Below are 115,343 nucleotides of genomic sequence, written 5' to 3'. Positions count from 1 at the left end.
TGATATTGTCCACTTTTTGTCCGCTCATATACATATAAATTTTTATGCTCTTGATCATACGACATTTTCGTTTCTGAATTAAAAGAAAACGGCGCTTCTTTTGCCGGAAGTAAATATTCACCACTTTGTTTATCACTTCTGCTATTTTCATCTGTAAATACTTGAAGGAAATTATCTGTAAAATACGGTGATAACGTCTCTATCATCTTATTCATCGGCAAATGCTTCCCACGAATTGAAAACTGGGTTTCATAGCCTTTTTGTATCGTTGTAAATACTTCTTTCCGATCCACTTCCACTTCCTCTTTCCCTAAAACAGTCGTAACACTATAACCAACTAGAAAGGCAACACATACAAATAGAACAAGCCATATTCCATATTTCCTCATTTTTTCACCTTCCTTTTAAAAGAACTTGTCTTTGTAGTATTCATTGTAACAATGATTATGCAAAGAAAGGACAGATTTCGTTCGTAAAATCTTTACAACGATAGACAGCATTTTCATCACCATTTTCACTATTACCAATTTATGATAAAAACAAACAAAAAATGCACGAATCTCTTCGTGCATTAAAATAAAACATCTTCTTCATATAAATATTCATAAGATAAATCTATAAATAAAAAGTTGTCATCATCAATCGGGAAAGAAAATGTTCGTACCATTTCTCCCGTTTCAATATCTGCATATAAATCTGAAAGCCTCGCCTTATTCTCAAAACGCATTTTCATTATATTCTCGAGAAAATACGGGCGCCAGCTCCAGTTCTTCATATAATAATCCGGCATCACAATCCATTCTCCATCTTTTTTCATAACATTTCCTGATTGTTGGAAACCATCTTCATTACAAATAAATATACGAAAACTACACTGTGATACACTTTGACTAAATTGTAATAACCAATCATTTATATCTTCATTCTTTTTTTGTTTTGATAAAACATCGCCAATGCGATCGCGTAACATCTCTGTTAAATTATAAATTTTTTGTAACTTCTTCTTTTCATGCTGAATAAACTGATGACATTCATTACCTAGTCGCTCTTTCAAAACATTCGTTTCAATAAAATCAGGTAAACATTCTTTTAAATAATTACCTTGATAATATCTTCCGCCGTTCTTCCAAGCATATTGTAGTTGATAAAAAGCATCTATTTCTTCATATAATAAAGTTGCACCAATTCTTCTAGCAAGTAATGATAAAGAATATAAAATATCTTGATAAGATTGTAAAAGTGCTGTTTGCCTTAAGTTCGTTAAATCTACTTTTAAAATATCAGGTGCTAACACGCTAATACGCTCTAAATTACTTGTGCCCGTTCCGACTTTATTAATCGAAATTTGAATACCATATGTACGATAATACATAAGCAAATGATTAAATTGCTCTATATCTTCTTTACATTCATGCTCTGTAATCTCTAAAACAATTTGTTTTAAATTTAAACCTTGTTCTTCATACCTCAATAAAAGTTGAAGCAAGCTTTCATCATCATCATTCATTAATACATTAGCATTCCGATGTATAAATAATAATAATTTTTGATCGCTTTCTAAATAACGATTTAAAGCTTTTTCTACTATAATATTATCCGCTTCCAGTTGAAATTCACTTGGAATCGAATCATCGTGAAAGAAAGAAGCTAAACTTTGTATGCCCTCTTCTGTTTGAATACGTCCTACTACTTCGTATCCAATTACAGTATGCTCATCAGCACTAAAAATAGCTTGATAATAAGGAAGGACTTTATCCAAGTTACTCATTACATCTAATGCATCTATCAACGTGCTTCCCTCCCTTTACTTTTCAAAAATTATAACATGATATTTACGGAAAAATAATAAAAAATCCCTTCAGTTTTCCTGAAGGGATTAGAGGGGTAAAATGCTAAGGGGAATTAGCAATTCTACTATGAAGAAAAAAGAGGTCTTAAATATAACGTATATATGACCTCTTGTAAACACTTTTCTTTCATATGTCACAATTCCGTCACATTTAACCATAAAAAATGAATCAAACATTCATTTTTTTATCCCTTTTAAAATGGATATTGATGTAAATGTTGTCCTCCATCCATTGTCATGCAAGTTCCATTTATGTACGCAGCTTCATCTGAACATAAATAATAAGCTAGACCAGCGATTTCTTCTGGCGTACCCAGCCTTCCAAGCGGAACACTTTGTATCGTACGCTTAGCCATTTCTTCTGAAATCCATAATTTATCAGCACCGCCCGTACGTTCAATTGGTCCTGGCGCGATAGCGTTAACTCGTATTCCATATTTACGCCCCCACTCAACAGCGAGCGTCTTCGTCATCGCTAATACCCCTGCCTTCGCTGCAGCCGAATGAATCACTCCTGGACCTGCATCCCATGCATACGTTGCTACCATGTTAATGATATTCCCTTTTATACCTTTTTCAATCCAATATTTTCCGACAGCATGGCTACAGTAAAATGTACCGTTTAATACAATATTAATGACTGAATTCCAACCATTCACGGATAAATCTTCTGCTGGACAAATAAAGTTTCCAGCTGCATTATTTATTAAAACATCAATTCTACCAAACTTCTCATCAATCTGTTCAATCATTTTCTGAATGTCATCCGTATTTCTTACATCCATTTGTACAGGTAATACTTGCCCTGGAAATTGTTCAATTTCCAACTTTGTTTCCTCTAGTTTTTCCTTTGTACGTCCGGTAATAACAACTCGTGCCCCTTCTTTTGCAAAACGAGTCGCCATTCCTTTTCCCATTCCACTCGATCCACCTGTTATAATAACTACCTTTTCTTTCACATACATCCCCTCCAAAAAATGAATACACATTCATTTTATCACTTTATTTAATAGAAATCTTTATATTTTTAAACTTTTCTGATATTTTAACGTAAAGAACTTTCTTTTTATTCATTTTTTTTCGTAATCTATACTACTTTTTTATTATGTAAAGTATATTTTAAATAAACTGAAAGGAGATTTGAGTAGCCTATAAATGGAATAAAAACATTGAGGTATACTCATATTTTTATGAAGCACATTACAAGAAGAAATTTTTTAAAAATTGGTATGCGTACTTGTCTCTATTCATTTATAACCAGTAGCATCGGATACTACTATGCTAAATATATAGAGCCCCATTTCATTTCTTTTACACAGCACACATTAAAATCACAACTCATCCCAAAAAGTTTTCATGGTATAAAAATTCTTCAATTCAGCGATTTACATCTCGGATACTATTTCTCGCTTCAACATTTATCTAAAGTTGTTTCTAAAATTAATGCTGTAAATCCAGATATTGTCCTTTTTACCGGAGATCTCATTGATAATTATCAAACGTATACTGACACTCCTTTCGTTGCATCCATTTTAAAAAATATACAAGCGCCCTTCGGTAAATTCGCTATTTATGGTAACCATGATCACGGTGGATATGGAACTGAATACTATGAGCACATCATGCGTGAATCTGGATTTGAACTATTGCTAAATAGTGAAAAAAGAATTCGTTTAATGGATAATAGTGAAATTTCTATTTTCGGTCTCGATGATATACTACTAGGCAGACCAAAAATAGAGAAAACATTAGAGCATGCACGGCAAAGTACTTATAACATTGTTCTTGTTCACGAACCAGATATCGCGCCCAAAGTTTCTAAATATCCAATCAACTTGCAACTTTCTGGTCATAGTCACGGCGGACAAGTACAAATTCCTTTTTTAGGACCTATTATTACACCATCACTCGCCAAAGACTATATTGAAGGCTTCTATACAATTCAGGATTTAACTCTCTATGTCAATCGAGGCCTCGGAAGAACACGTGTCCCATTCCGTTTTATGTCAAAACCTGAAATTACACTTTTTATACTTCAACATTCGTAATAATTCGCCTATTTTCTTGCATATCCTTTCTTGTACGCGCTCATCCATGTTTCATTTACCATATGATGAAAGTGAGTCCAATAAAGGAGGTATGTTCATGTATCCATATTATCAACCAATCCCAGTCCGTTCAGCACCTATTGGTCCAGTAGGCGACTCACGCTTCTTTCCGTTTTTTGGCGTTCCCTTTCTAGCTGGAATTGCTGGTGGATTGCTCGGCGGAGCATTAGCTTTCGGCCCTCGACCGTTTTATCCACCTTATCCACCACCTTTCCCGCCGCCAGCACCTTATCCTTGTTACGGTGGACCCTGTCAACAACCATACTATTACTAAGTTAAAATAACAATTCTTTCAAATGTTATTCTCTCAACGAACCACCTCATTACACGCTTATAATAAAACTATTGTTTCTACTCAGCCTTCCATTTTGGGAGCATATGAGTAGAAAAAAGTAAAAACCTCTTATGGACATAAGAGGTTTTTACTTTTTTCATTATTCAGCGTCTGTATTTTGATATGCCATCTTAAACAACTTCACTTGGCTATCAATTTCTTCTGTACTACCATTAATAACATAATAGTAATCACCATCTTTATTTTGTTCACGTGTTTTCACATTATCAGCTAATGTAAGCTGTAAAATCGCCTTAATTCGTGCCTTCATTTCAATATCTAATATCGGGAAAGATATTTCCACTCGCTTCTCCATATTTCGCGTCATCCAATCAGCTGAAGATAAATATATTTTCTCCTCCCCATTATGATGGAAATAATAAATACGGCTATGTTCTAAATATCTTCCAACAACACTAACTACACGAATATTTTCACTTACATTTGGAATACCAGGTCGTAGGCAGCATGTTCCTCGAACAATGAGCTCTACCTTTACTCCAGCTTGTGATGCTTCGTACATTTTTTTAATTAATGGTTTATCTGTTAATGAATTCATCTTAGCGATAATATATCCATTTCCATATTGCCTATGATAACGGATTTCTTCATCTATTAAATCCATAAATTGCTCTCTTATATCAAATGGAGCAACCGATAAATGATGAAAATGTGGCTTTGTTGTATAACCACTTAAATAATTAAAGAAATTGGTTGCATCAACACCAAAGTCTTTTCTTGATGTAATATATCCAAAATCAGTATATAACTTCGCTGTTGCATCATTATAGTTTCCAGTTCCAAGATGTACGAACCTTTCAATTTTTCCGTTTTTTCTTCTTACAACTAACGTAATTTTACTATGTGTTTTCAAGTGACTTACACCGTAAATAACATGACAGCCTGCCTGTTCTAATTCTTTAGCCCAATGAACATTGTTTTCTTCATCAAACCTTGCCTTTAATTCAACCAATACCGTCACTTGTTTTCCCTTTTCAGCCGCTATCTTTAACGCCTGAATAATCGGTGAATCACCACTTACACGATATAACGTTTGTTTAATCGCAAGTACATTCGGATCGTCTGCCGCATCACGAACAAAATCAACTACCGGCTGAAAGGATTCAAAAGGATGATGTAATAAAATATCATGCTCAATTGCTTTTTCAAATACATCTTCTTCATCACCTAAATCTTGAGGCGGTTGCGGAATAAGAGCTGGATATACAAGATGTTCATATAAAGGAGCTAGTTTTTTATATAAAGAAAACAAACATGTTAAATCTAATGGACCATCCATTATATATACATCTTCATCTTTTACTTCCAGAACCTCATATAATAACGCTAATACTCTTTCATCAATGTGTTCTTTCCCAACCTCTAAACGAACAGCAGCCCCCCACTTACGCTTTTTTAATTCTTTTTCAATTACCTTTAATAAATCTCTCGCACCTTCTTCATGAATCGTTAAATCTGCATTGCGTGTAATACGGAAACGAGTAACAGATGATACTGTATATCCCGTAAATAATTTATGAGTAAAGCTACTAATTACGTCTTCTAATAAAATAAATTTATGCTTTTGCCCTTCGCTCGGTAAAATTATGAAGCGCTCAAGTAATGAAGGAACTTGCACAATTCCTAATTTCGTCCTGTTTTCTTCTTCCGCTTGCTTCTCATCATATAAAAGAGTAGCCAAATTCAAACTTTTGTTTAATAACATTGGAAATGGGCGATATGCATCAATAGCTACAGGAGTTAACACCGGAAAAATTTGCTCATCAAAATACTCTTCTATAAATTCTCGCTGCTCTTTCGTCAAATCATTGAATGTTAAACGTTCAATTCCCTCTAACTCAAGCGCTGGTAATACATAATTTTTAAATGTATCATATTGTACTGTCATTAGTGCATGGGCTTTTATCGCAATTTTATTTAATTGCTTTTTTGGTGTTAAGCCAGCTTTATTTTCTGGTTGGTTAAATCCAGCACTCACTTGATCCTTTAATCCCGCTACACGTACCATAAAAAATTCATCTAAATTCGAACTAAAAATACTAATAAATTTCAATCTTTCCAAAAGTGGATTATTTGCATCTTGCGCTTCTTGTAAGACACGTTCATTAAATGCTAACCAACTTAACTCTCGATTATTGTAATAAGCTGTATCATTTAAATTTACTGCATTCCCCTTCAATAATTCCATTCTCTTCACACTTCCCCTTGAAACTTTTTTACTATAATTTAGTTACTTTTATTTTAGCAAATTACAATATTATAAAGTGTAAATTTTTTGTAAAGACATCCGTACAACCTAATGTTTTAGTTCAAATAACAAGTTAATATTCGTTTTTAATACTCTTTCTAACTGTTTTTTTTGCTTTTCAGCTTGCACTTTTTCCGCTAATGCCGATTGTTCACATAAAGCTTTAAACGTTAATCCTTCTTCGTTTTCTGTTATAGATATGGTATCAATAAGCGATCGTTGCCTTACATTTAAAGTAGCTGAAAATTGTAAAACAGCTCCTAACAGGCGGATTTTTTTTTGTTCGCTTTTATCAAACCAACCTTCAAATGGAGATAAATGTTGTTTAAATAACATTTTTGATTTATACGATGCAATAAGCGCTAGCCTTACTCGATCTTTATGCATCATGCCATCAATTGTCTTATTCGCTAATAAATAAAACGTATGTAAACGGCTCGCTTCTTCGTCTATATATTTGCCTATATTAAATACTTTCGCTGCTTGATGGAACACTTCCCAGTCTTTTACTGACATAGAAATAAGCCCTATTTCCTCAAGTTGTTTGCAAATTAGTCTTCCATGTTTAATAAGTTGAATAACAAATTCCATGTCCATTTCGTATTCATGTGATAGTAAATGCAAACTTTCTTCAACTACGTTCGGATAATATGAAATCCCCAAATCTTTTGTCAACTCTTCATAGAAAACACCTTCTCTTAACCCTTTTCTACTTAATACAAATGCCGGTGCCTCTATAACATGAACAAGTGTATGAAATACTTCAACCGCTGGAATAATCGTATCTGCTCGATCTTTTGCTAATCCTTCCAATTTCTGAAGTTCTATGAACGACAATTTTTCCAATTCATCTTTTACAGTTTCAATATCTTCTTCTTTCATCTTGTATAAATGTAATCCTGCTATAGGATAACATATTAAATTTTGATGGATTTTTACTAAGTTCCTAGCACTACCACCAATTGCAATAAGAGGCAATTTCTTATTGATTAACCATGGTAACGTTCGAAATTGAAACTCTAAATACTTTCGCATTCCCTCTAACTCATCTTTAGTAGGAATATCACCTTTAATAAATTGTTGCTTTAAAGAAAGTGCCCCAAAAGGAAAACTATGGTACTCTAAAATCTCTCTATTTCTAAAGTATGTAACTTCCGTACTTCCCCCACCAATATCTACCGTTATTCCTTCTGAAAACGATGTAGAATTCATAACCGCCAAGTATCCGTAACGCGCTTCCTCATACTCTGATAATACTCTAAGAGTAAAGTCCGTTTGTCCTTCAATAAGCTTTTTAATTTCCTCTTGATTCTCAGACTGTCTAATTGTTGCTGTTGCAACACAAAGTACATGATGCAACTGATGGAACCTTGTACTTTCTTGAAATTGAAATAATGTCTGTAATAATACTTCTAGTCCCTCTTCATTCAACACACCATCAATTAAGTAATTCCTTAACCTAGCAACCACTTTCGTATTTTCAATCTCTTTATAAAAACCTCCATTTTGCTTTTCATAAATAACTAAACGCATTGTATTAGATCCAATATCTATAATGGCATACTGTTGTTTTAATATTTCTTTCAAACTTCTCACTCTTTCATTATCAAATTTCAAAAACATATTCTATTACTATTATACAAAATAGTTGTTTTTTGTAACAATATTGCTTTAATATTGAAAATATATACAATCACTTTTTGCATATAATAAAAACCTCTTTTATTTATGGTATAATAATGAAAAATTGAAAGGAGATTCAATATGAAACCTTCACAACCACAATCTCAATTACAAAACCAACATTCTATTAATCGACTAGCTCAATCTATTTTCGTTGTGAATCGTCATGCTAAAGCAGCTACTAATCCTAAATATTTATACTGGTTAAAAAAGACAGCTTTAGAACGTTTGATTGCTGAAAAAAAAGCAATTAAAGAAGGATTACATTTTTCTAGAAACCCACGTTTTAGCCAACAACAATCTGATGTCCTTATACGTTTAGGCGATTATTTTTTCCACATCCCTCCTACGAAAGAAGATTTTCGAATTCTACCGCATCTTGGTCATCTTGAATCCTCCTATCGAAATCCGAAAACAACCTTATCTTTAACAGTAGCAAAAAAAACACTTCAAGATTATATTGGTCCTGAAGCATTGAAACAAGAAAAAAAATTAAGTGAACCTGTTCCATGGTATAGTCGTACTTATACAAAAAAATAAAACAGTTTGGCCAAGTGTAGGCCAAACTGTTTTATTTTTTCTCTTCTTTAATTTTAATATTTGCTTGTTTATAAAAAGCTACTTTTTCTGTATTATAAGACTTTGTGAATTCATTAAATTTATCTTTTTCTGACTCAATATCCTTATAAGATTGATTTACTACTTTTACTTTTTCACTAATATCTTTTAATTTAGTACCTTTATCTTGTAACATTGTGTATAACTCTTTTTCTTGTTTTAAAGATTTATTATAGCTGTCATACATTTTATTAAATGAATCGTGTCGTTTCTCATAGGTGCTTTTCACTTTATCAGCTTGATCTTTCAACTTATTATCTTCAATTTTCTTCACATACTTATCAGCTGACTTCACTTCTTCTTGCGCTTTATTTAAAGCCTCTTTTTCTTTTGTAAGTACTTTTTCTCGTTCAGTTGTATTCTTTGCTGCTTGATTCAATTTTTCTTTAACAGTTTGATTATTATCTTTTCCTTCTTGCACAATCTGGTTATATAATTCTTGTCCTTCTTTCTCTAAAGCCTCAAGTTTTTTTGCATCTTCAAACATTGTTTTTTCTTGTTTAGCAGCGTTTTCAAACGCTACATATAATTCTTCTTCTGGTTTCGGTCCAAAACAACCGGCTAATAAAGTCATTGATAATGCAGTTATAATTGCTAATTTACTATATTTCAACATCTCTTCCTCCTATTTATAAACGACCATCGTGTAATATAAAAAAGTTATAAAATATGTAATTGTTCTATACACTCGCATCTTTTTTACGAAGATCATTAATATTGTTTGTACGAATTATTACTTAATATTACATTATTCTTTTTGAAGTATTTAGCAGTTCCATATCCATCTTTAAGTATAGTTCTTCGTTTTTTTTTAAACCTGTTCACACTATGTATTACCTTAATGGCCACAGAATTTCACCTCAGTCTTAATAAGACTATAATAGTTCACCTGATAAAAGGTGATCGTTCCGCTCTCACGTCTATCATTCCCTTTCCAGCTTTCTATCAAATAATCTCTTTGTTCATTTTACACAGTACAATCGATATCTCGCAACAACTTACAAATATTCTTTTCATTTCCTAAAAAGGAAAAGTGTAGAGCTTGCTTTCCTCTACACTTTTAAAATAAAACACATTGTGCAAATTGTATTGGCACTACCATCATAATTATATGCTTATTTAATATATTTTTAAAGACTTTTATTACAAACGCAACGTTTTTTGTAATAAAAGTCAAAAAAATGTTACAAATAAAACTTCTTCCTATCATATATCTTCAAATCAAAGCTTCACTCATTTTCTTGCAAATTTCTATACTGATACAATTGATTTTGCGACTTTCTCAACAGTTCTTCAAACGTTTTTCCTTCTACTGGATAGCTAGCTGCTCCAAATAAAAGAGTGACACTGAGTAAATCACCTTCTATTTCACTTTCAATATTTTTCATTAATCTGTTTGTTATTGTTGATGTTTCATGACCATTATCAATTGCTACAATAACATACTTATTTTCATCCCACTTCGTAACAACATCTCCCTTCCGAATTGTCTTTACAATGGTACTCTCTAATTTTTGTACTAACACTCCCAATTTTTTTTCTTGCAACGTGTCTTTTAATCCTTCCCATTCTTTTACAGAAAGAATGTAAACCGTAATATTACGGGAATCTCTTTCAGATAAAGCGGCTACTTTCCCAAAAAAATCAACAACAAAATCGTTGCTTGCCATTCCTCCTCCTTCCACATTCATACGCTTGTTCGCTCTTTTATCGTACCAATGTCCAAAATAATAACTTAGTATCATTTGCAATATATAAATAATAAAGACGGTATAAAATGATCGTGAATCCAGTTTTGCAATTATATCCTGAAGTGCAATCCATTCTGTAACTGCCACTGTATTTCCAAGTAATAATCCACTAATTTTCCCTTTATGTTTCATACTTCTCCCCCTTTTATACCAATATATGTTTCTATATCAATAATGTTTTTCTACAAAATAAAAAATGTACATATGCAATGTACATTTCTGCTTAAGCTTGTATACCTTTCCTACTCTATTTCATATATATAATATATAACTTTTATAGAAAGGAGTAATCTATATGCTACAAAAAGAGAATCTATCAGATGCTATGCGTTTACTAGCGGGTTTTCTATTATCATTAAAATTATTATTTACCTCTTTCGGCATACACTTTATTACAAACGATCAAATCGACGCTATTGTTAATGTTGTTTCATTTTTATTTATTCTATACTTTGGCTACAAAAATAACTATGTAGGAAAAAAAGGAATAGAGCAAAAGAAAATACTCAAAAAACACAACCTTCACTAAAAAAGGAACCTTTTGTACAGGTTCCTTTTTATCATTGCCGCACAACAACTTCATTTGTTTGCAGTGGACCATATGATATCTCTTTATCTTGAAATGTATATGTAGCCTGAAAGAATGCTTGTTTAAGAGCTTTATCTTTATTAGCTTTTATTTTGCAACGTAGTTCCACCTTTTCATTTGGTAACAAATCATCAATTCGCCACCTTACAAGCTGGAATAAAAACTCACTTATCCCCTTATCAACTTTTAAAGAATTAGGAATATAAGCAAAGTAATCTCGAATCATATGACTTACAACAACTCTCGAAATCATTTCTACCCCTTTATTTTCCACTTCAATTCGCATAATAAGTATGTCGTTTACATCGTAGGTCAATTCATACGAAAATTGTTCTGTATACATACTACCAATTTGCAATGTAACGGCTACTTGAGGAAATTCATTTTCCTTTTTCGATCCGTCAATCCACAATACTGGTTGTAGCGGTATTGAATACTTTCCTGTATCCGAAATTCGTCCCCATATTTTCATAATATATATTCACCTCATTTCAGATGTACCATACACACAATGAATTCCCCAACTTACTAAAGCTTGCTACAAGTAATGTTTAATATTTCTCTTCCTTTTATCCTATTCGACAATATGAAGAAAAAACCATTTTTCATCTATTAACAGAAGGTGTTCTTTATGAAATTTTTTTACAATTTACTTCATTTCCTTTATAGCAATATTCGTATCGCTCACTCGTTCTCTACTCATATGAAAGAATATTTTGACGGAAGAAAAAATTTGCCTTATAGTCAAATTTGACTATAATATTCTTTATGGCATATTAGTGCACTTATGGAAAAGAAATTAAAATCAACTATACATTAAAATTTTTTATCCACTGCACTCAAAACTTAATATAGTTTACTTATTTCTAAAGGAGGGTTATATTTGGAAACTCAACCATTAAAAAAAGACACCAACAAGACAAAATTTGTTGTTGCTGGTTTGCTGCTTGGTATATTAATGGCCGCAATGGATAATACAATCGTTGCAACCGCAATGGCAACAATCGTTGGAGACCTAGGAGGCTTTGATAAGTTTGTTTGGGTCACATCAGCTTATATGGTAGCAACAATGGCAGGGATGCCTATCTTTGGGAAACTTTCTGATATGTACGGGCGGAAACGTTTTTATATTGGGGGCCTCATTCTTTTCTTATTCGGTTCTGCGCTTTGCGGAACAGCTTCAAGTATTGAGCAATTAAGTATTTATAGAGCTATTCAAGGTATCGGTGGTGGTGCCCTTATGCCTATCGCCTTTACAATTATGTATGATATCTTCCCACCAGAAAAACGCGGGAAGATGACAGGGCTATTCGGTGCTGTTTTCGGGACATCTAGTGTATTCGGTCCTTTATTAGGTGCTTATATTACAGACTATATAAGTTGGCATTGGGTCTTCTATATCAATATTCCATTAGGACTTATCTCCTTTTTCTTCATTACTAAATACTACAGTGAGTCTCTAGAATTTAGAAAACAAAAAATTGATTGGGCTGGTGCTATTACACTTGTCATAAGTATCGTTTGCTTAATGTTCGCATTAGAACTTGGTGGTAAGGAATATGCCTGGAATTCCACTGTAATTATTGGCTTATTTACAACAGTAGTTATTGCGCTTATTATTTTCTTCTTTGTAGAAAGAAAAGCAACCGAGCCTATTATTTCGTTCCATCTATTTAAAAAACCTTTATTCGCAGCTAGTCAAGGAGTTGCCTTTTTCTATGGTGCTGCTTTTATTATCTGTACAGTTTATATTCCAATCTTCATTCAAGGTGTTCTTGGAGGTTCGGCCTCTAATGCTGGATTAATTTTAACACCAATGATGGTTGGTTCTGTAATTGGAAGTCAAACAGGAGGACAATTAGCTTCTCGAACAAGCTATCGTAACATTATGATGGTATCTGGTGTCTTCTTCGTTCTTGGTATTTATTCATTAAGTACTTTAACAATGGACACACCTCGTTTACTCGTAACACTATTTATGATTCTCGCTGGGCTTGGTGTTGGCTTCTCATTCTCAGTATTAAGTATGTCTTCTATTCACAAGTTAGAAATGCGAGACCGCGGTTCGGCGACATCAACAAACTCATTCTTCCGATCACTCGGTATGACTCTTGGTGTAACGATTTTCGGTACAATTCAAAATCATATTTTTACAGATAAACTAAACTCTGTGTTCCCCCCTGAACTAGCAAAATTAGCTCCAAAAGGCGGAGACACAAGTTTCTTATTATCACCAGGCGCTACCGCAAAAATTCCTGTTGAAATATTAGCGGGTATTAAAGAAGCTCTCGCTACATCTATTGCGAACACATTCTTCTGGGCACTCATCCCGGCTGTACTAAGTGTTATTTGTATTTTACTAATGGGAAATGAACGCCTCTTTACAGGCCCTAAAAAGAAAGAAAAACAAAAGCAAGTCAGTTAATATAAAAAAGAAGCGGCATATCCCTTTATGAAAAAGGATATGCCGTTTATAATATGTATAAAGTTTTTATATACAGGAGTTGAGACAGCATGAGCATGAAATTAGTCATTCTCGGCTTGCTACTCGAAGGAGATAAACATCCATATGAAGTGCAGCATATTATGAAAGAACGACAAATGGATTGTTATATTAAATATGCTAAAGGATCACTTTATTACGCTTTCGAGCAATTAGAAAAGCAAGGCGCAATTCACATTACAAATGTAATTAGAGACACAAACCGACCTGACAAAACGATTTTTCATATAACAGAAGAAGGCAAAAAACTATTCCACACTTTACTATTAAAACAATTCGAAGCAAAAAACCAAATATATAAACCTATTTATTCAGCCCTATCTTTCGCTCACTTTAGCAATGATCACGAATTAGTTCCTATTTTAGAAAAAAAGAAAAACGATACTCTTCAATATTTACATACTATGCAAACGATATATGATTGTAATAAAGGAAAGGTTCCACGTGCACAACTATATATTTTGCAAAGTGTAATTGAGCATATTACAGTTGAATTACAATGGCTAAACACCCTCCTTCAAGATGCTATAGCAGGCCGACTTTCAGAAGTTGCTATAGATGAAAATTGAGCTATGAAAGAAGACATCCCTACTTCTTTCATAGCTCAATTTCTCTTTTTATACTGTAATATTATTAGTTACTTCAGAATGAAAAGTCAGAATAATAAGAAATAAAAACTTTGGAATTTTCTTATTTTAAAACAGTAGACAAAATTCCAAAAATTGTGTTAGAATTTGTTTCAATATCATATCGCTTGTTAAATTCCTTTCAAAAGGAAAATAGGTACACGAACATTTCGTTTCGTGTTTAAAAGGGAAGCTTGGTGAAACTCCAACACGGTCCCGCCACTGTAAATGCTGAGATTTCTTTTTGGTGCCACTGTGAAAACGGGAAGGTGAAAGAAATTATATGAAGCATAAGTCAGGAGACCTGCCTGTTTTAACAACACTGATAGATTCACGGATGATGATGAGGTGTTAAAACAAAAAGGAAGGCTTATTTTCTATGTCTTTGCACTTTTTGTTATAGGTATTTCCTAGTAAACGGAAATGCTTACTTTCAATTAGGGAGGAATTTAAAATGGCAATTCAAACAAGTAACTTAGGTTATCCACGTATCGGACTACAACGAGAGTGGAAAAAAACATTGGAAGCTTTTTGGTCCAATAAAATTGATGAAGAACAATTTTTAACAACAATGAAAGAAATTCGCCTTCAACACGTAAAAGTACAGCAAGAAAAAGGGATTGAACTCATTCCAATTGGCGACTTTACATATTATGATCACGTTTTGGATACTGCCTATATGCTAGGATTTATCCCATCACGTTTTTCTGAGTTTACATCTTACCTTGATGTATATTTCGCAATGGCGCGTGGCTCTAAAAATCACGTAGCTTCCGAAATGACAAAATGGTTTAACACAAACTATCACTATATCGTTCCTGAATATGAAGAGGGATTACAAATCTCTTTAAAAGATAATCGTCCACTTCGCTTATACGAAGAGGCAAAACAAGAATTAGGAGTAGATGGAAAGCCTGTTATTTTAGGTCCATATACTTTCTTAAAATTAGCTAAAGGCTATACACAAGAACAATTCCCTTCCATTTTAAAACAGTTAGTTGCACCTTACGTACAACTGCTTTCAGAACTACATGCAGCTGGTGCACAAGCCATTCAAGTTGATGAACCAATTTTCGCTTCTTTAACGAAAGAAGAAGTTCAACAAGCAAAAGAAATTTATGAAGCTATTCGTAAAGAAGTTCCAAATGCGACTCTTCTTTTACAAACGTATTTTGATAGCGTGGAAGAAAACTATGAAGAAATTATTACATTCCCGGTATCCGGTATTGGATTAGATTTCATTCATGGTAAAGAAGGTAATTTAAATGCTATTTCAAAATATGGATTCCCAGCTGATAAAACTTTAGCTGTCGGTTGTATAGATGGCCGTAACATTTGGAGAGCTGACCTTGATGAAGTTCTTGAGTTATTTACAACGTTACAAAAACAAGTCCAAACGAAAGATTTCATCGTTCAGCCTTCTTGTAGCTTATTGCATACACCGATCGATAAAACAGAAGAAACTCACTTATCGACTGAGCTATTTGATGCATTAGCATTTGCAAATCAAAAATTAGAAGAGTTAGTTCTTATTCATTCCGCTCTCACTCAAGGTACAGAAAGCATTAGTACTGAGCTGGAAACATATCGAAACGTACATCATACAATTCGCTCATCTGCTGCACGTAACCGAGAAGATGTCAAAGCAGCACGAACAGCACTAAAAGAAGAAGATTTTTCACGCCCTCTTCCATTTGAAAAACGATACGAATTACAACAAGTTGCCCTGGAGTTACCGCTATTACCAACAACGACTATTGGTAGCTTCCCGCAAACAACTGAAGTTCGTCAAACGCGAAAAGAATGGCGTAACGGTGTTATTTCAAATGAACAATATGAACAATTTATTGAAAAAGAGACAGAAAAATGGATTCGTTACCAAGAAGAAATTGGGCTTGATGTCCTTGTACATGGTGAATTTGAAAGAACTGACATGGTCGAATATTTTGGTGAGCGCCTTGCTGGTTTCTCATTCACTAAAAACGGTTGGGTACAATCATACGGTTCCCGCTGCGTAAAACCACCTGTTATTTATGGTGATGTAGCCTTTATTAACGGCATGACTATTAAGGAAACAGTTTATGCACAAAGCTTAACGGAGAAAGTTGTAAAAGGAATGTTAACTGGACCTGTTACGATTTTAAATTGGTCCTTCGTTCGAAATGACATTCCAAGAAAAGAAGTTTCGTATCAAATTGCACTAGCTCTTCGTCACGAAATTGAACTACTTGAATCTTCCGGAATTAGAGTAATCCAAGTCGATGAGCCAGCACTTCGTGAAGGAATGCCACTAAAAGAAAAAGATTGGGATGCTTATATTACATGGGCAGTACAATCCTTCCTTTTAGCAACTTCTTCTGTAGCAAATGAAACACAAATTCATACTCATATGTGTTACAGTAACTTCGAAGATATTGTTGACGCGATTCGCGCATTAGATGCAGATGTAATTTCTATCGAAACATCAAGAAGTCACGGAGAATTTATTGATACGTTAAAACATACAACATATGAAAAAGGCATCGGTCTAGGTGTATATGATATTCATAGCCCACGTGTACCGAGTAAAGATGAAATGTATAAAATCGTAGAACAATCTTTAGAAGTATGCGATCCTAAATATTTCTGGATTAATCCTGATTGTGGTTTAAAAACGAGAAGAACAGAAGAAGTTATTCCAGCTTTAGAACATATGGTTCAAGCAGCGAAAGATGCTCGTTCCCTTTTAAAAACAAACGCATAACAAAAATGGGTTATCCTTTTCTCAGGATAACCCATTTTTTATTCTTTACTTTCAAAGAAGAATTCGTATTGTATTTTATATAATTCATCATCCGTTGGCTCTTCAAGAGGAATTGCTTGTAAGACAACTGTATACTCACCATTTGGAATAGATATTTGAAATTTGTTTGAAAGAATACTCGTTATAACGATACTTTCATTTTCAACCGTAAAAGGAACCGTAATCGTTCTAACCACTTCTTCTTTTTCAATATGTTTCCCTGGGGTCACTTTCACTTCACAAGTATAATCAGAAAGTGCTTCAAAAATAACAGTTCCCTCTGCCTCAGCATAACCTCTTTCAAAATCTTCATCCGTCCAGTCTACATAAGGCTGCTCACCGTCATAGTTCATCAACATTAATTGCGAATAAGAAATTGTTAACTCCATAGTTCCCCTTCTCCTTCATTATGAAATGTACAAATACTACTTCACTTCAAATTTCACACGCGTACCATCTGGATATTTATCTAACTTATTCCCTACCCAAGAGCCTGCTCCCCGGTTATCCGCCGGACTTATATATTCAATATGTGCTCCTTTTCCGCCTTCCTTGCACATCGCCATTGGCCATTCATCACGATCATACCCTTTTTTTGATGGATACGGTGCTAACGACAATTTCCTTCTATCTGCAGCACCACCACGATCGATTGTACAAACTTCTGAATGCCCTTCTTTTATAGCATCCGTAATATGTTTTCCTGTCTCTGGATAACGTTCTTTCGGAAATTCTAACACTTGATCATACGTATTCGTTTTCTTTACACTTGTTTCCTCTGGCACAAGTACTTCATAAACTGCTACTAAAATAGACAGAATTGCAATAATTGAAATGATAATACCTTTTAATTGCTTCATGTATACCTCCATGTTTCTACCAGTTTCTTTTCCTCAGTTATTATAACAAACTTCTCCTGTATATGTTTTCAGACATTATTTTAGTTATTCCTTGCCATTCCGCCAAAAAATTTCATTTTTTCACTAATGCTGTAGAAAACTAATAGCCTTCCGACATTCTTTTTCAAAGGAAGTCCTCATAAAAGATTGAAATGATATATACGATACTTTTTGGGGAGGAAATATCATGGAAGCTACCTATAAAACGAAAGATGTCACGAATAAAACAGGCATCCCAAAACATATAGTCCGCAAATATAGTCAACTGTTAGAGGAACATGGTTATATGATTTCTAAAACAGCTGATGCTCGTATTTATAAACTTGATGATTTAAAACTATTGAAATCTATACATGAAAGAGCTGCCACATTACAAGAAGATATTTCAGAAACGATACCGATTATTTTAAAAGAAAAAGAGGCCCCACCTGTACCAGTTATACAAGATAAGCAAGAGATACAACCGAAAGAAAAAGAAGATGGGCGTAACTTTGAGGAGTTCATGTTGAAACTTGAAATGCTAGCTCAATTAAATGAAGCAATTATTCATCAAAATTCTACTCTAATTACACAAAATCGTTTAAAGGATGAGAAACTAGATGAATTGATGCAACAAGTGTATGTAAAAGAAGGCTCTCAAGAAAAAATGCTTCAAGAGTTAGTCGAGCACGCCGCTCAAACAGATGCATTGCAAAAAGAAAAAATGGACTTATTAATGAATCATATGTATAAACGAGAATCCAAACAAGAAGAAAAAATGAATAAACTGGTTAGTCAAATTTATAACAAGGACAGTAATCGTGATGCACAGCTTATGCAAGTTATTCGAGAAATTCAAGAAACAAAAAGAATGGTCGCTGCCTCAAAAGAGCAAAGCTTCTTTCAATCATTTAAAAGTTTATTTAGCCGAGCAAAACAAGAAAAAACAAATGAATAAACAATATAAAATAAAAAGTTACCTTCCATCGGTAACTTTTATTCCTTATTTTGTACAGCTGGTAATATAATAATTGCTTCAGTGCCTTTTCCACTTTCACTCTTATATTCCAATGTACCATTATGCGCTTGTAAAATACTAAATGTTACCATAAGCCCTAATCCTGTCCCTTTTTCTTTTAAAGAATAATATGGTTGCCCCAGCCTTGCTAACTGTTCTTTCGTCATACCAACACCACTATCTTTAACTCTTATTATGATTGTTTCGTCTTTTTGAATAGCTGTTACTTTTAAATATCCTTTATTTCCTTGAATTGCTTCAATACCATTTTTAACAACATTCATAATAGCTTGCTTCAATTTTGTCTTATCACCAATCGTATAAAGACTTTCTGAAATTTCAACTTGTAAATATACACCTTGCATCGCTGCAAATGACGACATAAGAGTGGTCATTTCTATTAATTGGGCTGATAAACAAATGTGTTCTTTTTTCTCAATTTGCGGCCTTGCTAAATTCAAGTAATCTGAAATAATTTGTTCCGCCCGATCCAATTCAGCTAATACGAGACGCATATAATCCTTATTCTTCACATCTTCCGTACTTTCTAGCAATTGGATAAATCCACGAACAACAGTAAGTGGATTTCGAACTTCATGTGCCACACTTGCTGCTAACTCACTTACAATATTAAGCTTTTCTGATTTTTGCATCTCTGTACGTAGCAATGCATTTTCATTTAAATATTCAGTTAAATACACCTGAAATACCATTGTCATGACCATGATAAGCGAGGCAAATATAAATCCGCTATATATTTGCGAAATATACGGTGTAAATCCTGTTTCCAAAAGAACATTAATCATGCCTAATACTAAAGAAACAAGCACATAAAATGATGAAATCATAAATGCTAAAATTAATTTCTTATCTCTTGAAAAAAGAGACCATTTCTTTGATAAAAATAGCGGAACTATCAATAGAAATGTTACTTCTAAAACTGGAAGAAAGCTCATTCCCTTTAGTAACCATTCATATGCAACAAAAATAACCGCTGGGATTAAACCAACAATCCCACCATATAAAAAACCACTGACAATTGGAATTGGGTGAAAGTTATACCCACACACATTGCCAAAACAAATAGAGTATGTCATGGAGAGAACGAGCGTAACGCTAGATAAAAACATAATAAAGTAACGATTTGGCTTCGGAGGCATTTCTTGATAGCGATTTAAACGAATCGCTTCATATAAAAATAGTGGTAAAATTATGATGGCAATTTGAATCAACAAATCACGGATAAGCTCCATAACCTCTCATCCCCTATATGTATTTTGATATGATTATATCATTTTATAGGTTTATTTGTTTTAAAATTTTGATTTTTCTTAACATATTTGTTAATTCTTTGTTAACAACTCATAATAATTGTTACAGATTTTCGAAATGATTGTAAACCCTGTACCAAATTTCCTTCGTACAGTATACAATGAATACGGATTACAAAGAAAATTTAAAAATACTTTTTTAGACGGACAACTATAGCAAAATACAGCATATAATCCATACTATCTATGTTTACAAATAAGTGATCATTACTTTAGTAGGAGGAAGATAAATATGGCGGGTACTACGCTTGTTTTAAAAGAAGAAAATTTGGTTGTTCTAGAAAATGTTGAAAAATCAGTATATGAAGAGTTACAGCATAAAGCAGGAGATGAAGATTGCACATGTGCTGTGAACGAATCAGTTGTTCACCTTGGCAAGGTATCCTCTGTACTCTGGAATGAAGATGAAATAGATTGGGAATACGGATATTAAAAAGTCGCTTATAGCGGCTTTTTTTCTCTTTTCTCTCTCTTTCTAAATTACATATACAAAGCGCAATCATAGAAAATATGATAAAATGAACTTAATTTTCAAACGGAAGAAAGGGAGATACAATGGAACAATTCATTAACCCTAGAGTGAAGGATATCCAAATTTCTGGAATCCGTCAATTCTCTAACATGATTCAAAACTATGATAATTTGATTTCTTTAACAATCGGACAACCCGATTTCCCTACACCTTCTCTCGTAAAAGAAGCGGCAAAACGGGCTATTACAGAAAACTATACAAGCTATACACATAACGCTGGTTTACTAGAATTACGTAAGGCAGCTTGTAACTTCGTAAAAGATAACTACGATTTACATTACTCACCTGAAAACGAAACCATCGTTACAATTGGTGCTAGCGAAGCGATTGATGTTGCATTCCGAACGATTTTAGAGCCAGGAACAGAAGTAATTTTACCTGCTCCTATTTATCCAGGTTACGAACCTATTATTCGATTATGCGGTGCAACGCCCATTTTTGTAGATGTTCGTGAAACTGGATTCCGTTTAACAGCTGACGCGCTAAAAAATGCTATTACAGAAAAAACAAGATGTATCGTACTACCATATCCTTCTAACCCAACTGGTGTAACTTTATCCACAGAAGAATTAAAAGATATTGTAGATGTTTTAAAAGATAAAAATATTTTCGTCCTTTCAGATGAAATTTATAGCGAGCTTGTGTATGAACAAAAGCATACATCTATCGCTCATTTCCCAGAAATGCGTGAAAAGACAATTGTCATTAACGGTTTATCTAAATCACATTCTATGACTGGCTGGCGTGTTGGACTTTTATTCGCACCAAGCTATTTAGCAGGACATATATTAAAAGTTCATCAATACAATGTAACGTGTGCTACTTCAATCGCTCAATACGCTGCGATTGAAGCATTAACAGCTGCTAAAGACGCACCCAAAATGATGCGCCACCAATATAAAAAACGCCGTGATTACGTATATAATAGACTCACTCAAATGGGATTAGCAGTTGAAAAGCCAACAGGTGCATTTTACTTATTCCCATATGTTGGTCATTTGACATCTTCATCATTTGATTTTGCACTTGATCTTGTCAAAGAAGCTGGACTAGCTGTAGTTCCTGGAACAGCATTCTCTGAATACGGTGAAGGCTACCTTCGCTTGTCCTATGCATATAGTATCGAAACTTTAAAAGAAGGCTGCGACCGATTAGAAGCCTTTCTAAAGAAAAAAGCTAAGAGTTAAACTCTTAGCTTTTTTCTGCATAATGATCACAAGTTTGACGTTTTAGTAATTTATGAGGAATAATGATACACTTTGCAGTGGATTCTGCATTCTCTACTTTATCAACTAAAGCTTTTGCTGCCTCATATCCTAGCTGATAAATATTCACATCAACTGTCGAAAGTGGAGGGCTCGCAATTTCTGATAATAAAGCATTATTAAAGCTTACAATAGAAACATCCTTCGGTACAACGAATCCTTTTTTAGAAAGCGCACTTAACACACCAAGTCCAATTAAGTCATCCGTTGCCATAATTGCCGTCGGCGGTTGCTGCAGTCCCATTAATTCCTCAACGGCTTGTTGACCACTTTCCCTCGAAAAATCAAAATGTAAAATATATTCTTTGGGTAATACAATGTCTGCTAATTTCAAGGCATCACTCATACCAGCTAAACGATCTCTCGTTACAAGTAAATCTGATCCACCACCAATGAATGCGATTTGCTTATGCCCTAATGAAATTAAATATTCTGCCACTTCTCTTGCAGCTGTATAATTGTCATTATCTACATATGTAATTTCATCTTTTCGATCATATGGTTTTCCTATTAAAACAAACGGGAAATTTTGTTCATGTAAATATTGAATAATCCGATCATTCTCCCTTGAATATAAAAGAATAATGCCACCAATTTGACGTCCCTGTACCATCTTTACGACACCATTAAAAATTTCTTCTTCCGTTTCACCTGTCGACATGTAAAGCGCATAACCTTCTACGTGTGCAAATGAACTAATCCCTCTTATAACTTCTGGGAAAAATGGATTTTGAAAAGCTTTACTTGCAGAACTTGGCATAACAAGACCAAGTGTTTTCGTCGTTTGGTTCGCAAGATTTCTCGCATTTAAATTGGGATGATACCCTAATTCACTCATCACTTTCCTAACACGGCGCTTTGTCTTTTCACTTATACTTGGATTATCAGCAATTACACGAGAAACTGTTGATGGTGCAACATTCGCTTGCTTCGCCACATCTTTAATTGTAACTGTCATAAAAATCCCCCTCCTCTCATTTCTCTGTCATTTTTCATATATTTTATCTCGCATTCATTGCAAGTCATAAACTTTCATTTCTTATATCTTGCAAAACTAATCCTATTCTCCCTCTTCATGTATTGTAAGGGATATAGCTATTTTTTCCTATACTATAATATACTATTTATTTCACTTCTTTTCACATGTGATGTCAAATCTCTTTTCATCTCCCTATAAAGTTATTTATAGGGAGATGAAAAGAAAAATGGGACGTAATGTCCCATTTTTCATCCTTTTGTACCTCCAGCTGTTAAACCGGAAACAAAATATTTTTGTAGTGATAGGAATAAAATTGAAATCGGGATCGCAATTAACACTGAACCCGCTGCAAACGTTGTAAATTCATTACCGAATTTTTTTGCAACCATTTCATATAATCCAACTGCTAAAGTATAATTTTCTGGTGTTCGCAAAATAATACTCGCTAAAATGAAATCTGTAAATGGACCAATGAAAGTAAATAATGCTACAACCGCTACGATTGGCTTTGCAAGTGGCATAATGATTTGCCAGAAAATACGGAAATGCCCTGCTCCATCCATTCGAGCTGATTCATCCAACTCTTTCGGAATCGTATCAAAATACCCTTTCATAAGCCATGTATTCATCGGAATTGCTCCGCCCACATAAATTAAAATTAATGCAAGGTGTGTATCAAGTAATCCTGTTAACTGAGCTAATATATATAGTGCGATTAACGCTGCAAAATTCGGGATCATTTGCAGAATTAAAAATGTTAATAAACCATTCTTTCTTCCAACAAAACGATATCTCGAAAATGCATAAGCAGTAAAACTAATGGCTAGTACAGAGAAAATCATCGTCATTACGCTAACTTTCAAAGTATTTTTATACCAAAGTAAGTAATTACTTGAATCGAGATCAAGTAGCTTGCGATAATGATCTAATGTGGCATTTTTCGGAATAATACTTGACCCAGATAAACTATCACCTGGATTAAACGATGAGCCAATTATCCATAGTAATGGATAGAAAACAATCGCACACATTATGAAGATAACTAAATAACTTAATGAAAGACGTAGCATCTTTTGTCGTTTAATATTCATTTACATCATATCCTCTTCTTGGAATGATTTTGTTCTCTTAAATTGCCATAACGCAACTGTAATAACGATTAACGATAAAATCATTGTAAGAGCTGCTGCTTTGCCGTATTGAGCCGAAGTCATCGTTAACTTATAGATCCATGAAATTAAAATATCCGTTCCACCTGCATTTTGTCCAGACACAGCAGGTCCCCCGTTATTAAATAGATAAATAATACTAAAATTATTAAAGTTAAACGTATATTGCGTAATTAATATTGGCGCTGTTGCATATAACACAAGTGGCAATGTAATTTTGCGGAACTGTTGCCAAGCAGTTGCTCCGTCTACTGTAGCCGCTTCATATAATTCTCCTGGAATCGATTGCAGTATACCTGTTGTCATCGCAAAGACGAACGGGAAACCAAGCCACGTTTGAATCATAATTAAAGCAATCTTTGACCAAAACGGGTCTGTCATCCAAGCAATCTTTTCAATCCCGAATAAAGCTAATACTTGGTTATTAATTGCTCCAAATGTTTCATTAAACATACCAGCAAATACAAGAATAGATACGAATGCTGGAACAGCCCACGGTAAAATAAAGATTGTTCGAATAATTGCCTTACCTTTAATACCAGGCTGATTTACGATAATCGCTAAAAAAATACCAAGTGCAACTTGTAATGTTGTTGCAACGAATGTCCAAATGACAGTCCAAGAAAATACACTTAAAAATGTATCTCTCCACATCGGTAATGTGAAAATATCAATAAAGTTTTTAAAGCCCACCCAATCTACTAATTTAGCTGGAGGAGAATGATATAAATCATAGTTTGTAAATCCAATTAAAATTACGAAGATGATTGGAAATACGACAACAAAGATAAGTAGTAGAAAACCTGGTGAAACCATTAAATAAGGAAAGCCTTGATCTAACAAATTACGGTATTGCTCTTTTACAGAATTTAACGGTGTTCCAATATCACGTTTCTTCCCATTTTGATATGCATCATATAAGTTAAATGCATATATGCCAAGCCCAAAAGCGATAACGATAAGTGCCAAGATCCCTTCTACTAATAGAAAGACGGAATGGTCACGTGGAACTTCTGTACCGAGCGTTACAATGCCCCATAATCCCATATTTAATAAATCAGCAAAGGCTACAATAAATGAACCTGTTAATACTAGAAAAATAAGACCTTTTACAAATTGTTTATTATACATTTGGCCCACGCCTGGAATGATTGATAACATGGTTGCCACTTTCCTATGCTTTGAATCATTTAACCCCTTTGCAGGTTCCATAGATGTTTGCATGTTCCTTCCCCCTTTTTTCTTCCTACATGGAAGGGAGAGAATTCGTGCCCCTCATATTAGAGGCACGAATTTCACCTTATTTTTTCTTACTATGATTTGCCTCAATATTACCTTTAATTTGTTTCACTGCACTATCAAGTGCGGATTTTGGTGCTTCTTTATCTGATACAACTAATTGAAGCGCATCTCCAGCTGGTTTCCAAACTTCTTGCATTTCTGGAATATTTGGCATTGGAATTCCATTTTCAGATTGTGTCGCAACCGCTTTTGCAGCCTCATTTTCTTTAATGATTGGATCTTCCATTACTGATTTTACTGGTGGAATTTCTTTCGTTTTCTCAAAGCGAATTTTAGCATTTTCTTCATTTGTAACCCACTCAGTAAATTTTGTAGCTAAATCATTTTGTTTAGAGAAGCTTGTTACATGCCATCCTTTTACGCCAACGAACGTTTTCATCGGTTGACCATTTGGTAATTTCGGCATTGGAGCAACACCATAGTCTATTCCAGCCTTTTCCATCGCTTGGAATGCCCATGGACCATTCATAATAGATGCTGCTTTTCCTTCATTAAATAATCCATCTGCAGCTGAACCACCAGATTCACCGATAATACCTTTCGGGAATAACTTTTCTTTATACCATTTTTGAATATATTCAGCACCTTGTACCGCACCGCTATTATTTAATCCAATATCATTTGCATTTGGCTTTCCATCTTTTTCACCAAATACATAACCACCCATACCTGCCATAAATGCATTAGCAAAGTAGAAGTTATCTCCTAGTGCTAAAAATCCGTATTTTCCATCTTTCGTAAAGTCTTTTGAGAAGTTAAACAGTTCATCCATCGTTTCCGGCGCTTTTTGCATCATTTTTTTATTATAAATAAAGATTGGTGTTTCAATCGCTTTTGGTAAACCATATATTTTTCCGTTATATGTTTGTGCTTCTATTGATAAATCTGTAAATTTACTTTTTACTGTATCATCTACTTTCACTTCTGAAAGTAGCCCTTCTGTTACCGCATTACCAATATGATCATGTGGCAATGTTACAACATCTGGCCCTGTGCCAGCTGGACCGTCGAGACGAAGTTTTTCTATTTGTTTCGTCATCTGAACCTCTTCAACTTTTACTTTCACATTATATTTCTTTTCAAAACTTTTCACCGCTGGCTCTAGACCCACACCTTTTTTCTCATCTTCCCAAACAAGAAGATCATAGTCTTTTTTCGCTTTACTTTCCTCTTTTTTCCCTGAATCTTTCGGTCCACATGCAGATAACATACCAATAGATAATGCTGAAACCGTTAATAATGATAATGCTTTCTTCATCCCAAAAACCTCCCTAAATTGTCTATGTACCTCAGTAACTGAAAACGTTTGCATTTAATAGTTTAATTGAAGCGCAAACAATATCTCAAGTCTATGAAAACGTTTGCGCTATTTGTCTATCATTATACATTCTTTTATTCATTTTGCAAATATTAATTTAAAAATTATGTCATTATACTCTTTATACATTGACTTTATATGAAATGAATACTACTCTTATAAGCAATATTAAAGCTATAAGAAAGGCAATCGTTTGCAATACAGGCTTTATTATTACACTTAAGGGAATACTATGTATAGAGATATTGAAGGGGGATTTTCTATATGTTTAAAGAAGCCATTTATCATAGGCCGAAAGATAATTATGCATACGCTTACGATGAACAAACAATTCACATCCGAATACGTACTAAGAGAGATGATGTTCAAAGCGCCGATCTTATTTACGGTGATCCTTACGAATGGAAAGACGGGAAATGGATATCAGCAAGTACACCAATGAAAAAAACGGGTTCTACTGCATTATTTGATTATTGGTCCATTGCAATCGAACCAAAATTTAAGCGCTTACGTTATGGGTTTGAATTAAAATCTGAAACAGACACTCTTATTTATACAGAGCGAGGATTCTTTTCTAACATTCCAAATGATGATGTTGGTAACTTTTTTTGTTTTCCATTTATTCATGCAGATGATGTATTCAAAGCACCATCGTGGATTAAAGACACCATTTGGTATCAGATTTTCCCTGAACGATTCGCTAATGGCGATAGTACGCTGAATCCAGAAAACACCCTTCCTTGGGGAAGTACGAATCCAACTCCAACTAATTTTTTCGGCGGGGATTTTGCTGGTGTTATTCAAAACCTTGATTACCTTGTTAAGCTTGGCATTTCCGGAATATATTTCACACCTATTTTCAAAGCTCATTCAAACCATAAATATGACACAATTGACTATATGGAAATTGATCCACAATTTGGGACGAAAGAAACTTTTAAAGAGCTCATTGAAGAATGTCATAAACACGGTATAAAAGTAATGCTCGATGCTGTGTTTAATCATAGTGGATACTTTTTCGAGAAATTTCAAGACGTTCTAGAGAACGGTGAGAAGTCTGCATATAAAGAGTGGTTCCACATTCATGAATTTCCAATTATAACCGATCCACTTCCCAATTATGATACTTTCGCCTTTACACCGTATATGCCTAAATTAAATACAGCTCATCCAGATGTAAAAGAATACTTACTTGAAGTAGGACGTTATTGGGTACGAGAATTCAATATAGATGGCTGGCGCCTTGATGTCGCAAATGAAGTCGATCACAACTTTTGGAGAGAATTCCGAACTGAAATAAAGACATTAAATCCTGAAGTATATATTTTGGGAGAAATTTGGCACGATGCCCTTCCGTGGCTACAAGGCGATCAATTTGATGCTGTCATGAGCTACCCTGTTACAAACGCTCTACTTTCTTACTTTGCTAACGATTCCATTAAAGCAAGTGAATTTATGAAGCAAATTACAGAATCTCTACATTCCTACTCTATGAATGTAAATGAAGCAGCCTTTCATTTATTAGATAGCCATGATACTCCAAGAATTTTAACAACATGCAATGGAGATAAAAATAAGTTGAAATTGCTCTATGTATTCCATCTTTCTTTCATCGGCTCTCCATGTATTTATTACGGAGATGAAATCGGCATGGATGGTGGTATGGACCCCGATTGCCGTAAATGTATGATTTGGGATACTAAAGAACAAGATCATGCATTATTTACACATATACAAACATTGATTTCATTACGAAAACAACATGCAGCTTTTGGAGGACATGGTACTTTTCAATTCATCGAAGCAAATGATGAACATAATTATATTTCTTATACGAAAACATATGAGGATGAAACTATCTTTTTCGTTTTAAACCCTACTAATAGTGAAGTTACAGTTTCACTCCCTCTTCATGTTACTGGTAAGAAAATAATTAACATTTATACAAATGAAGAATTTTCAGCAGAAGCAAGTGTATTACAAGTTACACTTCCTCCATATGGATTCTCCATATTAAAATGGTAACCCAAAAAATCCTTATGCCAAGGTGGCATAAGGATTTTTCTTATTTCAATTTGAATACCATCGCTTCATACGGACGTAATGTAATGTTATCTATCAATCCGATTTCTACATCGTAATTGTGTATGAATAATTCTGATTCACTATAACTAATATCCTCAGGCATTTCAAATACACTTTCATCCGCAGTAAAGTTTGCAATAACAAGTAGTTTTTCGTCTCCATATGTTCTTACATAAGCAAAAATAGAAGGATTATTCTCTAATATTAAATCATATGATCCATATACAACTATTTCATTATTTTTGCGTAGCTCAATTAATTTCTTATAGTAATAAAAAATTGAACCTTCATCTTGGATTGCTTGTTTCACATTAATCTCTTTATAGTTAGGATTTACAGTAATCCAAGGCTCACCCGTTGTAAATCCAGCGTGATTCTGATCATCCCACTGCATCGGAGTTCTAGCATTATCACGACCCTTTATATAAATAGATTCCATTACTTTTTCTATATCTTCACCATGGTCTATCACTTTTTCTTTATACATATTTAACGTTTCAATATCTCGATATTCATCAATTGATTGGAATCGAACGTTCGTCATTCCGATTTCTTCACCTTGATAAATATATGGCGTTCCTTTCATCATATGAAGAACAGTCGCCAACATTTTCGCAGATTCAATGCGATATATTCCATCATTACCAAAACGAGATACAACGCGAGGCTGATCATGGTTATTCCAATAAAGGCTATTCCATCCAGTATGCTCTAATGCTTTTTGCCACTTTGTTAAATTCTCTTTTAAAGTAAGAAGTGAACATGGTTTTACATCCCACTTTCCACCTTCTCCTGAATCTAAATCCATATGTTCAAATTGGAATACCATTTGCAACTCTTTTCGTTCTTCTCCAGTATACAATTTGGCTTCTTCTGTCGTTACACCAGGCATTTCACCAACCGTCATAATATCATAATTCGATAATACTTCCTCATTCATTTCATGCAAATATTTATGAATGTTTGGACCGTTCATAAAATGTTTATGACCTGAAACATAACCATCTTCATCTGTTTCAACTGTTGGTAACCCTTCTTCTTTAGAAATAAAATTGATAACATCCATGCGGAATCCATCAATTCCTTTTTCTAACCAAAACTTCATCATCTCATAAACATCTTGTCTTACCTTTTCATTATCCCAGTTTAAATCCGGTTGTTTTTTAGAAAACAGATGTAAATAATATTCATCCGTCATTTCATCATACTTCCATGCAGATCCACTAAAAGCAGCTCCCCAGTTGTTCGGTTCTTTCCCTTCTTTTCCAGGACGCCATATATAGTAATCTCTATATTTATTATCTTTTGATTTACGTGATTCAATAAACCAATTATGTTCATCAGATGTATGATTAACAACTAAATCCATCATCAATTTCATATTACGTTCATGCATTTCATGTAATAGTTCATCCCAATCTTCCATTGTTCCGAACTCGTTCATAATTTTACAATAATCACTTATATCGTAACCATTATCATCATTTGGAGATTCATAGACTGGTGATAACCAAATCACATCAATCCCTAACTCTTTTAAGTAATCTAGCTTTGAAATAATCCCTTGAAGATCTCCTATACCATCACCATTACTATCCATAAAGCTACGAGGATAAATTTGATATACTACGCTTTCTTTCCACCATTGTTTTTCCATTATGCTACCCCATTTCATTCATAATTCATTTTTCTCTTTTTTAAGGCGCAAACGTTTTCATTAATGAATGATAACAGATTCTATCTCAATTTAAAATAGCGCTTACAATTTTTATTGTTCTTTTTCTAAGAAAAAACGCGAAAATCACTAATAATTCTCCAATATATGAAAACGTTTTATTTTTTTATTTATTTTTTGAATCTATTCGTTTATAATGAACTCAAAGAAAACGTTTGCATAATTATTTCTAGGGGGAAATACCATGGCAGAACTTAAATTAGAAAACATTTATAAGATATATGATAATAACGTAACAGCTGTAACTGATTTTAATTTACACATTCAAGATAAAGAATTTATCGTATTTGTCGGTCCTTCTGGATGCGGAAAATCTACAACGTTACGAATGGTAGCTGGACTCGAAGATATTTCAAAAGGCGAGTTTTCAATTGATGGTAAACTAATGAATGATGTTCCTCCAAAAGATCGAGATATCGCAATGGTATTCCAAAACTACGCTCTTTATCCACATATGAGTGTATATGATAATATGGCATTTGGATTAAAACTTCGAAAAATACCAAAAGATGAAATCGATCGTCGTGTAAAAGATGCAGCAAAAATTTTAGGACTTGAACAATATTTAGATAGAAAACCGAAAGCATTATCAGGTGGACAGCGCCAACGTGTTGCGTTAGGTAGAGCAATCGTTCGAGATGCAAAAGTTTTCTTAATGGACGAGCCATTATCAAACTTAGATGCTAAACTCCGTGTTGCAATGCGCTCAGAAATTTCTAAGCTACATCATCGCCTTGGAACAACAACAATTTATGTAACACATGACCAAACAGAAGCAATGACTATGGCTTCGCGTCTTGTCGTTATGAAGGATGGAAAGATTCAACAAATTGGAACACCAAAAGAAGTATATGAAACACCAGAAAACATTTTCGTGGGTGGATTTATCGGGTCACCAGCGATGAACTTCTTCCGTGGTAAATTGACTGAAACCGATTTCGTTATAGACAATACTATAAAAATCAAAGTATCTGAAGGAAAAATGAAGATGCTACGTGAACAAGGCTATGTAAATAAGGAAATTGTTTTAGGTATTCGCCCGGAGGACATTCATGATGAACTACTATTTTTAGAAGCTTCACAATCTACTACTTTCACAACAAAAATTGAAGTTGCTGAATTGTTAGGTGCTGAATCTATTTTATATATGAAACTTGGAAATCAAGATTTTGCAGCACGTGTTGATGCAAGACATATATTCTCACCTGGAGACCAAATTAAATTGGCATTTGATTTAAATAAAGCGCATTTCTTTGACAGCCAAACAGAACAACGTATTCGCTAAAAAAATTTCCTTCTATATAACATACAAAAAAACCGTCCACATATATTGAGGGCGGTTTTCATTATTATACTAGGGCTTCTACTGTATGAAATGATTGTCCTTTCGTGCCAATAATACCGAAAATCGGTAAATCACTAAGCACCACTTCTTCTTGCTGTTTCATAAAAGATGACGTTAATTGTTTTATCTCTATCCAAACGTCATTAATACAAAGTACATTGGAATCGTTCTCTTGTTGGCGAGAAAAAATAGAATCTATTTTATATAAACCAGCATTTTGAAAAAGCATGTCAATGCGACTGAATGCATTCAAAGTAATGCTAATAACGCGTTGCCAATCTCCTTGCTTTTCCATATCATAGAATACAAAAAGGGCTTCTCCGCCTAGATTCGTAATTTCCTCCACTGTTGCTTGTCCACTTTCTTGATCAATGTCCGTCACAATTACTTTTGCGCCTTGTTTAGCCAACAAAAGAGCTGTATTACGTCCAATACCGATGCCACCGCCAGTTACGATAGCAACTTTTCCTGCAAGCTTCATTTTCATTACCCCTTCTATAAGTCTTACCGTCATTCAGTATACTCCTTTATGAGATTATTCTGCAAGCAAGAAAAATTGCTATTCAATTTGTAAGCGTTTACTTTTATCCTTCTTTTTTCTTACTCTTACGCTGATCAAGAACTAGACCAATAAAAATGAGAATGCCCCAAAAAATTATGCTACCTCCTGTCATCTCAACTTCCCCCTTATTATATAAAGTAAAACTTTAATCAGCCCCAAATGGTGAGATAAAGATATTATTTTTAATTATTATACCATTATCTTAATTTTCAATCTATTATAAATAGAAATGACACATTTTAGCTTTTCCTCACTGTAAATATTCACAATATACTTATAAAATAAAAAAAGACCCTTTTTATATATAAAAAGGGTCTTTTTTTATTTTATTATACAAGACTTATTATTTTCGTCTTTGTAATTAAGTCCTGAAAACCGCAATTGTCTTTGCGGAACAACATCATATATACGTTACATATTAATGGAATTCCTAATAGCAATACGTTGGGTAATAACACTACAAAAAATCTTATAATTAATGTTTGCAACGTTAGCTTTTCACTCTTCAATGAAATTAATTTTATTCTTGTTACCTTTTTGCCAAGTGTAACACCGTTCCAAATAAAGGGTAACACAATAAAATATATCGCCATTAATATGAAAACTACTGCGAAATCATATCTAAAATCACCTAAGCTTATATTAAAGCGCTTAAACATAGCACTATAGTTTCCGGTCATAATAGCTACTACTGCACCATACATAACCGAGATTAAAAACATGTCAATTAGGGAAGCACCTATGCGATTCATTACAAGCGCTGGACGATGCATCTTTAACTTCATTTTATGTCGACTCCTTCATATCCTTCTTTACCCGTCTCATCGTACCACTTCTAAAAAACATTGTAAACTAGCGTTTCTCTTACTTTTCTTGTACAATTTGTTACAATAGCATTATAAAGGAGGTTCCCATATTGAAAAAATGGATAATCCTATTCGTCGCCTTCCTATTAACTGGTTGTGCAGGAAACACAAGTCACTTAACTTATACGGTTAACGATGAATACGAACTCATACGTACTTCTGGAAATGCATTTGAACTTTTCCCCTCGCAAGATGCTGTATATGCCACACAATACATCCCTGCAAAAATTACAGACATTGCTTGGGATGATAAATACATTATTGCAAAACAAACTGAGGAAAAATCAGATCCAAATAACCCTGACGCAGCAATTGCAAATAAAAAAAGTGAACATTATTGGATTATTGACGTAAAGCACAATAAACGTTTCGGTCCCTACAATGAAAAGCAATTTAATGAACAAAAAGATGCGTTTAAAATTAAGGTGCCTTTTCAAAATGTAGATTCATACATAAAAGAAATAAAAAAACAGTCAGCATAATATTTGAGTGCTGACTGTTTTTCTTACATTATTTTAAAAACACCTTACTCCGAAAGTGAGATATTAAACGTTTGTGACTCTTTTACAACATCTTGTGTTTCAGAATCTCCTGCAAGTAAATCATCAGTTGTAAACTGAATATCCTTTACTTTGTCTTTTCCATCGTCAAGTATTAAACCAATAATACCATCTCTTGTTTCACCAGGCTTATAGTCTTCTCTTGACACATTTTTTGTACCAACTAACGTATCTTCATCATATAAAAAGTTTTGAGTCGCTACTTTAAAATGTTGCTTACCATTAATCATAACATCATTCATAGAGAAAAATTGCATATTTTTATTTCCGCTATTCTCCACTTTATATGTAATCTCAACGTAACGAATTGTATTACTAATCTCTGTTCCACTTAGCGATGCATATAACTCTGCATCTTCTTGGCTTACTTTATCCCCTAATCTACGTTTTACTTCTTCAGGAGTTAGTGCCGTGTATACTTTCAATGTATTTTTTGCCTTTTCACTCATCTGTGATAAAGAGATTACTTTCACATCTTGTACGTGAATTTTCATTGGCGCTACTTCAAATGTTTGATTCACAGAGTGCATCTGCTCTAACTTGAAAGTACCCCATCCTGTTTCTTTCACTTTTTGTCCTACTTTTTTCAGCTCACGCCCACCATATTCTTTCGTTTCAGGAATAGATTCTTTCTTCTTCGGTTCAGCTTTCTTTTCTTCTTGATGGAAGCAACCACTTAACATAAGAAGAAAACTACATAAAACAAAAATACTTTTCCATGCTTTCATCATTTCATTTCTCCTAACACTATCATTCATGAATATAAAATTAGTCCCTTGCCTTGTAAACTATAGAAACAATGAAAAGTCCACAAAATGAACTTGTCAGTCCAGATACTATTATACCTCCAATTTGGAAAATATGAAAATAGGGATCTAGGAACGCATGCACGATAAATATAATAGTTGCCACAACAATTACTGAAATCCAATACTTTCTTTTTTCCGAAGCTAAAATAAGATCTTTACCCATCCCATTTCTATACTTCCATAAAACGTATACTAATAATAGAAAACCAATACATGTACTTCCATGTTGCATATATTTATAAACAGGGATACCGTACCATTCTCTTTGCAATAATGGTATTTTCATAACAAAATAGCCTGTCTTATGAGTGAATGCATCCCAAACAACATGCGTTAACATACCGAATAATGCTGAATAACAAAATACAAAAAGATCCTCCCATGTATGAAGCCCCCATCTCTTGTCTATTGCATATGTATAGTAGCCAGCAAATGGTTTAGGTAAATGTGTTATAAAAGGCTTTTTTAAGACGTAATGATATATACATGCTAATAAGAAGACAAGTGGTAAATTTAAATATAAGAACCCAAGCCACGTATGCCCAATAACACCATACGGTCTAAAGTGTAAAAAATATTCAAAGTCAGGCGCCATACTACCTAATATAAGAGCCGTTACTGACATATATTTAGAATGCTTTTTCGCAAAAGGAAGAACTGCTGCTGGATGTGCAAATGTAAACGGCATACTTTAACTCCTTCTCACATTTTCAATAGAATACCATCTATCATAACGAGAGAATAGATCTTCATGCAATATTTATTTTCACATTGGAATATGATAGTTTAAATGATATAATCCACATAAAATATTCAGAAAATAAGGAAGGGATTCAGGTGTCATTAACACTTGTATTTGCTGCCTTTTTAGATTCAAAATCCGTTATGAATTGAGGTTTATATATTGATTGACGTACCCTTTTTACAAAATGTCACATTAAAAAAAGAAAATATCCCTAGTTTTTCCGCATATCCTTACTGCTTACCCGCTATCCGAACATTACAATCACTAGCTTTCCATCCAAATGTAACATTCATTATTGGAGAAAACGGAACGGGTAAATCAACATTACTTGAAGGAATTGCAATTGCGTTAGGTTTTAATGCAGAAGGTGGAACGAAAAATTTCCGCTTTAGCACAAACGATTCACATTCATCTTTACATGAATACCTTCGAATTTCAAAAAGTTTCAATACACCAAACGACGGTTTCTTTCTTCGCGCTGAATCTTTTTATAACGTTGCTTCTTATATTGATGAAATAGATGCTATAAAATCTTATGGCGGCGTTTCACTTCACGAGCAATCACATGGTGAATCATTCTTTTCCTTATTTATGAACCGTTTTTCAGGACAAGGTTTATACATTTTAGATGAGCCTGAGGCCGCTCTATCACCTATGAGACAACTTTCCATGCTCATTCGAATGCATGAACTAGCGGAACAAGGTTCACAATTTGTTATTGCGACGCATTCTCCTATTTTAATGGCTTACCCTGAATCTACTATATACTCTTTAACACAAGAGGGGATTCACGAATCCACATTAGAAGAAACCGAGCATTATCAAACGACGAAACTTTTCTTTGAAAATCGTGATCGATTATTTCATCATCTATTTGAGTCATAAAAAAAGAAGCAGCAATAGCTGCTTCTTTTTTATAGTGCTTCTATAAATAAGGCAACCCCGATACCGCCACCGACGCATAAAGAGGCAATTCCTTTTTCTAACCCACGTCTTTTTAATTCGTGAATTAAACTTACCGTAATACGAGCCCCTGTACAACCAATTGGATGCCCAAGTCCTACGCCACTACCGTTTACGTTCACTTTTTCACGGTCTAAGCCTAACTCTTTCTCTACAGCTAAATATTGAGCCGCGAAAGCTTCATTAATTTCAAGTAAATCTGCATCTTCCAATGACCAATCTACTTTTTCTAAACCTTTACGAATTGCTGGTGCTGGCCCAATACCCATAATTTTTGGATCTACTCCAGCTACTGAATATCCAACAATTCTAGCTAACGGTTGTAAACCTTTTTCTTTCGCTTTTTCTTCGCTCATTAATACTAGAACTGCACTCCCGTCATTAAGGCCAGATGCATTTCCCGCAGTCACTGATCCATCTTTACGGAATGCCGGCTTCAATCCAGCTAATTTTTCAGCTGTAATATCTGCACGTGGATGTTCATCCTTCGAAAATACAACTTCTTTTCTACGCTCTTTTATTGTAATAGGAACAATTTGATCGTCAAAGTATCCAGACTCGATTGCCTTCAGTGCCAATGTATGACTGCGAAGAGCAACTTCATCTTGTTCCTCTCTTGTAATTTCATATTGTTCAACTAAATTTTCCGCTGTTTCACCCATCATAATATGGTGAATCGGATCTTCTAACACTTCCCACACCGTGTCACGAATTTCTCCGTGCTGTAGACGTTGTCCCCAGCGGTGCTGTTTCAATGCATAAGGGCTCGAACTCATCGCTTCTACTCCACCTGCAACAACAACATCACTTACACCTAATTGGATTTGCATTGCAGCTGACATAATTGCTTGCATACCTGAAGAACATTGACGTTGGATTGTATATCCCGTAACTGTGTCAGGAAATCCTGCCGCTAATGCAGCTGTTCTCGCCGTATTTGCTTCATCAGTTCTTTGAATACAATGACCTAAAATTACTTCATCAACTTCATGTGGTTCTACCCCGCCTCGTTTTACAGCTTCCTGAAGTACAGGAACAGCTAATTCTACTGGCGTTACATTTTTTAGCGCTCCTCCAAAAGTTCCAATTGGCGAACGAACTGCAGCTGTAATAACAACATTATGCATTTTGTACTTGCCCCTCTCTTATGTACCCTAGTCAGTTTTTAGGTGAAATTCCATAAGATGTATATCTACAACTATCATACTATAAACATACTAAAAAATCAAAATATTTAATATAATAAAAATAGAAGGAATTAACCTTCTATTCTGTCAGTGCATATAAAAACTTTTGCAAAATTTTCTCTGTCGTTTCATTCAATTTTGGCAACTTATCTACTGGAAAATATTGAAGTTTCAACCCTTCATGATCGAGCTTTAATTCCCCGCTCACATGATGTGCCTGATACAGATGAATGACATTGAAAATTTCATCGCCATTCGGATAACGGAAATATACTTCTTTTCCTGATAGAACACCAAGAAATTGCATTATTTTTGCAGTTAACCCCGTTTCCTCAAATAACTCTCTACGTGCCGTTTCTTCTGTCGTTTCACCCAGTTCCATCGCCCCGCCAGGTACACCCCAATCATATGTATCTGAACGATATTGAAGCAATACTTCTTGATTATCATTTAATATAATGATTGCTGATCCTACGAGAATAAGCGGTCTTGTACCAACGACTTTTCGTAACTCTTCAATATACCCCATATGTAAATTCCCCTTTCCCTAACCTCCCTTATCATAACAAAATTTCTCTCTTTTTGTTCATGTAATTTTAAAGAAAAAAAGGAAGCTTTCGCCTCCGTTTTTTCATCTTTATTTCTTAAAACTTTCATATTTTACAGCTTCAAAAGCTTCCTCAATTTCATCATTACGATAATGGACATATGTAAAACGACCCAATTCTACTAATCTTGCTATTTCCTGTAACGCTTTATGCTGCTCATATGTTTCTTTCAGCTTAATATGTACATAAAACTTCATTAAAGGATGTTCATATAAAGGTTCTCCCACCTCTACATATACATCTTCAACCCCTTGTACAACTCTTACATAACTCGCAAATTGATAAAGTGCTTCTCTGTCTGAAACGATTTTTAATGTATACATATATTCTCCCCCTTTCCTTTACTATATCAAAAAGACGACCATACCATGTTATAGAACTATGAAATTTTTTCGACTTGTCATCTATATATTCAATAAAGAAGGCGTTTATCCATACATGACATCTTTTTCCCACATATATTATAGGAAGAACTTTTTTCATTTGAGGTGTTCCTTATGGATCCATACGTCAATATATGTATTTGCATTACTCCCGGCGCCGATATTTCTGATGACCGCATCGCAAAAGATTTAGCTGTTGCAGAATCAATTTGGCACCCCATTACATTTCAAATTCAAGAAGTAATTGTATTAAATGAACTTTTCCGTTTTTTTGACCGTGAAATCAGTTATAAAAATTCCATTCAAAGTCAAGAAAAGTTGGCATCCTTTTTCCAAACATGTGTAAATGAAGCTCCTGAATGCGACCTTTATATTTGTTATATTGGCAGTGATTATTTCAAAGAAACAGCAGTAATTGCCTGCGCTTATTCTTTAGCAAAACAACAGCAACTTACTGGCTATATCGTTTTAACAAATTCGGCTGCCCCTATGAAAAATATATATACGCTCGCTCACGAAATCGGTCATATTTTATTTACAAGACGTATTCATGGAAAACTTACTCATGCAGATCCTCATTCTCCAACCGGTTCGGAGCACCACCCTTCTCCAACAAATCTTATGTATCCAATAGTCCCTCGTCCAGAAAACGTTCATATTCATTCCTTATTAACAGCAGAACAAAAAGCGCTCTCTTTACAAAGCTCTTTATTACAAAGAAAAAAACAGTAACCCTCATGTTACTGTTTAAAACAACTTGTTCCAATCAACAAACCAAATCCCGGCTGCTAGAAATAAAAATAGACAACTAAATGTAAATGTAATCCCTCTAAAAATCCCTATATAATATTTCTTTGGAAATAATTTTTTGTATATCCAGAGCAGCCGCTTTTTATTGAATTTCTAGTTCCCAATTTTTCTTTCTTCAATTTTTAAAGACCATCTCATTAATCCATATATACTTCCATACATAAGTAAGATCTTTGCAATTCCCCAAAATACATTTCTTTCTTCTAAGTCTTTAAATAAGAACATAATCGCAAGAGGAACAATTAGTACCACAACACCCATCCAACCAAGAACATATACTTCACCAATAAGAAGTAATAAAAATATAGTTACTGCTAATATATATGTCTGTATTGTCGACAATTGTAAAATTGGCGTCCCATACCATTTATTCATAAATATTAATAACACTAATAATAAAATAGGTATCATCACTACTACATAAATAATTCCAAACTCTACTAATTTACTTTTAAAAGAAGACATTCTAAACGCAACAATCGTTCCAATAATCGTAATGATTAAAACGATAGGATAACCGATTAACTGTACATTCGTTAACGTAAATTGTTGATTCGGATTTCCAAATAAAATATTTGTAAGTAACCAATATCCTCCTATTCCAATTATCATTCCTAAAATAGTCTTTATACTCCCGCTTTTATCCTTCTCCATCTCTTTCGCTAATTCTTCCGCATACTCTTTTGGTGAGTCACCAAATATGTCCCTTACCGTCTTCCCCTTTTTTTCACCTTCTATTAAATGAAGTTCTGCATCTTCTAGAAAGGCGTCCACCTCTTCTTCTTTAATCCCTTTTGTTATTAAATATACTTTCGTATCGATTAAAAACTTTTCTCCTTCTTTAGAAACATTCATTATAACCCCTCCCTTATTTAACCATTTCTCTTCTATTCGTCTTCATCATAATTTCAAGGAAAATTAAAATAAACAAACTTCCGTATAAACATATAATTTGAAATAACATTGGCATAAGATCTTCAGATGTAAATGTTTTAAACATTAACATAATAGAAAGCGGAATGATTAAATATAAGTTTTTAAACCATCCTTCAAAATATATATTTATAGCTACTGTTATGATAAAAATCCCACCAGCTACTATATAACTTTGAACTTCGGTGAATGTGAGCATTTTTGTAGGATATATCACATCTAATATCGTAACAGCTCCTAATAAAAACAATGGAGCAATCATAACTAAAGACCACATGGAAAACCATGTTTTTGTAAAGCTTGTGACGAAGGTCATTTTGCGAAGTAGAAAATTAGGACCCATAACAACTAAAATCAATGAAAAACTGTAACCGATACACTGAATAAGTGAAATCTGTAACATTCCATTATTCACTATTAAGATAGAAGCAATAATCCAAAAAGATACGATATTCATTACTGTAAAACCAATTTGCTTCCACGTTTCCTGTCTATCTCTTTCCATCACTTTTACAAGTTCATTTGCATATTCTTTCGGTGAGCTTCCGAAAATATCTTCTACACTCTTCCCCTCACTCTCACCTTCTATTAAATGAAGTTCTGCGTCTTCTAAAAAGTTTTCAATATCACTTTCTTTCACACTCTTTGCCGTCAAAAATAATCTCATATCTAACAAAAACTTTCGTGCTTCACTTGATAACATTATTTTCTCCTTCCCTTCCCTTCAAGTAGACGTTCTACACTACTTTGCATCGCTTCCCAGCGATCCATAAATTCATCAAGTGCTTCCTCGCCTTTTTCTGTTAATGTGTAATATTTTCTCTTTGGACCAGATGGAGATTCCTTCATTACGCTTGTTATTAGTCCTTCTTTTTGCATTCGTATTAATAACGGATAAATACTTCCCTCACTCGCCATTGTAAAACCATACTTTGCTAGCTTCTCACTCATTTCATAACCGTATATTTCGCCTTCAGAAATAATAGCAAGTAAGCATCCTTCTAAGATCCCTTTCAGCATTTGACTTGTCGACATAATTCAAATCCTCCTACTATCTTGTTTTACAAGATAGATAAGTGTAAGTATCTTGCTTTACAAAATAGTATAGCAAAGACTATTTTGCAAAACAAGATAGCTAACGATATTTTTTCCAAATGTTTGCAGGATTTTCATTATAACCTCTCTAAATAGAGCACTATGAAAACTTTATTATGAAGGGATGTTTTTCATCATGGTTACAAATCGAGTTGTCTTTTTAACAGGTGCTGCGAGTGGTATTGGATATGAAATGGGAAATACTTTTGCAAAAGAAGGTGCAAAAGTTGTAATTACTGATCGTCTTGAAGAACGTGCGAAAGAAGCTGCTGAGCAATTGCAAAGTGAAGGTTTTCAAGCTATCGGTTTAAAATGTGACGTTACATCTGAAGAGGAAATTACAGCATCAATTTCTCAAACAGTTAGTCATTTCGGTTCATTAGATATATTAATTAACAACGCAGGAATGCAACACGTTTCACCCATTGAAGACTTTCCAACGGAAAAGTTTGAGCTACTAATTCAAATTATGCAAATTGCTCCGTTTATCGCAATTAAGCATGCCTTTCCGATTATGAAACAACAAAAATATGGTCGTATTATTAATGTCGCTTCTATTAACGGCCTTGTCGGGTTTGCTGGAAAAGCTGCCTACAATAGCGCAAAACATGGCGTAATTGGATTAACAAAAGTTGCCGCTTTAGAAGGTGCTACGCATGGTATTACTGTTAATGCCCTTTGCCCTGGTTATGTCGATACCCCTCTTGTACGTAATCAACTACAAGACTTAGCTACTACACGAAATGTACCACTTGAAAATGTTTTAGAAGATGTTATTTATCCACTCGTCCCACAAAAGCGCTTATTACAAGTACAAGAAATCGCTGATTATGCTATGTTTTTAGCGAGTGAAAAAGCTAAAGGTATTACTGGTCAAGCTGTCGTTATCGATGGTGGCTATACTGCTCAATAAAAAATAAAGTTTGCTCAAGAAGAGCAAACTTTATTTTTTATTGCGAGGATCTTCGTACTTTAGTAATTGCCGCGGGAGCTTCTCAATTGCAACAATTACCCCCTCTAATTTACTTTCAATACGGTGGAGTAAATATAATGTTACAACAATTGGAAACCCTACATTACCTATCATCTTGATCCACTCTTCCATCCTCTTCTCCTCCTTTCATTATATAAGTAAGAGAAAACAATACATTTAGGCATAAAAAAACAAGCTATTATGTATTAGCCTGTTTTTCAAATAATGATGCAATTTCTCGTTTATAATCCCCGCTTATAATACCTTTCTCAGTAATAATTCCTGTAATTAATTCGTTCGGTGTTACGTCAAATGCAGGGTTATAAACATTCGTTCCAATTGGTGCTACTTGTTTTCCAAAGATTTTCGTAACTTCTGTTTCATCTCTTTCTTCAATAATTATTTCGGCTCCAGTTTCTTTCGTAACATCAAATGTTGACAGTGGCGCAGCAACATAAAATGGGATATCAAAGTGCTTTGCTAAAATAGCTAAATTCATTGTCCCTATTTTATTTGCCGTATCTCCATTTGCGACAATTCGATCCGCCCCTACAATAATTGCATTTATTTCTTTCGTTTGAATAGCATGAGCTGCAGTATTATCTGTAATAAGGGTCACATCAATATTTGCTTGCTTCAATTCCCAGGTCGTTAAGCGACCACCTTGTAAAACTGGTCTCGTTTCACACGCATATACATGTAAACGCACACCTTTCTCTTTTCCAATATAAAAGGGAGCTAATGCAGTTCCATATCTGGCAGTTGCGATACTTCCAGCGTTACAGATTGTTAAAATATTATCGCCATCTTTAAAACATGTTAACGCATATTCCCCAATATTTCGGCACACCGCTTCATCTTCCTGCTGAATGCGAAGCGCTTCTTCTTCTAATGTTTTTTGTGCTTCTTTTATTGTAGTAATCTCTCGAATAGATTCTCTCATACGATCAATTGCCCAAAATAAATTTACTGCTGTCGGGCGTGACGTTCCTAAATAATTACAATCTCTATTAAACTTCTTTTGAAATTCTTCAATATGTACAGTGTTATATTTTTTTGATGCAAGCGCCAAGCCAAATGCAGCTACAATTCCAATTGCAGGCGCTCCTCGTACTTCTAACATTACGATGCTTTTCCAAACCTCTTCAATAGTCGTCAATGTTTTGTATTCTGTGCTATGCGGCAATTTCGTTTGATTTAATACCGCAATTGCATCACCTTTCCAGCTTACAGATCTCGGAACAGTAACAATTGTACTCACGCTTTTACGCCCCCTGAAACTGTCTGTTGAAATAATGTTCGAAACAGTTGAATATCAGCACTTTTAGATTCATATTTTATTAGTTCTTTACCTAAGGATAGCGCTTGTTTCTTAGCTTGAATTCTTGTTTCTTTATTTTCTATTTCATCTAAATCTGCTACATGAGCTAAACCAATTGTTCTACGAATCAGTTCACATCCGGCAAATCCAACTGCATCAGTAAAGATATTTTGCAAAATAATTGGTAACCATTGTTTTTCTTTCGTATATGCTTCTACACCTTCTCCAATCCATAATTTTGTAAAAGTTTCTACAAAATAACTCCACGTCTTTTCTATATGGAAAAATAGTACACTTCTTTTCTCTTCTTCTCTAGATAAAGCATTTAGTAATAGATTTGCAATAAATTGACCTATGTCAAATCCAAATGGGCCATATGTCGCAAATTCTGGATCAATCACTTTCGTTTCAGAAGGTGACGAAAAAATACTACCAGTATGTAAATCACCATGAATAAGAGTTTCTTTTCTTGTTAAGAACTTATATTTATATTGTGCTACTTTTAGTTTTAAAGTTTTATCACTCCAAAGTTCATCAACCACGAGCTGTAAATCTGGCTCATAATCATTTGTATCATAATGTCCAAACGGATCTGTAAACACTAATTCCTCTGTAATTTTACAAAGGTCCGGATTTACAAAGGTACCTTCTAGTACCCTCTTCTCTTCTGACTGTAAACCAAAATCTGAAGTGTAAAATAAAACATGTGCTAGAAAACGGCCGATATGCTGGGATAAAAGCGGATATTCTTCTCCGTCTATTAATCCTTTTCTTGTAATTGTTAGTCTTGATAAGTCTTCTATTACCGTTATCGCTAACTCTTCATCATGACTGTACACTACTGGAACATAATCCGGTACATACTGCGCAAAAATTTGTAATGCCTTGCTTTCAATCGTTGCTCTTTTTATAGACAATGGCCAGCTTTCACCAACTACTTTCGCATAAGGCAGTGCTTGTTTTATTATAATTGATTTCTCTCCATCATCTAATTTGAACACGTAATTTAAGTTTCCGTCTCCAATTTCATGACAAACGACATTTGCCTTTGCTTCAAAATAGCCATGATCTTTCGCATATTGTACAGCTGTTATTTCTGTTAATGAATAATATCCCATCGTCTTCTCCCCCTTTTTAAATTCAGAGGTTTTTCTAACATAGAAAAACCTCTTTCCACTAAGAAAGAGGTTTGAAGTTTATCTTCTCCCCTCTTATCTGCCAGAAAGTTTTACTTTCTGCTGGAATTAGCACCGTGCCTTTTGGCGTAATAAACGCCCCATTTTACAATGGTATTACGGTCGGTTGCTGGGCTTCATCGGGCCAAATCCCTCCACCTGCTCTTGATAAGAGTTGTATAATTTTTTGAATTTTTAACTTTATGTTGAAGACTATACCAAGAATAAAAATCACTTGTCAACATTTTATTTGTATAATTCTGGACGGCGATCCGCAAAAACTGGAATTCCTTTACGTACTTCTTTAATTTTCTCGAATTCAAGCTCTCCAAATAAAATTGATTCCTCTTCATTCGCCTCTACTACAACTTCACCCCAAGGGTCCACAATTAAAGAATGACCCGCAAATACATTATTTGGATCCTTTCCCGCTCTATTACATGCAACAACATAACACTGATTTTCAACTGCTCTTGCTTGCAATAGCAAACGCCAATGTGCTAAACGAACTAATGGCCATTCTGCTACAACAAATAATACTTTTGCCCCTTTAGCAGTATGGACACGCATCCACTCTGGAAAACGAATATCATAACAAATTGTTCCAGCGCATTCAACATCATCCAGCTTAAATTCGCCCGTACCATTACCGGCTATTAAATATTTATGTTCATCCATAAGCTGAAATAAATGTACTTTACTATATTCGTTGACTAGCTGTCCTTCATTATTTACAACATACATCGTATTTGTAACGCCTTGCTCTGTTTGCTTTGCTATAGAACCACCAACAATATGTACATCATATTGCTTCGCCCATTCTATTAACTTTTCTTTCGTTTCCACTCCATCCCTATCTGCAATTTCAGAAAGTCTCGTTAAATCATATCCTGTTGTCCATAGTTCTGGTAAGACGATAACATCTGGCCTTTCCTTCATAGCTTCGCTTATTTTATTTTTAGCATTCTCAATATTTTTTTCTACATCTCCAAAAACAATATCCATTTGAATACATGCGACTTTCATTTTTTCAGCCCCATTCTTATTTTTTTCTTTACAAAATACTGGAAAGATTATATCATTTGTCACTAGAATTGTAACAACTTTCAAAAGAGGTGGAAAGTATGAAATTATTTCAACCTTCTGAGATAGTAACATCATTGCCAACACAATTTTTCGCTTCACTTGTTGCAAAAGTTAACAAAGTCGTTGCAGCTGGTCACGATGTTATTAATCTAGGTCAAGGTAATCCAGATCAACCAACACCGCAGCATATCGTAAAAGCTTTACAAGATGCTGCCGAAAAGACCATTCATCATAAATATCCGCCATTTCGCGGACATGAAAGCTTAAAGGAAGCCGTGACTACATTCTATAAACGTGAATACGGCGTCGAATTAAACCCAAAAACTGAAGTTGCTATTTTGTTTGGTGGGAAGGCTGGACTAGTAGAATTACCAATTTGTTTTACAAATCCTGGTGATACAATTCTCGTTCCGGATCCAGGCTATCCAGATTATTTATCTGGGGTTGCCTTAGCAAAGGCACACTTTGAAACCATGCCGCTTATTGCAGAAAATCATTTTTTACCGGATTATAAAAAAATTGACGACTCTATCGCTGAACGGGCAAAGTTAATGTTTTTAAACTATCCAAATAACCCTACAGGTGCTACTGCATCAAAAGATTTTTTTGATACAACCATTCATTTTGCTAATAAACATAATATATTAGTTGTTCACGATTTCGCTTACGGTGCTATCGGATTTGATGGTCAAAAACCTGTTAGTTTCTTGCAAGCAGATGGTGCGAAAGATATAGGAATTGAAATTTACACGTTATCAAAAACTTTCAATATGGCTGGCTGGCGTATTGCTTTTGCAGTTGGAAATGAAAGTGTCATCGAAACCATTAACCTATTGCAAGATCATATGTATGTTAGTATTTTTGGTGCAATTCAAGATGCTGCTCGCGAAGCACTATTAAGTTCACAGTCTTGTGTAGTAGATCTTGTAAATAGTTACGAATCTCGGAGAAACGCTCTTATTTCAGCTTGTCACTCAATTGGTTGGAATGTAGACATTCCAACCGGATCATTCTTTGCATGGCTTCCTGTACCAGAAGGTTATACATCCGAGCAATTTTCTGATATTTTACTAGAAAAAGCACACGTTGCAGTTGCTCCTGGTGTTGGATTTGGTGAACATGGCGAAGGGTATGTCCGTGTTGGTCTCTTGCATACAGAAGATAGATTACGAGAAGCCATTAATCGAATTGATAAATTAAATTTTTTCAAAAAGTAATTGACAACATGAAAAATATCTGACAAAATTCAGTTATCTTAAAAATTTAAACATTTCTAAATACTTCTTATCAAGAGCAGGTGGAGGGACGAGCCCGACGAAACCCGGCAACCGATCTACAATCGTAGACACGGTGCTAATTCTCGCAGCATTATGCTGACAGATAAGGAGCTGGTTGTAAAAAAACCTCTCCTTAGCTGAGAGGTTTTTTTATTTAACTAGGAGGTTATAACAATGAGCGGAATTATAGCGACGTATTTAATCCATGATGATTCACATAACTTAGAAAAAAAGGCTGAGCAAATTGCACTTGGTTTAACAATTGGCTCTTGGACTCATTTGCCACAATTATTGCAAGAACAATTAAAGCAACATAAAGGCAACGTCATTCATATTGAGGAATTAGCTGAACATGAACATACGAATTCGTATTTACGTAAAAAAGTAAAACGCGGAATTATTAAAATCGAATATCCGTTATTAAACTTCAGTCCAGATTTACCAGCAATTTTAACGACTACATTTGGAAAGCTATCCCTTGATGGCGAAGTAAAATTAATTGACTTAACTTTTTCAGAAGAATTGAAAGAACATTTTCCTGGTCCAAAATTCGGGATAGATGGGATTCGAAACCTTTTACAAGTGCATGATCGTCCCCTTTTAATGAGTATTTTTAAAGGAATGATTGGACGAAATATTGGGTATTTAAAAACGCAATTACGTGATCAAGCAAGTGGTGGTGTAGATATAGTAAAAGATGATGAAATATTATTTGAAAATGCATTAACACCACTTACGAAACGCATTGTATCTGGAAAAGAAGTTTTACAATCCGTATATGAAACATACGGACATAAAACGTTATATGCCGTAAATTTAACAGGACGAACTTTTGATTTAAAAGAAAATGCGAAACGTGCAGTGCAAGCTGGAGCTGATATTCTATTATTTAACGTATTTGCTTACGGACTAGATGTACTGCAATCACTTGCAGAAGATGATGAAATCCCAGTTCCTATTATGGCACACCCTGCTGTAAGTGGTGCTTATTCAGCATCTAAGTTATATGGAATTTCATCTCCATTATTACTCGGAAAGCTACTACGCTATGCTGGGGCTGACTTTTCATTATTCCCATCTCCATACGGAAGTGTTGCGCTAGAAAAAGAGGAAGCTCTTGCTATCTCAAAATATTTAACTGAAGACGATGCATTTTTCAAGAAGAGCTTTTCTGTTCCATCTGCTGGTATTCACCCTGGTTTCGTTCCCTTTATTGTACGAGATTTCGGTAAAGATGTTGTTATTAATGCTGGCGGCGGGATACATGGACATCCAAATGGAGCGCAAGGCGGTGGTAAAGCTTTCCGTACTGCAATTGATGCTATTTTGCAAAATAAACCACTCCATGAAGTAGATGACATAAATTTGCATAGTGCACTACAAATATGGGGAAATCCCTCTCATGAGGTGAAATTATGAGTATTCAAGTATTTTGTGATTTCGATGGCACGATTACAAATAATGATAACATTATGTCCATTATGGAAAAATTCGCACCACCAGAAGCTGAAGAAGTAAAGAATAGAATTTTATCACAAGAGCTATCTATTCAAGAAGGTGTTTCTCAATTATTTCGATTAATACCTACTCATCTGCACGATGAAATTATTCAATTTTTAATAGAAACTGCTGAAATTCGTAATGGTTTTCATGAATTTATACAATTTGTAAATGAAAATAACATTTCTTTTTACGTTATATCAGGTGGAATGGATTTCTTCGTCTATCCACTCTTACAAGAACTCATTCCAAAAGAGCAAATTTACTGTAATGAAACAGATTTTTCAAATGAATACATTACGGTGAATTGGCCTCATCCTTGTGATCATCATTGTCAAAATCATTGCGGATTATGTAAATCATCACTCATCCGAAAATTAAGTGATACGAATGACTTCCATATTGTGATTGGAGATTCAATTACTGATTTACAAGCTGCGAAACAAGCAGATAAAGTATTTGCTCGTGACTTCCTTATTACAAAGTGTGAAGAGAATTATATTGCTTATACACCGTTTGAAACATTCCATGATATTCAAAATGAATTAAAACATTTGTTGGAGGTGAAATCATGAAACAACTTTTTCGTCAATGGTATGACTTAAGCGAGATAAAAAAAGAATTAACAACTCGAAATTGGTTCCCAGCAACAAGTGGTAATATTTCTATAAAAGTTAGTCATGAGCCACTTACTTTTCTCATTACAGCAAGCGGTAAAGATAAAACAAAAACCACTCCAGATGATTTTCTATTAGTAGATCATATAGGAGTTCCCGTTTTAGAGACTGAATTACGCCCTTCAGCAGAAACAATATTGCATACACATATTTATAACAATACGAATGCCGGGTGCGTACTTCATGTTCATACAACTGATAATAATGTCATCACAAATTTATATAGTGATGCAGTTACCCTTCAAAATCAAGAAATTATTAAAGCTCTCGATATTTGGGAAGAAGGGGCAACAATTCACATTCCTATTATCGAAAACCATGCCCATATCCCAACGCTTGGAGAAAACTTCCGAAAGCATATACAAGGTGATTCGGGAGCGGTATTAATCCGTAACCACGGTATTACCGTATGGGGCCGAGATAGCTTTGATGCAAAGAAGAGATTAGAAGCTTATGAGTTTTTATTCCAATTTCATATAAAACTATTATCAATTCAAGGAGGCGTTTCTAATGGCGCAAATTCATATTCATGAAGTAAATACTCGTATTGAAAATGAAGTGGAAGTATCTAAATTTCTACAAGAGGAAGGCGTTTTATATGAGAAATGGAATATTTCTAAACTTCCTACTCATTTAAATGAAAATTATTCTTTAACAGATGAAAACAAAGCTGAAATATTAGCTGTTTTTTCAAAAGAAATCGCTGATGTTTCAGCACGTCGAGGTTATAAAGCACATGATGTAATTTCACTTTCAAATAGCACACCTAACCTTGACGAATTATTAATTAATTTCCAAAAAGAACATCATCATACAGACGACGAAGTCCGCTTTATCGTCAGTGGTCATGGCATTTTCGCTATTGAAGGCAAAGATGGGAAATTCTTTGATGTTGAACTTGAGCCAGGCGATCTAATATCTGTTCCAGAAAATGCAAGACATTATTTTACCTTGCAAGATGATCGTCAAGTTGTAGCTATTCGTATTTTTGTAACAACTGAAGGCTGGGTTCCAATCTATTAAGGTAGTTAGTTGAATAAAAGGACTTGGATCCCCTTTTCCAAACTTTTATTCACTCTACATATATACATCCTCCTATGGAACAGGCTTATTTCACTTTTGAAATAAGCCTGATTTTTTATTTACTCAAAAGTACCATTTCATCACAAATTTAACGCCTTGATTTTTCAAGTGTATTTTTTGAACATTTATTGAACATTTATTGAAATTTTTCTGAAAATTCTGTTTTAAATGTGATATACTACAATTAACTAAGAAGGAAAATAATATCGCAAACAGAGGGGGATAATCATGAGCTTACTTATCGCACTTATACTTGGAGTTACATGTGGAGCATTTCCTGTTATTTTAGGAGCTATTATGGAAGAGTTAGAAATTGGTGTTTTAGGATTTGTCGCATCTTGTGTAAGCGCTTTATTATTTGGTTTATTCGGCGCTATTCCTGTTTCAATTCTGTGTGCTTTTTATATAATACGCCATGCTCGTACAAAACAATTTGGTCCTAATCACATCGCACAAATTATCCCATTCCCGGTTGAACGATGTCGCCGCGCTTCTAACTTATAATGACTAAATAAATAAAAGTCCTCAAATGAGGACTTTTATTTATTTTCTTCTAGAAATTGAAACAATTCTTGTAGATGTAGGGCATCTTCACCATAGCTAACAGATACATGAAATATACCGTCAATCTCAGCTTGCATATAAAGATCCACTCCATCACGATCATATTTCAATGCCAAATAAAACTCCATTTCTTCTAACATCTTTTTAGAGGTTCGAATTACATAATGCCCCTTCTCATCTCTTCCATATTCAAAGTCTGGTTCAAAATCATATTTTTGTTTAAAAGCTTCTTTTTGTTTTTCATTAATTTGCATACAAGTAGCTCGCTGTACAGTATCAATCATCTCATCAAACTTTTGAAGGTCCACCTCGTTTACCCCCTTATATATTTTTTATATAATACTTGTGTTCCACTATTTTCTTCGCCATCCTTAATTAACTCTTCATACAATTCTTTCGCCAAACTTAAGCCTGGGACTGGTAATTGTAATTTTTCTGCTTCCTCTAAAGCAATTTTCATATCTTTCATAAAATGCTTTACATAAAATCCTGGCTCAAAGTCTCCTTTTAACATTCGAGGAGCTAAATTACTTAATGACCAACTACCTGCTGCCCCTGTTGAAATACTCTCTAACACTTTATCTGGATTCAATCCAGCCTTCTTCGCGTAAGCAACAGCCTCACATACTCCAATCATATTGGAAGCAATCGCAATTTGATTGCACATTTTTGTATGTTGTCCACTCCCAGCTGGTCCTTGTAATTGAATGTTTGTTCCTAACTTTTCAAGTAAAGGTAAGCATCTATCATATATTTCTTTCTCTCCACCTACCATAATTGCGAGTTTTGCTTCTTTCGCACCAACATCTCCTCCTGAGACAGGTGCATCTAACGTATATATATTTTTGCTTTTTGCAACTTCATTAATACGTTTTGCTAAAGTAGGTGTAGATGTCGTAAAGTCAATTGCTATCGTACCTTCTTTTGCATGTTCTATAATTCCTTCTATACCAAAATACACTTCTTCTACATCATGTGGATATCCAACCATTGTCATTACAATATCAACTTGCTTCACTAACTCTTTTGGCGTATCACACCATTGTGCACCATCTTGCACTAAAGAATCTGTTTTTGCTTTCGTTCTATTATATACATATACTTTATGACCATCTTGCATTAAGTGATAAACCATACTTTTTCCCATTACGCCAATACCAATGAAACCTATTGATAAAGTTTTATGTTCCATTTTCTCATCCCCTTTGTTCTAATAAATCATTTACCATCTTTCGGAACTCTTTATTAAAGTCATCATCCATACTATTTTTTACATTTGAAAATAACATAACAAAAATTCCTTTTTCTTTATTAAAATTATTGAAAGTGTTCCAACCAGATAATACACCATGATTATGAAAATAATCTGGATATATATAAAAACTAAATGCATATTTCCGTTCTGCTGAAGGCGAAAACATTGCTTGTATACTTTGTTCAGAAAGAAGTTTTCCATTTATAATTGCTTCGTCTAACTTCTTCATATCTCCAACTGTCGTATACATCTCACCACAACCATATAGCCAATCCATGCCTAACTTCTGCGCTGGTACAAGCTCTTGATTTTTTTTCACATAACCCTTTGTAAAATTTTTATCTCCAGGTACCATATTTCCCATACCGGATTCATGCATATCTGCTTTTACAAATATGTTTTCTTTTATGTAATCTCCTAAAGGTTTTTTCGAGATATGTTCTATTATATAAGCAAGAACCATATAATTATAATCTGTATATCTCCAACCTGTTCCTGCAGGAAATTCTAAATTTTGACGTCCAATCCAATTAATTAACTGTAAACGGGAAGCAGCATTCACATTTCCTTTCGCATGTTCAGGTAAACCAGAGGTATGGGTTAATAAATGATATAGCGTAATATTTTTATTCTCCGGAAATGAAGGAATATATTTATTTACATTATCTTGAATATTCAATTTACCTTGTTCTTGCAACTGTAAAATAGATGTGGCAACAACTGTTTTCGTAATAGAACCAATACGATATTTTGTTTGAGGCGTATTTTCTATTTTATTTTGAACATCAGCATACCCATATCCTTTATTCAATATAACACGCTCTTTATCTGTTACCAAAACTGTTCCATTAAATTGCTTTCCGACTAAATATTGATCTAATTTTTGAGATATGCTAGCATAATCAATTTGTTGCTCTTCTTTTTCTTCTATATTCCCTTGTACTTCTGATTCAATAGTAGGATTCACTTTAGTTGTTAATACAGTGTTTTCCTTTATATTGGGGCTAACAAGAAAATAGTATACTCCGCCGCCAACTATAGCAGACAGTGAAGCCATCACCATTACTTTTTTTATCATATTGATCCTCCATAATTCCTTCGCTAAAAATTGTCCCCCTATTCTATTATCAAACAATAAAAAAAAATCGCAACAATTTGTTGCGAAAAATTACATTTTTTCTTTTCTATACACACATACTTGATTCTTCCCATTTTTTTTCGCTTCATATAATGCAATGTCCGCTCGTTGCATTAATTCTTCTCTTGTAGTTCCTTGTTCATATAACGCAACTCCAAAGCTAGCTGTTAGCTTCGAAATTCCAGTGAATTGCTTTGTTTCAATGAAGAATCGTAATGACTCCGCAACTTGAAATGCTTCCTTTTCTACTGTATTTGTCACTAATATAATGAATTCTTCTCCTCCCCATCTTGCAAATACATGTTGTTGCTCCACTTTAGATTTCATAAGCTCTGCAAGTTGTATTAATGCCAAATCACCAAAATCATGACCATATGTGTCATTAACCGTTTTAAAATTATCTATATCAAATAAAATGATAGCTATTTTCTCATCACTACGTATTACCTTTTCCCACTCTACCTCTAGTATTTGTTGAAACTTTAAACGATTATAAATCTCTGTCAATGAATCTACCATAGCAAGTCTTTCTTGCTCTTGATAGATTTCATCTAATTCTGTAATTTCCGTGCACTTTACAATAAATCTTGATAAATCTTCTGGCAATGGTGTCGCACGTAATAAAAAAGTGGATACTACCCCTTCATAATTTAGCATCTTAATTCTTCTACCACTTGATAAAGTATCGTCTAACCATGTTATATCATGCGTCGTCGAATAGTATCCACTTTCTCTAATAAAATGTTCAGCAAATACTAAATGTTGCTCACGATAGGCAAACAGATTTTCATATCCAAAAAAAGCTAAAAAATTTGTATTACAATCAACAATCTCATCATCTTCTACTATAAATAATAGATCATTTTGAAAATCAAACATCGTTTGAAGCAATTCCTGCTGCAAACCGACTTGCCTTACTAAAGAAAGTTGATACAAACTCTTATTCACTTCCTCTAACACTGCTTGCGGAGTTACAGGAGCTATTACAATATTACGTATTCCTAATGCAAGTACATCTGTGAATTCTTTTGTTATTTGTTGATCCCAAATGACAATGAATGTACTGTGCGGAGTATACATATTCTTTATATATTTTATTTGAGAATAATCTGTTACATACGTAATGATAATGTGTGGTTTCGTTCTTTGAAATAATAGTTCGCCCTCTTCAAAACTATTTGCTATAAACATACATTTTGGATGGATATTTTCTACCGTTTGTTGATGCTTACATCCATTTTCTATATAAAGGACATTTAACTGCAGATCTTGTAACACATTTTGGAAAACCGTATTCTCTAATAAAAAATGTAGTATGTTCATCACTAGTCTTCACTCACTTCATATATCTTGTTCTACTGAATTCCTCACAAACTTTTTTAAAAGACTGTTCTCCAATAAACTTTAATTTGTGAGAGATACATATTAACAAGCTAATTGAGAATGTTATCTTCGCTTTTCACTCTATAAATTCCTTTTTTAGTGTATGATTGTAGGAATTGTATCGTTTGTATGAATGCCCTAGCTTATTTTTAAAACTTGACAATTAAAATAAAGATATTATATTCTTAAATTCGATAACTTACAAAATGTAAGTAGTGTATATTATTTTTTTGAAAATAATTCGATATACAATTTGGAGGATATACAATGACAAACGACAACTTTTTTAATGTTCTATATGAACGCACATCTACACGTGCATTCAACCCAAATAAAGAAATCTCATCTACAGAATTACATGAGATTTTAAAAGCCGCAGCACAAGCACCTTCCGCTTGGAACTTGCAACACTGGAAATTCCTCGTTTTTCAAGGTGAAGATGTACAAAAACGATTACACCCAATAGCTTATAACCAACAACAAATTCTTGATGCTTCTGCAGTAGTCGCTATTTTAGGTGATTTAGAAGCTTATAAAAATGTTGAGCCAGTATATGGTCCAATTGTAGAACAAGGATTTATGAAAGAAGAAGCAAAAGAACGCTTAGCTAAAAATATTGAATCTGCATATGCTCGTGAACAATTCCCAAGAGATGCTGCCTTTTCAAATGCATCTTTAGCAGCAATGCAACTTATGCTTGCAGCTAAAGCAACTGGTTGGGATACTTGTGCTATTGGTGGCTTCAATCCACAAGCACTGACAGACGAATTTAACGTTTCATCTCGTTACGTTCCAATTATGCTTATTACAATTGGTGAATCAACTTTAAAAGGCCACCCTGCACCTCGTATGAGCGTAGAGCAAGTGAGTGAGTGGGCAAAATAATAAAAAACGAAGGTAACTACATTGCCTTCGTTTTTTTATTTCCTGTCATACTTTTGTAATATTACTACAAATCATTCGACATTTATACTTATGGAAAAGTATATTCTATTCCCTTATCATAAATAAACTTGACGTTTTGTGTCGAATTTTGTTTAGGTGTTGAAATATACCCGTGTATTTTTGTTACAATTATGATACAATGATAACAAATAGATAACAAGAGAGGGATTTTCATTGAGTTCATACGGAAGCTTTATCGCACTTTTATGTTACATAGTAACTGTACTGCTTCTATATTTTATTGGTGATGCCGCAAACATCTCCATTTTACAATTCCCAAAAGAAGAAGCATTCCAATTAGAATCAGAAAAACATACTGCACGATCCATTGTACCACTACTCCTAGCTCTTCCTGTATATATCATCGTTTTATATAAAAGTAAAAAAGTGTAAAGGCTACCTATTTCATTTATTTCGGTGGTTTTTACATTTTTTTGTTATATTTCCCCTATTTTAAACATCATTCCATACTAAACACCCAGCTAGTCATTTAAAATGAGAAAATCCCCTAGAAAAAATTCCACTCTCTGTCCAGTCACTCACTACCGAACTTACATAGATTATAAGTGTGAAGGGGGTGATGAGGATTATGTTTGGATCATTTGGATGCTGTGATAACTTTAGAGACTGTCATCATCATGAAAGAGAGTGCAGACATCATGAGAAAGAGAAAGAGAGAGAAGTAGTTAGACCACAACAACCAGCTGTATGTAACGTACTTGCTAGCATTTCAGTTGGAACAGAACTTTCTCTTTTAAGCATTAGAGGTAATGGCACTTTCAACAATGTAATTTTTGAAGGTTTCGCTAACGGTGTTGCTCTTTTCTCTGCTTTAGCTCGTAATAACAAAGACGACAAAGATAACAATAAAGACGATAAGAACAATCAAAATCGAAATACTTTTACTGGTATTTTACGTGTATGCCCAACTGATATCGTTGCTATCGCTATCTAATTCCGTTCCTTATCCTCTATAGTAAGAAAATAAGATTTATTTTTCTCATAGAAAAAACCTGAGACCGATTTCAAATCGACTCAGGTTTTTTTATTGGTTATATGCTTTTAACTAGTTCAACAACTTCTTCAGCAGTTGACATCATTAATGCTTTTTCTGCTAATGTTTCCATTTCTGCTTTTGACAACTTGCTTAGTTGTGTTCTTGCAGGAAGAATAGATGTTGCACTCATACTGAACTCATCTAAACCTAATCCTAATAATAATGGGATAGCAAGTGAATCGCCTGCCATCTCACCACACATACCAGCCCATTTGCCTTCTTTATGAGCAGCATCGATAACCATTTTTACAAGACGTAAAATAGATGGGTTATATGGTTGGTATAAGTATGATACTTGTTCGTTCATACGGTCTGCAGCCATTGTGTATTGGATTAAATCATTTGTTCCGATAGAGAAGAAGTCAACTTCTTTCGCGAATTGATCTGCTAATACAGCTGAAGCTGGGATTTCAACCATCATACCAACTTCAATAGAATCAGAAACAGTTGTACCCGCTTCTACAAGTTTCGCTTTCTCTTCTAATAAAATTGCTTTTGCTTGACGGAACTCATCAAGAGTTGCAATCATTGGGAACATAATTTTTAAGTTACCGTATACGCTAGCACGAAGTAATGCACGAAGTTGTGTACGGAACACATCTTGCTCATCAAGACATAAGCGAATTGCACGGTATCCTAAGAATGGGTTCATTTCTTTTGGTAAATGTAAGTATGGAAGCTCTTTATCTCCACCGATGTCAAGTGTACGAACAACGACTGGTTGACCTTCTTTTACACCTTCAAGAACTGCTTTATACGCTTCGAACTGCTCTTCTTCTGTTGGAAGATTGTCACGACCCATGTATAAGAATTCTGTACGGTATAAGCCAACGCCTTCTCCGCCATTATCGATAATACCTTGTACATCATTTGGTGTTCCGATATTTGCAACAAGCTCAACGTGATGTCCATCACTTGTTACAGTAGCTTGGTCTTTTAATTTTGCCCATTCAGTTTTTTGCTCTTCAAATTTCGCTTTCTTTTCTTCAAACGAACGAAGAGTTTCTTCTGATGGGTTTACAATTACTTCTCCATCTAAACCGTCAATGATAACGATATCGCCGTTTTGGATTTTCTCCATAACAACTTTCGTACCAACAACAGCTGGAATTTCCATAGAACGAGCCATAATTGCAGAGTGAGATGTACGTCCACCGATATCAGTAGTGAAACCTTTTGCATACTTACGGTTTAACTGAGCTGTATCAGATGGTGTTAAATCTTCAGCAATAATGATTACCTCTTCAGAAATTGTACCAGGATTTGAGAAGTTAATTCCTAGTAAATGTGCAAGAACGCGTTTTGTTACGTCACGAATGTCCGCAGCACGTTCTTTCATATATTCATTATCCATGTTTTCAAACATAGAAATAAACATTGATGCAACTTCATCCATTGCAAATTCAGCATTTACTTTTTCGCTATTTACTTTATCTTTTACTGGGTTTACTAGTTCTGGATCATTTAACACTAATAAATGTGCTTCAAAGATCGCAGCTTTGTCAGCACCTAGCTCAGCAAATGCGTGGTCCTTAATAGCTTCTAATTCAGTTTTTGCTTTCTCAAGCGCAGCGTCTAAGCGTGCAATTTCTGCAGCTTCGTTTGTAATTGATTTCTTTTCGATGTTAAATTCAGGATTTTCAAGTCTGAAAGCCTTTGCAATAGCAATCCCACTTGATGCAGCGATCCCTTGAATGTTAAGAGTCATTATTCTCCTAATCCTTCGTTTTTCATAGTTTCTTCGATAGCTGCTAGTGCTTGAGCTGCATCATCACCATTTGCAGTGATTTTAATTTCTGCGTTTTGTTGAATGCCTAAAGACATAACGCCCATGATTGATTTTAAGTTAACGTTCTTTCCGTTATACTCTAAGTTAATATCAGAACCGAATTTGCTTGCAGTGTTTACAAGTAGAGTTGCTGGACGAGCATGAATTCCTGAGTCGCTAGTTACTTTAAAGATTTTTTCCATGATTATTTATCTCCTTTAAATTACAGTTTTTTTTAGTTGTATAGACGTGAGTACTACATCATCTATTGTATATAATAGGCGATGTTCGGTCAACCACATCGCCTATTATAATTATAAACATTTTGCGTCAAATTCCTACTGAATGTCAATAATAGCGGTTTCACCCTTCTTAACATTTCCATCTTTTTTCAATTCGACTTGTTGCCCTTGTTGTAAGTTTGTAAATACAATTGGTGTAATGATAGATGGTGCATTTTCTTTTACAAATGCAAGATCTACTTTTAATAATGGTTGGCCTTGCTTCACTTTATCACCTTGTGCTACAAGTGCCTCGAATCCTTCACCATTTAATTTTACAGTATCAATACCAAAGTGGATTAAAATTTCTTTTCCGCCTTCAGATTGAATACCAATCGCATGTTTTGTAGGGAATACATTGACAATTTCACCGTTAACTGGAGAAACTACTGTTCCTTCAGTTGGCTCAATTGCAAATCCGTCTCCCATCATTTTTCCTGAGAATACTTGGTCAGGCACTTCTGTAATTGGTAAGATTTTCCCTTCGATTGGTGATACAATTGTTTCATTTTCATCAACTTTTTGAGGAGTTTCTTCCACTTTTACAGGTTCTTCTTTTTCAACATGAGGTGTACGACCTGACATTATATCATGAATTTGTGATTTTAACGTGTCAGATTTCGGTCCGAAAATAGCTTGAATGTTATTTCCAACTTCAAGTACACCAGCTGCTCCAAGTTCTTTTAAGCGGTCTTTGTTTACATTCTTTTGTTCGTTAACTTGAACACGTAAACGAGTAATACAAGCATCTAAAGAAGCAATGTTTTCTTTACCACCAAGTGCTACTAATACTTCACGAGGAAGTTCGCCTGCTTCTGTTTTTCCTGCACCGTCATTCGCATTTGCCTCTTCACGACCAGGTGTTTTTAGATTCCATTTACGGATTGCAAAGCGGAATCCGAAGTAGTAAATAACTGCTAGTACAAGACCAACAATAATTACCCACCACCATGCTGTACGGCCTGGTAATACACCGAATAATAGGAAGTCAATTAAACCACCAGAGAATGTCATACCAATTTTAACACCTAAAATTTGCATTGTCATAAATGATAGACCAGCAAATACAGCGTGAATTCCGAATAATACTGGCGCTACGAATAAGAATGAAAATTCAAGTGGCTCTGTAATACCTGTTAAGAAAGATGTTAATGCTGCAGAACCTAAAATACCTGCTGCTAATTTTTTATTTTCTGGACGTGCTTCATGGTACATTGCTAAAGCTGCTGCTGGAAGACCGAACATCATGAACGGATACTTACCAGTTGTAAATGTACCTGCTGTTAATTCTACACCGTCTTTTAACTGTGCCATAAAGATTTTTTGGTCACCACGGATTAATTCGCCAGCTGCATTTGTATACTGACCGAATTCGAACCAGAACGGTGAATAGAAAATGTGATGTAATCCAAATGGAATTAATGAACGTTCAATTAAACCGAATATAAATGCTGCGATTGTTCTATTTGCATCAATCATTTGATGTGAGAACGTGTTTAAGCCACCTTGAATGTATGGCCAAACGAAGCACATGATAATACCTACTATTAAAGAGAATGTTGCAGTTGCGATCGGTACGAAACGCTTACCTGCAAAGAAACCTAAGTATGATGGTAATTCAATGTTGAAGTATTTATTATAGCAATATGCCGCTACTATACCTACGATAATACCACCAAATACCCCTGTTTGTAGCGTTGGAATACCTAATACGTTTGCATACGCTGGATCTGTAAATCCAATTTTTACTGGGTCTGCTCCAGAACTTGTCACTTTCACTAGCTTATCTACTTCTAAGAACACACTCATCGTTTTGTTCATAATTAAGTAGCCGACGAATGCTGCTAAACCAGCTACTCCGTCTCCACCAGCTAAACCAATTGCTACCCCAACTGCGAATAATAATGCAAGGTTAGCGAAAATAATATCACCAGATTGTTCCATAATTTTTGCAACCATTACGAACCAATCTGCTTTTAAAGCAGGAATAACATTTGTTAACTGTGGATTTTGAAATGCATTACCAAATCCAAGTAAAATACCTGCCGCCGGTAAAATCGCTACTGGAAGCATTAACGCTTTTCCGACTTTTTGAAGAACACCAAAGATCTTCTTAAACATGGAAACCCTTCCTCTCTTATCTATATTGATACCTTCCGACAAACGCCAAAAAGACATGAGGAAAAAAAGATAGAACGATAGCTATACAAAGGGTAGTATATCCCTTTCTCTAGCTTACATTCCTTACTTTTCTCCACTCATGCCTGATCGAATCAGTAACACGTGTCAAAAATAGGTTTACGTATAAGTTCACTATAATTAAGGCAAACGTTTTCGTTACTCACCTTAATGTGTTTGTCGAAATTTGTATAACTTTGCAATAGTTATTATACATAACTATTGTAAGCGATTCAATCATTTTTTTTAACGTTTTCATTTTAGACAAAAATATATGACTTATTACACATGCTCTGCCTTGACTAAGCGTTGCAAGTGCATCGTTAAATAAATACTTTCAGCTTCATATACAGGTAGTTGCAACTCTTTTTGCATGACTTTAACTAACTTCCAAGCTACGTTATAGCAAACTGGATACTCCGCCTTTAATAAATCAGCAAAACTTTGCGATTCTTCTACTTTTTCTCCTTTTTTCACCCTCTCAATAGCATATTGAAGATGACGAATAAGGCGTAAATAATGAATGCTCTCTTGATCTAATGTAATTTCTAAGTTTGTCTCAATTAAAGATACAAGTTGTGCAATCAGACGGGAGTTTTGATTAACTGAAGATAAATCAGAATTTGTAAGCGAACTGTAAATGTGAAGTGCAATAAAACCAATTTCTCCTTCTGGCAATGTAATTTGCAAACGAGAATTTAAAAGTTCTACAACACCTTCCGCAATTTCATATTCCTCTGGATAGAGCATTTTTGTTTCAACTAAAAAAGGATTATCAATTGTAAGTCCTTGTTTTAACCTTTTAATTGCAAATGAAATATGATCTGTTAACGCAATATGAATATGTTCATTTAGTGGAGATTTCGCTTTTTCTTGAATGTACAGCATAATATCGTTCATCAATTCAATTAATTTTTCACTAACATGCGGCACTAATAATTTATATTGTTCACGATCACGTTCATTTTTTAAGACAAACATTTTTTCGATTTGTTCTTGCTCCAATACATCTTTCGCTTTTTTCCCAAATCCAATTCCTTTACCAATCACTACTACTTCCTCGTGTTCAGGATGGCTAGCAATGATGACATTATTATTTAAAACTTTTTTAATTTCTAGATAATTATTCATATAACACCACCCTCGTACTTAAATAGCCTACTTTTATGTTACAGAATATTCTTCTTTGTCGTCAATGTAAAACATCTACCATTTAATAAAAATTCATTTTTTAGACATGTTTATATATGATGCGTATAATGTAAGAGCAACTGTACATAGAAAGGAGATAACAGCATGATTAAAATGTTTGTAAGTGATATCGATGGTACAATGATGCAACACGGAGGTCTTATTGATGAACAAGATGTTGCGGCACTACGCAGCCTCGCCGAGCAAAATGTTATTCTTTGCTTCGCTTCCGGAAGACTTGATAATGAAATTGCAGACTTAATGAAAGCTGTAAATACAAATTTTCATCGTATTAGTGTAAATGGTGTTTTTGTATATACACATGAAAATAAACAACTATTATCTGCAACTTTCGATTCCAGCATACTTCCCGATTTGTTAGCTATGACGAATGAAAATCCTTATTTCCGTTATGTAAGTGATGAGCATAATTATTACATTGAAGAGAAAACACCTTTTATTCAAGAACTTGAACAACAAGTAACAATGACTTCTGTTGAAGAACCAAACTTACTACAGAAGATTGATGATACAATTTTCCCAAATAAAATTTCTGTCGGTGGAACAAAGGAGAGCTTACAACTCCTTCAAAAAAAAATTGATGAAAAATTCCACGGGAAAGTTAGTACTTTCATCTCAGCAGAACAATGTTTAGATGTAATGCCACCGAATGTTAGTAAAGGCTCTGCCATTTCTGTTTTATTAAATGAGTTTGAAATAAAACCTGAGGAAATTGCTTGTATAGGGGATTCTTACAATGATATTCCTATGTTTTCTTTAACTCCTCACAGTTTTGCTATGTCGCAAGCAGATGATGCAGTAAAAAAACACGCTCACTATGTAGTAAATCACGTCAAAGATGCTGTTAACCACGTAATTGCTCATAATAAAAATACGACTCATTCCTTATAAGGATGAGTCGTATTTTTATTTCTTTACATGTTATCCATTTTCATTTCGACTGTACTTCACAAACTGAAATATACTATTTGTTACGTGCGATATTCGTAATAAATTTATAACGATCTCCACGATAAATACATTTCACGTACTCTAGCGGTATCTCACCTTCTGAATATGACCATTGACGCATTACAAGTACAGGCGCCTTTTTAGGAATATGCAGATGTTCAGCTTCATTTTCCGTCGCAACAGAAGCTTCAATTGACTGAGTAGCGCTAACAAGTTTAAAGCCCAGTTTTTTCTCTAAATGTTCATATAAAGATTGTTGCAATATCTCTTCGTTAATATCTTTTACAAGAGCTGGCGACAAATATGTCGTCTCAAAAGCAATCGGTTCATCATCAGCTAAGCGAATACGCCTCACTTCATAAACCGATTCCCCCTCCTGTATTCTCAACCGGTCTGCTATTTTAGCAGTAGCTGGAACTAGGCGGAAACTAAGTAATTGACTACTTGGGTTCATTCCACGAGAAATCATATCTTCTGTGAATCCCGTCATTCCTTGCAATTTTTGTTCCACTTTCGGAAGTTGGACAAATGTTCCAATTCCACGCTTCCGATATAAATAGCCTTGTTCCACTAAATTATTAATCGCCTGTCTGATTGTCATACGACTCACTTCGAACTTATCACAAAGTTCATTCTCAGATGGGATTTTATCTCCCGGCTTCCATTCGCCGTCCTCAATTAGCTGTTTCACCCACTCTTGAATCTGATAATAGATCGGAAATGGTGAATACTTGTCGATGTTCATCAGCAATCGCCTCACTGCATAAAGATAGAGCTTCTTGATCTGCGATTACGGTTACATTCGGATGACGTTGTAAAACTGTAGCCGGACACTCTTCACTATATTCACCTTGCAATAATTCTTTAACAGCTTCTGCCTTTTTAGAACCCATAGCAACAAGTAGAACTTGTTTCGCTTTCATAATGCTTCCAATTCCCATTGTAATCGCATGAGTTGGCACATCTTCTTCTTTTTCGAAGAAGCGAAGGTTTGCTTGGCGTGTAGATTCTGTTAATTCAACAATGTTCGTTGGAGAATTAAACGGTGTTCCTGGCTCATTAAATCCGATGTGACCGTTTTCACCGATTCCAAGAATCTGTAGGTCAACTGGGTTAGCAGTTAGAATGCCCTCGTAACGTTTGCACTCTTCCTCTAAATCACTTGCCATCCCGTTTGGTACATAAGTTTGTTTAAATGGAAGATGATCAAACAACTGTTCTTGCATGAAATAGTGATAGCTGTTTTTATCTTCATGTGGTAAATTTACGTACTCATCTAAGTTTACAGTGGTTACACGGCTTGTATCAAGTTTATTTTTTCGCATTTCTGCATAAATACCTAATGGAGAGCTTCCTGTAGCCATTCCTAATGTTGGATTTTCTTTTGTTTTTACAACTTCTTCAATTAATTTATAACCTGCTTCGGCTAGTTCTTCTGGAGTTTTTACAACAAGAATATTCATTTAATTACTTCCCTTCCTTCATATGAATTCCTAAACGAACCGTATCATATACATGTAAATCTTCATTCATCACAACAAAGTCTGCATCTTTTCCTACTGCTAATGCACCTTTATTATTTAATCCAAACTCTTCTGCTTGGTTAACTGATGTCATCAGTACTGCATCTTCGATTGAACAACCCGTAAATTCAATTACATTTCGGAAAGCTTGATCCATTTTTAGAATACTACCAGCTAACGTTCCATCTTCTAATCGAGCACTACCATCTTTTACATGTACTGGCTGTCCGCCAAGCTCATATAATCCATCTTCAAGACCTTTTGCGCGCATTGCGTCAGTAATAACACTTACTTTTTTCGGTCCTTTTAACTTATATGCTAATTTCACCATATCAGGGTGAATATGAATACCATCTGTAATTACTTCAACCATTACATCTGGATTTAATAACACATGACCAACAACTCCTGGTTCACGGTGATGTAATCCACGCATTTGATTGTATAAATGTGTCGCATGTGTAATCTTTCTATTTTTTAGTTGCGCATCAATTGCATCTGTATGCCCCATTGTGCCCACTACACCAGTTTCAGCAAGATATTGTTCAAACTCTAATGCTCCCTCTTCTTCTGGTGCATATGTTACTAATTTAATTAAATTCCCACTTGCTTCTTGCCATTGTTTAAATTGCTCAATATTTGCAGGAACGATATGTTCAAGTGGTTGTGCACCTGCACGTTTCTTTGAAACATAAGGTCCTTCTAAGTGAATATATTCGAAATGCGCTCCTTTTTCTTTTGCTTCTTTCGCAGCAGTTAGCGCTGCTTCAATTGCCTCTGGAGCTTGTGTCATTGTTGTCGGGAAGTAAGTTGTAACCCCTTCTTTTAACATTTCTTTACCTAGAGTTACTAACCCATCGCTATTTGCATCCATCGCATCAATATCGTATCCACCATGAATATGAACATCGATCATACCTGGAATTACAATCTTCCCTGTAGCATCAAAAACAGTTTCATTTTCTTGTGGTACATATTGAGCCATCAAACCAATTTCTTTAATGGTTTCTGCGTAACGGATAAATCCGTTTTCCACTATTTCTTGACCTGTGTAAATTTTGGCATTGATGACAATTTGCGTTTTCATTTTCATCGATCCTTTCCCATGAAATACCTACTTGTTATTATTACCTTATTCGCCTAGTTCCATCTTAATATATGCACGAGTAGTTGTCTATACATTCTAATGAAATTTCCTTTTTATTCAACAAAAAAGGAAATTTCTTACGTCCCTTATAATTATAATATATATTATTCATTTTTCCAAAAAGGGACAGTATCCACCCCTAATATAGAAATCACTTCAACAATGGCATTAACCCGCTAGACTCTAACATAACATGTTCACCATCTGTTTCTATTTCTACTGTACGTTTATTCGTTCTATATACCATTATACCGTGCCTTTTTAAGCGTTTTACTACACTTTGATGAGGATGTCCATACGGATTACTACTCCCGTAAGACAGAATAGCAAACTGCGGTTCCACTTTTTTTATAAACGTTTCACTTGTTGAAGTATACGAGCCGTGATGCCCCACTTTTAAAACATCTGCATGTACATCAAATTGTTTTAATATTTCATGTTCTGTCCGTACATCCGCGTCACCCATTAATAAAAAATCCGCTTTTCCATATCGCACCTTTAAAACAATTGAGGATTCATTATTTTCATCTTTTGATTTCCCATTGTTTAATACTTGTATAGAAACATGTGGATCCAGCGGTATATATTGCCCTTCCTTTACTGAAACGAAAGGTATCCCTCTTTTTTTAATATTATTCCGATATGTATGATAAGTAAGAGAACTATATGTTTTTCCGCTATCTAATATAAGCGATACCGGCATTTGCTCTACAATTGGAATTAGCCCCCCTATATGATCCATATCAGGATGGGTACTGACAATTACATCTAAATGATTAATCCCTTTCTCAATTAATTTCTGAATAATAACCTCTCCTGCTTCATAAGGTCCTCCATCAATTAACATTGTTTGTCCGTTTGGCATTATGATAAGTGTTGCATCACCTTGCCCCACTTTTAAAAAGCTCACTTTCATTTTACTAAGATGTTGCCGATGCATATGTAAAGGAGACGTAGTATGAATAGACATCATATACCTTTTAGCTGATGCGCTATTTAAAAAAAAACATAATAAAACAGAAACTAATAATAGAATAATCCGCATACCTCTCATAACTCGTCTCCTTTTTTCATTTAGTATGGCACTGTAAATAATTGATATACAAAAAAAGCTTAGCAAAATGCTAAGCTTTTATTTCGATATCTCTTGTAAGGAACCGAAGAATAAATCCGCTTCATTCATTTGTTCATTCTCTTCAGAAAGCGGCGGTAAATCATCTAATGTTTTCAATCCAAATGTGTCCAAAAATTCTTTTGTTGTTCCGTATAAAATAGGACGCCCTGGACCTTCTGCTCTTCCCATTTCTTTTATAAGTAAATGGGAAACCAACGTTTGTAACGCCTTATCGGTTTTAACTCCTCTAATCTCTTCCATTTCAGTCCTTGTGATTGGTTGACGATATGCAACAATCGCTAACGTTTCAAGGGCAGCTTGTGAGAGTGAAGCAGCTGTTGGTGTATCTATTAATTTTTGATAATATGAAGCATGTTCTTTCTTTGTAGCAAAACGATATACTTTTGCATACTGTACAATTTGCAAACCACGGTTTGCACCTTCACATTCTTGTTGCATTTCTTCTAAAATATTAATTACTTCATTCATTTCAATTTCAAGAACTTTCGCTATTTGTTCTGGATAAATCCCTTCATCACCAGAAACAAATAAAAGGCCTTCAATAATTGACTTTTGTTCTTTCCTATCCATTTCACGAGCTCCTTCCTTCTATTTTCCCATAAAAATACACATCAAAAAACCGAATCACAATCAATGCGTTCGGTTCAATATTTCTTCTCTTGTTCCAAACGATACATTAAAACATAGCATGAGATAAAGTGTTTCTATCCCAATTTCATATACTTGCTCTATGCAGATTTATTAGAGCTTGATACGAAAATTTCATCAAAATTATGTTCTTGCTCAATTATGATTTGTTGATTTTTCATAAGTTCCAGAACTGCTAAAAATGTTACAACCATTATTTCACGTTCATCATCAACAAACAAATCATGAAAACTTTGGCGACCACCCTTTATTTTTAACTGCTTTAAAATATCAGTCATTCGCTGTTCAATTGGTATTTCTTGACGAGTAATACGTGTTGTTACAGGTTTTTTTGCCTTTTTACGGCGCATTAATTTTTGAAATGCCGCTAGCATATCATATAACGTAACATCAAGAGGCAAGCTTGTCTCTTCTTCTTGTTGCAACGATGTAAAGTCAATTGGTGGACGTGTATATAGCTGTGCTCTTTCTTGTTCTCTTTCTTTTAACTCAGTAGCAACTTGCTTATATTTCTTATATTCAATTAACCTCTCCATCAATTCTTGACGAGGATCATCTATAAAATCATCACCGTTATCAAGTACATCTTCTTCATGTTTCGGCAACAACATTTTACTCTTAATTTGTAATAACGTTGCGGCCATTACTAAATACTCACTTGCAACATCTAATTGCAGTTCTTTCATCGTATGCACATAAGATAAATATTGCTCTGTAATATCTGCTACAGGAATATTATATATATCAATTTCATAACGATGTATTAAATGTAACAATAGATCTAAAGGCCCTTCAAAAGCCTCTACTTTAAAATTATATTGCACAAAGCATCCCACCACATTTTTTCTATAACAACATAAGTATAGAGCATACTCATGTTCTATCCAACCTTTTTAAGAAATTTAATTAAAAATAGACCGATGCCTATGTCATCATGCCCACCACTTCATATGATAACAGTGTAGTAAGAACAATGTAGGAGGTCAAAAAACTATGGGTCACGTTGATTGTGGTTTTAGCGGTGGGTTCGCATTACTTGTTGTACTGTTTATTTTGCTAATTATTGTAGGAGCAGCTTGCTTCTGCTAATATGAACAATAACGGCTAGGGGGAAATCTCCTAGTCGTTTATTGTTCATATTTCTATGATACACTTATATGTATAACCGTTAGATAGGGGCGAGAAAACATGTATCCTACCGAATACATACAATTTTTAATTCATTTCCAAGGAGATTACGACTATTTTGAATGCCACGAAATACTAGAAGAGTACTGGAAGACAAAACCAAGAGGAAATCGTGATCATTACTTAGTTGGTCTCATTCAAATTGCAGTTTCTTTATACCACCAAAGACGTGCTAACTGGAATGGTTCCACAAAAATGATGAAAAGCGCAATCACAATTTTAGAAAAAAGCGGTGTGTCTTTACAACGTTTAGGAATTAATCAAGTACAACTTCTTTCCTTGCTCAATGAAAGATTGCAATCTATCCATAAAAAAGAACGTTTTGTACCTTTATTTTTACCCTTATCAGATCCATTGTTAGAGAAGCAGTGCATAGAGTTATGCAAAAAACAAAACCTCTCTTGGAAAGACTTGAATGCTATTCCAAGTGAATATATTATACACAAGCACACTTTGCGTGATCGCACAGAGGTCATTACTGAACGAAACGAACAATTACAAAAAAGAAAGCAGAGATAATAAACTACTTATCCCTGCTTTCACGAATGTATATTTTGTTCTAGCCCTTTACATTTTTCGCAAAAACTTGCTGTTTGCTCATTTCCGCAAATTGTAAACTCAAGAAATTTACTCTTTAACTCTTGAACCATCTTCGTTCCAATCCCCACATGACGGTGAGACGGATTTACACTTAAATGCTGAATTTCTAATACTTGATTCTCTTTTTTTATAATCCCCATTATTCCAACAAAATCTTCATTTTCTTTCCACAAGTACAATTGCCAATCATCTTTTGCTTCATATTCTTTCATTGTCAATTGTAATGTTTTCAAATCTTTTTCAGTTGGCATAAACGAAAGAAGCCCCATTGCGATTTTTTCATAACTTTTTTTAAAACGAATTAACATAACCCTTATCCCTTCTCACAAAAGTTACAAACTAGTAATCCCCTCAATCACTCTTTTCATATCACATTCATTTTACAATATTTTCAACAGAGTGAGAAGAGTCTAAAACAACTTGATAATCATACAAAGCGAAAAGAAGAAAGTCAAATCTATGTTTCAGCACTATTCCTTTAATAAATAGAGTAAAAAAAAGAAAATTTTATATAGAATGAAAAGAAACATATCATTCAACATCACTTCATTCATAGTTACCCTAAAGCAGCACAATTCTAGCAAAATTAATATAACAAAAAATATTTGTTGAAACATATAATGTAATGTATTCTATGTAATTTGTTAAAGGTTTGTTCTCACAAGCAATATATTTTAGCAACAATACTACTTGTATGATGCTGTAGAAGAAGTACTCAATATCATTAAAAATAAAAAAGAGAGCAAAAGCTCTCTTTTCCCTTACCTTATTCTTCCCAAACTTTAACTTCTTTCATTACATCGCCTTGACGCATTTTTAATACTGTTTCAATACCGCTTGTTACTTTACCAAATACAGTATGAACGCCATCTAAATGTGGCTGTGGCTCATGAACAACAAAGAATTGGCTACCGCCTGTGTTACGGCCAGCGTGAGCCATAGAAAGTGATCCTACAAGGTGTCTATGAGGGTTTCCATCAGTTTCACATGGAATAGAGTAACCTGGACCACCAGCACCTGTACCTGTTGGGTCTCCACCTTGGCTTACGAAGCCAGGAATAACACGGTGGAATGTAACACCGTCATAAAATCCTTGCTCTGCTAATTTTTTAAAGTTTTCTACTGTTTTTGGCGCTTCTTCTGGGAAAAATTCCAATTCGATTTTTTCACCGTTTTCCATTAATATGTATCCTAAAGTTTTCATATGTATATGTCTCCTTTCAACTATCTCAGCACTATATTACCACATTCATGACTAGAAACAAAAAGAATCCGACAATCTAGATACTTCTTTTTTGAAATGCGGAAAAAGCTAGGTGACAAATAAGAAATATATACTATAATAACTTTGTTGCCCGAAAATTTTAGAAAGAGAAAGGGAGCGGTTTTTCGTGAAAACGAAATTATTAGCTCTGCTATTAGCTGTAACGGTATTTATGATGCCAACAGCTTCATTTGCAGACATCATCGAGGGAGAATCAATTGTTACACTAGGAGAGAACTTATCCGAACAACAAAAACAAGATCTGTTAAAAGAAATGAAAGCACCGAAAGATGCTACAATTATCACTGTATCTAATGCGGAAGAACATAAATTTCTAGAAGGCATTGTTCCAAAAGCACAAATTGGTACGAGAGCAATTTCTTCTTCTATGATTACATACACAAAACCAGGATCTGGTCTTATTGTACGATCAAAGAACATTAACTGGGTAACAGATGCAATGTACACTAACGCTTTGATTACAGCAGGTGTAAAAGATGCAGAAATTCAAATTACTGCACCTTTTAAAGTTTCAGGAACTGCAGCTTTAACTGGATTAATGAAAGCATATGAAACTGCGTCTAATAAACCAATTCCGGAAGAAGTTAAAAAAGTAGCGAATGAAGAAATGGTACAAACAGCCCAGCTTGGTGATAAAATTGGTGAAGAAAAAGCAGTTCAACTTGTTGCAAAAATTAAAGAAGAAATTGCAAAAGAACAGCCAAAAACAACAGAAGATTTACGTTCATTAATTAAAAAAATTGCTGATCAACTCGGCATTACACTAACAGATGAACAGTTAGATAACCTAGTAGCGTTATTTGATAAAATGAAGAATCTTAATATCGATTGGAATCAAGTTGGTAGTCAATTAAACAAAGCAAAAGAACACGTTTCTGCCTTTTTAGGATCTGAAGAAGGACAAAGTTTTCTAGATAAAGTGAAAGATTTCTTCTCAAGTATCATTGATTTTGTTAAATCTTTATTCAAGTAAAAAAGAAGCCCGCCAGTGACGGGCTTCTTTTTTATACAAGTAACGGTAATTTCATAACAGCCTCTTCAACCGAACGCACTATATGATTTGCTTTCTCCTTTACATATGGATGGGCATGATGAAGAGTAAATGAATGCGGGGTTACTTCAAACATAGAAATATCATTGAAGGAATCTCCAATACAAGCAACTTCATTTGCTTCAATTTGCAAATGGTCCATTAGTCGCTTTAGAGCACTCCCCTTACTCACGCCTCTTGGCATAATATCAACATAGCGTTTACCTGATATAAAAACTTCCGCTTCGCCTTGAAACATATCTCGTAGCTCTTGATCTAACGTCACAATTTTCTCTTCTTCTCCAAAAACAAACAATTTTGCAGGGTGTACAGTCTTACCAAACTCTTCTTCTAACGCTTCAATTTCAGCGATATGCACGCCCATATACGCTTCAAAATTATGGTGATGTTCATTTTTCCTTTTTGTATATCGTTGCTCATTTGCACAAACAATATCCGCTAGTCCTTTTTTATGTATATATCGATATATTTCCTGGGCAACCGTATTTTCAAAACTCGATTCATGAAATAAATTCCCATCTGGAAGTAACATTGTCGCTCCATTTAAGCCAGTTGTGTAATATGGGAATGAAAACCTTTTTACAACTTCATCAATTCTGTGTGTAAAGCGGCCAGAGGCAAAACAAATATTTGTCCCTTTCTCAGCTAACCAACACAGCGCACGTTCATCTTCTTTTTGCATATGATTCACATCGTAAACGAGCGTGTCATCTAAATCACTTACAAATAATTTAATCATGTCCTCTTCCCCTTCCATACACAATATCTACTCTAAGTGTACACAAAAAATGTTTGATTTTTGTTAAAAAACAATAAATTTTTACTAAAAAAATAAACGGGTGTATAATCCCGTTTATTTTTGTCTTTTTACATTTTGAGGTCTTACAATACTTGGTCGTACTTTTAAACTAGACATCGTTGGACGGAGTAAAATTTTTGTTAACGCGCCCCAATCAAATGGTAAAAACGGCCATAAATAAGGTGTTTGTAAACTTTTTATAGACGTTAAAAATAAAATTAATATCGTCATACCAATTACAAATCCCATCTCATGGAAGAGACCTGTTAAAATAATAACAAACAATTTCCCAACCTTATTCCCTAATCCTAATTCATAACTCGGTGTTGCATATGCACCAATCATCGAAACCGCTACATACAAAATTACTTCTGGCACAAACAAACCTACATCAATTGCAATTTGACCAATTAATATGGCGGAAATCAACCCTGCTGCAGACGATAATGGGGTTGGAGTATGAATAGCAGCCATCCTTAAAAACTCAAGTCCGACCTCTGCCATTAACACCTGTAATAGGATTGGTAAATGCGTCATCTTAGTCGGTCCAATAAAAGCGAGATTTGCTGGTAAAAGAGTTGGATCAAATACAAACACTAACCAAAATGGTAATAAAAATAACGAGAATATAACACCTAAAAAGCGCACCCAGCGTAAAAATGTACCGACAGCTGGATTTTGTCTAAACTCTTCTGCGTGCTGTAAATGATGAAAATATGTTGTCGGTGTAATCATAGCACTTGGCGATGTGTCAACAAGTACTAACACATGTCCTTCTAGTAGATGATTTGCTGCTACATCTGGCCTTTCTGTATATCGAATAAGCGGGAATGGGTTATAGCTTTGCTTTACAACAAACTCTTCTACTGTTTTATCCGCCATCGTAATTCCATCTACATCAATGTTATTTAATTCTTGTTTTATAATCTTTACTAAATCTGGATTTGCAACATCTTGAACGTATGTAATACAAATATCCGTTTGTGATCTATCTCCTACTCGAACCATTTCATTTCGAAGTCGTGGATCTCGAATTCTCCTACGAATTAACGCTGTATTTACAACGATATTTTCAACAAATCCATCCCTCGCACCGCGTACTACCTTTTCGGTATCTGGTTCTGTCGGTGTTCGCCCTGGATAACTACGAACATCAATCGCGAACGCTTCCGTTTCACCTTCCACAAATATCACAATGAGCCCTGATAATACTTGGAGCATTACCTCATCCATCGTTTTCACTTTGCTTACTTGTTGATGGATTAAGCGATTCTCTAAAAGCTTCACTGTATCTTCTTCTACATCCCTTATCTCATTTGTATCCACCGCTTCTTCTAAAATAGGGATAATATAATTTGTATCACAAAGTCCGTTTACAAATAACACACCGATTTCTTTATTCAAAATTTGAAATTTACGAATGCCAACATCGTATGTAACGCCTAGTCCAACTGTCTGCTTTAAATAATTTTCATTATCACTTATGAAAGTTGATATAGGGATATCCACTTTTTTAGGCTTCGTCATAAAAACCACTCCTTTCCAAAATTAATTGAATCGCTTTTCTAGTAATAGGTGATCCCCTCTCCCATTCATCATTCCCGCACATCTTACCAATGTCACCGACTCCAACGATGACAGGAACATTCAAGTCATCTAAACAATAAATTGTATCTCCGCTAATTCTGCCAATTTCACCATCTGGAAGTCCAAATTTATCAACACCGTATTCGGTTAAATTTCCGTTCCGATCTACACTTACATCTACACGTGCCCATTCCCAATGATGCGTATTAGACGCTACCGCTAAAATACCGAGCACATCAATTTGTTTATGGGTAGCTACATATTTTAAAGCCTTTTCACCAGATCCTTCTCCAATAAATCCACTGTCATCAAACATGACAAATACAGGGTCATATGGCGTTTGCATAATAAGCTCAACAACTTTTTTCCCTGTCAATTTGGTTGGATTACTTTGTGATGCTGAAATACACCTTCCCCCAAATTCCTTTGTTAAAAGCTCAATTGTCCGCTTTGCATATTCATCTCCATCTGTGACCAAAACAACCCTTCGTCTCATTTGATTTATCCTTTCGGTTTACATATAAGTGCTATAAAAAACGAAAACAATATCGCTGCGGAAATGCCCGCAGACGTTAAACTAAACATGCCAATACCAATTCCTAAATATCCATGTTTTTCTGCTGCATGCATTGCTCCGTGCAATAGTGAATGTCCAAAACTTGTAATAGGGACTGTTGCTCCAGCACCTGCAAACTTTATTAGTTTATCGTACAATCCAAATCCATCTAAAATTGCTCCGATGACTACAAAAGTTGCCATTAAATGAGCTGGTGTTAACTTTGCGAAATCTAACAATAGTTGCCCAATTACACAAATAGCTCCACCTACAAGAAATGCATATATAAAATCCACAATTCACTCTCCTTTAACTCTCTCAAATACGACACCATGTGCAATTGTTGGAATCGTTTCTTTCTGTTGCATCATTATCGGGCTTAATAATGCGCCAGTGGCAACGACAAAAATTCGTTGTAAATTCCCTTTTTGCATCTCGTGTAATAAATGGCCATATGTGACAACTGCTGAACAAGCGCAACCACTACCACCTGCAAACACTTCTTCTTGACTTGATTCATAAATCATTAATCCGCAATCATTGTATATATGTCCAAGATCGTAACCTTCCTCAAGTAAAAGTTGTTTTGCAATCGGTGTCCCAACAGCTGATAAATCACCCGTAACAATCAAATCATAGTCATCGGCACTTCTTCTTAAATCTTCAAAATGCTGTTGAATTGTATGAGCTGCTGCTGGAGCCATCGCTGCCCCCATATCCAAAGGATTTGTGATTCCTAAATCTTGCACTTTTCCGATTGTAGCCGCCGTAATTTTAATTGCACTTTTTTCATTGCTAATTAATATAGATCCTGCACCAGTCACAGTTGAATTTGCTGTCCCTGGTTTTTGCCCACCGTACTCTGTTGGATAGCGAAATTGTCTTTCAGCCGTTGCATTATGACTACTTACTGTAGCTAAGACACGATTTGCAAATCCACCGTCTATAAAAGCTGAGCCAACTGCTAAAGTCTCCATAGACGTCGCACAGGCGCTAAACATTCCTAAAAAAGGAATGCCCCACTGACGCGCAACATAATTTGCTGTCACTGTTTGATTTAATAAATCTCCCGCTAAAAAGAAATCAATTTGCGATGTTTTTATATTCCCTTTTTGCACTGCTTGTTGAATTGAGTCTGACATTAATCTTCGTTCGGCGAGCTCCCAATTTTCCTCTCCACAATGCAAGTCATCATATGAAATATCAAAATCTTTTCCAAGAGGGCCTTCAGCTTCTTTCGGACCGACAGCAGTACCCGTTGCATTCACATATATGTCGTTTTGAAATACCCACGTTTGTTTTCCGGTCAACCTCATACTAGCCCCTCCTTTAAGACATAAAAATTTTAAAGGTATACCTTATTAACCCAATGATATATGCACCAACAACCCCAAATACAATCACACTTCCTGCCAGTTTAAACATATTTGTCGCAATCCCTAGAACAATCCCTTCACTCTTATGTTCTAAAGCAGCGCTTGCCATAGAATTTGCAAATCCTGTTACCGGTACCGCTGATCCTGCTCCAGCAAATTGACCGATTTTATCATATACACCACATCCTGTTAAAATCGCGGATAATAAAACAAGCGTTGCAACAGTTGGGTTTCCTGCCTCTTGTTCACTGAAGTGAAAATAATGTATATAAAATTTCATCAATACTTCTCCAACTGTACAAATGAGTCCACCTACAAGAAATGCTTTGATACAATTTAGTAAATAGTTTGGCTTTGGATGATACTCCTTCACTTTATTTATGTAATCATCCTTCAACTTCTGACTTGTCATTTATATACTGCCTCCTACTTTACGAAATAAATCCAGTGAAACAACGATCCTATTACTTTCCCAAGTACAAGAGCAACGAGTAAAACAATAATCTTCCCCTCTACCCCTACTCGTTTCGCTAAAATAGGCAGAACATTTAACACCTCTGTTAATGCCGCAGCGAGCATTCCAATGAACGTACCACAAAATAGCCCTAATATAACGAGCCAATATTGCGACGTTTGAAGTGTAATGTTTTTCAAACTGCACCAAGCCCCTGTTAAAGTACCTGCAATGACTGCCCACTCAAAATATTGAATATGCTTTCCACTTCTCGTTAATTGAGCTAAACGGGGGATTATACCAAGTACAGCTAAAAATGCGACATATCCGCTACCTACCGCTATCCCTCCAGCTAAACCAATTAAAATAACAAACCCAGACTCAATCATCGGCAAGTTGTTTCATATTATCCTTGTTTTCATTAACGATTACATACTGATCAAGTGACTGTTGGTATTGAAACATCTCAACTTCTAACGGACTCGGCTCTTCATTAATTCGTTTTTGAAATACATGATTAAAGAATAGAACCATCCCTAAACCAAGACCTAAAGAATAAGGAATTTGAAATAAAAGTGGTTGTGCATTGAATTCTCCAGTAATCATGTAATATAACCGTTGATGTACTTGTTGCATACTTACATCCTCATGGAAATAAATGATTGCAAGAGCTGCTCCAATGAAAAGTAAAAGCCATACAAGCCCGAAAAAAATTGGGTGTGCCTTCTTTTTTTCGTATATAATTTCAACAAGAGTTTGTCCGGAACCGAGTAAATTAATTTGTACGTGAGATGCTTTCTGTTGAATAATCTTAATTACTTTCATAACATCAATTACAACATGCGTCTTATCATGCGCTGTTATTTTGTAAACTATCTCATTTTGTAACAACTCAACTACGGAAGAATCTCCGGCAAGTTGAGCAACATCACCCAGCTTTACTTCATAAGTAGGAGAAACTTTTAAACGATTGCGCATTTTAATATAAATCGTTTGTTCCAACTTTCATTCACCCCTTCACTCTTCCTCGTAGTTGTAGTATGGTTATTGAATTTTTTTCTAATACAATTTTTTCATAAAAAAACATCTGCACCATTTTGGTACAGATGTTTTTTACTTATGCCTTTTTCTTAAATAAGTTTGCAATACTTAATGCAAGCCCTCCCCAAATGACTACTATTCCAATAACCATCATCATAATCGCTGATCCACTCATTATGAAACACCTCGATCTTTCCATTCTTTTTCAAGCTTGGCAGAATCCGAATGAATTTGTGCATCCCATTTTTTCAGGCCAATGATTATTGCAACTATGAGGAATGCTGCTGCTATCGACCAACCATACGTTACAACAAACTCAGTCGGATAATCTCCGTAGTTCTTTTTAATATTTTGGATTGTACCATCAATTAGCATATACCCTAACATAAGCGGAGTAATAACGAGTAAACTCACTCTCCAAAACGTTCCTAATTTAATATCAGATACAAAGTTTGCATGATTTTGATAAACTGGTAAACGGCGTAAAATGAGCCCTATCGTAACTACTTCCGCAAGTGCAATTGTAATTAATCCGAAATTATTAGCGAAATAGTCGACAACATCTAAGAACATAAGTCCACCACGTGTTGCAAAAACAAGAGAAACTAACACGAGAAGGGTTCCCATAATTCCAATAGTTTTTTCCCGACTTAAACTGAATTTTTCAGATACAGCGGCAAAGCATACTTCCGCGAGTGAAATAAGTGATGTAATTCCAGCAACCGTTAACGATAAGAAAAATAAAACACCAAACAACGGTGACATCGGCAATTCATTAATAATTTGGGGAAATACTACGAACGCAAGCCCAACGCCAGCACTTGCTACTTTATCAACCGGTACTCCCATATTATTTGCCATAAATCCAAGAGCTGCAAAGACCCCAATACCTGCTAATAATTCAAATCCTGAGTTTGCAAATCCAGTAATAAAGGCATTATTTGTTGTATCCGAGTTTTTCGGTAAATAACTAGAATACGTAATCATAATTCCAAATGCTAAAGATAAACTAAAGAATATTTGACCGTAAGCAGCAAGCCATACTTTCCCATCAAAAATACGACTCCAATCTGGTTTAAAGAATGCATCTAGTCCTTGCATAGCACCTTCCATCGTCACTGCACGAACAACGATAATAAGGAACATAACAACTAATAAAGGAATAAATATACGGTTAACAACTTCGATTCCTTTTTTAACTCCTTTAAATGCAACGCCAAGCACAATAATCCAAACGAGAGCTAACGGAATTAATACTTCTGGTACAAGTCCTCCAAATTGTCCTGGCTTATCTGCAACATGTAAGTACTCTTTAAATAAAAATGATTGCGTGTCTTTTCCCCATGCTCCAGTAATTGCAAAGTATGTATACGATATAGACCAAGCAATAATCACTGCATAATATGTTGAAACAATAAATGTTACGCACATTTGCCACCATCCAATAAATTCTGCACGCGGGCTAATACGGAAAAATGTAAGTGGTGCTGAGCCACGATGACGATGACCAAGGGCAAACTCAAACGCTAACAATGAAATACCAGTCGTTAATAATGCAAATAAATACGGTAAAAAGAATGCTCCTCCTCCATTTTCATACGCTGTATAAGGAAAACGCCATATGTTTCCTAATCCAACGGCAGATCCGACCGCTGCGAAAATAAATCCAGCTCTCGTTCCCCATTGTTGCCTCGTTTCCATGTTTCCTTCCCCCTTTATGACAAGTTCATACTTGGATTATATTTTAAATTGACTAAATTATCAATAAATTCTGTTAATTTTTGCAAAAATTAACATCTCTCTCCTATTAACGGCATAAAAAAATCGAATAGACAATTATTCGTCTATTCGATCTTTCATCTGTTTTAATATTTTCTTTTCAAGTCTTGAAACTTGTACTTGCGAAATGCCTATGCGCTCGGCTACTTCTGACTGTGTTTGATCTTTATAGTAACGCAAGTATACAATTAAGCGCTCTCGTTCATCTAGTTCTCTAATCGCTTCTTTTAAAGCAATTTTATCGAACCATTTCGTTTCAGATTGATCTGCAATTTGATCTAAAATAGTGATTGGATCTCCATCGTTTTCATATACAGTTTCATGTATAGATGAAGGCGCCCGGCTCGCTTCTTGTGCTAGAACAACTTCCTCTGGCGTTAGTTCTAGTGCCTCTGCCACTTCATTAATCGTTGGAGCCCTTCCGAATTCTTTCGAAAGCTCATCTCTCATCTTTCGAATTTTGTTTCCTGTTTCTTTTAAAGACCTACTAACTTTCACTGACCCATCATCGCGTAAGAAACGTTGTATTTCACCAATAATCATTGGAACTGCATATGTTGAAAATTTCACGTCGAAAGATAAATCAAATTTATCTACCGATTTCAAGAGCCCAATACATCCAATTTGAAATAGGTCGTCTGGTTCGTATCCTCGATTAAGAAACCGCTGTACAACCGACCAAACGAGGCGCATATTACTTTGAACGATTGTATCTCTCGCTTGTTGATCTCCATCTTGACTTTTTTGAATTAACGCTTTTAGCTCGTGGTCCTTTAACTGAGGTTTCTTCTTCTCATTTTTGACCTCTATGTCCATAGGCTATTCTCCTTAATTGCATAGAGCGTTACTATTTGATAAGTATTTTGTCAAATGGATTGTTGTCCCGAAAGATTCGTTTGAAATAACTTCTACTTCATCCATAAAATTTTCCATGATAGTAAATCCCATTCCGGAACGCTCTAATTCAGGTTTAGTTGTAAAAAGGGGTTGTCTCGCTTCATCTAAGTTAAAGATTCCAATCCCTTCATCTCGAATCGTGAGTTTCACCATTGCTTCTTCCAAAATTACAGAAATATAAACAATACCTTCTGCATTTCCTTCGTATCCATGAATAATTGCATTTGTAACCGCTTCTGACACAACTGTTTTAATCTCCGTTAATTCTTCCATCGTTGGATCTAGTTGTGCAATGAAAGCCGCCACTGTAACGCGAGCGAATGATTCATTTTGACTTAATGCTGAAAATTGAAGGTTCATTTCATTTCTCATCTATGCCACCCCCAACGTCGCGAGCGCGTGCGCTTCACTTTCTTCTAAGCGAACGATTTTGAATAAGCCCGACATTTCAAATAAACGCTTAACAGGCGGTGAAATTGCACAAACAACCATTTCTCCACCTAATCCCTTTACGTGTTTATATCGGCCTAATATAACACCTAGACCAGAACTATCCATAAACGATAAGTTCTCTAGGCTCAAAACAATATGATGAACACCATGTGTCTCAATCATATCTGTTACTTTCGTTCGCAACTCTTCAGCCGTATGATGATCTAATTCACCCTCTAGTCTCACACATAGGACGTCACGTTTTACTTCTAATTGCATGGAAAGACTCACACGATTTCCTCCTTATGCTCAAACTTTACTTATTCACATACATAAAGATTTTCGTGATATAAAATAAGAATCCTTCCTGCTGACAAAAGAAGAACTATTTCGTCATAAAGTGAAACCTTTCAGCATTATTCACTTACATACGAATAGAAAAGCGGCAAAATATTTGCCGCTATTTTGATGTTGAAAACATCCCAAAACTTCTTTTAAATAACTCCCACCAGCTCGCTGCAGCAACATCTTCTTTTGCTATAATTGTTTGTTTTAATAAAACATCTTTATCTTTTTTTATAACAAGGGTGCCAAGCGCGTCACCTTTTTTAATCGGTGCTTTTACTTTCTTTTCAGCAATTACTTCTTGTTTTACCTTGTCCATATTCTCGCCCTTCTTCATAAGAAGAGAAACATTATCTGACGCAACTAAATCTACTTTTTCTTTTTTCCCTTTTCCTACTTGAACTGTCTTAATTTTTTCACCGCGCGTATACAATTTCTTTGTCATATATTGTCCAAATGCATAGTCAAGAAGCTTTGTCACTTGGTTGTTCCGTTCTTTTGATGTTGGTGCTCCCATGACAACTGAAATGACACGCATACCATTTTTTTCAGCCGATGCTGTTAAACAATATTTCGCTTCTGTCGTAAAACCTGTTTTTACTCCATCTACGCCAGGATAAAAACGTACTAGTTTATTCGTATTAACGAGCCAAAACTTTTTATCCGTATCTTCACGTAAATAATCTTCGTACTTACCTGTGTATTTACGAATAAGTGGATACTTCATCAATTCTCTCGCCATTATAGCCATATCATTTGCTGTCGAATAATGGTCTTTGGCCGGAAGACCTGTTGGATTTTGAAAATGTGTATTTTTCAGCCCTAAATCTTTCGCCTTTTTGTTCATCATATTTACAAATCCTTCTTCTGAACCTGCGATGTGCTCGGCTACTGCAACAGATGCGTCATTTCCAGATGCAATTGCAATACCCTTTAACATCTCATTTACAGTCATCTCTTCCCCAGGTTCTAAAAAGATTTGCGATCCACCCATTGAAGCTGCATGTTCGCTTGCTCTAACTTTATCGGTCAGTTTTAGTTTTCCTTTTTCAACTTGTTCCATAATTAAAAGCATTGTCATAATCTTTGTCATACTAGCAGGTGGTAATTTTTCATTTGGGTTTTTATCAAATAAAACTTTACCTGTATCTTGCTCAATTACGATTGCTGACGACGCTTGTTCCGCTAACTTCGGCGTTGTTTCTTCTGTTTTCTCCTGCTTCGTTTTTTCAGATTGCGCAAAACTCACTGAAGTTCCAGAAAGCAATAACATGAAACAAACAAGTATTCCAAAAACTCGCTTCATGACTAACCCTCCATTCTATATCAGACCTATTTTTTCCAATTCTCCTTTTTTTAATACCAATTTTTTCTATTATTTTCAGTTGACAAATACATTCGTCCCCTATATTGTATTAAGCGTATTACATATAGTAGTACACTTAATACATATGAGGAAGGAGACATTGCTCTTGCATATTCAACTTGACCCAAGAAGCAACACTCCGATATGGGAACAAATTGTTCAAAATATAAAAGAACTCGTATTGAAAAACATGTTGGCTCCAAGTGATAAACTTCCTTCTGTACGCGAACTCGCTTCTTTACTCGTTATAAATCCAAATACAGTGAGTAAAGCGTATCAAGAGTTAGAGCGACAAGGAATTATTGAAACGTTACGAGGAAAAGGAACATTTGTATCCCAATCGATTACCCCAACATTAGACGAAAGGAAAATCGCTATGGTTGAAAAGCAATTTCATCAATTACTATTAGAAGCCTCTTATCTTGGTATTACGAAAGATAAAATTCATGATTGGATAGATTCATACTATAAAGAGATTGGAGGGAATACGGATGTTGAAAGTGACAAGCTTGAAGAAAACAATTGATAATCAAACAATTTTAGACGATGTTTCTTTCACATTACAAAAAGGTAGTATCGTCGGATTACTTGGAAGAAATGGTGCGGGGAAAACAACTTTATTACGAACGATAGTCGGCATTTTAGACCCAGATGAGGGAACTGTTACATATGAGGATATCGACATTCATAAGAATCCTGAAACGAAACAAAAAATCGTATATGTCCCGGATTCTACTAACATACTGAACGGTTATACAGTAAAAGAAATAGTGAAGTTTTATAAAGCAGTTTATACCGCATTTGATGAACCATATTTCTACGAACTACTAGAACGTTTCAACTTACCAAACAAACGAATTCGTAGTTATTCAAAAGGAATGAAGGCACTGCTTGCCATCATTTTAGCTGTTGCTGCACAGGCAGAATATATTATTTTAGATGAACCAACAAACGGACTTGATCCTATCGTTAAAAGACAGATTTTACAGTTTCTCGTTGGAGAAGTTGCAGAAAAAGAGATTACCATTTTCATATCTACCCATCATTTAGATGAAGTTGAACAAATTGCAGATACAATCATCATATTAAAAGGACATACCGTATCTTCTATTACATCACTAGACGATGCAAAATCACAATTTGCTAAAATTCAAGTTGCTTATGAACGATCATTACCTCAAAAACTAGAAAACTTGAGCAATATTAAAATATTAAATCAAACGGGAAAAGTATATACGATTTTAATTGAAGGAAATGTAGCTGTAACGCTTGAGAAGTTTTATAAAGAGCAACCTATACTCATTGAAGAATTAACAATGTCACTTGAAGATGTCTTCGTTACGACACTGGAGGAGGATGGGTATGTTTCATAAGGCGTTGTGGATGTGGAATTGGAAGCGCGGGAAATATGCTGCGTTACTTTTTCTCTTCAGTTCACTTTATTTTTTATCTTTCGAATACTATCAAGCAGCAGAAACTCAACAGTCTCTCTTTCTCCATCCAGAAAAAATAGATGAAGAAAAGTTCTACTATCATTATTCTTTTCATTCTTCTAATAGCTTTTGGTTAGGTATTATTACAATTATCCTATCCTGTATATTAATTGGCTGGGAGCGAAGTAATCAAAATGGAGATTCACTTATGACATTTCCATTTAAAAGACGTGATATGTTCTTATCGAAGTGGGTTTTTGGTGGATTTTTCATTGTACTATCATTTCTAATCAATTGGGGTCTTATGTATTTTATTTATAAATCTACGATTCACTTTGAATATCAATCTTTCGAACCGTTTCATCGATATTTCTTGTATGCAATTTTCACATATATCGCTATCTATACTGTCTCTTTATGTATAGGTACATTTACTGGCAGTATTATTTCACAAAGCATCTTCAGCATTACTTTTTGCATAATGGGAATGGGAATCTTTTCACTCTTACTCCTTTTCTTTACAGCTCATGCTGAAGCAATACACGAAAATAAAAGTTATACAAGTTTCGAAAACGTTTATAAATTCAATAAAAAAACCAACATTTCAAGCGCTATATTAGACTTTTCAATTAGTTATAATTACCACCCTACTGCCCAATCAGATGAAGATCATGGAAAAGTAATACAAAGGGGACCTACTTTTCATAGTTATTACTCTGCAAAAATAATACTTGTTCCTATCTTCTATACAATTTTCAGTTTGCTTATTGGGATGTTTCTCTATGCAAGGTCACCTAATGAACATAATAAGAAAATTTTCCTTTTTCCAAAATACAACTCACTCTGGATGTGGTGTACTACCTTTTATTTTGCATTAATAGGTGGGCAAATGTTAAAACGTTTTGATTTATTATTTAGTTACTATGTTGGATTCTTTTTATTTGGAATCGTCACTTATTTTATATTATCACGTCTTACAAACTATAAAGTTTTTTAAAGGAGAGATCCTATGTTTCAAAAAGCATTATGGGTGCATACCTACAAACAAAGTAAATATATTGTTTGGCTACTTTGGTTAGTAAGTTTTTATGTACTATCATATAAATACTATTTAGCAGCTGCCGAGCAATTAAAATATTTTCATGAACATAATGAATGGAAATATATATACCGATACTATTATCAACTTTCACTTCCCGATGCTATCATGGTTCAAGGAGGACTCCTTATTATATTAGCCTGCATTCTTATTGGATGGGAACGTCAAAATCAATCAAGTGACATTTTATGGTCTATGCCATTTAAACGAAAACATCTCTTCATAACGAAATGGCTTTTTGGTGTGTGTAATATTGTAGCTATCGTTATACTAAATTGGGGACTTTTTGCTATTATGAAAAAGACAACCTTTCATAATAAGTATCAAATATTTTCACCATTTCATACTTACTTCTTGTACATGGTTATCATCTTAATTGCTATCTATACACTTGCATTATGCATAGGAACAATTGCTGGTAATATGATTTCACAAGGATTCTTCAGTGTTGCTATACTTGGATTCCCTTTTATTTTGCCGACTCTAATTGCCGGAGCTATTTCTATTCATACGGTTGGACTTACTTCCAATCATACCGTCTATACGGAGGAAAATGTAGATCGTTACGGTTCAGTAATAGAAAAAATGAGTATTTTAGCGCCCGTTCGTGGATTCAATATTAATTTTAATTACGATCCTCAACGTGCTTATACTGATCAACAAGGCGTACGTCATGATGAACCTAATTTTACGTATATTCCTTCAGCAACAAAACTTACCGGTCCAATTGCAAATATACTTATTCTATTCCCTTTAGGAATGTACTTATATACAAGATCACCTAATGAACAAAACGGAAACTTTCTATTATATCCGAAGCTTAAAACACTATGTATGATATGTTGTGTAATCTTTATTGGAATGTTTGGAGGAATGGCAGCGGGCGGAAGTCGTTCTATCTTAAATTATTATATTGGTTTTATAGGGACCAGTACGATAGTCTACCTACTATTATCTCGCTTATTAAAATTTAAATTTTCTTGGCGTGTGAAATAACCTCCTCTTAAAGAGGAGGTTATTTTACATTCTCTCTCCTATCCCCATACACCATCTCTTCTTTCATCCCAAATCCATCACCATTTTGCACAATTTGCTCTGTCGGTGCAACTACACTTTCGGCAATTTTCCATTCCCCACGCTCTTTTACGAATACTTGTAGAAAATAGTTCATGCCATCTAATTGATATGCATTTTCTTTTTTCACATTATAGTGAATCGCAATGTAGTACACTTGAATGTTTTCTTTCCCTATTTTTGATACGTATTGCGATAGTCTCGGTATATAAAGTGCTGCTTTCTGAAAAGATAGTTGCTTCGCTTTAACAAGCGATGAACTTGTTACATTACGTAATGTGTCCCGATTACGAATATTATCGCTATGGTGGAATAATACTGCGTTTTGCATAGAACGAACCCATAATTTCGAATATAAGACTGTATTATCGTTTTCGATGTACTTCACTTCTTTTCGCACCACTTGGATAGGCGTATCTGCGTACGTGAATGTTTGAAAACAGAAAAAACTACCAAATAAAATGGTAAGTGCAGCAATATATTTCATAATCTTTCCTCCGATCTTTTAATTAAAGTATCGGAGTTTCAAAATATTTTTATTCAAAAGAAAAAGGATAGGAGTGCTTTCGCTTCCTATCCTCATTTATTATAATACGCGGCCAAATAGTTCTAAGACCATTTCTATTTCTTGGTCGCTCCAACCTTTAAATCTCTCTTTATAATATTCTTTACGCACAGCTTCAAGTTTTTCAGTTACTTCTCTTCCGTGCTCTGTAATTTCTAAGTACACGATTCGACGATCTGAATTAGAACGTTTTCTTTCTACTAATCCTTTTCGTACGAGACGATCTGTAACAGCTGTAATATGACTGGAGGTTACGTTTACTTCACTCGCAATTTGCGAAGCCATCTGTGGACTGTTTAAAAATAACGCACGTAATACAGAAAATTCATTATATGGCATATGTTCTGCAAAACGTGTATTAATATCATTTTGTAATAAACGTATCATTTTTCGAAATGATGCAGATAAATCTAAAATCAGCGTTTCTCTTTTTTCGTTCAATAGCCTCGTCCCTTTTTTATCATATTTACACATATTATAATCTATAAATACCTATGTTGTATATGCTTTCTTTCCTCAACATTCTCATTTATGTAACTTTTTTCATATAAATTTCTTTTTTGTTCACACATATACATATAAAAAGGATGGTGATGGAAAATGCAGGGTGGAATGAATCCTTATTTACACAACGTACGCACTGCTAATACTGGTAAAGAAGCTACTATTACTGTACAAGGAGAAGGTGTTGTAAAAGCAAAACCGAATGTTGTTATATTAACACTCGGCATTCGAACAGATGATAAAAATGTAAAACAGGCTCAAGAAGAAAATGCAGTGCAATCCAAACAATTGCTGGATGCACTTAAACAGCTTGGTATTGCCGATAAAGATATAGAGACGATTTCTTATACAATTACTCCTCAATACGAATATGTAAATGATAAAGCATTGCTACAAGGATACCGTGTAGAGCATTTGTATGAAATTACCGTTTTAAATGTACAAAAAGCTGGGGAAGTATATGATATAGCCGTTTCAAATGGCGCAAATGTAGCAAAAGGGTTACGTTTCCGAGTATCTCATCCAAATAAATATTATGAGCAAGCTCTCATTCAAGCTCTGCACCAGGCAGTAGAAAAAGCTCGTGCTATTGCGAGTACATATAATTTAAATATTAATCCCGTTCCCCTCTCATTCGTTGAAGAATCTGCCCAATTACCAAGGGAGGTTACGTCTTATGCTACTTTACATGCGCAAGCAGCTCCACCCATTCAATCGGGAGAGTTAGAAATTATTTCAACAATACGGGCAATTTTTACGTATTTATAAATAATTTCATTTATAAGTAAACGTTATCATTTTCCTTGTTGTAAAAACATGATGTTCTGATATAATAAAGGACGGTGAGCTCTTACGAAAGAGATATCACGGGTGGGAGAGGGATATGAAAAAGAAGGTTTAACATGAAAGGAATACTTGAAAGAACATTTAAATTAGGTTTACACGAAACATCACCAAAACAAGAAGTTTTAGCTGGAGTTACGTCATTTTTCACGATCGTATATATTATGATTGTAAATGCGTCAATTTTATCCGATGCTGGCATTCCTCTTGAAGCTGGAATTTTAGCAACTGTTTTCAGTTCATTTGTCGGATGTCTACTCATGGCATTTTGGGCAAATGCACCTGCTATTCTTGTCCCTGGTATGGGTGTAAATGCATTCTTCACGTACACAGCTGTGCATACGCTTGGACTAACTTGGCAAGAAGCATTGGCTGCTGTCTTTATCTCTGGTATTATTTTTGCAATTGCCGCTTTTACACCAATCGCTCGCGTGCTATCAGTATCAATTCCAAAGTCATTAAAGGAAGCAATTACTGTCGGCATCGGATTATTTTTAGCGTTTATCGGATTGCAAAAAGGTGGTTTAGTCGTTTCGAACCCAAATACTGCTGTTGCAATGGGTAAATTAAGTAACCCTGTCGTTCTTGCGACCGTGCTTACTCTTATCGTTGCACTTGTACTATTTATTCGTAACGTACGTGGAAACTTTTTATGGACGATTGCAATAGGAACTGGTATTGCATGGCTATTTGGCCTTGTTGATACAAGTCAAATCGGAAATAGTTCATTCTCATTCGCTAATTACGGCGATGTGTTTGGAGCTATGTCATTTGGCAAACTTTCTTCCTTACCGTTTTGGATTGCAACATTCTCCTTAAGCATGGTGCTTATTTTTGAGAACATGGGACTTCTGCACGGTTTATTAGAAGATGACCGTAAATTCCCACGTGCTTACCAAGCCAATGCAATTTCAGCAATGACATGTGGTCTATTTGGCACAAGCCCTACCGTATCAACAGTAGAGAGTGCCGCAGGTATTACTGCAGGCGGAAAGACAGGTCTGACGTCTATCGTTACGGGGTTGTTATTCTTTGCATCATTGTTTGCACTTCCGTTTGTCAAACTAATTCCTGATAGTGCCATTGCACCAATCTTAATTATTATTGGCGGCCTGATGATTACAAGCATTCAGCAAATTCCTCTGAACGATTTTTCAGAAGGATTTCCAGCGTTCTTAATTATCGTCATGATTCCGCTCACATATAGTATCGCTGATGGCATTGCGTTCGGATTTATTGCTTATCCTATCTTAAAAGTTGCTCTTGGAAAGCGTAAAGAAGTCGCACCATCTATGTATATCATTACATGCTTATTCTTAGCTATGTTTGTATTACATGCTATTGGTTAAGAAAAAACACCGGGGAAATCCTCGGTGTTTTTTACTTAAACCATCCTTTTTTATAAAACCAGGCCATCATTCCGCCGCCAATTAATGCCATTAGAAGAAGACAAATAAAATAACTATATTGTCCACCAAGCTCTGGCATATGCGTAAAGTTCATTCCATATACTCCCGCAATAAATGTTAATGGCATGAAAATAGTCGAGAATACAGTTAATGTTTTCATAATGTTATTCATATGATGTGAGTTTAATGAAAAATAACTATCCCGAATATCCGCCGTTAACTCTCGACTTGCCTCAATCATTTCCGTAAGTTTAAGTAAATGATCATGTATATCTTTAAAATAAATCTCATGATCACTTATACCGTAAAAACGAGTGGAATTCAAAATACGATACAATAAATCACGCATTGGAATAATTGTACGTCTTAACTTAGATAAATCTGCCCTAATATCAAATACTTCTTCTAGCACGGCTCCTGCTGTCTCACCTGTTAAATTATCATCAATCGCATTTAAATGATCTTCAATGTAATATACAGGTGCGAAATAATCATCTACAATTTGATCAGTGATCGTATGTGCTACATGTAAAGGCCCTTTCTTAATCCGCCTCTTCTCACCAAGTGTTTTCCATACTCTTTCAATTGCATTATTATGAGAAAAATGGAAAGAAACAATATAGCGATCACTAACAAACAAATCAATTTCATGTGGTTCTAGCCCATCTTCTCCAAACGCGTGAAGAACTAAAAAGTTATATCCATCATAAAAATCAACTTTTGGCCTCTGTACATATTCTAGACAGTCTTCAATTGCAAGGGGATGGAACTTAAAATGGTCTTGCAGAATATATGTATACTCTTCTTTCGTTGGCTTATATAAATCTAGCCAATACCATACAATATGGTCTTTCGTTGTTTCTTCTAGAGAAACATCATATAATACTTCATCTGTTTTTGTTACTGCACAAATTCTAATCATAATTTCACCCATTATTATTATAAACAAAAAATAGTAAAAAAAGCCAAGGAGAAATCTCCTCAGCTTTTTTTTATTACTTCGTTACGATACCGTGTACTAAAGTTGGTGCATCTACGTGTTCTTTAGAGATCTTCATGTTCTCATAAATTTTCGCTTTTACATCTTCAACATTTTCGCGGTTTGCGTAAATTGTAACAAGGGATTCACCTTGCTTCACGCTATCGCCTACTTTTTTGCGCAGCATTAGACCAACTGCTAAATCAATTTCAGACTCTTTCGTTGCACGTCCTGCTCCTAAAAGCATTGCTGCTGTTCCGATTTCGTCTGCAACGATTTCTGATACATATCCGTCTTCTTTCGCTTCCACTTCAATTTTAAATTGTGCTTGTGGCAATTTAGAAGGATCATCAACAACAGATGCGTCGCCGCCTTGCGCTGATAAGAACGTTTTAAATGATTCTAGCGCTTTTCCGTTGTTCATTACTTCAATTAGCTTTTCACGTGCATCTTCTAAAGATGAAGCTTGTCCAGCAAGGTACACCATTTGACTTCCAAGTGTTAAACATAGCTCCTCTAAATCTTTCGGCCCTTTACCTTGTAATGTATCAATTGCTTCTTGTACTTCTAATGCGTTACCGATAGCTTCACCGAGTGGTTGACTCATGTCAGAAATAACTGCCATCGTATTACGACCAACGTTATTACCGATGCGTACCATTGCTTCTGCTAAACGTTTTGCATCTTCATCCGTTTTCATAAATGCACCTGCTCCAGTTTTTACATCAAGAACAATTGCATCTGCACCAGCAGCAATTTTTTTACTCATAATCGAACTTGCAATAAGCGGAATTGAGTTTACTGTTGCTGTTACATCACGAAGTGCATATAGCTTTTTATCAGCAGGTGTTAAGTTACCACTTTGGCCGATAACAGCGATTTTATTTTCATTTACAAGACGCATGAATTCATCGTTTTCAATTTCCACATGGAATCCTGGAACTGCTTCTAATTTATCAATTGTACCACCAGTATGTCCTAAACCGCGTCCAGACATTTTCGCTACTGGTACATCTAAAGCAGCTACTAATGGACCTAATACAAGTGTCGTTGTATCACCAACACCACCTGTTGAATGCTTATCTACTTTTACACCTTCAATAGCTGATAAGTCGATTGTATCACCGCTATTTACCATTGCCATTGTTAAATCAGCACGCTCTTGATCGTTCATATCTTGGAAGAAAATTGCCATTGCAAGTGAACTTACTTGATAATCAGGAATATCACCATTCGTATATCCTTCAACGATAAAGTTAATTTCTTCTGTCGTTAATGCATGTCCGTCACGTTTTTTTGCAATTAGGTCCACCATTCTCATTGTGAAGTCACCCCTTCATTTGTTTTACGATTGCTTTTACTAATGCTAAGAAGTTAGCTTTAACACGTTCTGTCGTTTCAATTACTTCATCGTGGTGAAGTGGTTGATCTAAAATACCAGCTGCCATATTTGAAATACAAGAAATACCTAATACTTTCATACCAGCATGACGCGCTACAATTACTTCAGGTACTGTTGACATACCAACTGCATCTCCGCCAAGTGTACGAAGCATACGAATTTCAGCAGGTGTTTCATATACAGGACCTGTCATTCCTACGTATACACCTTCTTGTACTTTAATGTTTAATTCTGCTGCAACTTGTTTCGCCATTTCGCGAAGTTCTACTGTATATGATGTAGACATATCAGGGAAACGTACGCCCATTTCAGAATCATTCGGTCCGATTAATGGATTCGTACCCATGAAGTTAATGTGGTCTGAAATTAACATAAGATCGCCTGGCTCAAATGATGTATTTACACCACCAGCTGCGTTTGTTACAACTACTGTTTCTACACCTAGTTCTTTCATCACACGAACTGGGAATGTTACTTTTTGCATGTCGTATCCTTCATAGAAGTGGAAACGTCCTTGCATTGCTACTACTGTTACACCTTGAAGTGTACCAAATACTAGTTGACCTGCATGGCCTTCTACAGTTGATACTGGGAATTCAGGGATTTCACTGTAAGGTACTGTTACTGCGTTCTCAATTTCGTCTGCTAATACACCTAGTCCTGATCCAAGGATTAGTCCTACTTGTGGTGTCTCTTGAAATTTCTCTTTTAAGTATGAAGCTGATTTTGTAATAAGTTCACGATTCATTTGTTTATCCCCCTATTTATTTAGCTCATTTAAGAAGCTTGTTCCGTATTCTGGCATTTTCACACCGAAGTTTTCTGCTACTGTTGCACCAATATCAGCAAATGTTTGACGAAGTGGTAACTCTTGTCCGCCTTCTTTCATGCTTGGGCTATATGCTAATAATGGTACATATTCACGTGTATGGTCAGTACCAGGGTGAATTGGATCATTACCGTGGTCTGCTGTAATTAATAATAGATCATCTTCTTTTAGTTTTGCGAATACTTCTGGAAGACGTGCATCATATTCTTGCAGAGCTTCTCCGTATCCTTGTGGATCACGGCGGTGGCCGAATAATGCATCAAAGTCAACTAAGTTTAAGAAGCTAAGACCTGTAAAGTCCATATTTAATGTATCTACAAGCTTATCCATTCCATCCATGTTAGACTTCGTACGAAGTGATTCCGTTACCCCTTCGCCATCATAGATATCAGAGATTTTACCGATAGCAATTACATCGTAGTCACTATCTTTTAATTCATTCATTACTGTACGGCCGAATGGTTTTAATGCATAGTCATGACGGTTTGGTGTACGTGTAAAGTTTCCAGGTTCACCAACGAATGGACGAGCAATAACACGACCTACCATGTATTTCTCATCTAATGTTAATTCACGTGCAATTTTACAGATTTTATATAACTCATCAAGTGGCACTACTTCTTCGTGTGCTGCAATTTGCAATACGCTATCAGCAGAAGTATAAACGATTAAAGAGCCTGTTTCCATTTGCTCTTGACCAAGTTCATCAAGAATCTCAGTTCCAGAAGCTGGCTTATTACCGATAATTTTACGGCCTGTTTTTTCTTCTAATTCATCAAGTAATTCTTTCGGGAATCCTTCCGGGAACACTTGGAATGGTGTATCAATGTAAAGGCCCATGATTTCCCAGTGACCTGTCATTGTATCTTTACCAGTAGATTTCTCTTGCATTTTTGTGTAATATCCAAGTGGTTTCTCTACTTTAGAGATACCTTTCATTTCTCGAATGTTACCAAGACCTAATTTCACCATGTTAGGCATTTGTAACCCATTCATATGTTCAGCAATGTGACCAATTGTGTCAGAGCCTAAATCACCAAATTGCTCAGCATCTGGTGCTTCACCGATTCCCACAGAGTCCATTACGACTAGGAATATACGTTTATATTTATTCATAACTGCGACCTCCTATAAGTTCAGTTCTACTTCTTGTAGTATGTTCAAAACGCTATAAAGTGAAACTGTTATCCATAAGAATTCTCATTGTCAAACAGTACTTCTTTAAATCATTTTCTAACCTATTTCGTTTACTTGAAACGATTCAAAAACATTTCTAGTTTTTTCTAAGTCAGATGTCAGACATCTGATACTGATATCATAACATGTTTACGCTTTCTTTTTAATACATTTTCGTAGAATTTCTCATTTTCTTCACACTTCTATTGTAATCCATTCTGCAACGAAGTGCTAATTTTTTTATGATTTATTTCTTCATATTAAAAATAAAAAGTAGCTCTAAAGAGCTACTTTTTATTTTACTTCTATTGTTTCTTCTTTATGTTCATGCAATTCGCCTTTTCTTACATGTACTTTCACTTTGTAAGCACCGTTCTCTTTGAAAGTATGTTTCGTTTCATACTCTCCTTTATTCCCTTCTTTCGCTGGAATAAATTCGTGTTTTTCAACACCATCTTTCCAAATCTCTAGTTGTACTTCAGCGCCAGTTAGGGCTTCTTCTTTTTGTTTTAAATGAACTTTCATTGTAGATTCAGCATTTGCCTTTATGTCTACAGCCATAAGATGGATCATTGTGTCACTTTTATGATCTCCATGTCCTGCACTGTGATCACTATTTTCTTTTTTCGCATCTTCTACTTTCGCATTTCCTACAGCAACTTTTACTTCTGGCATAACGTGCATTTCACGTGCATTTGTGTGAGCAATAATATGGTATACTCCATCCGTTTCGAATGTTTTCTCTACTGCATAAACACCTTTTCCTTTATGCTTACCATCTAACATCTCGTGCTTTTCGTCGCCATCTTTCCAAATTTCAAACTTTACATCATCGGCATCCGTTACTTTTTCTTTCCCTTGTGTAACAAGTGCTTGTACTTCTGTTTTTTCACCTGGTTTAATTTCTTTCGGATTTGTTTGGACTGCTACTTTTACAGCTTCAAGTTTCTTTTCTTTTTTCGGTTCTTCTTTGTTTGTATTACAGCCAGCCAACGCTAGCATCGCGATAAATAAAATCATAATCAGTTTTTTCATCATCATTTCCTCCTTTATACTTTATTTAGTATAGAGGAAATACATTGTAATATTCCAGTCTTCTGCTGAAAACAATATACGAAATGTTTGTGAAGTTTCTGTGAAACGGTCTTCCCCTCTTAATCTATGAAAAAAAGAGCATAGTAACTATGCTCTCGGATGAAACTGTTTATATACATCTTTTAATCTAGTTTTTGAAACGTGCGTATAGATTTGCGTCGTTGAAATATCTGCATGGCCAAGCATTTCTTGTACAGCACGTAAATCTGCTCCATTTTCTAATAAGTGCGTAGCAAACGAGTGACGCAACGTATGAGGTGTAAGCTCTTTTTCAATATTTGCTTCTTTCGCTAATCGTTTTAATATTTTCCAAAATCCTTGTCTTGATAATCGATTACCATGATGGTTTAAAAAGAGTGCATCTACTACTTTTTTCCCCATTAATTCTCTTCTTCCTTTTTCAATATACTTTTGAATCGCTTCCGTTGCTAAACTTCCTAGTGGAATAATTCTTTCTTTATTCCCTTTCCCTATGCAACGAACAAATCCCATCGTTAAATGTACATCTTCTAAATTTAGTGCAATCAATTCTGAAACACGAAGTCCTGTCGCATACAGTAACTCTAGCATCGCCTTATCACGAATCCCAAAAGCACTTGTCATTTTTGGTGTTTGAAGTAACGCCTCTACTTCATCAACTGATAATACTTTTGGTAATTTACGTTCCCCTTGTGGCGTTTCAATATGTACGGATGGGTCGTGTTCTACCGCTCGTTCACGAAGTAAAAATTGGTGGAACGAACGAATTGATGCGATATGACGCGCCAATGTTTTCGAAGATTTTCCGTTTTCTTTTAAATACTGCAAAAAGTTAACAATGTGTAAACGGGTCACTTCATGAAAAGTTTTCGTCTGTTCCACATTTTGCAAATACTTTACGTAGCTTTTTAAATCCCGTTCATAAGATACTACTGTATTCTTTGCTAATCCTTTTTCGACAACCATATAATGAATAAAATCTTTTAATTGATCTTCCACTCTACACTACTCCCCATTTTCATAGAAAAACATCATTCTATTTACGAAAGCATCCTTTGCCGGTTCTTCATTCCCTGATACTTTTTCTACAGTCTCTTCTTTAGGTTTTTCATAACGATGATAGCTTTCATATTCTTCATTTATCCATAGTATAGCGAAATAAAACAAAATCGTACAACTTGTAAATAATAAAAATACTTTTATTCCATCAAAAGTTAATTTTAAAGCTCGGCGCATTGTAAATTCCTCCAAAATATAAGTTATTACAACATATGCCAAGCTTTCACCAATTTATACCTTATTCAAATAAAAAACCTCTTCCTAGATAAATAGGAAAAGGTTATTTTTCATCCGTTTCATTTTCTTGACAATTTTTACAAATCCCATGGAATGTTAAACGATGATCTTTCACCTTAAAGCTCCAGTCTCGTTCTACTTTCCTTTCCACTTCACCAAGTAAATCTTCTTGTATTTCTTGTACAGCACCACATTGTGTACAAATCAAATGATGGTGGAAACGCTGCGCACCTTCTTGGCGTAAGTCATAGCGTGAAACACCGTCTCCGAAGTTAATCTTATCGACAACTTTTAACTCAGATAATAGTTCTAAAGTTCGATAGACGGTTGCTAATCCGATCTCTGGCGACTTTTCTTTTACAAGGAGGTAAACATCTTCTGCGCTTAAATGATCTTCTTCATTTTCTAGCAGCACACGAACTGTTGCTTCACGTTGCGGTGTTAATTTGTAGCTCGCTGCATGTAATTGCTTCTTAATTCGTTCAATTCTTTCTTCCATTCGGTACTACTCCCTCCTCGCCACTCTTACACCATTATATCAGAAGAAGGGCTTCTGTCAAAAGAAAAAACAATAAAAACAAATTGATAATTATTCTCAAAAAGTATTTATTTTTTATTAATAGCCTCAACGACTTCTTTCATTAAAACTGGTGATGCGTAAGCCTCCACACTAGAAGCAAGTGCTAACACCACTCCAATTACGAGAAAGAAGCATGTATAACGGATTAATAATGGTAATAGTGGCTCGGTTATTTTTCTAATAAATTGATGCCTAATCATCCGTAAAGAAAAACTTGCAGCAATAGTTGTCATAACGAGAAAGACTGGAATGATAATTAAATTTTGTGGCAAAACAGATACAAAAGCTAATAATAGTCCATTCCATCCATGCTGACTTACTAAAAAACCAACTGTAAATCCAACGACAACTCCTTTTACAAATAATAAAATAAAAATAAGTGGTAATCCAATAATTGAAATCCCTAAAATCCAAATAAATCCGATGTATTTTAATTGCGAAAAGTAACTTTCTCGAAACATTTCGCCTGCAATGGCAAATTCTCCTTTAGAGACTTGTCCAAAAAAACGTTGTAAATAAAATGATAAATCTTGTTTTTGATTGATTTGTAAACTATTCACCAGAATGGCTCCGAATATTACTCCCATCAATAATAAAACGGCGTTAAATATATATAATGAAGAGTTTTCCTGTATGTGAGACATTACACGGTCTTGCCAATTTTTTCGCCACATTTTTCTTCCCTCCGTTCACACTCTTATTAAAAATGTATGAAAGAAAGAAAAAAGTATGACGAATTAACATTGAAATTCCGCTCTACTTTGCTAAACTAAAAAGTAGAGAATAGGAGGGATTTCTCTTGAAACCATTATTATTAGATTTTCCAACATTATTTCAAACTGAACGCTTGCAAGTTCGTAAACCATTTCCAGGTGATGGTGCAGAAGTATATGAAGCAATCCAAGCTTCTCTAGAAGACTTAGTACCGTGGATACCAATTAACGCTGAAACAGAAGAGAGTGCTGAAGAAATTGTTCGCGAAGCTCACGGACAGTTTTTACTTCGTGAAACACTTGATTTTCACTTATACGATAAAGTATCTGGTACATTCATCGGAGCAATTACACTAAAGCCTGAAAACTGGGATATTCCAAAGTTTTCACTTCACTTCTGGCTACATAGTGTCTATACAAAACAAGGCTATATGACCGAAGCTGTTAAAGGTGCGATTCAGTTCGCCTTTGATAAACTAGGCGCTAGAAGAATTGAAATTCGTACTGATGCAACAAATATAAATGCATGTAGCTTAGCAGAACGTTTAGAATTCATTCTAGAAGGTACAATGGAAAATGATTTCCTAGCACCAGATGGTAGCTTACGTGATGCACGTGTATATGCAAAAATCAATTAAAAAACACTCGCCTTTGGCGAGTGTTTATTTTTGTAGTTGTAAATATTGTACTGCAAACATCGTCTTCGCATCATGAATACGAAGATCTTTCATAAGAGTACTCGCTTCTTCTAATGATACTTCCATTAATTCCACAAACTCATCTTCATCTAACTCAGCTTTATTTTCTTTTTTTGTCAAACCTGTCGCTTTATATACATATAAAATTTCATCTGCGAATCCTGGAGATGTATAGAAAGAAGTAATGAGCTCCATATTTTCACATACATATCCTGTTTCCTCTTCTAATTCACGAACTGCTGTCACCTCTGGTTTTTCACCGGGTTCTAACTTGCCGGCTGGAATTTCTATAATTGCCTTTTCAAGCGCTTTACGATACTGCTCAACAAGCACAATTTTCCCCTCATCCGTAATAGCAATAATCGCAACTGCACCAGGGTGATTTACAATTTCACGTTTACTCATTTCTCCATTTGGTAATACTACATCATCAACACGAACTTTTATAACTCTACCATCAAAAATCGGCTCAGTTTTTACTGTTCTCTCTGTAAGATTACTCATACTACTTCATCTCCCTGTTCTATTTCCTATTCTTTCTTCATACATTTTACCACATTGAAAGGAGCGTGATAGAAATGAAAGTTTATATTTTACCAAATCGCATCACGTTAGTCGGAAAAGCATGGCAAATTCGCCATAAGCTAAAGCAATATAGCAAAGAGTATACAACTGTACAAGAGTGGATTACAGCAAATAAAGTGAAACATTAATCATGCTTTTACGGGCAGTTAATGCGAAGCGAAAAGGAAACGTTTGTCAACCTCTTTTCCCTCTCGTACAATAAAGGTAAGGAGGTTGACCTATGAAAAAACGTCAATTAGGAAACTCAGATTTGTTTGTTACAGAAATGGGCCTTGGCTGTATGTCTCTCGGTACATCTGAAACAGAAGCTATGCGTATTATCGATGAAGCGATCGATTTAGGAATTAATTTTTTTGATACAGCAGATTTATATGATTACGGATTAAATGAAGAATTTGTTGGAAAAGCCTTGAAGGGGAAAAGAGACCAAATTGTTCTTTCAACGAAGGTTGGAAATCGTTGGACAGAAGAAAAAAATGGCTGGTCTTGGGATCCTTCTAAAGCTTACATAAAAACTGAAGTAAAGGAAAGTTTACGTAGACTTCAAACTGATTATATTGATCTTTACCAACTTCATGGCGGAACGATTGAAGACCCAATCGATGGAACAATTGAAGCTTTTGAAGAATTGAAAAAAGAAGGTATTATTCGCCATTACGGTATTTCTTCTATACGCCCAAATGTCGTTCGTGAATATGCAAAACGCTCAAACATCGTTAGTGTACTAATGGAATATAGCCTTTTAAATCGGCGTCCAGAAGAATGGTTCCCCCTTCTAAATGAACACCAAATTAGCGTCATTGCCCGCGGGCCACTTGCAAAAGGAATTTTAACTGACAACAATGCAAGAAAAATAGAAAGAGTAAAGGAAAAGGATTATCTCTCTTATTCTTACGATGAATTACATACAACTCTAGCGAGTGTAAAAGAAACGATTGGAGAAAGCTCTTTAACAGGAACAGCTATTCAATATTGCTTACATAATAAGACTGTTGCAGCTGTTATACCTGGTGCAAGCTCGCTTCAACAATTGCAGGAAAATATACGAGCTAGCCAACAGTTACCTTTAACGAAAGAAGAATATGTACAACTTCAAAAAATTGTTAAATATGACACATATGCTTTGCATCGTTAAAAATATCGAATTACCGATAAACAGAAGACTGCCTCCTTTATTAGGAGACAGTCTTTTTTATAACGTATCATATTTATCAGGATTCGTTCCTACATGTAAATCACGATTCAACGTGTTAATTTGACGTATTTCTTCTTCAGTTAGTGCAAAATCAAAAATAGTAAAGTTTTCTTTAATACGAGATGGTGTAACAGATTTAGGAATTGTAACAATCCCGCTTTGAATATCCCACCTTAATATAACTTGTGCAGGTGTTTTTTCATATTTGTTAGCAATAGCCTGAATGATTGGATGCTGGAATACTTCTCCGCCCCTCATTAACGGACTCCATGCTTCCATTTGAATTTGCTCATCTTGACAATAATTGCACAACTCAAATTGCGTCAACATCGGATGAAGTTCCACTTGGTTTACCATCGGCTTCACTTTGCAATTTGGTAATAATAGTTCTAAATGATGTTTATGAAAATTAGAAACACCAATCGCACGCACTTTACCTTCTTCATACAATTTCTCTAAAGCTCGGTACGTATCAACATACTTCCCTCTTACCGGCCAATGTATTAAATATAAATCTACATAGTCCATTTGTAATTTTTTCAAACTCTTTTCAAACGCCTCGAGTGTCTCCTCATATCCTTGATCGTCGTTCCATACTTTTGTTGTAATAAATATATCTTCTCTTGGAATTCCTGATTCACGTATCGCCTCTCCGACACCGCTTTCATTTTCATATACAGTTGCTGTATCAATCGAACGGTATCCAACTTCTAACGCTGTTTTTACTGCTTGCTTTACTTCGTCTCCTTCTTTCGCTTTATATACGCCTAGACCAATCATCGGCATTTTCACGCCATTATGAAGTGTAGTTGTTGGAATATGCACAGTCGTCTCCCTTTCATTGTTACATTTTTTATAAGCCACAATTTTATTTCAACAAGATTCATCCCAAAAGTCAAAACATACGTACAGTTTACATAACACTTTTATATAGCTAAAAAATAGCGTGAACTCATTCATTCACGTTATTTTTTCTCCATTCTTTCGCTTTTTCATCCACATTGCGCACAAACTCATTTTTTCCTTCCGTATATAACGCGCCATCATATGTATACTTTTCGGCTAATTCTTTCTTTAAGGTTGCATATGCCTCTGCTTCTTCACAATGAGCCATCATATAATCACGAAATGCTAAATGCCTTACTATCTCTGGATTTCCTTTTTCAAACACGTGTAAATGATACGAGCGTTTTTCTTCAGTTCCATGAATAAAATATCGGCGTCTTGAAATACCATTTTCCCCTTTTACGATGTAACCAAGCTCTATAAATCGTTCATTCCACCCATCTACTCTTTCGATATTTTCTACTTCCATGATCATATCAATAATAGGTTTAGCTGCCAGTCCGGGAACTGACGTACTTCCAATATGATGAATTTTTACCGTTTCTGGCATCGCTGATTTTAATCTTTTAGCCTCCATTTGAAATTTTTCACTCCAATGGTTTTCATGTGGAACAACGACAATTTTTCTCATTCTAACTCCCCTTTTCTTACAAGCTCGTCAAAAAATGACCAGTGGTATTTCACTGATCATTTTTTTATTATTTAAAGTCTTTCCAAGTAAGGTTACTTTCACTTAGCAGTTCTTCAAATGATTTATTCTTTTCACGTTCTTTTTGTTCTTGGCGCTTTCTTTCCAGTTCAGCTGCCTCTTTTTCCTCTTCCCTCACTTGCAACTCTTTCTTCTTACTCTTTAATTGTTGCATGAGTGAATCATTTAATTGATCGCCTAATGTAAGTGTTTCTTTCTTTGGTTGATTCACTTGCGATTGTCTTTGCATTTGTCTTTGTTTCTTTTTCTTCATGCTACTCACCTTTTACTTTTTTCTCCATTATAGTAGATACACGATGAAATCGACAATAAAAAAGGGTCTTTACTCTATTATTCACTTTTTGTAAATATGTTAATTTTTCGAAAAGACTAAATTTTTATGTAGCTATAATCCTATGAATCTATTAAAATTATGTCGTATGATGTCAGATTATAAAAAGAGGAGAATTATATTATGTGGAAAAAAATTATTCCTGCCGTTGCTGTTTTAAGCACTATTACTTTTTCAAGCGTATTTGCCGCTCCCCCATCTCAGAATCCAGCTGAACAAAACCGCTACATAGACGTACAAATGCTTGGTATTAATGATCTCCATGGACAACTAGATACTGTTAAAAAAATCAATAATAAAGAAGCTGGTGGCGCTGATTACTTAGCTACTTATTTAAAAGAACGTAAAAAACAAAACCCTAATACACTTCTCGTACATGCTGGTGATATCGTCGGAGCTAGTCCACCAGTTTCAGCATTATTACAAGATGAACCGACGATTGAATTTTTAAATGATTTAAAATTTGATGTTGGTACAATCGGAAACCATGAATTTGATGAAGGCATTGATGAAATGAAACGCCTCATTTACGGTGGATATCATGAAAAAACAGGGAATTTCAAAGGGGCTAACTTCCCCTATGTAGCTGCTAACTTCTATAACAAATCAACTGGCCGCTTATTTTTACCACCATTTACTGTAAAAATGGTAGATGGTGTTCCTGTTGGATTCATTGGTGTTGTTACAACTGATACACCAAATGTTGTTATGCCTACGATGCTTAAAAATGTACAAATTACTGATGAAGTAGAAGCAATTAATAAATCAACACAACAATTAAAACGCCTCGGCGTTAAATCGATCGTCGTTCTTGCTCATGTCGGTGGAACAACCGATGAGTCTGGGGTAACAAATGGCGATCTTACTCGAATTGCAAATGAAACAGACCCAGAAGTTGATGTTATTTTCGGTGGACATAGTCATACGTATGTAAATGGTACAGTAAATAATAAACTAATTGTCCAAGCAAATTCATACGGAACGGCTTTCTCAGACGTGGATGTAACAATTGATCGTAAAACAAAGGATATTGTAAAGAAAAAAGCTGAAGTTGTTACAACGTATCATGAAGGTGTAGAACCTGATAAACAAGTAAAGAAAAAACTAGATCAATATAAAGAAAAAATCGCACCACTTGTAAATGAAGTGGTCGGAAAATCTACAGCACCTATCGACCGTAAACAAAATGATGCTGGTGAGTCCACTCTTGGAAATTTAGTTGCCGATGCTCAGCGTCAAACGATGCAAACTCAAATCGCCCTCATGAATCCTGGTGGCATTCGTAATGACTTAGATGCTGGTGATATTACGTGGGGTGAGTTATACGGCATTCAACCTTTTGGAAATCAATTGATTAAAGTAGATTTAACAGGTCAAGACATTCGCGATATTTTAAATCAGCAATGGCAAAAAGGAACAACAAGAATGCTTCAAATTTCAGGTATTCAATATACGTGGGATGCAAATAAAACAAACGGTGAAAAAGTTACAAATATACGTTTAACAAACGGAGAAGAATTATCTCCATCTAAAACGTATAGCGTAGTTGCAAATGCCTTCTTAGCTTCTGGCGGTGACGGATTCGTATCATTTAAAAATGGTAAAAATGCAGAAACTGGTCCAAACGACTTTGAAGCGTTAGTCGATTACGTAAAACAATTAAAAGAACCAATTCAGCCAGTTATTGATGGAAGAATTCAAAAAGTAAATTAAGTGTTTCTCTAATAATAAATTTCATTTTTCACGCCATAAAGGATTTGTACTAATCCTCTATTTTATACGTAATATACATCATAAAAAGGATACTCGTTCTTCCAATGAACATAGTATCCTTTTTTTTAGTTATCAAAATGTGATGTTTTGTCAACTTCATATTGCTGTAAAAATTGGTGCAACGCCTCTTCTACAATTTTAGACTTTTGAATTCCTTTCGATTCTGATATAAGGTCCAATCTTGCTAATATTTCTGTATTAATAGAAAAGGTTCGTCTCTTTTTCTCTGTACTCTTACTCATAATTGGTGCAATTACTTCGCCTCTTTTTCTTAGTAACTCATAAATGCTTTGTAATTGCTCGTAAATTAATAATTGATAATCTGTTTTCTCATATTGAAGGGCGGTCGCTTCTTGGAGTTGTAAGTGACGTGGTTCTTCTCCATCTCCTACAAAAATACGTTTCTTCTGCTCTCCATCATATTCGTATCCAATCAATCTTAATTTCTTCGATAATGTATACGGGCTTATTTCAAGACGTTTTGCTATAATAGCGATGGATTCACGTCTGTTTAAACCATCTATAATTTCTCCAATCGTCACAATTTCCCTCCTCCCGTGTTGAAATGACACTAGTATGGTATGTTACAATGATTTTCTAACAGTATATGCAAAATGAATAGCCTGTGCGATTCATACGATTTCACAAAAGGAGGTTTTCAATATGCTTTTTCGTAGCTACACCCCTCAGTTCTATAACGAAAACAAACAACTCATTCCTAATAGTATCGCTACGATAGAAAGCGTTATGATAAATAATCGAAAACAAACTCTCCTTATGCGTGGACAAAACGTAGAGCAACCTATTTTATTATGCTGTCACGGCGGACCTGGGATGGCACAAATCGGATTTATTCGCCATTTTCAAAAAGAATTAGAGAAGCAATTTATTGTTATTAATTGGGATCAGCGCGGGGCTGGTAAATCCTTTTCAATGAAAGATTTCGGAGCAAATTTCACAATTGAACAATTCGTTTCCGATGCAAAAGAAGTGATTCAATATGTACTTAAAAGGTTCAACAAACAAAAACTATTTCTCGCTGGTCATTCTTGGGGAAGTATTATTGGGCTTAACATAGCACATCAATATCCAAAGTATATCGAGGCTTACATCGGTATTGGGCAAATTGTACATATGAAACAAAATGAAGAATTGCTATATCAACATTTAATTCATTCTGCAAAAAAACATGATCATAAAAAAGCATTAGCTTCCCTTTTAAAATTAGGCAAACCACCATTTTTAGATACGAGACGTCTCATTATTCAAAGAAAGTGGCTTGGCACATTTGGAGGCGCAATCCAAAACGGATCTTCCTTTTCTTTCATACGAAAAGGTTTCTTTTCTCCTGAGTATACGCTATTAGATTGGTTCAAGTTTCTCGCAGGAAATTTAAAATCTGGCGTTTTATGGGAAGAAATGCTGACAATCGATTTCTTTTCTTCTATCTCAAGTTTATCTATTCCAGTTTATTTTTGTTCTGGTCGCTATGATTATCAAACTCCTTATGCACTCGTTCAGGAATATTGCGATATTATTGAAGCGCCTATAAAAAAGATGATTTGGTTCCCAAATTCAGCACATTCTCCTGATTTAGAAGAACCAGAATTATTCGCTAATTCTTTGCAATCAATTAAACAAGAGCTAGCTTTTCAGCATTAGTAACAAAAGGCTCTTTTACATTTCATAGAAAACATTTTATAATAATATGTCGCAAGTATGTATAAACATAGCAAAATGTTTCATATTTACTTGTCTTAACAGAATAAAAATTTAGGGAGATTACATTTATTATGAACGCTGTACTCGTCGCAGTAGCAATTATGCTATTGCTTAGTTTGTTACGTGTCCAGGTCATTGTCGCCATCATTGTTGGAGCTTTAACAGGCGGAATTATCGGCGGACTCGGTATTTCAGAAACGATTAACACTTTTACAACTGGTCTTGGAAACAGTGCTCCAATCGCTTTAAGTTATGCAATGCTTGGTGGTTTCGCTATTTCCCTTTCCAAAACAGGACTTCCAGATGCTATGATTCAAACTGCATTAAAATGGATTGGCAATGAACAAGACACGAAAAAACAAGTTTATTCTAAAATACTTATTTTATTCATTATTTTAACGATGGCTTGTTTCTCACAAAATGTGATTCCTGTTCACATTGCTTTCATCCCCATCTTAATTCCAGCACTTTTAAAAGTCTTAAATGAGCTGAAAGTGAATCGCAGACTTGTCACATGTATTATTACATTTGGATTGATTACTCCTTATATGTGGATTCCTGCAGGATTCGGAAAAATTTATCATGACGTATTACAAACCAACGCTGCGCAAAGCGGCCTTACATTTGATGTCACACTTATTCCAAAAGCAATGACTATTCCAGCAATTGGTATGATTATTGGATTATGTGTAGCAGTATTCATTACGTACCGAAAACCTCGTACGTATGAAACAGAACAAATTCATACTACCGAAAATGAAATCGTTCCCTATACAAAACGTAGCATTACTTTCGGGTTATTATCTATCATTGCTACATTAACTGTTCAATTAACAACAGAATCAATGATTTTCGGTGCTTTAGCAGGTATTATCGTCTTATCGGTTAGTGGCAGTCTACCACTTAAAGAAGCAGATGCGATATTAACAAGCGGAATGCGTATGATGTCCTTTATTGGCTTTGTTATGATTGCTGCCGCTGGATTCGGCGCTGTTCTTCGAAAAACAGGACATGTTGAATCTCTGGTGCAAACGAGTGCACATATAATCGGAAATAACAAACCACTCGCTGCATTTCTTATGCTCGTTATTGGACTTCTCGTTACAATGGGAATTGGTTCATCCTTTTCAACCATCCCTATCTTAACAACCATTTTTGTACCTCTTTGCATTCAGCTTGGATTTAGTCCAATGGCCACAATTGCAATTATCGGTACAGCCGGAGCACTAGGTGACGCAGGATCTCCAGCATCGGATAGTACCCTTGGACCAACATCCGGTTTAAATGCTGATGGTCAGCACCATCATATATGGGATACATGTGTACCCACTTTTCTACATTACAATATACCGTTACTTATATTTGGTTTTATTGCCGCAATTACATTATAAAAAGGTGCGTATAAAACGCACCTTTTACTTTTTTATTTTTCCTTTTAATTGTTGAAAAGCTAATTTTCCATTATCTTTGACATAGCTTTCAATTGCCGGTAGTGATGAACCTATCCATTCACACTCTATGCTCCCATTAGGTCCAACAATTTTTAATTTATCTGGTATATGTATATTTAGAAATCTCGCTGACCGAATTAACTCAATAGCAATCTGATCACTTGAGGTTACAATTCCATCTATATACGGATTGTTTTGCAATAATGTAATAAATTGTTTATTTGTATACCCTTGTACACATTCTTCTCGATAAGAGATTCCTTCATCCCAAACAGCGTCTAAAAACCCTGCTATATAATCTTCCATTTCTTCACTTTCTTCTCCCTCACCGAAATATGCAAGAAAGTGACACCCTTTCTCTTTTAATAAAGAAACAGCTCTCTGTCCACTTTCATAATAATTTCCATGTGATTGTTGCTCATCGATCACAACAAACGGAAATGGAATTTCTCCTACACTTTTAAAAACTGCTCTCGTCAAAATAACACCTGCAATGTTATTTTGCTTCAGCATATGTATGTATCTATCTTTATTCTCTATATTACAAATAATGATTTGATAGCCTTCTTTATATGCTATTTCCTCAATACAATGTAGCAAAGTGATGTTTGATTGGTTACATAAATTATCTACAAGTAATGCAATTATCGTTGAATTCTCTTTAAATAGTGGCTTCGCTGCACTGTTTGGCCTATAACGTAATTCTTCAATTGCTTCCTTTACTTGTTTTACTGTGTCCTCATGAACGTATCCTTTTTCATTAATAACTCGTGAAACGGTTGCGACTGAAACACCTGCCAATTTTGCAACATCACGTATAGTTGCCACATCGTCACCCCTTAATATGGTAATAGATTACAATTTTACGGTAACCTAAATTACACTATCCGTCAAGATTAATAACTCATATTTCTGAAAATTGTTACATCATTTAACTAAATGATACTCCAACTGAATTTCATGTAAAATTGGGATATTATCATATCCAATACGTGGAATTTCTTTCTTTATTTTTCGTGCCTCCTCTACCGCATTCACATATAAATTAGTCATTACAAAATTACGTTTTTGGTAAAATCGTAACGCATTCATATTATCATTTGTTGTAATAAGCCAAACCTGTCTGCACCGCTCTTCTTCTGCAACTTGTAATACACAATCCACAAGTTTCGTCCCTATTCCTTTTCTTTCTTCAAAGCTATCTAGCGATACAATTTCACACATATTTCCGGTCACTTCATACGTTATAATTCCGATTATTCTGTCATCTGAGAGCGCAACAAATCCTGGCAACTCTTCTAACTGATGTCCCTTACCACGTGAAACCATCAATGAACTTCCCCAGTTCTTACACATAAACATTCGGATTGTTTCTTTCATCGCTGGCGTAATTTTTTGTATATGCAGCATTTCCTATTTCTCCCCTTTTATATCATTGTGATACAATATAAGTGTATCACATGTAACGGTATTTGGAGGATGAGGTAAAGTATGAAACGTTTTTTTGCAGCATTGTTTACTATACTAGGTGCAATAACTGCCCTTGGGATTTTCTTTACAAATAAAGTGATGTACTTAAAGAAAAAAACAGAGGAAGAAGTACTCGAAAGAGAAACGAAAAAACATTTTCGTATAGAGGATTTTGATGCTCTTCATAAAGAAGAAATTCATATCCCTTCACAATTCGGATACGACCTTCACGGATATTACATTCCTGCTGGTCATTCCAATAAGTTTATGGTTTTTTGCCACGGTGTAACTGTAAATAAAATAAACTCTGTAAAATATGCAAACTTATTCTTAAAAAGGGGATATAATGTCCTCATTTACGATCATCGTCGTCATGGTAAAACTGGCGGAAAAACAACAAGCTATGGATACTATGAAAAGCATGATTTGAAATCCGTAGTTGACTGGCTAAAAAACCGTTTTGGAACCAATATTACACTTGGTATTCATGGTGAATCTATGGGAGCCGCAACAATTCTTCAATACGCAGGACTTGTAGAAGATGGCGCTGATTTCTATATTGCAGATTGTCCTTTCTCTGATTTTCACGGACAATTACAGCACCGTTTAAAGGTTGAATTCCATTTACCAAAATGGCCTTTATTACCTTTAGCAAACGCATTTTTAAAAGTTCGTGACGGTTATACAATTCGTGAAGTTTCACCAATCGACTGTATAAAAAACATTAACAATCCCGTTCTCTTTATTCATAGTAAAGATGACGACTATATTTTAGCTGATATGACAAAAGCGTTATATGAAGCGAAAGAAAATAATAAGCAACTTTATATTGCAGAACACGGTGCACACGCTTGCTCTTATAACGAAAATAAAGAAGAGTACGAAGCAGCCATCGATCAATTTTTAAACACATATGTGAAAGAAACAAAAAACAGGCTTGCATAAGCCTGTTTTTTTATTGCGCTAAAACGTCTGTAACTTGTTCCATATTTTCAGAAATCCATTGCATTGCATCATCTAACGTTGGAAATTCTGTCGTTTGAAATGTTACTTCATCTTGAAGTAACCAAACATCCTTTACCTCTTGCCCTACACCTGCAATGGACCAATGTAACAAACTATATGGATGATTATCATTCAAAAATGATGCCCACGTGCGCTCATTTGCAATGTTTCGTAATGTATGTAATTGTTTATCCATCTCTCGTCACCTTACTCTAGTCAGTTATGAAAACTATTATAACACTCTCTTCTTTCTCAAACAAAGTGCTCTTTTTTCCCCGCTATTTGCGGGCAGTAAAACTCCCACCTCAAAATTCGGCTGAAACAAAGAAGTTAGGCGGGAGATTAACTGCCCCTAAAAGCCCGATTAGTTCAAATAATAATTAGTGGGGGATGCCTCCCCCACTAATTAAAGTTTCACTTTATATTGCCAAGCACTTCCCTTGATTATATGATGAAATTAAGCGTTTGGGAAGGAGGGATAACGTTGGCAAAAGTACAAATTAAAGTAAATGATAATGGCTCTTTTCGCGTTACAGGGGACGTGGAATTAGTCGACTCACAAGGGAATGTATTCCCAGCAAAACCGGCATTTTCTTTATGCCGTTGTGGTTTATCAAAAAATATGCCTTATTGCGACGCTTCGCATAAAGGTAAATTCGAGTCTGTTGTTAGAGCACCAGAGGCAGAATAATTTTACATGTGACATGCACATTTTTTTGTGCATGTTTTTTCTTTTTAGCAACTCCGTTATATCCCTTCTCCTTACAACATTTCTAATACTTTTATTTCCATTCCAGCCTACATATATTTTCACACAATTCTTCACATTCGAATATTTTTTACTAGCCTTTTATTTTTTTTGTGCTATAATTTGAGCAAACAGCATCCTTCGGGGTCGGGTGAAATTCCCAACCGGCGGTGATGAAGTGAAAACTTCTAAGTCCGTGACCCGTTTTCAACTCGAAAACGGTGGATCTAGTGAAACTCTAGGGCCGACAGTATAGTCTGGATGGGAGAAGGATATGTTTCTAGTTTTTTATATAGTGAATACACTTTTATTTCAGTATGCATATTTTTAAAGATCCATTTTGATTCTTTATATATGTTTAATTTTCTATACTTATTTTTTATACTGAAATAAAAAGAGACAACTAGCGTTTAAAAATTCGATATTTTGCTAGGTTTTTTCCTTATGCAGAAATATCAATTATCGTTAGGTTTCTTTCCTATGCTTTCGTATTCAAACTATATTTCTAGAAATCACGTCTCCCAAACCCCAAGGATATTAAATCCTTGGGGTTTTTTGATTTTTTTAGGAGAGGTGAAGAAAATGACAGATCAAGAATATATGAGGATTGCCCTGCAGTTAGCAGAAGGGACATCAGGACAAACAAGTCCAAATCCTATGGTTGGTGCTGTTGTTGTAAAAGATGGAAACATCGTTGGTATGGGGGCTCATTTACGAGCTGGTGAAGAACACGCAGAAGTTCATGCCCTTCAAATGGCTGGTCAGAACGCCAAAGACGCTACCGTTTATGTAACACTGGAACCGTGTAGCCACTTTGGAAAAACACCACCTTGTTGTGAATTGCTCATCGAAAAAGGAGTTAAGCGTGTTGTAATTGCTACTCTCGATTGTAATCCGCTCGTTTCTGGTAACGGAAAAAGAAGATTAGAGGAAGCTAGAATTGAAGTAACTACCGGTGTTCTTGAAGCAGAAGCAGTTTTATTAAATCGCTACTTTTTTCACTACATGAAAACGAAACGCCCTTTTGTAACAATCAAAACAGCGATGAGCTTAGATGGAAAAACAGCAACTGTAACTGGTGAAAGTAAGTGGATTACAGGTGAAGAAGCACGTGCTGATGTTCACCAATATCGCCATATACATGATGCAATTCTTGTTGGAGTGAATACAGTTATAGCTGATAATCCTCATTTAACAACAAGAATTCCAAATGGTGGGAAACATCCTATTCGCGTTGTTTTAGATACCCATTTACGAACACCACCATCTTCTCATGTTATAACAGATGGTTTAGCACCGACATGGATTATTGTCGGTAAGGATGTAAAGAAAGAGAAGATATCTTCTTATGAATCTAAAAATATAGCTATATTCCAAATGGAAACGAAGCATATAGAAATCGAGGACCTTCTTTCCTTTCTTGGAGAAAAACAAATTCTTTCTCTATTCGTTGAAGGTGGCCAATCGATTCATGCAAGTTTCTTAAAAACAAACAATTTTAATGAAATTGTAACCTATATAAGCCCGAAATTAATTGGTGGGAAAGATGCTCCTACTTTATTTGGAGGAAATGGTTTTTCAAAATTACAAGATGCGCTTTCCTTGAAAATTCAAGAGATGAAACAAATTGGTGATGATATAAAAATCGTTGCGAATGCCCGAAACGAGGTGACAAAATGTTTACAGGAATTGTAGAAGAATTAGGAACGATAGCAAACATGCAACAAAGCGGAGAAGCGATGAAATTAACGATTCATGCAAAGAAAATTTTATCAGATGTTCACTTAGGTGATAGTATCGCGGTGAACGGTATTTGCTTAACTGTAACAAGCTTTACAACTAATTCATTTACAGTTGATGCAATGCCTGAAACGATGCAGTCGACATCACTTCGCATGCTTAAACCGCACTCTAAAGTAAATTTAGAGCGAGCAATGGCTGCAAACGGACGATTCGGTGGACATTTCGTTTCAGGACATATTGATGGCATCGGAACGATTTTAAATAAAAAACAACATTACAATGCCGTCTATTACAAAATAGCAATTTCTGATGAACTGCTGCGCTATTGTTTGCATAAAGGATCCATTGCTGTTGATGGAACGAGTTTAACGATATTTGATATAGACGAATCTTCCATAACGATTTCACTCATCCCGCACACAGTAAGCGAATCTGTCATTGGAGAAAAAAATGCCGGAGATATCGTAAACATTGAGTGTGACATGATTGGTAAATATATCGAACGCTTTATTACTAAACCTACAAAACGAGTAGGTTCAATGACTGAAAGCTTTTTACAAGAAAACGGATTTCTATAAGGGGGAAGCATAATGTTTCATCGTATTGAAGAAGCTCTAGAAGATTTAAAACAAGGTAAAGTCGTTATCGTATGTGATGATGAAAACCGAGAAAATGAAGGCGATTTTATTGCTTTAGCAGAGTACATTACACCAGAAACAATTAATTTTATGATTACACATGGCCGTGGTCTCGTTTGTGTACCGATTACAGCAGGGTACGCAGAACGTCTACAATTAGAACCAATGGTATCTCATAATACAGATTCACATCATACTGCGTTTACAGTGAGCATTGACCATGTTTCTACAACAACAGGGATTAGCGCTCACGAACGTGCAACTACGATACAAGAATTGTTAAACCCCGCATCAAAAGGCGCTGATTTCAATCGACCTGGACATATCTTTCCATTAATTGCGAAAGAAGGCGGTGTCCTGCGTCGTGCAGGTCATACAGAAGCTGCTGTTGATTTAGCGAAGCTATGCGGTGCCGAACCAGCTGGAGTTATTTGCGAGATTATAAATGAGGACGGCACGATGGCACGTGTACCTGATTTAATAGAATGCGCAAAACAATTTGATATAAAAATGATTACAATAGAAGATTTAATTGCTTACCGCCGCCATCATGAAACACTTGTGACGAGAGAGGTGGAAATTACATTACCTACAGATTTCGGTACTTTCCACGCAATTGGCTATTCTAACTCATTAGATACGAAAGAACATATCGCACTTGTAAAAGGTGATATTTCAATAGGTGAACCGGTACTTGTGCGTGTTCATTCTGAATGCTTAACAGGAGATGTATTCGGTTCACATCGCTGCGATTGCGGACCACAACTCCATGCAGCACTTGCTCAAATTGAGCGTGAAGGAAAAGGTGTTCTTCTTTATATGAGACAAGAAGGAAGAGGCATTGGGCTTCTTAATAAGCTTCGTGCTTATAAATTGCAAGAAGAAGGATTCGATACTGTAGAAGCAAATGAAAAACTCGGCTTCCCTGCTGATCTTCGTGATTACGGTATCGGAGCACAAATATTAAAAGATTTAGGTTTACAAAGTTTACGATTATTAACGAATAACCCAAGAAAAATTGCTGGCTTACAAGGCTACGATTTAGAAGTAGTCGAGCGTGTACCGTTGCAAATGCCAGCAAAAGAAGAGAATAAATCGTATTTACAAACGAAAGTAAACAAATTAGGACACTTACTAAACTTATAATTAAAGGAGAGATTTATTATGGTATTCGAAGGTCATTTAGTTGGTACAGGATTAAAAGTTGGAGTTGTTGTTGGACGTTTTAACGAATTTATTACAAGTAAGTTACTTGGCGGCGCTTTAGACGGATTAAAGCGTCACGGTGTAGAAGAAAATGATATTGATGTTGCTTGGGTTCCTGGTGCATTTGAAATTCCTTTAATCGCTAAAAAGATGGCTAGTAGCGGAAAGTATGATGCTGTTATTACATTAGGTACTGTAATCCGAGGTGCTACAACTCACTACGATTACGTTTGTAATGAAGTAGCAAAAGGTGTTGCGTCTTTATCACTACAAATGGACATCCCAGTTATTTTCGGCGTATTAACGACAGAAACAATTGAACAAGCGATTGAACGCGCAGGTACGAAAGCTGGTAATAAAGGATATGAATCAGCTGTTGCTGCAATTGAAATGGCTCACTTATCAAAACAATGGGCATAAAAAAAGAGGCTTCGGCCTCTTTTTATTTTTTCACCTTTTTTTGTACATCTTTTATTAATTCATTCATCGTTTTTCCTTCTGTTTTTATATGAAGAGCTTGTGCTGTTCTCCATACATTCTCTCTTTTTTTCGCTTCTTCTATAATAGTAATTTCTTTTCTAACTTCCTTTAAATCTTTTCCTTCCGTTTTCAATCCAAAATGTTCAGCTTTCGTTCGAAAGTGTTGTTCGATTCTTTGTTGCATCTCTTTTTGTTCAGGATTTTCAGCAGCCTTAACTGGATCAGAACTTATTGCTTTTATTAAAATTAAACAAGTCATAATCGCTAATATGTATTTGTACATGTAAAATCCTCCAACCCAATATAAATTACATATTTACTATGTACAACTAGGGCTTGGAAAATTCGTCCACAAAAATTCTTTTTTTCGCTCAAAAACCAATAATATCAAGCGTTCACAACTATTTATTACATTTTATTTACAAAAAAAGCAAACCCTTTTACAAGTTTGCTTTTTCATCTATCTTATAATGCACACTCTTCAATCTCAAATCCTAAATCTGCAATCATACCCCAGTCTGCAGTCGGCTCTTGTCCAGCTGTCGTTAAGTAGTCCCCGACAAAAATAGAATTTGCTGCAAATAAACCGATTGGCTGTACAGAGCGTAAATTGATTTCACGTCCTCCTGAAATACGAATTTCTTTTGTCGGGTTTACAAAACGCATCATTGCCAGTACTTTTAAACATTCTACTGGTGTTAACTCTTTTTGCCCTTCAAGAGGTGTTCCCTTTACAGCAACAAGGAAATTACAAGGGATAGAATCTGCATCTATACGTTGTAATTCAAATGCAATTTCAGCACGCTCTTCAATTGTTTCTCCCATGCCAAAAATCGCTCCAGAGCATGGGGAAATGCCCGCTTGTTTCGCTTTTTGAACTGTATCAACACGATCATCATACGTATGAGTTGAACAAATACTATCGTAATTATTTTCATGTGTATTTAAGTTGTGGTTATAACGATGCACGCCCGCTTCCGCTAAACGCCCTGCTTGATCTTCATTTAAGAAACCTAAACAACAACAAATCTTCAAGTCTGTCGTTTCACGAATTTCCTTAACTGCTCCAATTACGTGATTTACCTCTTTATCCGTCGGACGACGACCAGACGCTACAATACAATATGTACCTGCTTTACGGCGT

129 protein-coding genes, 1 pseudogene and 4 riboswitches (2 of these 134 running past the window's edge) are annotated in these 115,343 nt (G+C 35.0%); of the genes and pseudogenes, 47 read left to right on the top strand and 83 right to left on the bottom strand.

Features of this window, described 5'->3' with window-relative positions; translation table 11 throughout:
• The 3 genes from H6481_RS02235 to fadH form a co-directional block, all read right to left on the bottom strand.
• Window positions 1-389, bottom strand: partial view of a DUF3993 domain-containing protein gene (locus tag H6481_RS02235; RefSeq protein WP_001233805.1) — the 5' portion only. It extends 100 nt beyond the left edge of the window; 389 of the gene's 489 nt are visible here — the first part of the coding sequence; it begins with the start codon at window positions 387-389; its stop codon lies beyond the left edge, outside the window.
• A 182-nt stretch (window positions 390-571) separates the two neighbouring features.
• Window positions 572-1,789 carry an EAL-associated domain-containing protein gene (locus H6481_RS02230; protein ID WP_000564306.1) on the bottom strand — a complete coding sequence of 406 codons (1,218 nt, stop codon included), beginning with the start codon at window positions 1,787-1,789 and terminating at the stop codon, window positions 572-574.
• Window positions 1,790-2,043: 254 nt separating this feature from the next.
• Window positions 2,044-2,808, bottom strand: coding sequence for a 2,4-dienoyl-CoA reductase (gene fadH / locus H6481_RS02225; RefSeq protein ID WP_000660913.1), 765 nt, complete (start codon window positions 2,806-2,808; stop codon window positions 2,044-2,046).
• A gap of 231 nt (window positions 2,809-3,039) precedes the next feature.
• Between fadH and H6481_RS02220 the strand changes: the two genes are divergently transcribed.
• Together H6481_RS02220 and H6481_RS02215 are read left to right on the top strand one after the other, a co-directional pair.
• A complete protein-coding gene (locus tag H6481_RS02220; protein ID WP_063549364.1) occupies window positions 3,040-3,897 on the top strand; it encodes a metallophosphoesterase in 858 nt (285 codons plus the stop codon).
• Between the two features lie 97 nt (window positions 3,898-3,994).
• A complete protein-coding gene (locus H6481_RS02215; protein ID WP_000283738.1) occupies window positions 3,995-4,231 on the top strand; it encodes a hypothetical protein in 237 nt (78 codons plus the stop codon).
• A 160-nt stretch (window positions 4,232-4,391) separates the two neighbouring features.
• On the opposite strand, the gene H6481_RS02210 is transcribed toward H6481_RS02215, so the two are convergent.
• Both H6481_RS02210 and H6481_RS02205 read right to left on the bottom strand, forming a co-directional pair.
• A complete protein-coding gene (locus H6481_RS02210; RefSeq protein WP_053563730.1) occupies window positions 4,392-6,500 on the bottom strand; it encodes a polyphosphate kinase in 2,109 nt (702 codons plus the stop codon).
• A gap of 108 nt (window positions 6,501-6,608) precedes the next feature.
• Window positions 6,609-8,183 carry a Ppx/GppA family phosphatase gene (locus H6481_RS02205; RefSeq protein WP_142338409.1) on the bottom strand — a complete coding sequence of 525 codons (1,575 nt, stop codon included), beginning with the start codon at window positions 8,181-8,183 and terminating at the stop codon, window positions 6,609-6,611.
• Window positions 8,184-8,324: 141 nt separating this feature from the next.
• On the opposite strand from H6481_RS02205, the gene H6481_RS02200 reads away from it, so the two are divergent.
• Window positions 8,325-8,783 carry a YkyB family protein gene (locus tag H6481_RS02200; RefSeq protein WP_000804864.1) on the top strand — a complete coding sequence of 153 codons (459 nt, stop codon included), beginning with the start codon at window positions 8,325-8,327 and terminating at the stop codon, window positions 8,781-8,783.
• A 31-nt stretch (window positions 8,784-8,814) separates the two neighbouring features.
• Here H6481_RS02200 and H6481_RS02195 read toward each other — a convergent pair whose 3' ends face one another.
• Together H6481_RS02195 and H6481_RS02190 are read right to left on the bottom strand one after the other, a co-directional pair.
• Window positions 8,815-9,477, bottom strand: a complete 663-nt coding sequence (locus H6481_RS02195) for a YkyA family protein (protein ID WP_000922465.1) — start codon at window positions 9,475-9,477, stop codon at window positions 8,815-8,817.
• A gap of 613 nt (window positions 9,478-10,090) precedes the next feature.
• Window positions 10,091-10,744, bottom strand: coding sequence for a diguanylate cyclase (locus tag H6481_RS02190; protein ID WP_023522935.1), 654 nt, complete (start codon window positions 10,742-10,744; stop codon window positions 10,091-10,093).
• A gap of 163 nt (window positions 10,745-10,907) precedes the next feature.
• On the opposite strand from H6481_RS02190, the gene H6481_RS02185 reads away from it, so the two are divergent.
• Window positions 10,908-11,141, top strand: coding sequence for an SPP1 phage holin family protein (locus H6481_RS02185; RefSeq protein WP_000939446.1), 234 nt, complete (start codon window positions 10,908-10,910; stop codon window positions 11,139-11,141).
• Between the two features lie 31 nt (window positions 11,142-11,172).
• Here the strand turns inward: H6481_RS02185 and H6481_RS02180 are convergent, their stop codons facing one another.
• The gene (locus tag H6481_RS02180) at window positions 11,173-11,673 is read right to left on the bottom strand and encodes a hypothetical protein (protein ID WP_000708119.1); all 501 of its coding nucleotides are present in this window, start codon (window positions 11,671-11,673) and stop codon (window positions 11,173-11,175) included.
• Between the two features lie 411 nt (window positions 11,674-12,084).
• Between H6481_RS02180 and H6481_RS02175 the strand changes: the two genes are divergently transcribed.
• From H6481_RS02175 to metE, 3 genes are all read left to right on the top strand, one after another.
• Window positions 12,085-13,626, top strand: coding sequence for an MDR family MFS transporter (locus tag H6481_RS02175; RefSeq protein ID WP_023522937.1), 1,542 nt, complete (start codon window positions 12,085-12,087; stop codon window positions 13,624-13,626).
• 89 nt (window positions 13,627-13,715) lie between these two features.
• Complete coding sequence (locus H6481_RS02170; RefSeq protein ID WP_182810989.1) at window positions 13,716-14,273, top strand: PadR family transcriptional regulator; 558 nt, start codon at window positions 13,716-13,718, stop codon at window positions 14,271-14,273.
• Window positions 14,274-14,468: 195 nt separating this feature from the next.
• A riboswitch (cobalamin riboswitch) is annotated at window positions 14,469-14,657 on the top strand.
• 127 nt (window positions 14,658-14,784) lie between these two features.
• Window positions 14,785-17,073 (top strand): 5-methyltetrahydropteroyltriglutamate--homocysteine S-methyltransferase, encoded by a 2,289-nt coding sequence (gene metE / locus H6481_RS02165; protein ID WP_065229302.1) that lies wholly within the window; start codon window positions 14,785-14,787, stop codon window positions 17,071-17,073.
• A 38-nt stretch (window positions 17,074-17,111) separates the two neighbouring features.
• Here metE and H6481_RS02160 read toward each other — a convergent pair whose 3' ends face one another.
• Both H6481_RS02160 and nucA read right to left on the bottom strand, forming a co-directional pair.
• Complete coding sequence (locus H6481_RS02160) at window positions 17,112-17,501, bottom strand: competence protein ComJ (RefSeq protein WP_000424024.1); 390 nt, start codon at window positions 17,499-17,501, stop codon at window positions 17,112-17,114.
• Between the two features lie 36 nt (window positions 17,502-17,537).
• Window positions 17,538-17,972 (bottom strand): DNA-entry nuclease, encoded by a 435-nt coding sequence (gene nucA, locus H6481_RS02155; protein ID WP_000811494.1) that lies wholly within the window; start codon window positions 17,970-17,972, stop codon window positions 17,538-17,540.
• Between the two features lie 226 nt (window positions 17,973-18,198).
• On the opposite strand from nucA, the gene H6481_RS02150 reads away from it, so the two are divergent.
• Window positions 18,199-18,948, top strand: a complete 750-nt coding sequence (locus H6481_RS02150; protein ID WP_000388467.1) for a DUF3967 domain-containing protein — start codon at window positions 18,199-18,201, stop codon at window positions 18,946-18,948.
• Between the two features lie 38 nt (window positions 18,949-18,986).
• On the opposite strand, the gene kinB is transcribed toward H6481_RS02150, so the two are convergent.
• Window positions 18,987-20,261 carry a sporulation sensor histidine kinase KinB gene (kinB, locus tag H6481_RS02145; protein ID WP_000420372.1) on the bottom strand — a complete coding sequence of 425 codons (1,275 nt, stop codon included), beginning with the start codon at window positions 20,259-20,261 and terminating at the stop codon, window positions 18,987-18,989.
• Between the two features lie 310 nt (window positions 20,262-20,571).
• Here kinB and H6481_RS02140 point away from each other — a divergent pair, with 310 nt between their 5' ends.
• Both H6481_RS02140 and H6481_RS02135 read left to right on the top strand, forming a co-directional pair.
• On the top strand, window positions 20,572-20,772 hold the full coding sequence (locus H6481_RS02140) for a hypothetical protein (RefSeq protein WP_000929276.1): 201 nt from the start codon (window positions 20,572-20,574) through the stop codon (window positions 20,770-20,772).
• A 122-nt stretch (window positions 20,773-20,894) separates the two neighbouring features.
• On the top strand, window positions 20,895-22,058 hold the full coding sequence (locus H6481_RS02135; RefSeq protein ID WP_023522939.1) for an aminotransferase A: 1,164 nt from the start codon (window positions 20,895-20,897) through the stop codon (window positions 22,056-22,058).
• Window positions 22,059-22,062: 4 nt separating this feature from the next.
• Here the strand turns inward: H6481_RS02135 and malR are convergent, their stop codons facing one another.
• From malR to H6481_RS02115, 4 genes are all read right to left on the bottom strand, one after another.
• Window positions 22,063-23,094: a maltose operon transcriptional repressor MalR gene (malR, locus tag H6481_RS02130; protein WP_016512354.1), complete on the bottom strand. Its 1,032-nt coding sequence runs from the start codon at window positions 23,092-23,094 to the stop codon at window positions 22,063-22,065.
• Between the two features lie 269 nt (window positions 23,095-23,363).
• Window positions 23,364-24,206 carry a maltosaccharide ABC transporter permease MalD gene (malD, locus tag H6481_RS02125; RefSeq protein WP_001022603.1) on the bottom strand — a complete coding sequence of 281 codons (843 nt, stop codon included), beginning with the start codon at window positions 24,204-24,206 and terminating at the stop codon, window positions 23,364-23,366.
• Entirely contained in the window at window positions 24,207-25,508 is a 1,302-nt protein-coding gene (malC, locus tag H6481_RS02120; RefSeq protein WP_001194982.1) for a maltosaccharide ABC transporter permease MalC, read from the bottom strand.
• 76 nt (window positions 25,509-25,584) lie between these two features.
• A complete protein-coding gene (locus H6481_RS02115) occupies window positions 25,585-26,844 on the bottom strand; it encodes an extracellular solute-binding protein (protein WP_000709931.1) in 1,260 nt (419 codons plus the stop codon).
• A gap of 324 nt (window positions 26,845-27,168) precedes the next feature.
• On the opposite strand from H6481_RS02115, the gene H6481_RS02110 reads away from it, so the two are divergent.
• Complete coding sequence (locus tag H6481_RS02110) at window positions 27,169-28,929, top strand: alpha-glycosidase (RefSeq protein WP_000471774.1); 1,761 nt, start codon at window positions 27,169-27,171, stop codon at window positions 28,927-28,929.
• 40 nt (window positions 28,930-28,969) lie between these two features.
• On the opposite strand, the gene malL is transcribed toward H6481_RS02110, so the two are convergent.
• Entirely contained in the window at window positions 28,970-30,646 is a 1,677-nt protein-coding gene (gene malL / locus H6481_RS02105) for an oligo-1,6-glucosidase (RefSeq protein WP_000415171.1), read from the bottom strand.
• Window positions 30,647-30,908: 262 nt separating this feature from the next.
• Here malL and ugpC point away from each other — a divergent pair, with 262 nt between their 5' ends.
• Entirely contained in the window at window positions 30,909-32,009 is a 1,101-nt protein-coding gene (ugpC, locus tag H6481_RS02100; RefSeq protein ID WP_000818934.1) for a sn-glycerol-3-phosphate ABC transporter ATP-binding protein UgpC, read from the top strand.
• A gap of 64 nt (window positions 32,010-32,073) precedes the next feature.
• Here the strand turns inward: ugpC and H6481_RS02095 are convergent, their stop codons facing one another.
• The 3 genes from H6481_RS02095 to H6481_RS02085 all read right to left on the bottom strand — a co-directional run bounded on the left by H6481_RS02095 (window position 32,074) and on the right by H6481_RS02085 (window position 33,416).
• Window positions 32,074-32,583: an SDR family NAD(P)-dependent oxidoreductase gene (locus H6481_RS02095; protein WP_000218413.1), complete on the bottom strand. Its 510-nt coding sequence runs from the start codon at window positions 32,581-32,583 to the stop codon at window positions 32,074-32,076.
• Window positions 32,584-32,653: 70 nt separating this feature from the next.
• Window positions 32,654-32,743 (bottom strand): hypothetical protein, encoded by a 90-nt coding sequence (locus tag H6481_RS02090; protein WP_000145638.1) that lies wholly within the window; start codon window positions 32,741-32,743, stop codon window positions 32,654-32,656.
• Window positions 32,744-32,960: 217 nt separating this feature from the next.
• A complete protein-coding gene (locus tag H6481_RS02085; protein WP_000769080.1) occupies window positions 32,961-33,416 on the bottom strand; it encodes an RDD family protein in 456 nt (151 codons plus the stop codon).
• 131 nt (window positions 33,417-33,547) lie between these two features.
• Between H6481_RS02085 and H6481_RS02080 the strand changes: the two genes are divergently transcribed.
• Entirely contained in the window at window positions 33,548-33,979 is a 432-nt protein-coding gene (locus tag H6481_RS02080; RefSeq protein WP_000758789.1) for a DUF3997 domain-containing protein, read from the top strand.
• 44 nt (window positions 33,980-34,023) lie between these two features.
• On the opposite strand, the gene H6481_RS02075 is transcribed toward H6481_RS02080, so the two are convergent.
• Both H6481_RS02075 and H6481_RS02070 read right to left on the bottom strand, forming a co-directional pair.
• Window positions 34,024-34,788 (bottom strand): hypothetical protein, encoded by a 765-nt coding sequence (locus H6481_RS02075; protein WP_000973900.1) that lies wholly within the window; start codon window positions 34,786-34,788, stop codon window positions 34,024-34,026.
• Window positions 34,789-34,825: 37 nt separating this feature from the next.
• The gene (locus H6481_RS02070) at window positions 34,826-35,554 is read right to left on the bottom strand and encodes a DUF4184 family protein (RefSeq protein ID WP_053563719.1); all 729 of its coding nucleotides are present in this window, start codon (window positions 35,552-35,554) and stop codon (window positions 34,826-34,828) included.
• 216 nt (window positions 35,555-35,770) lie between these two features.
• Here H6481_RS02070 and H6481_RS02065 point away from each other — a divergent pair, with 216 nt between their 5' ends.
• On the top strand, window positions 35,771-36,496 hold the full coding sequence (locus H6481_RS02065; protein ID WP_000568001.1) for an AAA family ATPase: 726 nt from the start codon (window positions 35,771-35,773) through the stop codon (window positions 36,494-36,496).
• A gap of 29 nt (window positions 36,497-36,525) precedes the next feature.
• Here H6481_RS02065 and H6481_RS02060 read toward each other — a convergent pair whose 3' ends face one another.
• From H6481_RS02060 to H6481_RS02050, 3 genes are all read right to left on the bottom strand, one after another.
• Complete coding sequence (locus tag H6481_RS02060) at window positions 36,526-37,701, bottom strand: acetyl-CoA C-acetyltransferase (RefSeq protein ID WP_000552078.1); 1,176 nt, start codon at window positions 37,699-37,701, stop codon at window positions 36,526-36,528.
• A 139-nt stretch (window positions 37,702-37,840) separates the two neighbouring features.
• Window positions 37,841-38,290 carry an NUDIX hydrolase gene (locus tag H6481_RS02055; RefSeq protein ID WP_000540529.1) on the bottom strand — a complete coding sequence of 150 codons (450 nt, stop codon included), beginning with the start codon at window positions 38,288-38,290 and terminating at the stop codon, window positions 37,841-37,843.
• A 108-nt stretch (window positions 38,291-38,398) separates the two neighbouring features.
• The gene (locus H6481_RS02050) at window positions 38,399-38,692 is read right to left on the bottom strand and encodes a DUF3928 family protein (protein ID WP_000288330.1); all 294 of its coding nucleotides are present in this window, start codon (window positions 38,690-38,692) and stop codon (window positions 38,399-38,401) included.
• 174 nt (window positions 38,693-38,866) lie between these two features.
• On the opposite strand from H6481_RS02050, the gene H6481_RS02045 reads away from it, so the two are divergent.
• Window positions 38,867-39,484 (top strand): hypothetical protein, encoded by a 618-nt coding sequence (locus H6481_RS02045; RefSeq protein WP_000371605.1) that lies wholly within the window; start codon window positions 38,867-38,869, stop codon window positions 39,482-39,484.
• Window positions 39,485-39,499: 15 nt separating this feature from the next.
• Here H6481_RS02045 and H6481_RS02040 read toward each other — a convergent pair.
• The 4 genes and pseudogenes from H6481_RS02040 to H6481_RS02025 form a co-directional block, all read right to left on the bottom strand.
• Window positions 39,500-39,643, bottom strand: a pseudogene (locus H6481_RS02040) (DNA-binding protein); the annotation flags it as partial.
• 12 nt (window positions 39,644-39,655) lie between these two features.
• Window positions 39,656-40,417 (bottom strand): DUF1129 domain-containing protein, encoded by a 762-nt coding sequence (locus tag H6481_RS02035; RefSeq protein WP_001103075.1) that lies wholly within the window; start codon window positions 40,415-40,417, stop codon window positions 39,656-39,658.
• Between the two features lie 13 nt (window positions 40,418-40,430).
• Entirely contained in the window at window positions 40,431-41,198 is a 768-nt protein-coding gene (locus H6481_RS02030) for a DUF1129 domain-containing protein (protein WP_053563717.1), read from the bottom strand.
• Window positions 41,198-41,530 (bottom strand): PadR family transcriptional regulator, encoded by a 333-nt coding sequence (locus tag H6481_RS02025; protein WP_000107977.1) that lies wholly within the window; start codon window positions 41,528-41,530, stop codon window positions 41,198-41,200. The genes H6481_RS02030 and H6481_RS02025 overlap by 1 nt, the downstream gene beginning before the upstream one ends.
• A gap of 196 nt (window positions 41,531-41,726) precedes the next feature.
• On the opposite strand from H6481_RS02025, the gene H6481_RS02020 reads away from it, so the two are divergent.
• Complete coding sequence (locus tag H6481_RS02020; RefSeq protein ID WP_071729753.1) at window positions 41,727-42,503, top strand: 3-hydroxybutyrate dehydrogenase; 777 nt, start codon at window positions 41,727-41,729, stop codon at window positions 42,501-42,503.
• Window positions 42,504-42,533: 30 nt separating this feature from the next.
• Here H6481_RS02020 and H6481_RS02015 read toward each other — a convergent pair whose 3' ends face one another.
• The 4 genes from H6481_RS02015 to H6481_RS02000 all read right to left on the bottom strand — a co-directional run bounded on the left by H6481_RS02015 (window position 42,534) and on the right by H6481_RS02000 (window position 46,169).
• Complete coding sequence (locus tag H6481_RS02015; protein ID WP_000393338.1) at window positions 42,534-42,695, bottom strand: YvrJ family protein; 162 nt, start codon at window positions 42,693-42,695, stop codon at window positions 42,534-42,536.
• A 67-nt stretch (window positions 42,696-42,762) separates the two neighbouring features.
• Window positions 42,763-43,824 carry an S-methyl-5-thioribose-1-phosphate isomerase gene (gene mtnA, locus H6481_RS02010; RefSeq protein WP_053563715.1) on the bottom strand — a complete coding sequence of 354 codons (1,062 nt, stop codon included), beginning with the start codon at window positions 43,822-43,824 and terminating at the stop codon, window positions 42,763-42,765.
• Window positions 43,821-45,002: an S-methyl-5-thioribose kinase gene (gene mtnK / locus H6481_RS02005; RefSeq protein ID WP_053563714.1), complete on the bottom strand. Its 1,182-nt coding sequence runs from the start codon at window positions 45,000-45,002 to the stop codon at window positions 43,821-43,823. The genes mtnA and mtnK overlap by 4 nt, the downstream gene beginning before the upstream one ends.
• 90 nt (window positions 45,003-45,092) lie before the next feature.
• Window positions 45,093-45,234, bottom strand: a riboswitch (SAM riboswitch).
• 71 nt (window positions 45,235-45,305) lie between these two features.
• Complete coding sequence (locus H6481_RS02000; protein WP_016512349.1) at window positions 45,306-46,169, bottom strand: carbon-nitrogen family hydrolase; 864 nt, start codon at window positions 46,167-46,169, stop codon at window positions 45,306-45,308.
• A 14-nt stretch (window positions 46,170-46,183) separates the two neighbouring features.
• Between H6481_RS02000 and H6481_RS01995 the strand changes: the two genes are divergently transcribed.
• From H6481_RS01995 to H6481_RS01970, 6 genes are all read left to right on the top strand, one after another.
• A complete protein-coding gene (locus H6481_RS01995) occupies window positions 46,184-47,362 on the top strand; it encodes a pyridoxal phosphate-dependent aminotransferase (protein WP_053563713.1) in 1,179 nt (392 codons plus the stop codon).
• Between the two features lie 64 nt (window positions 47,363-47,426).
• Window positions 47,427-47,532, top strand: a riboswitch (SAM riboswitch).
• A gap of 64 nt (window positions 47,533-47,596) precedes the next feature.
• A complete protein-coding gene (gene mtnW / locus H6481_RS01990; RefSeq protein ID WP_182810987.1) occupies window positions 47,597-48,841 on the top strand; it encodes a 2,3-diketo-5-methylthiopentyl-1-phosphate enolase in 1,245 nt (414 codons plus the stop codon).
• Entirely contained in the window at window positions 48,838-49,497 is a 660-nt protein-coding gene (gene mtnX / locus H6481_RS01985; RefSeq protein WP_065485100.1) for a 2-hydroxy-3-keto-5-methylthiopentenyl-1-phosphate phosphatase, read from the top strand. Before mtnW ends, mtnX begins: the two co-directional genes overlap by 4 nt.
• Entirely contained in the window at window positions 49,494-50,132 is a 639-nt protein-coding gene (locus H6481_RS01980) for a methylthioribulose 1-phosphate dehydratase (RefSeq protein ID WP_182810985.1), read from the top strand. Before mtnX ends, H6481_RS01980 begins: the two co-directional genes overlap by 4 nt.
• Window positions 50,110-50,622, top strand: a complete 513-nt coding sequence (locus H6481_RS01975) for a cupin domain-containing protein (protein ID WP_000057209.1) — start codon at window positions 50,110-50,112, stop codon at window positions 50,620-50,622. The genes H6481_RS01980 and H6481_RS01975 overlap by 23 nt, the downstream gene beginning before the upstream one ends.
• A gap of 288 nt (window positions 50,623-50,910) precedes the next feature.
• A complete protein-coding gene (locus H6481_RS01970; RefSeq protein ID WP_000054659.1) occupies window positions 50,911-51,186 on the top strand; it encodes a hypothetical protein in 276 nt (91 codons plus the stop codon).
• A gap of 35 nt (window positions 51,187-51,221) precedes the next feature.
• On the opposite strand, the gene H6481_RS01965 is transcribed toward H6481_RS01970, so the two are convergent.
• From H6481_RS01965 to H6481_RS01950, 4 genes are all read right to left on the bottom strand, one after another.
• Complete coding sequence (locus H6481_RS01965) at window positions 51,222-51,554, bottom strand: DUF3909 family protein (RefSeq protein WP_000365617.1); 333 nt, start codon at window positions 51,552-51,554, stop codon at window positions 51,222-51,224.
• A 5-nt stretch (window positions 51,555-51,559) separates the two neighbouring features.
• Window positions 51,560-52,438 carry an NAD(P)-dependent oxidoreductase gene (locus H6481_RS01960; protein WP_000400437.1) on the bottom strand — a complete coding sequence of 293 codons (879 nt, stop codon included), beginning with the start codon at window positions 52,436-52,438 and terminating at the stop codon, window positions 51,560-51,562.
• A gap of 4 nt (window positions 52,439-52,442) precedes the next feature.
• Window positions 52,443-53,579, bottom strand: a complete 1,137-nt coding sequence (locus H6481_RS01955; RefSeq protein ID WP_000592902.1) for a serine hydrolase — start codon at window positions 53,577-53,579, stop codon at window positions 52,443-52,445.
• Between the two features lie 90 nt (window positions 53,580-53,669).
• Window positions 53,670-54,962 (bottom strand): GGDEF domain-containing protein, encoded by a 1,293-nt coding sequence (locus H6481_RS01950; protein ID WP_001023187.1) that lies wholly within the window; start codon window positions 54,960-54,962, stop codon window positions 53,670-53,672.
• A gap of 327 nt (window positions 54,963-55,289) precedes the next feature.
• Here H6481_RS01950 and H6481_RS01945 point away from each other — a divergent pair, with 327 nt between their 5' ends.
• From H6481_RS01945 to H6481_RS01935, 3 genes are all read left to right on the top strand, one after another.
• Window positions 55,290-55,907 carry a nitroreductase family protein gene (locus H6481_RS01945; protein WP_000180387.1) on the top strand — a complete coding sequence of 206 codons (618 nt, stop codon included), beginning with the start codon at window positions 55,290-55,292 and terminating at the stop codon, window positions 55,905-55,907.
• A gap of 234 nt (window positions 55,908-56,141) precedes the next feature.
• A complete protein-coding gene (locus H6481_RS01940) occupies window positions 56,142-56,360 on the top strand; it encodes a hypothetical protein (RefSeq protein ID WP_000100485.1) in 219 nt (72 codons plus the stop codon).
• Between the two features lie 196 nt (window positions 56,361-56,556).
• On the top strand, window positions 56,557-56,922 hold the full coding sequence (locus H6481_RS01935) for a DUF3915 domain-containing protein (protein ID WP_000468017.1): 366 nt from the start codon (window positions 56,557-56,559) through the stop codon (window positions 56,920-56,922).
• 97 nt (window positions 56,923-57,019) lie between these two features.
• Here the strand turns inward: H6481_RS01935 and ptsP are convergent, their stop codons facing one another.
• The 4 genes from ptsP to glcT form a co-directional block, all read right to left on the bottom strand.
• Window positions 57,020-58,732, bottom strand: a complete 1,713-nt coding sequence (ptsP, locus tag H6481_RS01930; protein ID WP_000174216.1) for a phosphoenolpyruvate--protein phosphotransferase — start codon at window positions 58,730-58,732, stop codon at window positions 57,020-57,022.
• Complete coding sequence (ptsH, locus tag H6481_RS01925) at window positions 58,732-58,995, bottom strand: phosphocarrier protein HPr (RefSeq protein WP_000411080.1); 264 nt, start codon at window positions 58,993-58,995, stop codon at window positions 58,732-58,734. Before ptsH ends, ptsP begins: the two co-directional genes overlap by 1 nt.
• 135 nt (window positions 58,996-59,130) lie before the next feature.
• Entirely contained in the window at window positions 59,131-61,194 is a 2,064-nt protein-coding gene (ptsG, locus tag H6481_RS01920; protein ID WP_000473191.1) for a PTS glucose transporter subunit IIABC, read from the bottom strand.
• 339 nt (window positions 61,195-61,533) lie between these two features.
• The gene (gene glcT / locus H6481_RS01915) at window positions 61,534-62,382 is read right to left on the bottom strand and encodes a ptsGHI operon transcription antiterminator GlcT (protein WP_001067322.1); all 849 of its coding nucleotides are present in this window, start codon (window positions 62,380-62,382) and stop codon (window positions 61,534-61,536) included.
• Between the two features lie 165 nt (window positions 62,383-62,547).
• On the opposite strand from glcT, the gene H6481_RS01910 reads away from it, so the two are divergent.
• Complete coding sequence (locus tag H6481_RS01910; protein WP_000594249.1) at window positions 62,548-63,354, top strand: Cof-type HAD-IIB family hydrolase; 807 nt, start codon at window positions 62,548-62,550, stop codon at window positions 63,352-63,354.
• Window positions 63,355-63,427: 73 nt separating this feature from the next.
• Here the strand turns inward: H6481_RS01910 and H6481_RS01905 are convergent, their stop codons facing one another.
• The 6 genes from H6481_RS01905 to scpA form a co-directional block, all read right to left on the bottom strand.
• On the bottom strand, window positions 63,428-64,159 hold the full coding sequence (locus H6481_RS01905; RefSeq protein ID WP_014894892.1) for a GntR family transcriptional regulator: 732 nt from the start codon (window positions 64,157-64,159) through the stop codon (window positions 63,428-63,430).
• Window positions 64,089-64,877, bottom strand: a complete 789-nt coding sequence (gene nagB, locus H6481_RS01900) for a glucosamine-6-phosphate deaminase (protein ID WP_001024208.1) — start codon at window positions 64,875-64,877, stop codon at window positions 64,089-64,091. Before nagB ends, H6481_RS01905 begins: the two co-directional genes overlap by 71 nt.
• A 4-nt stretch (window positions 64,878-64,881) precedes the next feature.
• Window positions 64,882-66,024: an N-acetylglucosamine-6-phosphate deacetylase gene (gene nagA / locus H6481_RS01895; RefSeq protein ID WP_001987227.1), complete on the bottom strand. Its 1,143-nt coding sequence runs from the start codon at window positions 66,022-66,024 to the stop codon at window positions 64,882-64,884.
• A 211-nt stretch (window positions 66,025-66,235) separates the two neighbouring features.
• Entirely contained in the window at window positions 66,236-67,138 is a 903-nt protein-coding gene (locus H6481_RS01890; RefSeq protein WP_182810983.1) for a ComEC/Rec2 family competence protein, read from the bottom strand.
• 78 nt (window positions 67,139-67,216) lie between these two features.
• Window positions 67,217-67,789, bottom strand: a complete 573-nt coding sequence (gene scpB / locus H6481_RS01885; protein ID WP_000375171.1) for a segregation/condensation protein ScpB — start codon at window positions 67,787-67,789, stop codon at window positions 67,217-67,219.
• 158 nt (window positions 67,790-67,947) lie between these two features.
• On the bottom strand, window positions 67,948-68,691 hold the full coding sequence (gene scpA / locus H6481_RS01880; protein WP_001199751.1) for a segregation/condensation protein A: 744 nt from the start codon (window positions 68,689-68,691) through the stop codon (window positions 67,948-67,950).
• A 169-nt stretch (window positions 68,692-68,860) separates the two neighbouring features.
• On the opposite strand from scpA, the gene H6481_RS01875 reads away from it, so the two are divergent.
• Window positions 68,861-68,956 (top strand): YjcZ family sporulation protein, encoded by a 96-nt coding sequence (locus H6481_RS01875; protein WP_000510194.1) that lies wholly within the window; start codon window positions 68,861-68,863, stop codon window positions 68,954-68,956.
• Between the two features lie 99 nt (window positions 68,957-69,055).
• The gene (locus tag H6481_RS01870) at window positions 69,056-69,574 is read left to right on the top strand and encodes a DUF309 domain-containing protein (protein WP_000283610.1); all 519 of its coding nucleotides are present in this window, start codon (window positions 69,056-69,058) and stop codon (window positions 69,572-69,574) included.
• 20 nt (window positions 69,575-69,594) lie between these two features.
• On the opposite strand, the gene ribT is transcribed toward H6481_RS01870, so the two are convergent.
• Together ribT and H6481_RS01860 are read right to left on the bottom strand one after the other, a co-directional pair.
• On the bottom strand, window positions 69,595-69,963 hold the full coding sequence (gene ribT / locus H6481_RS01865) for a GNAT family N-acetyltransferase RibT (RefSeq protein WP_000908395.1): 369 nt from the start codon (window positions 69,961-69,963) through the stop codon (window positions 69,595-69,597).
• Window positions 69,964-70,421: 458 nt separating this feature from the next.
• Window positions 70,422-70,859: a peptidylprolyl isomerase gene (locus H6481_RS01860; RefSeq protein ID WP_000853790.1), complete on the bottom strand. Its 438-nt coding sequence runs from the start codon at window positions 70,857-70,859 to the stop codon at window positions 70,422-70,424.
• A gap of 187 nt (window positions 70,860-71,046) precedes the next feature.
• On the opposite strand from H6481_RS01860, the gene H6481_RS01855 reads away from it, so the two are divergent.
• The gene (locus H6481_RS01855; RefSeq protein WP_000850513.1) at window positions 71,047-71,913 is read left to right on the top strand and encodes a DUF1002 domain-containing protein; all 867 of its coding nucleotides are present in this window, start codon (window positions 71,047-71,049) and stop codon (window positions 71,911-71,913) included.
• A gap of 31 nt (window positions 71,914-71,944) precedes the next feature.
• Here the strand turns inward: H6481_RS01855 and H6481_RS01850 are convergent, their stop codons facing one another.
• The 14 genes from H6481_RS01850 to dacF all read right to left on the bottom strand — a co-directional run bounded on the left by H6481_RS01850 (window position 71,945) and on the right by dacF (window position 82,563).
• Entirely contained in the window at window positions 71,945-72,748 is an 804-nt protein-coding gene (locus H6481_RS01850; RefSeq protein WP_003271593.1) for a Cof-type HAD-IIB family hydrolase, read from the bottom strand.
• A gap of 96 nt (window positions 72,749-72,844) precedes the next feature.
• Complete coding sequence (gene spoVAF, locus H6481_RS01845) at window positions 72,845-74,317, bottom strand: spore germination protein SpoVAF (RefSeq protein ID WP_000165595.1); 1,473 nt, start codon at window positions 74,315-74,317, stop codon at window positions 72,845-72,847.
• On the bottom strand, window positions 74,304-74,873 hold the full coding sequence (locus H6481_RS01840; RefSeq protein ID WP_001254416.1) for a stage V sporulation protein AE: 570 nt from the start codon (window positions 74,871-74,873) through the stop codon (window positions 74,304-74,306). The genes spoVAF and H6481_RS01840 overlap by 14 nt, the downstream gene beginning before the upstream one ends.
• A 5-nt stretch (window positions 74,874-74,878) precedes the next feature.
• Window positions 74,879-75,229 (bottom strand): stage V sporulation protein AE, encoded by a 351-nt coding sequence (spoVAE, locus tag H6481_RS01835; RefSeq protein ID WP_000345907.1) that lies wholly within the window; start codon window positions 75,227-75,229, stop codon window positions 74,879-74,881.
• A 3-nt stretch (window positions 75,230-75,232) separates the two neighbouring features.
• On the bottom strand, window positions 75,233-76,249 hold the full coding sequence (gene spoVAD, locus H6481_RS01830; RefSeq protein WP_001241140.1) for a stage V sporulation protein AD: 1,017 nt from the start codon (window positions 76,247-76,249) through the stop codon (window positions 75,233-75,235).
• A 13-nt stretch (window positions 76,250-76,262) separates the two neighbouring features.
• Window positions 76,263-76,721: a stage V sporulation protein AC gene (gene spoVAC / locus H6481_RS01825; protein ID WP_000203808.1), complete on the bottom strand. Its 459-nt coding sequence runs from the start codon at window positions 76,719-76,721 to the stop codon at window positions 76,263-76,265.
• Window positions 76,722-76,735: 14 nt separating this feature from the next.
• Complete coding sequence (gene spoVAB, locus H6481_RS01820) at window positions 76,736-77,152, bottom strand: stage V sporulation protein SpoVAB (RefSeq protein WP_000572941.1); 417 nt, start codon at window positions 77,150-77,152, stop codon at window positions 76,736-76,738.
• Complete coding sequence (locus H6481_RS01815; protein WP_182810981.1) at window positions 77,145-77,765, bottom strand: stage V sporulation protein AA; 621 nt, start codon at window positions 77,763-77,765, stop codon at window positions 77,145-77,147. Before H6481_RS01815 ends, spoVAB begins: the two co-directional genes overlap by 8 nt.
• Before the next feature lie 115 nt (window positions 77,766-77,880).
• Window positions 77,881-77,979: a methionine/alanine import family NSS transporter small subunit gene (locus H6481_RS01810; RefSeq protein WP_000016826.1), complete on the bottom strand. Its 99-nt coding sequence runs from the start codon at window positions 77,977-77,979 to the stop codon at window positions 77,881-77,883.
• A complete protein-coding gene (locus H6481_RS01805; protein ID WP_000450088.1) occupies window positions 77,979-79,505 on the bottom strand; it encodes a sodium-dependent transporter in 1,527 nt (508 codons plus the stop codon). Before H6481_RS01805 ends, H6481_RS01810 begins: the two co-directional genes overlap by 1 nt.
• 135 nt (window positions 79,506-79,640) lie before the next feature.
• Window positions 79,641-80,399 carry an RNA polymerase sporulation sigma factor SigF gene (gene sigF / locus H6481_RS01800; protein ID WP_000350729.1) on the bottom strand — a complete coding sequence of 253 codons (759 nt, stop codon included), beginning with the start codon at window positions 80,397-80,399 and terminating at the stop codon, window positions 79,641-79,643.
• 12 nt (window positions 80,400-80,411) lie between these two features.
• Window positions 80,412-80,852 (bottom strand): anti-sigma F factor, encoded by a 441-nt coding sequence (gene spoIIAB, locus H6481_RS01795; protein WP_001243398.1) that lies wholly within the window; start codon window positions 80,850-80,852, stop codon window positions 80,412-80,414.
• Window positions 80,853-81,203 (bottom strand): anti-sigma F factor antagonist, encoded by a 351-nt coding sequence (gene spoIIAA, locus H6481_RS01790; protein ID WP_000059135.1) that lies wholly within the window; start codon window positions 81,201-81,203, stop codon window positions 80,853-80,855.
• A gap of 169 nt (window positions 81,204-81,372) precedes the next feature.
• On the bottom strand, window positions 81,373-82,563 hold the full coding sequence (gene dacF, locus H6481_RS01785) for a serine-type D-Ala-D-Ala carboxypeptidase DacF (RefSeq protein ID WP_000831997.1): 1,191 nt from the start codon (window positions 82,561-82,563) through the stop codon (window positions 81,373-81,375).
• Between the two features lie 166 nt (window positions 82,564-82,729).
• Here dacF and H6481_RS01780 point away from each other — a divergent pair, with 166 nt between their 5' ends.
• Genes H6481_RS01780 through H6481_RS01765 form a run of 4 tightly spaced genes read left to right on the top strand, consistent with a single transcriptional unit; the run spans window position 82,730 to window position 86,151 of the window.
• Entirely contained in the window at window positions 82,730-83,149 is a 420-nt protein-coding gene (locus H6481_RS01780) for a GntR family transcriptional regulator (protein WP_000548027.1), read from the top strand.
• Window positions 83,115-83,996: an ABC transporter ATP-binding protein gene (locus H6481_RS01775; RefSeq protein ID WP_097911998.1), complete on the top strand. Its 882-nt coding sequence runs from the start codon at window positions 83,115-83,117 to the stop codon at window positions 83,994-83,996. The genes H6481_RS01780 and H6481_RS01775 overlap by 35 nt, the downstream gene beginning before the upstream one ends.
• Window positions 83,986-85,053: an ABC transporter permease gene (locus H6481_RS01770; protein ID WP_182810979.1), complete on the top strand. Its 1,068-nt coding sequence runs from the start codon at window positions 83,986-83,988 to the stop codon at window positions 85,051-85,053. Before H6481_RS01775 ends, H6481_RS01770 begins: the two co-directional genes overlap by 11 nt.
• A 12-nt stretch (window positions 85,054-85,065) precedes the next feature.
• Window positions 85,066-86,151, top strand: a complete 1,086-nt coding sequence (locus H6481_RS01765) for an ABC-2 transporter permease (protein ID WP_000486564.1) — start codon at window positions 85,066-85,068, stop codon at window positions 86,149-86,151.
• Window positions 86,152-86,170: 19 nt separating this feature from the next.
• Here H6481_RS01765 and H6481_RS01760 read toward each other — a convergent pair whose 3' ends face one another.
• Together H6481_RS01760 and H6481_RS01755 are read right to left on the bottom strand one after the other, a co-directional pair.
• Window positions 86,171-86,716: a hypothetical protein gene (locus tag H6481_RS01760; RefSeq protein WP_000873787.1), complete on the bottom strand. Its 546-nt coding sequence runs from the start codon at window positions 86,714-86,716 to the stop codon at window positions 86,171-86,173.
• 99 nt (window positions 86,717-86,815) lie between these two features.
• On the bottom strand, window positions 86,816-87,235 hold the full coding sequence (locus H6481_RS01755) for a MarR family transcriptional regulator (protein ID WP_001003307.1): 420 nt from the start codon (window positions 87,233-87,235) through the stop codon (window positions 86,816-86,818).
• Between the two features lie 159 nt (window positions 87,236-87,394).
• Here H6481_RS01755 and H6481_RS01750 point away from each other — a divergent pair, with 159 nt between their 5' ends.
• Together H6481_RS01750 and H6481_RS01745 are read left to right on the top strand one after the other, a co-directional pair.
• Window positions 87,395-88,066: an SIMPL domain-containing protein gene (locus tag H6481_RS01750; RefSeq protein WP_001161449.1), complete on the top strand. Its 672-nt coding sequence runs from the start codon at window positions 87,395-87,397 to the stop codon at window positions 88,064-88,066.
• Window positions 88,067-88,200: 134 nt separating this feature from the next.
• A complete protein-coding gene (locus H6481_RS01745; RefSeq protein ID WP_000676248.1) occupies window positions 88,201-89,490 on the top strand; it encodes an NCS2 family permease in 1,290 nt (429 codons plus the stop codon).
• Between the two features lie 31 nt (window positions 89,491-89,521).
• Here the strand turns inward: H6481_RS01745 and corA are convergent, their stop codons facing one another.
• The 9 genes from corA to spoIIM all read right to left on the bottom strand — a co-directional run bounded on the left by corA (window position 89,522) and on the right by spoIIM (window position 97,530).
• Window positions 89,522-90,484: a magnesium/cobalt transporter CorA gene (gene corA, locus H6481_RS01740; RefSeq protein ID WP_140155488.1), complete on the bottom strand. Its 963-nt coding sequence runs from the start codon at window positions 90,482-90,484 to the stop codon at window positions 89,522-89,524.
• A 61-nt stretch (window positions 90,485-90,545) separates the two neighbouring features.
• Window positions 90,546-91,850: a pyrimidine-nucleoside phosphorylase gene (locus H6481_RS01735; RefSeq protein WP_001243069.1), complete on the bottom strand. Its 1,305-nt coding sequence runs from the start codon at window positions 91,848-91,850 to the stop codon at window positions 90,546-90,548.
• A 7-nt stretch (window positions 91,851-91,857) separates the two neighbouring features.
• Window positions 91,858-92,679, bottom strand: a complete 822-nt coding sequence (locus tag H6481_RS01730) for a purine-nucleoside phosphorylase (protein ID WP_001078447.1) — start codon at window positions 92,677-92,679, stop codon at window positions 91,858-91,860.
• Window positions 92,680-92,691: 12 nt separating this feature from the next.
• Window positions 92,692-93,876 carry a phosphopentomutase gene (gene deoB / locus H6481_RS01725; RefSeq protein WP_182810977.1) on the bottom strand — a complete coding sequence of 395 codons (1,185 nt, stop codon included), beginning with the start codon at window positions 93,874-93,876 and terminating at the stop codon, window positions 92,692-92,694.
• 354 nt (window positions 93,877-94,230) lie between these two features.
• Window positions 94,231-94,974 carry a FixH family protein gene (locus H6481_RS01720; protein ID WP_182810975.1) on the bottom strand — a complete coding sequence of 248 codons (744 nt, stop codon included), beginning with the start codon at window positions 94,972-94,974 and terminating at the stop codon, window positions 94,231-94,233.
• 144 nt (window positions 94,975-95,118) lie between these two features.
• Window positions 95,119-96,009, bottom strand: a complete 891-nt coding sequence (gene xerD, locus H6481_RS01715; protein WP_000390088.1) for a site-specific tyrosine recombinase XerD — start codon at window positions 96,007-96,009, stop codon at window positions 95,119-95,121.
• 6 nt (window positions 96,010-96,015) lie between these two features.
• Window positions 96,016-96,246 carry a YqzK family protein gene (locus H6481_RS01710; RefSeq protein WP_001250432.1) on the bottom strand — a complete coding sequence of 77 codons (231 nt, stop codon included), beginning with the start codon at window positions 96,244-96,246 and terminating at the stop codon, window positions 96,016-96,018.
• A gap of 103 nt (window positions 96,247-96,349) precedes the next feature.
• Window positions 96,350-96,805 (bottom strand): Fur family transcriptional regulator, encoded by a 456-nt coding sequence (locus H6481_RS01705; protein WP_000392657.1) that lies wholly within the window; start codon window positions 96,803-96,805, stop codon window positions 96,350-96,352.
• A 107-nt stretch (window positions 96,806-96,912) separates the two neighbouring features.
• Window positions 96,913-97,530, bottom strand: a complete 618-nt coding sequence (gene spoIIM / locus H6481_RS01700) for a stage II sporulation protein M (protein WP_013142149.1) — start codon at window positions 97,528-97,530, stop codon at window positions 96,913-96,915.
• Between the two features lie 155 nt (window positions 97,531-97,685).
• On the opposite strand from spoIIM, the gene H6481_RS01695 reads away from it, so the two are divergent.
• Window positions 97,686-98,237: a GNAT family N-acetyltransferase gene (locus tag H6481_RS01695; protein ID WP_182810973.1), complete on the top strand. Its 552-nt coding sequence runs from the start codon at window positions 97,686-97,688 to the stop codon at window positions 98,235-98,237.
• A 24-nt stretch (window positions 98,238-98,261) separates the two neighbouring features.
• On the opposite strand, the gene H6481_RS01690 is transcribed toward H6481_RS01695, so the two are convergent.
• Window positions 98,262-98,801: an NUDIX hydrolase gene (locus tag H6481_RS01690; protein WP_182810971.1), complete on the bottom strand. Its 540-nt coding sequence runs from the start codon at window positions 98,799-98,801 to the stop codon at window positions 98,262-98,264.
• Between the two features lie 74 nt (window positions 98,802-98,875).
• Between H6481_RS01690 and mciZ the strand changes: the two genes are divergently transcribed.
• Window positions 98,876-99,010, top strand: a complete 135-nt coding sequence (gene mciZ, locus H6481_RS01685) for a Z-ring formation inhibitor MciZ (protein WP_000870292.1) — start codon at window positions 98,876-98,878, stop codon at window positions 99,008-99,010.
• Window positions 99,011-99,102: 92 nt separating this feature from the next.
• Window positions 99,103-100,017 (top strand): aldo/keto reductase, encoded by a 915-nt coding sequence (locus H6481_RS01680; RefSeq protein ID WP_182810969.1) that lies wholly within the window; start codon window positions 99,103-99,105, stop codon window positions 100,015-100,017.
• Between the two features lie 57 nt (window positions 100,018-100,074).
• Here the strand turns inward: H6481_RS01680 and H6481_RS01675 are convergent, their stop codons facing one another.
• From H6481_RS01675 to H6481_RS01665, 3 genes are all read right to left on the bottom strand, one after another.
• A complete protein-coding gene (locus tag H6481_RS01675) occupies window positions 100,075-100,902 on the bottom strand; it encodes an aldo/keto reductase (RefSeq protein ID WP_000547988.1) in 828 nt (275 codons plus the stop codon).
• 127 nt (window positions 100,903-101,029) lie between these two features.
• Window positions 101,030-101,554: a GrpB family protein gene (locus tag H6481_RS01670; protein WP_001227186.1), complete on the bottom strand. Its 525-nt coding sequence runs from the start codon at window positions 101,552-101,554 to the stop codon at window positions 101,030-101,032.
• 67 nt (window positions 101,555-101,621) lie between these two features.
• A complete protein-coding gene (locus tag H6481_RS01665; RefSeq protein ID WP_000727561.1) occupies window positions 101,622-101,885 on the bottom strand; it encodes a YqkE family protein in 264 nt (87 codons plus the stop codon).
• A 201-nt stretch (window positions 101,886-102,086) separates the two neighbouring features.
• Here H6481_RS01665 and H6481_RS01660 point away from each other — a divergent pair, with 201 nt between their 5' ends.
• Entirely contained in the window at window positions 102,087-103,676 is a 1,590-nt protein-coding gene (locus H6481_RS01660) for a 5'-nucleotidase C-terminal domain-containing protein (protein WP_000265556.1), read from the top strand.
• A gap of 125 nt (window positions 103,677-103,801) precedes the next feature.
• On the opposite strand, the gene H6481_RS01655 is transcribed toward H6481_RS01660, so the two are convergent.
• Window positions 103,802-104,278, bottom strand: a complete 477-nt coding sequence (locus tag H6481_RS01655; RefSeq protein WP_182810967.1) for a ribbon-helix-helix domain-containing protein — start codon at window positions 104,276-104,278, stop codon at window positions 103,802-103,804.
• A 121-nt stretch (window positions 104,279-104,399) separates the two neighbouring features.
• Here H6481_RS01655 and H6481_RS01650 point away from each other — a divergent pair, with 121 nt between their 5' ends.
• The gene (locus H6481_RS01650; protein ID WP_000898973.1) at window positions 104,400-105,398 is read left to right on the top strand and encodes an alpha/beta hydrolase; all 999 of its coding nucleotides are present in this window, start codon (window positions 104,400-104,402) and stop codon (window positions 105,396-105,398) included.
• Between the two features lie 131 nt (window positions 105,399-105,529).
• Window positions 105,530-106,849: a Na+/H+ antiporter family protein gene (locus H6481_RS01645; protein ID WP_182810965.1), complete on the top strand. Its 1,320-nt coding sequence runs from the start codon at window positions 105,530-105,532 to the stop codon at window positions 106,847-106,849.
• Window positions 106,850-106,873: 24 nt separating this feature from the next.
• Here H6481_RS01645 and H6481_RS01640 read toward each other — a convergent pair whose 3' ends face one another.
• Together H6481_RS01640 and H6481_RS01635 are read right to left on the bottom strand one after the other, a co-directional pair.
• On the bottom strand, window positions 106,874-107,737 hold the full coding sequence (locus tag H6481_RS01640; RefSeq protein ID WP_000201347.1) for a LacI family DNA-binding transcriptional regulator: 864 nt from the start codon (window positions 107,735-107,737) through the stop codon (window positions 106,874-106,876).
• Window positions 107,738-107,836: 99 nt separating this feature from the next.
• Entirely contained in the window at window positions 107,837-108,319 is a 483-nt protein-coding gene (locus tag H6481_RS01635) for a GNAT family N-acetyltransferase (protein WP_000902440.1), read from the bottom strand.
• 81 nt (window positions 108,320-108,400) lie between these two features.
• On the opposite strand from H6481_RS01635, the gene H6481_RS01630 reads away from it, so the two are divergent.
• Window positions 108,401-109,324, top strand: coding sequence for an alpha/beta hydrolase (locus H6481_RS01630; RefSeq protein ID WP_000819228.1), 924 nt, complete (start codon window positions 108,401-108,403; stop codon window positions 109,322-109,324).
• Window positions 109,325-109,334: 10 nt separating this feature from the next.
• Here the strand turns inward: H6481_RS01630 and H6481_RS01625 are convergent, their stop codons facing one another.
• A complete protein-coding gene (locus tag H6481_RS01625) occupies window positions 109,335-109,580 on the bottom strand; it encodes a DUF2552 family protein (RefSeq protein ID WP_000360796.1) in 246 nt (81 codons plus the stop codon).
• Window positions 109,581-109,868: 288 nt separating this feature from the next.
• Here H6481_RS01625 and H6481_RS01620 point away from each other — a divergent pair, with 288 nt between their 5' ends.
• The 5 genes from H6481_RS01620 to ribH all read left to right on the top strand — a co-directional run bounded on the left by H6481_RS01620 (window position 109,869) and on the right by ribH (window position 114,139).
• Entirely contained in the window at window positions 109,869-110,075 is a 207-nt protein-coding gene (locus H6481_RS01620) for a CDGSH iron-sulfur domain-containing protein (protein ID WP_001151582.1), read from the top strand.
• Between the two features lie 190 nt (window positions 110,076-110,265).
• A riboswitch (FMN riboswitch) is annotated at window positions 110,266-110,409 on the top strand.
• 305 nt (window positions 110,410-110,714) lie between these two features.
• Entirely contained in the window at window positions 110,715-111,827 is a 1,113-nt protein-coding gene (gene ribD / locus H6481_RS01615) for a bifunctional diaminohydroxyphosphoribosylaminopyrimidine deaminase/5-amino-6-(5-phosphoribosylamino)uracil reductase RibD (protein ID WP_065485132.1), read from the top strand.
• A complete protein-coding gene (gene ribE / locus H6481_RS01610; protein WP_063548590.1) occupies window positions 111,809-112,453 on the top strand; it encodes a riboflavin synthase subunit alpha in 645 nt (214 codons plus the stop codon). Before ribD ends, ribE begins: the two co-directional genes overlap by 19 nt.
• Before the next feature lie 12 nt (window positions 112,454-112,465).
• The gene (ribBA, locus tag H6481_RS01605) at window positions 112,466-113,659 is read left to right on the top strand and encodes a bifunctional 3,4-dihydroxy-2-butanone 4-phosphate synthase/GTP cyclohydrolase II (protein WP_000468981.1); all 1,194 of its coding nucleotides are present in this window, start codon (window positions 112,466-112,468) and stop codon (window positions 113,657-113,659) included.
• Window positions 113,660-113,677: 18 nt separating this feature from the next.
• Window positions 113,678-114,139, top strand: a complete 462-nt coding sequence (gene ribH / locus H6481_RS01600) for a 6,7-dimethyl-8-ribityllumazine synthase (protein WP_000230895.1) — start codon at window positions 113,678-113,680, stop codon at window positions 114,137-114,139.
• A gap of 22 nt (window positions 114,140-114,161) precedes the next feature.
• Here the strand turns inward: ribH and H6481_RS01595 are convergent, their stop codons facing one another.
• Window positions 114,162-114,482, bottom strand: a complete 321-nt coding sequence (locus H6481_RS01595; protein ID WP_000280032.1) for a hypothetical protein — start codon at window positions 114,480-114,482, stop codon at window positions 114,162-114,164.
• A gap of 182 nt (window positions 114,483-114,664) precedes the next feature.
• A protein-coding gene (gene bioB / locus H6481_RS01590) for a biotin synthase (protein WP_000815858.1) crosses the window boundary here: on the bottom strand, window positions 114,665-115,343 show its 3' portion. 320 nt of this gene lie beyond the right edge of the window; the window shows 679 of its 999 coding nt (coding positions 321-999); the start codon falls outside the window, past its right edge; it ends in the stop codon at window positions 114,665-114,667.

The sequence above is a fragment of the Bacillus sp. ME78 genome (assembly GCF_903970865.1).
GTDB lineage: Bacteria > Bacillota > Bacilli > Bacillales > Bacillaceae_G > Bacillus_A > Bacillus_A cereus.
Note: the sequence above shows the minus strand (reverse complement) of the source record. Positions and strands in the feature narration are given on the sequence as shown.

Coding starts and splice junctions, on each gene's coding strand:
- H6481_RS02220 (WP_063549364.1), top strand. CDS start 3,040: ATGAAGCACATTACAAGAAGAAATTTTTTAAAAATTGGTATGCGTACT.
- H6481_RS02215 (WP_000283738.1), top strand. CDS start 3,995: ATGTATCCATATTATCAACCAATCCCAGTCCGTTCAGCACCTATTGGT.
- H6481_RS02210 (WP_053563730.1), bottom strand. CDS start 6,500: ATGGAATTATTGAAGGGGAATGCAGTAAATTTAAATGATACAGCTTAT.
- H6481_RS02205 (WP_142338409.1), bottom strand. CDS start 8,183: ATGTTTTTGAAATTTGATAATGAAAGAGTGAGAAGTTTGAAAGAAATA.
- H6481_RS02200 (WP_000804864.1), top strand. CDS start 8,325: ATGAAACCTTCACAACCACAATCTCAATTACAAAACCAACATTCTATT.
- H6481_RS02195 (WP_000922465.1), bottom strand. CDS start 9,477: ATGTTGAAATATAGTAAATTAGCAATTATAACTGCATTATCAATGACT.
- H6481_RS02190 (WP_023522935.1), bottom strand. CDS start 10,744: ATGAAACATAAAGGGAAAATTAGTGGATTATTACTTGGAAATACAGTG.
- H6481_RS02185 (WP_000939446.1), top strand. CDS start 10,908: ATGCTACAAAAAGAGAATCTATCAGATGCTATGCGTTTACTAGCGGGT.
- H6481_RS02180 (WP_000708119.1), bottom strand. CDS start 11,673: ATGAAAATATGGGGACGAATTTCGGATACAGGAAAGTATTCAATACCG.
- H6481_RS02170 (WP_182810989.1), top strand. CDS start 13,716: ATGAGCATGAAATTAGTCATTCTCGGCTTGCTACTCGAAGGAGATAAA.
- metE (WP_065229302.1), top strand. CDS start 14,785: ATGGCAATTCAAACAAGTAACTTAGGTTATCCACGTATCGGACTACAA.
- H6481_RS02160 (WP_000424024.1), bottom strand. CDS start 17,501: ATGGAGTTAACAATTTCTTATTCGCAATTAATGTTGATGAACTATGAC.
- nucA (WP_000811494.1), bottom strand. CDS start 17,972: ATGAAGCAATTAAAAGGTATTATCATTTCAATTATTGCAATTCTGTCT.
- H6481_RS02150 (WP_000388467.1), top strand. CDS start 18,199: ATGGAAGCTACCTATAAAACGAAAGATGTCACGAATAAAACAGGCATC.
- kinB (WP_000420372.1), bottom strand. CDS start 20,261: ATGGAGCTTATCCGTGATTTGTTGATTCAAATTGCCATCATAATTTTA.
- H6481_RS02140 (WP_000929276.1), top strand. CDS start 20,572: ATGGCGGGTACTACGCTTGTTTTAAAAGAAGAAAATTTGGTTGTTCTA.
- H6481_RS02135 (WP_023522939.1), top strand. CDS start 20,895: ATGGAACAATTCATTAACCCTAGAGTGAAGGATATCCAAATTTCTGGA.
- malR (WP_016512354.1), bottom strand. CDS start 23,094: ATGACAGTTACAATTAAAGATGTGGCGAAGCAAGCGAATGTTGCACCA.
- malD (WP_001022603.1), bottom strand. CDS start 24,206: ATGAATATTAAACGACAAAAGATGCTACGTCTTTCATTAAGTTATTTA.
- malC (WP_001194982.1), bottom strand. CDS start 25,508: ATGCAAACATCTATGGAACCTGCAAAGGGGTTAAATGATTCAAAGCAT.
- H6481_RS02115 (WP_000709931.1), bottom strand. CDS start 26,844: ATGAAGAAAGCATTATCATTATTAACGGTTTCAGCATTATCTATTGGT.
- H6481_RS02110 (WP_000471774.1), top strand. CDS start 27,169: ATGTTTAAAGAAGCCATTTATCATAGGCCGAAAGATAATTATGCATAC.
- malL (WP_000415171.1), bottom strand. CDS start 30,646: ATGGAAAAACAATGGTGGAAAGAAAGCGTAGTATATCAAATTTATCCT.
- ugpC (WP_000818934.1), top strand. CDS start 30,909: ATGGCAGAACTTAAATTAGAAAACATTTATAAGATATATGATAATAAC.
- H6481_RS02095 (WP_000218413.1), bottom strand. CDS start 32,583: ATGACGGTAAGACTTATAGAAGGGGTAATGAAAATGAAGCTTGCAGGA.
- H6481_RS02090 (WP_000145638.1), bottom strand. CDS start 32,743: ATGACAGGAGGTAGCATAATTTTTTGGGGCATTCTCATTTTTATTGGT.
- H6481_RS02085 (WP_000769080.1), bottom strand. CDS start 33,416: ATGAAGTTAAAGATGCATCGTCCAGCGCTTGTAATGAATCGCATAGGT.
- H6481_RS02075 (WP_000973900.1), bottom strand. CDS start 34,788: ATGATGAAAGCATGGAAAAGTATTTTTGTTTTATGTAGTTTTCTTCTT.
- H6481_RS02070 (WP_053563719.1), bottom strand. CDS start 35,554: ATGCCGTTTACATTTGCACATCCAGCAGCAGTTCTTCCTTTTGCGAAA.
- H6481_RS02060 (WP_000552078.1), bottom strand. CDS start 37,701: ATGCATAATGTTGTTATTACAGCTGCAGTTCGTTCGCCAATTGGAACT.
- H6481_RS02055 (WP_000540529.1), bottom strand. CDS start 38,290: ATGGGGTATATTGAAGAGTTACGAAAAGTCGTTGGTACAAGACCGCTT.
- H6481_RS02050 (WP_000288330.1), bottom strand. CDS start 38,692: ATGTATACATTAAAAATCGTTTCAGACAGAGAAGCACTTTATCAATTT.
- H6481_RS02045 (WP_000371605.1), top strand. CDS start 38,867: ATGGATCCATACGTCAATATATGTATTTGCATTACTCCCGGCGCCGAT.
- H6481_RS02035 (WP_001103075.1), bottom strand. CDS start 40,417: ATGAATGTTTCTAAAGAAGGAGAAAAGTTTTTAATCGATACGAAAGTA.
- H6481_RS02030 (WP_053563717.1), bottom strand. CDS start 41,198: ATGTTATCAAGTGAAGCACGAAAGTTTTTGTTAGATATGAGATTATTT.
- H6481_RS02025 (WP_000107977.1), bottom strand. CDS start 41,530: ATGTCGACAAGTCAAATGCTGAAAGGGATCTTAGAAGGATGCTTACTT.
- H6481_RS02020 (WP_071729753.1), top strand. CDS start 41,727: ATGGTTACAAATCGAGTTGTCTTTTTAACAGGTGCTGCGAGTGGTATT.
- H6481_RS02015 (WP_000393338.1), bottom strand. CDS start 42,695: ATGGAAGAGTGGATCAAGATGATAGGTAATGTAGGGTTTCCAATTGTT.
- mtnK (WP_053563714.1), bottom strand. CDS start 45,002: ATGGGATATTATTCATTAACAGAAATAACAGCTGTACAATATGCGAAA.
- H6481_RS01995 (WP_053563713.1), top strand. CDS start 46,184: ATGAAATTATTTCAACCTTCTGAGATAGTAACATCATTGCCAACACAA.
- mtnW (WP_182810987.1), top strand. CDS start 47,597: ATGAGCGGAATTATAGCGACGTATTTAATCCATGATGATTCACATAAC.
- mtnX (WP_065485100.1), top strand. CDS start 48,838: ATGAGTATTCAAGTATTTTGTGATTTCGATGGCACGATTACAAATAAT.
- H6481_RS01980 (WP_182810985.1), top strand. CDS start 49,494: ATGAAACAACTTTTTCGTCAATGGTATGACTTAAGCGAGATAAAAAAA.
- H6481_RS01975 (WP_000057209.1), top strand. CDS start 50,110: ATGGCGCAAATTCATATTCATGAAGTAAATACTCGTATTGAAAATGAA.
- H6481_RS01970 (WP_000054659.1), top strand. CDS start 50,911: ATGAGCTTACTTATCGCACTTATACTTGGAGTTACATGTGGAGCATTT.
- H6481_RS01960 (WP_000400437.1), bottom strand. CDS start 52,438: ATGGAACATAAAACTTTATCAATAGGTTTCATTGGTATTGGCGTAATG.
- H6481_RS01955 (WP_000592902.1), bottom strand. CDS start 53,579: ATGATAAAAAAAGTAATGGTGATGGCTTCACTGTCTGCTATAGTTGGC.
- H6481_RS01950 (WP_001023187.1), bottom strand. CDS start 54,962: ATGAACATACTACATTTTTTATTAGAGAATACGGTTTTCCAAAATGTG.
- H6481_RS01945 (WP_000180387.1), top strand. CDS start 55,290: ATGACAAACGACAACTTTTTTAATGTTCTATATGAACGCACATCTACA.
- H6481_RS01935 (WP_000468017.1), top strand. CDS start 56,557: ATGTTTGGATCATTTGGATGCTGTGATAACTTTAGAGACTGTCATCAT.
- ptsP (WP_000174216.1), bottom strand. CDS start 58,732: ATGACTCTTAACATTCAAGGGATCGCTGCATCAAGTGGGATTGCTATT.
- ptsH (WP_000411080.1), bottom strand. CDS start 58,995: ATGGAAAAAATCTTTAAAGTAACTAGCGACTCAGGAATTCATGCTCGT.
- ptsG (WP_000473191.1), bottom strand. CDS start 61,194: ATGTTTAAGAAGATCTTTGGTGTTCTTCAAAAAGTCGGAAAAGCGTTA.
- glcT (WP_001067322.1), bottom strand. CDS start 62,382: ATGAATAATTATCTAGAAATTAAAAAAGTTTTAAATAATAATGTCATC.
- H6481_RS01910 (WP_000594249.1), top strand. CDS start 62,548: ATGATTAAAATGTTTGTAAGTGATATCGATGGTACAATGATGCAACAC.
- H6481_RS01905 (WP_014894892.1), bottom strand. CDS start 64,159: ATGAACATCGACAAGTATTCACCATTTCCGATCTATTATCAGATTCAA.
- nagB (WP_001024208.1), bottom strand. CDS start 64,877: ATGAATATTCTTGTTGTAAAAACTCCAGAAGAACTAGCCGAAGCAGGT.
- nagA (WP_001987227.1), bottom strand. CDS start 66,024: ATGAAAACGCAAATTGTCATCAATGCCAAAATTTACACAGGTCAAGAA.
- H6481_RS01890 (WP_182810983.1), bottom strand. CDS start 67,138: ATGAGAGGTATGCGGATTATTCTATTATTAGTTTCTGTTTTATTATGT.
- scpB (WP_000375171.1), bottom strand. CDS start 67,789: ATGGATAGGAAAGAACAAAAGTCAATTATTGAAGGCCTTTTATTTGTT.
- H6481_RS01875 (WP_000510194.1), top strand. CDS start 68,861: ATGGGTCACGTTGATTGTGGTTTTAGCGGTGGGTTCGCATTACTTGTT.
- H6481_RS01870 (WP_000283610.1), top strand. CDS start 69,056: ATGTATCCTACCGAATACATACAATTTTTAATTCATTTCCAAGGAGAT.
- ribT (WP_000908395.1), bottom strand. CDS start 69,963: ATGTTAATTCGTTTTAAAAAAAGTTATGAAAAAATCGCAATGGGGCTT.
- H6481_RS01860 (WP_000853790.1), bottom strand. CDS start 70,859: ATGAAAACTTTAGGATACATATTAATGGAAAACGGTGAAAAAATCGAA.
- H6481_RS01850 (WP_003271593.1), bottom strand. CDS start 72,748: ATGGAAGGGGAAGAGGACATGATTAAATTATTTGTAAGTGATTTAGAT.
- spoVAF (WP_000165595.1), bottom strand. CDS start 74,317: ATGACGAAGCCTAAAAAAGTGGATATCCCTATATCAACTTTCATAAGT.
- H6481_RS01840 (WP_001254416.1), bottom strand. CDS start 74,873: ATGAGACGAAGGGTTGTTTTGGTCACAGATGGAGATGAATATGCAAAG.
- spoVAD (WP_001241140.1), bottom strand. CDS start 76,249: ATGAGGTTGACCGGAAAACAAACGTGGGTATTTCAAAACGACATATAT.
- spoVAC (WP_000203808.1), bottom strand. CDS start 76,721: ATGACAAGTCAGAAGTTGAAGGATGATTACATAAATAAAGTGAAGGAG.
- spoVAB (WP_000572941.1), bottom strand. CDS start 77,152: ATGATTGAGTCTGGGTTTGTTATTTTAATTGGTTTAGCTGGAGGGATA.
- H6481_RS01810 (WP_000016826.1), bottom strand. CDS start 77,979: ATGAGTGGATCAGCGATTATGATGATGGTTATTGGAATAGTAGTCATT.
- H6481_RS01805 (WP_000450088.1), bottom strand. CDS start 79,505: ATGGAAACGAGGCAACAATGGGGAACGAGAGCTGGATTTATTTTCGCA.
- sigF (WP_000350729.1), bottom strand. CDS start 80,399: ATGGACATAGAGGTCAAAAATGAGAAGAAGAAACCTCAGTTAAAGGAC.
- spoIIAB (WP_001243398.1), bottom strand. CDS start 80,852: ATGAGAAATGAAATGAACCTTCAATTTTCAGCATTAAGTCAAAATGAA.
- dacF (WP_000831997.1), bottom strand. CDS start 82,563: ATGAAGCGAGTTTTTGGAATACTTGTTTGTTTCATGTTATTGCTTTCT.
- H6481_RS01775 (WP_097911998.1), top strand. CDS start 83,115: ATGTTGAAAGTGACAAGCTTGAAGAAAACAATTGATAATCAAACAATT.
- H6481_RS01770 (WP_182810979.1), top strand. CDS start 83,986: ATGTTTCATAAGGCGTTGTGGATGTGGAATTGGAAGCGCGGGAAATAT.
- H6481_RS01765 (WP_000486564.1), top strand. CDS start 85,066: ATGTTTCAAAAAGCATTATGGGTGCATACCTACAAACAAAGTAAATAT.
- H6481_RS01760 (WP_000873787.1), bottom strand. CDS start 86,716: ATGAAATATATTGCTGCACTTACCATTTTATTTGGTAGTTTTTTCTGT.
- H6481_RS01750 (WP_001161449.1), top strand. CDS start 87,395: ATGCAGGGTGGAATGAATCCTTATTTACACAACGTACGCACTGCTAAT.
- H6481_RS01745 (WP_000676248.1), top strand. CDS start 88,201: ATGAAAGGAATACTTGAAAGAACATTTAAATTAGGTTTACACGAAACA.
- corA (WP_140155488.1), bottom strand. CDS start 90,484: ATGGGTGAAATTATGATTAGAATTTGTGCAGTAACAAAAACAGATGAA.
- H6481_RS01735 (WP_001243069.1), bottom strand. CDS start 91,850: ATGAGAATGGTGGACCTAATTGCAAAAAAACGTGACGGACATGCATTA.
- H6481_RS01730 (WP_001078447.1), bottom strand. CDS start 92,679: ATGAATCGTGAACTTATTACAAAATCAGCTTCATACTTAAAAGAGAAA.
- deoB (WP_182810977.1), bottom strand. CDS start 93,876: ATGAATAAATATAAACGTATATTCCTAGTCGTAATGGACTCTGTGGGA.
- H6481_RS01720 (WP_182810975.1), bottom strand. CDS start 94,974: ATGATGAAAAAACTGATTATGATTTTATTTATCGCGATGCTAGCGTTG.
- H6481_RS01710 (WP_001250432.1), bottom strand. CDS start 96,246: ATGCGCCGAGCTTTAAAATTAACTTTTGATGGAATAAAAGTATTTTTA.
- H6481_RS01705 (WP_000392657.1), bottom strand. CDS start 96,805: ATGGAAGAAAGAATTGAACGAATTAAGAAGCAATTACATGCAGCGAGC.
- spoIIM (WP_013142149.1), bottom strand. CDS start 97,530: ATGTCTCACATACAGGAAAACTCTTCATTATATATATTTAACGCCGTT.
- H6481_RS01690 (WP_182810971.1), bottom strand. CDS start 98,801: ATGAGTAATCTTACAGAGAGAACAGTAAAAACTGAGCCGATTTTTGAT.
- mciZ (WP_000870292.1), top strand. CDS start 98,876: ATGAAAGTTTATATTTTACCAAATCGCATCACGTTAGTCGGAAAAGCA.
- H6481_RS01680 (WP_182810969.1), top strand. CDS start 99,103: ATGAAAAAACGTCAATTAGGAAACTCAGATTTGTTTGTTACAGAAATG.
- H6481_RS01670 (WP_001227186.1), bottom strand. CDS start 101,554: ATGAGAAAAATTGTCGTTGTTCCACATGAAAACCATTGGAGTGAAAAA.
- H6481_RS01665 (WP_000727561.1), bottom strand. CDS start 101,885: ATGAAGAAAAAGAAACAAAGACAAATGCAAAGACAATCGCAAGTGAAT.
- H6481_RS01660 (WP_000265556.1), top strand. CDS start 102,087: ATGTGGAAAAAAATTATTCCTGCCGTTGCTGTTTTAAGCACTATTACT.
- H6481_RS01650 (WP_000898973.1), top strand. CDS start 104,400: ATGCTTTTTCGTAGCTACACCCCTCAGTTCTATAACGAAAACAAACAA.
- H6481_RS01645 (WP_182810965.1), top strand. CDS start 105,530: ATGAACGCTGTACTCGTCGCAGTAGCAATTATGCTATTGCTTAGTTTG.
- H6481_RS01635 (WP_000902440.1), bottom strand. CDS start 108,319: ATGCTGCATATACAAAAAATTACGCCAGCGATGAAAGAAACAATCCGA.
- H6481_RS01630 (WP_000819228.1), top strand. CDS start 108,401: ATGAAACGTTTTTTTGCAGCATTGTTTACTATACTAGGTGCAATAACT.
- H6481_RS01625 (WP_000360796.1), bottom strand. CDS start 109,580: ATGGATAAACAATTACATACATTACGAAACATTGCAAATGAGCGCACG.
- ribD (WP_065485132.1), top strand. CDS start 110,715: ATGACAGATCAAGAATATATGAGGATTGCCCTGCAGTTAGCAGAAGGG.
- ribE (WP_063548590.1), top strand. CDS start 111,809: ATGTTTACAGGAATTGTAGAAGAATTAGGAACGATAGCAAACATGCAA.
- ribBA (WP_000468981.1), top strand. CDS start 112,466: ATGTTTCATCGTATTGAAGAAGCTCTAGAAGATTTAAAACAAGGTAAA.
- ribH (WP_000230895.1), top strand. CDS start 113,678: ATGGTATTCGAAGGTCATTTAGTTGGTACAGGATTAAAAGTTGGAGTT.
- H6481_RS01595 (WP_000280032.1), bottom strand. CDS start 114,482: ATGTACAAATACATATTAGCGATTATGACTTGTTTAATTTTAATAAAA.